This window comes from Janthinobacterium sp. P210006 (genome assembly GCF_036231885.1).
Classification (GTDB): Bacteria; Pseudomonadota; Gammaproteobacteria; order Burkholderiales; family Burkholderiaceae_D; genus Janthinobacterium; species Janthinobacterium violaceinigrum.
On the sequence record NZ_JAZARD010000001.1, the window covers coordinates 513,479 to 624,860 of the forward strand.

Sequence of the window (111,382 nt, forward strand, 5' to 3'; positions counted from 1 at the left end):
TCGCGGAACTGGAACACCGCTTCGGCAACGGCTGGAAGGCCAGGCTGGCGGCCACGCGCAAGACGCCCGAGATCGACACGACGTTTTCCGGCATCAGCCGCCGCGGCGACACCCTGCGCTTCAATTCGCAAAGCTACCGCGCGGAAGTGGCCAATACCAGCTATGAAGCGTATGCCGGCGGCAGCTACAGCCTGTTCGGCCGCCAGCATGAGCTGACGGTGGGCGCCAGCCACCGCCGCGCGTCGAAAAACAGCTATGGCGGCTGGGCGCCCTACAGCTGGAAAGAGAGCGCGCCCGTGATCGATCCCTACCACTGGGATGCGGGCAGCGTGGCGCGCCCCGCCATCGATTATGCGCAGTGGCGCACGGCCAGCATCACCGAGCAAAGCGGCGTGTATGCGGGCACGCGCCTGCGCCTGGCCGATCCACTGTCGCTGGTACTGGGCGGACGCCTGAGCTGGTACAAGGACGACGCGGGCTACTCGGTGGCGCGCGAATTCACGCCGTATGCCGGCGTCGTGTATGACCTCGACAAGCAGCATTCCGTGTACGCCAGCTGGACCGAAATCTTCCAGCCGCAGGCGGCCACGGACGCCAATGCGCAGCCCTTGAAGCCGATCAGCGGCACCAACTATGAAGCGGGCGTGAAAGGCGAATACTTTGGCGGCGCGCTCAATGCCAGCGCGGCCGTGTTCCAGATCCGCCAGCAAAACCGCGGCGTGGACGACCTGGCCGGCCCGAATCCCTGCCCCGGCAGCACCTGGGGCTATTGCCAGCGCGCGTCGGGCGAAGTGCGCAGCGAAGGCGTGGAGCTGGACGTGGCGGGCGCGCTGACGCCCGACTGGCAGCTGTCGGCCGGCTATACCTATGTGAAGGCGCAATTTACGCGCGACAGCGATCCGGCCAATATCGGCAAGGATTTCAACAGCCGCTATCCGCGCCAGCAGCTCAAGCTGGCCACCAGCTACCGCCTGTGGGGCGCCGCGCAGGGCTGGCGCGTCGGCGCCTCGGTGTACGGGCAGGGCGCGACCGAGTCGGGCGACGGCACCTACCATCTGCGCCAGGGCCGCTATGCGATCGTGGGCCTGAACGCGGCCTGGCAGGTCGACAGCCGCGCCGAGCTGCGCCTGAACGTCAACAACGCGCTCGACAAGCACTATTACCAGAGCATCTATTCCGATGTCTTCGGCAACCTGCCCGGTGCGCCGCGCAATCTGATGCTGACCTTGAATTACAAGCTGTAACTTATTAAATTTACATTATCTATCTTGATGAAGGATGCATGGCTTATGGAAGTGCAGTTGAATCTGGCCCGCGATGGCGTGAACCAGCGCAGGGCAGCGGGAGCGCCGCGATGATGAAATCGGCCAACATGATGTTGTTCTCGCGCGTGCTCGCCGCCGTCCTTGGCGGCTATGCGCTCACGTCCGGCGTGGCCGTGCTGCTGTCGGCCGTGCTGCCGCTGTCGCGCGCCGAAGCCGTGCTGACGGCCACCCTGAGCGCGTTTGTCGTCTACACCTGCGCCGTGATCTGGGTCTTTGCCGTGCAGGACCTGCGCCGCGCCTGGCTCGGCATGCTGCTGCCGGCCATCGTCTGCGGCGGCATCGGCATGCTGCTGTCGAGAGGTGCCGCATGAACGCCGTCAAAGTAGACAAGGTGGCCAAGACGCCGCAGCAGGGCGGACTGCGCCAGGCCATGGCCTGGCTGCATACGTGGAGCGGACTGTGGATTTCCTGGCTGCTGTTCGCCATCTTCCTGACCGGTTCCCTGGCCGTCTTCGACGACCCGATCGGCCACTGGATGACGCCCGAACACGCTTTGGCCGAGGCGGCGCATGCGAACGATCCGCCGCTGCCCAAGGTCACGGACCGCGCGCACCGGCTGGAGCTGGCGCTCGACTTCATGGCCAAGGAGCATCCGAAGGCGGACATGTGGGAAATCTGGCCCGTGCAGCGCCCCGGCCACGGCCTGTCCGCCTACTGGTTCCAGCCCAATGGCGGCTATGGCTCGGCGGAACTCGATCCGCTGACGGGCGCCGTCGTCGAGCATGCGCGCGAGGCGACGGAGCGCGAAACCATCGGCGGTCACCATTTCGTCGATTTCCACTACGAGCTGCATGCGGGACGCATCGGCGTATGGATCGTCGGCATCACCACCATGATCATGCTGGTGGCGCTGGTGAGCGGCGTCATCACGCACAAGCGCATCTTCAAGGACTTCTTTACCTTCCGCCCGGCCAAGGGCCAGCGTTCGTGGCTCGACGCGCATAACGCGGTGGCCGTGCTGACCTTGCCGTTCCAGTTCATGATCGCCTACACGGGCCTGGCGTTCTACAGCGACGACTATGTGCCGGCGCCCGTGGTGGCGCAATACGGCGCGGACCATGGCAAGCAAGCCTTCCTGAGCGACTGGAACGACTCGGGCAAACCCGTGCGCATGGGCCAGCCGCTGGCCATTCCATCGCTGGAACCGTTCGCCCTGCGCGCCGAACAGGCCATCGGCCAGGAAATCCGCGCCGTGGTGCTGGACAATCCGAACGACGCCTCCATGCGCGTATGCATGTATGGCTGGAATGAAGAGACGGAGACGCTGCAGCGCATCAGCGCCAACACGGGCATGGCCTGCTATGCGCTGGCCACAGGCGAGCAGATCGCCGTGCGCGCGCCGGGCGAGTCGAACACGGGCGGCGCGGGCCTGACGCGCGTCGTCATGTCGAACCTGCACATGGCCGGCTTCGGCGGCACGCCCATGCGCTGGCTGTACTTCCTCTGCGGCCTGGCCGGCACGGCCATGATGGGCACGGGTGCGATCCTGTTCATGGTCAAGCGCCGCCAGCGCGCGGGCGGCGAGTTCGGCGCCTGCACGCAGCGCGTGTACCGCGTCATCGAATGCCTGAACGTGGCGGCCATTGCGGGCCTGGCGGTTGCCTGCGCCGGCTTCCTGTGGGCGAACCGCCTGATCCCTGTCGGCATCGAGCACCGCGCCGGCTGGGAAGTGCGCGCCTTCTTCGGCGTGTGGTTCGTGATGCTCGTGCATGCCTGCCTGCGCGGGGAAAAGCGCGCCTGGATCGAACAATTGTGCGTGCTGGCCGCCCTGTGCCTGCTGCTGCCCGTGCTGAACCTGCTGAGCACGGGCGACAACCTGGCGGCGCAGATCGCGCGCGGCGACTGGGAAAGCGCGGGCGTGGAACTGGCCAGCATGGCCTTTGGCCTGCTGGCCGGCTGGGGCGCGTGGAAAGTCCACAAGCGCAAGGAAAAACCGGTGAAGAAGGCCGCCGGCAAGGAAAGCCCTGCGCCATCGGCCAGCCTGCAAATCAATACGGAAGGACAGTCATGATCAATACCATCCTGTGCGCGCTGGGCCTGGCGTATGCGGGCATGGCCAGCCTGTCGCTGGCGATGGACCGCCATCACGGCCAGGTATGGGGGCGCGACGCGGCGCCGAACGTGCGGCGCGCGCTGCAATTGGCGGGCACGATCCTGCTGGCGCTGGCCATCTGGCCCTGCGTGGCCGGCTGGAGCGCCACCGTCGGCGTGGTCGCGTGGCTGGGATTCCTGTCGGCCGGCGCGCTGCTGGTGGCCCTGCTGCTGCCGTATGCCCCCCGCTTGCTGTTTCGTAGTTCCCTGCTGGCAGCCGTCGCCGCGCTGGCAGGGCTTGTGATGTTCCTGCGGTGATGTTCACCGCCATTTTCAAGGATAGACCGATGCACTTTTCACGTTTGGCGACACCGTTTTACTTTACCTGCAACCGCAAGGCGGCTTCTTGATGGCGGCCCGCCTGCCTTCCCGCCGCGCCCGCATCCTGGGCGGCGCGGTCTTGCTGGCGCTGTTCGGCGCCGGTGCATTGTGGGCCACGCGGGGCCCGGCCACCGTGTTCGACACGGCGCCCGTCAAGCGCGGCAATATCGAGGCCAGCGTCACGGCCATCGGCACTCTGCAGCCGCAAACCTATGTCGACGTGGGCGCGCAGGTGTCGGGTCAGATCACGCGCCTGCACGTACAGCCTGGCAGTGCCGTGGAAAAAGGCCAGCTGCTGGCCGAGATCGATCCCAGCGTGCAGCAAGCCACGGTCGATGCGGGCCGCGCCGCCCTGGCGGGATTGCGCGCGCAGCTGGCCGACCAGCAGGCGCAGCACCGCCTGGCGGGCCAGCAGCACGGGCGCCAGAAGCAGATGGCGAAGTTCGACTCCACGCCGCTGGCCGACCTGGAAGCGGCCGAAGCCACCCTGGCGTCGGCCGGCGCCAAGATCGACCACCTGAAGGCGCAGATCGACCAGACCCAGGCCAGCCTGAAGGCGGACGAGGCGCGCCTGGGCTATACGCGCATCTACGCGCCCATGGCCGGCAAGGTGGTGGGCCTCGATGCGAAGGAAGGGCAGACCCTGAACGCCACCTACCAGACGCCGAACATCCTGCGCATCGCCGACCTGTCGGCCATGACGGTGTGGACGGAAGTGTCGGAGGCGGACGTGCGCCGCGTGCGCCCGGACATGCCCGTGTACTTCACCACCCTGGGCGGCGACCAGCGGCGCTGGAGCGGCAAGGTGCGGCAAGTGCTGCCCGCGCCGCCCGTGCCCGGCGGTTCTGCCGCCGGCACGGCACTGGCGCCGTCGACCAGCAAGGTGATTCTGTATACAGTGCTGTTCGACGTGGATAACGCCGATGGCGAACTGATGCCGCAGATGACGGCGCAAGTGGTGTTTGTCACGGCCGCGGCAAACAATGTGCTGGCTGTGCCCTTACCGGCCCTGAAGCCGTCCACCGCGGAAGGCGCGAAGCCGGGGCAGTTCACGGCCCGCGTGATGGATGCCGATGGCAAGGTCGATACGCGCGCCGTCACCGTGGGCGTGCGCAACCGCCTCAGCGCGGAAGTGCTGCAAGGCTTGCGCGAAGGTGAATTGCTGGTCACGGGCGAACAGCCGGCCGGCAGCGGCAGCAGCAGGTTCCAGTTATGAGTGCCATGAGCGAGGCCGTGTCGCTGGGACCGGCGGGGCAGCCGGAGCAGCCGCCCCTGATCCAGTTGCAGGGCATCCGCAAGCGCTACGGCGGCCATGACGGCGCGCCGGCCGTGGAAGTGCTGCGCGGCCTGACCCTGTCCATCGGCGCCGGCGAATTCGTCGCCATCGTGGGCGCGTCCGGTTCCGGCAAATCGACCCTGATGCACCTGCTGGGCTGCCTGGACCGGCCCAGCGACGGCACCTACCGCTTCGCGGGCCAGGACGTGGCCAGCCTGAATCCCGATGAACTGGCGTGGCTGCGGCGCGAAGCGTTCGGCTTCGTCTTCCAGGGCTACCATTTGATCTCCACCGAATCGGCGCGCGAAAACGTGGAAGTGCCGGCCCTGTATGCGGGCATGCCGGCTGCGGCCCGCCACGCGCGCTCGGAAGCGCTGCTCAAGCGCCTGGGGCTGGGCGACCGGCTCGACCACCGGCCGAACCAGTTGTCCGGCGGGCAGCAGCAGCGCGTGTCGATTGCGCGCGCCCTGATGAACGGCGGGCGCATCATCCTCGCCGATGAACCGACGGGGGCGCTCGACAGCAGCAGCGGCGCCGAAGTCATGGCCCTGCTGGGCGAGCTGGCCGATGCGGGCCACACCATCATCCTCATTACGCATGACCGCAAGGTGGCGGCCCAGGCGCGCCGCGTGATCGAGATCCGCGACGGCGAAATCATCGAAGACTCGGGCGCCGTCGCCATTGCCGCCACGTCGACGGCCCTGCCGCCGCTGGACATGTCGCGCGCCGCGCATGACACGGGCGCCTCGCTGGGCACGGAATTGCTGGACGCGGCGCGCGCCGCCTGGCGCGTGCTGTGGATCAACCGCTTCCGCACGGGCTTGACCCTGCTGGGCATCATCATCGGCGTCGCGTCCGTGATCGTCATGCTGGCCATCGGCCTGGGCACGCGCCAGCAGGTGATGGCCCAATTGGGGGCGTTCGGCTCGAATTTGCTGTACATGGCGTCGCGCGGCGAAAGCTCGCGCATCCCCGGGCGCAGCATCACCTTGGCCGACCTGGACGCGCTCAAGGATGTGCCGGGCATTTCCCACGTGCTGCCGAATGTCACCGGCAACAAGGTGATACGCCACGGTAACCTCGACGTGCAGACGTATGTGCGGGGCACGGGGCCGGCGCTGCCGCAGATCCAGACCTGGCCCGTGGCCAAGGGCGGCTTCTTTACCGAGGAGGACGAGCGCGAGATGGCCACCGTGGCCGTGCTGGGCGCGCACCTGGCGGAAAAGCTGATGCCCGACGTGCCCAACCCCGTGGGGCAGAGCATCCTGATCGGCAACGTGCCGTTCCAGGTGATCGGCGTGATGAGCGCGAAGGGCGCGCTGACGGGCGAGAAGGATGAAGACGACGTGCTGCTGCTGCCGTTTTCCACGGCCGGCATCCGCGTCTTCGGCCAGCGCGAGCCGACGTACACGGTGATGGCGGTGGCCGACGTCAAGCGCGTGACGGAGGTGGAGGCGGCGGTCGACGCCACCATGTTCGAGCGCCACCGCATCCGCGACTACGGCATCAGCAACGCGGCCGCGTCGATTGCCGCCGAAGCGAAGACGCAGGACAACATGACCATGATGCTCAGCCTGATCGCCGCCGTCTCCCTGGTGGTGGGCGGCATCGGCGTCATGAACGTGATGCTGATGACGGTGCGCGAGCGCACGCGCGAGATCGGCATCCGCATGGCGACGGGCGCGCGCCGGCGCGACATCCTGCGCCAGTTCCTCACCGAAGCCGTGCTGGTGTCGGTGGTGGGCGGCGTGGCCGGCATCGTGGTCGGCGTGACGGTGGCGGCCCTGCTGCTGGTCTGGGACGTGCCGGTGATCTTTTCGCTGAGCGCCGTGGGCGGTGCGTTTGCCTGCGCCGTGGTGACGGGGCTGGTGTTTGGCTTCATGCCGGCGCGCAAGGCGTCGGGACTCGACCCCGTGGTGGCGCTGGCGGGACAGTAGCTGCCGGCGCAACGCCGGCAGCGTGGCTGGCGCCGGCCCTTGCCGCCTCCGGGCAAGGGTCGGCCGCCGGCAAAAAAATGTTGCCCTGGCTCTAACACGCGGTACTATCTCCCCATAATAAAAAAGCCGTGTCTTATGCCCTGGCGGGCACATACCAACCACCACAGGAGAACCCGATGCAGAAACAATCCACCTTGAAGACCGGTATCGCCGCCGCCCTCGTGCTGGCGTTCGGCATGGGCGCTGCCCAGGCGCAGGAAGTCGTGCGCCTGGGGAATTTGAAGTTCGCCCATTACGGCGCCGTGTCGTACATCAAGGAAATCGCGCCCAAGTGCGGCATCAAGGTCGAAGAGCATGTCTTTGCCAAGGGCCTCGACGTGATGCAGGCGATTATTGCCGGCGAGCTGGACGTGGGAGCGACGGCGTCCGAGGCGGCCATTTCCGGCCGCGCCGGCGGTGCGCCCATCTACGTGGTGGCCGGTTTTGCCAAGGGCGGCGCGCGCCTGGTGGCGGGGGCGGGACAAAAGATTGGCAGCGTCAAGGAGCTCAAGGGCAAGCGCGTGGGCGTGACGCGGGGCGGCATCCAGGAAGTGCTGCTGCTGGCCGAGCTGGCGCAGGCGGGCCTGACGTATTCCGAAACCAAGGGCAAGGATGTGCAACTGGTGTTCCTCGCCTACGCCGACTTGAACCAGGCGCTGATGGGCAAGAATATCGACGCCATGATGCAGTCGGAGCCGCAATCGTCGCAGGCGATCAACAAGGGCTTCGGCACCGAAGTCATCAAGCCGTACGACACGCCGATCGGCGAGCCCGTGCGTACCATGGTGATGACGGAAAAATTCTACAAGGAACGCCGTCCCGTGGCGGAAAAATTCATGCGCTGCTTTGTCGAAGCGACGAAAACCTTTATTGACAGCAAGGCGACGGCAGAAAAGTATGTGCGCGAAGTGGTATTCCGCGGCCAGATCACGAAGGACGATTTCGACGACGCGATCAGCAATTCGCCGTATTCGTACGACATCTCGCCCGAGCATATCCAGGTGACCACCGATGTGATGGTGAAAACGGGCGTGGGCCGCATGAGCAAGCCGCCCGTGGCCAGGGACTGGGTCAAGACGGACTTGCTGGAGCAGGCGAAAAAGAGCCTGAATGTGAAGTAAATCAGCCCAAGCATGAAAAAAACCTCCGCCTGGTAATGGCGCGGAGGTTTTTTTATGGCAGGCGGCCTTAGCGGGCGTTAAAGCCCATCCAGCCTTTTTCCGTCTGCCGGAAGCTCAGCGTGTAGATGCGCGTCAATTCATCGCCTTTCTTGAGCTGGCGGTTGATGATGGCGCCGTAATTGTCCAGCACGATCTGGTCCGCCCACTGCAGCAGGTTTTCAAAGCGCTCGGCCGTCATTGCCGCCTGGCGGGCCAGCAGCGGCGCGGGAATCGCCTTCTTTTCCTGCTCCTGCGCCCAGAATGTGCGGAAAGCCTTGTTTTCGCCGCCCATGCCGCGCGCCATCAGGCCCAGGCCCATGGTCATGCCGGCGGAACTGTCCGTCTTTGCCTGCGCTTCGAGCTTGTCGGCCACGTCGGCCAGCAATTCCAGGTAGCCCACCTTGGCGCGCAGGATGGCGGAGCCCTTGATATCGTATTGCTGTTCGTTCTCTTTCCAGCCGTTCAGCTTTTCCAGCTTGGCGATGTCGAAGTAATCCTTGTACAGGTCGTAGTTCTGGATAGACGTACGGAAATATTCCTCGTAGGTGGACTGGGAAGGCGCATCTTTCATGCAGCCGCTCAGCAAGGTGCAGATGGCAAGCAGGAGGCAGGTCCAGGACAGTTTTGGAAAAGACATGGTGGCGGTGGCGTAAGGGTGGATAAATGTTGCTATGTGGACATAATTATAGGACTGGCTAATCAGGATGGCAACGTGGCTGCGGCGCGGTAAAGCGGTGCCGGCGGAAAGATTGCCGAAATCTTGAGGGTGCGCCACCCCGTCGCGCCTCAGGCGCGATATCATGGCAGGCTTGCAGCATGGGCTGGCGGCGGAATGCCTGTCACCCGGGCTGTCGCTTGAATCGCGCTTGTCGGCTATGGTGTAAACTTAAACTATGCAGATCTATTTCTTTTTCCTCGCCGCCCTGTTGTACGCGGCGTGCGCGGTGCTTCCCTCGTCCCGTGCCCGGTTGATTGCCGGCCTGACCGGCGTTGCCTGGCTGGCGCATGCCGCCACCCTGTGGTTCGACCTGATGGCGCCGGGCACCCTGCGTTTCGGTTTTTCCGCCATGCTGTCGGCCGCGCTGTGGGTCTCGGTGGGCGCCTACTGGATAGAGAACCGCAATTTCAGCCTGGACGGACTGCGCCGCATGGTCATGCCCAGCGCCGTCATCGCCATCGGCCTGGCCTGGGCTTTTCCTGGCAGCCAGGTCAACATGGAAGGCAAGTCGGCCGTCTTCGGCTGGCATATCGCCGTGGCCGTGCTCGCTTACAGCACCTTGACGATTGCCGCCTTCCACGCCGTGCTGATGGCGCTGCAGGAATCGCGTCTGCATACGCGCAGCGAAAGCCGCGGCTTCATCGGCAGCGCGCTCGATCAGCTGCCGGCCCTGCTGACGATGGAAAAACTGCTGTTCCGCATGATCGGCCTGGGTTTCATCCTGCTCAGCCTGACCGTATTGTCGGGCATCGTCTTTTCCGAGCAATTATTTGGCAAGGCGCTCAACTGGGACCACAAGTCCGTGTTTACCATGCTGTCGTGGCTGTTGTTTGCCGCCCTGCTGGCAGGTCGCCGTTTTCGCGGCTGGCGCGGCAAGACGGCCCTGAGCTTTACCCTGGCCGGTTTCGCCACCTTGTTGCTGGCCTATGTCGGCAGCCGTTTTGTACTGGAAGTGGTTTTACACCGAGGATTCGCATGACACGTGTTTTATTCTGGCTGGCGCTGGTGTTTCTGGTGCTGTTTGCTATCCGCAGCAAGATCCGCGGCATGCAGCAGCGCGCCCGCGCGCAGCAGCAACAGCAGCGGCCGAACCCGTTTACGCCGCCGGGCCGGCCGCAGGAATTGCCCGATGCCGAGCTGATGCTGTGCTGCGCCCATTGCGGCGTGTACTACCCGGCTTCCGAAAACGTGCAGGCCAAGGGCCACGATTACTGCAGCCACGCGCACGCCACGCTGTAAGGGCCGGCCCGCGCCCCGTTGCTCATCCGTATCGTAAGGTCCCTCGGCAGCAGTCCGGCGTAGCATCTGCAGCAGGCGGTTCGCCACCGCCATTGCAGAAAGGCGCGTTTCCCCATGTCCAGTCCCCGCCCGCATACCGTGACCGCCGCCGGCATGGCGCCGGCGCCGCAACTGAGCGGCAACTCGCTGCCCATGCAGGCGCTGCGCGCGCAGATCGGCCGCATCGCCCGCTGCGGCGCGCCCGTGGCCATCCGCGGCGAATCGGGCACGGGCAAGGAACTGGCGGCGCGCGCCATCCATGCGCAGGGCGCGCGTGCCAGCTTCCCGTTTATTGCCGTCAACTGCGGCGCCATTCCCGAAGCGTTGATGGAAGCCGAATTCTTCGGCTGCCGGCCCGGCGCCTACACCGGGGCACGGCACGAGCGCCAGGGATTGTTCCAGGCGGCCCACGGCGGCAGCCTGCTGCTCGACGAAGTCGACGATCTGCCGCTGGCCATGCAGGTGAAGCTGTTGCGCGTGCTGCAGGAGCGCCGCGTGCGCAAGCTGGGCGGGAGTGCGGACGAAGCCGTCGACGTGCGCATCCTGTGCGCCAGCCAGCATGGCCTGGCGCGCGGCGTGGCCGCCGGCACGTTTCGCCAGGATCTGTTTTACCGCCTCAATGTGATCGAGCTGGCGCTGCCGCCGCTGCGCGAGCGGCGCGGCGATCTGCAGGTATTATGTGAGGTAATCCTCGCGCGCCTGGCCCCGGGCCAGGCCGTGAGCCTGGCGCCGCCTGTGCTGGCGGCGCTGGCCGCGTATGCGTTTCCCGGCAATGTGCGCGAGCTGGAAAACGTGCTGGAGCGGGCGCTGGCCTTTGCCGACGGTGGCGTGATCGCGCTCGACGGGCTGGCCTTGCCGTCCGCGGCGGGCACTATGCCGCTGCGGGTGCTGCCGCCGCCGGCCGTGCCGGAACGGCAAGCGTGCCTGCCCGGCATGGCGCTGCGCGGCGTGGTCCCGGTCTTGCCGCTGGAGATGTATTTGCGCCAGGCCGAGCGCGACATGATCGTGCGGGCGCTGGTGCGGGCGCGCTACCACCGCGCACGGGCGGCGCGCCAGCTGGGGCTCAGCGTGCGCCAGTTGCGTTACCGCATGCAGAAACTGACGATACAGGAACCGCTACTTGATGAGCGCATGGACGATAGATGAAGACGGCTGGTGCGACGGTGCGCTGCGCTATGACTCGCCGCACCACGATGCGCGCCCGGACGGCATGCAAGTCGATTTGCTGGTGATCCATAACATCAGCTTGCCGGGCGGCCACTTCGGCGGACCGCATGTGTCGGACTTGTTTACGGGCCGGGTAGACTATAATGCCGATCCTTCTTTCGCCGACCTGCGTGGCTTGCAGGTGTCGGCGCACTTTTTTGTGCGGCGCGATGGTGCGCTGTTGCAATATGTTTCTACTGATCAACGTGCCTGGCATGCCGGCGCGTCCGTGTTCGAAGGACGCCCGCAGTGCAATGGCTATTCCATCGGTATCGAAATGGAAGGCTCGGACGACGTGCCTTTCCAGCCGCGGCAATACCATGTCCTGGCGGCGCTGACGGCGGCGCTGGTGGCGCGCTACGGGCTGACGCAGGTGCGGGGCCACGAGCATATTGCGCCGGGGCGGAAGACGGATCCGGGGCCGTTTTTTGACTGGCATTTTTATCAAAAATGCTGGCTGGAAACGCTTCACGGGCAAGCTGCGTTAGCGCTTACTTCGCGGGGATTGGGCTTTCCATCCATGCCCTGAAAAGTCAACCGAAATCGTATATGAAAACACAAAAAATTACGCCGACGGATGCCGGAAAACTATTGCATCGCCTTTCGATGGGCACTACAATTAGTGCAGAACTTGAACTTAGTGACTATATGTAGTGCCATCACAGACGTTTTCAGAATTATTACCAAAGCTACCCTGTTTGTTGATATGACAACGGGAACTGGCGGTTCATCACCCTTGATCGCATTTCGCGCCAGCCGGACAAGACAGGTTGGTCGCATGATTTCTGACTGTGCATTATTTACTATTTGGCAATAAAATTACCTGAAGAAACCCAGACCATCGGGCGTTCTATTCAACAACACACGCGGCAGCAAAACTGCAGGCTGACTTTAGCTGACAACGGGAGCTTCAATGCAATCACCACAAGATATTTCCATCCATCCAACGCCAGTATCGCCAGCGCCAGGCGCGGCCAACAGCGTGGCGAGTACGGGCGCGGCATTGGGCGACTATCGCATCATCCGCCGCAACGGCGCGGTGGTGGCATTTGAGCCTTCGAAGATTGCCATCGCCATGACCAAGGCGTTTTTGGCCGTTAACGGCGGCCAGGGCGCCGCTTCGGCACGCATCCGCGAACTGGTGGAACAATTGACCGACGGCGTCGTCGCAGCGCTGGTGCGCCGCCACCCGGGCGGCGGCACCTTCCATATCGAAGACGTGCAAGACCAGGTGGAACTGTCGCTGATGCGTTCGGGCGAGCACGACGTGGCGCGTGCCTACGTGCTGTACCGCGCCAAGCACATGGAAGAGCGCCGTTTGCAGAAGGAAGCGCAAGGCGCTTCCGCACAAGTTTCCGCACCGCAATTGAACGTGACGGACAACGGCGTGCGCCGCCTGCTGGACATGCAGGAAGTGCGCGACCTGATCAACGCCGCCTGCGCCGGCCTGGAAAAGCACGTCGATGCCGACGCCATCCTGGCTGAAACGGTGAAAAACCTGTACGACGGCGTGCCCGTCGAAGAGCTGCACAAGTCGGCCATCCTGGCAGCGCGCGCGCTGATGGAAAAAGACCCGGCCTACAGCCAGGTCACGGCCCGCATCCTGCTGCACACGGTGCGCAAGGAAGTGTTCGGCAAGGAAGTGCCGCAAGCGGCCGCTGCCGCCGAATACCTGACGTATTTCCCGCAATACATCGCCAAGGGCATCGCCGCCGAGCTGCTGAACCCGGTACTGGCCAGCTTCGACCTGGAACGCCTGGCCAAAGCCATCGTGGCCGACCGCGACTTGCAATTCGGCTACATCGGCCTGCAAACCCTGTATGACCGCTACTTCCTGCACATCCAGGACGTGCGCATCGAAATGCCGCAGGCGTTCTACATGCGCGTGGCCATGGGCCTGGCGCTGAACGAAGCGGACCGCGAAGCGCGCGCCATCGAGTTCTACAGCCTGCTGTCCTCGTTCGACTTCATGAGCTCGACCCCGACCCTGTTCAACTCGGGCACCCTGCGCTCGCAGCTGTCGTCGTGCTACCTGAGCACCGTGTCGGACGACCTGGAAGGCATCTACGACGCCATCAAGGACAACGCGCTGCTGGCCAAGTTCGCCGGCGGCCTGGGCAACGACTGGACGCCAGTGCGCGCCCTGGGCGCCCACATCAAGGGCACCAACGGCAAGTCGCAAGGCGTGGTGCCGTTCCTGAAAGTGGTCAACGACACGGCCGTGGCAGTCAACCAGGGCGGCAAGCGCAAGGGCGCCGTCTGCGCCTACCTGGAAACCTGGCACATGGACATCGAGGAATTCCTCGACCTGCGCAAGAACACGGGCGACGACCGCCGCCGCACCCACGACATGAACACGGCGAACTGGATTCCCGACATGTTCATGAAGCGCGTCATGGAAAAAGGCGAGTGGACCCTGTTCTCGCCGTCGGACACGCCAGACCTGCACGACAAGGTCGGCAAGGCCTTTGAACAGGCTTACCTGGGCTACGAAGCCAAGGCCGCCGCCGGCGAAATCCGCGTCTTCAAGAAGGTCCAGGCGCTGGACCTGTGGCGCAAGATGCTGTCGATGCTGTTTGAAACGGGCCACCCATGGATCACGTTCAAGGACCCTTGCAACATCCGCAGCCCGCAGTCGCACGTCGGCGTCGTCCACAGCTCGAACCTGTGCACGGAAATCACGCTGAACACCAGCAGCGATGAAATCGCCGTCTGCAACCTCGGTTCCGTGAACATGCCGGCGCACATGAAGGAAGGCAAGCTCGATCACATCAAGCTGGCCAAGACCATCCGCACCGCCATGCGCATGCTCGACAACGTCATCGACATCAATTACTACGCCGTCGACAAGGCGCGCAATTCGAACATGCGCCACCGTCCCGTCGGCATGGGCGTGATGGGCTTCCAGGACTGCCTGCACATGATGCGCATCCCGTTCGCCTCGGACGCCGCCGTGTCGTTTGCCGACACCTCGATGGAAGCCGTCTGCTACTACGCCTACCTGGCGTCGACGGAACTGGCCGAAGAGCGCGGCCGCTATGAATCGTACGCCGGTTCGCTGTGGGACCGCGGCATCCTGCCGCAGGACTCGGTCAAACTGCTGGCTGAAGAGCGCGGCGGCTACCTGGAAGTCGATTCCTCGTCGGCCATGGACTGGACCCCGGTGCGCGAACGCATCGCCAAGTTCGGCATGCGCAACTCGAACTGCGTGGCGATTGCCCCGACGGCGACGATTTCGAACATCATCGGCGTCTCGGCCTGTATCGAACCGACGTTCCAGAACCTGTACGTGAAATCGAACCTGTCGGGCGAATTCACCGAGATCAACGGCTACCTGGTGCGCGACCTGAAGGCGCGCGACCTGTGGGATGAAGTCATGATCTCGGACCTGAAGTACTTCGACGGCTCGCTGGTGAAGATCGACCGCATCCCGCAAGACCTGCGCGATATCTACGCCACGGCCTTCGAAGTGTCGCCAAGCTGGCTGGTGGAAGCGGCTTCGCGTCGCCAGAAGTGGATCGACCAGGCCCAGTCGCTGAACATCTACATGGCCGGCGCTTCGGGCAAGAAACTGGACGAAACCTACAAGCTGGCATGGCTGCGTGGCCTGAAAACCACCTACTACCTGCGTACCATCGCCGCCACCCACATGGAGAAATCGACCTCCAAGACGGGCGCCCTGAACGCCGTGGCAGTCGATGGCGGCATGTCGGCCAGCGCGCACAGCGCAGCGGCAGCTGCCGCAGTGGCAGCCGCTCCGGCGGTGGCACCGGTCGTGGCAGCGGCAGCGGACGACGCCGATGGCGAAGCCTGCTACCTGCGTCCAGGCGACGACGGTTTCGAGGAATGCGAAGCCTGCCAGTAAGATTTTAGTTGTCAGCCCGGCACGGCCGGGCTGATTCAATGTTGTTAATGTCTGCATTGTCCGATTGAACGGGCCTGTTGCGGATCGCCGGCTCGCCGGCATGGAAAGGAAGAAGAATATGTCGTTGTCTTGGGATGATGAAACCACGTCGGCAGCTGTGCCGCGTCCGGCGCAGCAAGCGCCACTGGGAAATACCGATTTGAACCTGCCGGCCGGTGCCGAGCCGTCCGAAGCGAACGCCGAGCAAGTGGCGCGCCGCGTGAATGCCGACGACAAGCGCATCATCAACGGCAAGACGGACGTCAACCAGCTGGTGCCGTTCAAGTACAAATGGGCGTGGGACAAATACCTGGCCGGCTGCGCCAACCACTGGATGCCGCAGGAAGTGAACATGCAGCGCGATATCGAGCTGTGGAAGAACCCGAACGGCCTGACGGACGACGAGCGCCGCCTGGTCAAGCGCAACCTGGGCTTCTTCGTGACGGCCGACTCGCTGGCCGCCAACAACATCGTGCTGGGCACCTACCGCCACATCACGGCGCCCGAGTGCCGCCAGTACCTGCTGCGCCAGGCGTTCGAGGAAGCGATCCATACGCACGCCTACCAGTACATCGTCGAATCGCTGGGCCTGGACGAAGGCGAGATCTTCAACGCCTACAACGAAGTCAAGTCGATCCGCGACAAGGATGAATTCCTGATCCCGTTCATCAACACGCTGACGGATCCCGCGTTCGTCACCGGCACGGTGGAAAACGACCAGAAGCTGCTCAAGTCCCTGATCGTGTTTGCCTGCCTGATGGAAGGCCTGTTCTTCTACGTGGGCTTCACGCAGATCCTGGCCCTGGGCCGCCAGAACAAGATGATGGGCGCTGCCGAGCAGTACCAGTACATCCTGCGCGACGAATCGATGCACTGCAACTTCGGCATCGACTTGATCAACACGATCAAGATGGAAAACCCGCAGCTGTGGACGGCCGCCTTCCGCGAAGAGATCAAGGATCTGTTCATGAAAGCCGTGGAGCTGGAATACGCCTACGCGGAAGACACCATGCCGCGCGGCGTGCTGGGTCTGAATGCGCCGATGTTCAAGGGCTACCTGCGCTTCATCGCCAACCGCCGCGCGCAGCAGATCGGCATCGAGCCGCTGTTCGCCCAGGAAGAAAATCCATTCCCGTGGATGAGCGAGATGATCGACATGAAGAAGGAACGCAACTTCTTCGAGACGCGCGTGACCGAATACCAGACCGGCGGTGCGCTGAACTGGGAATAAGCGTTCGCTCTCGAAAGCCAGAAGCGCCGTCACTGTGACGGCGCTTTTTTTTCGTCCCTGGCGCCGAAAAATACGGCCGCCGCGAGGCCGCGGAACACGCCATCGGCGCAGCGGAAAACGGCGCGCGCATCGGGCGCCGCGAAGCGGCTTGCGGCGGATTTTTCGGCGGCCATGCGGGCCCGCATCGCAGGCCGAAAATATCGTTTCCGGAGACGCTGGCGGCGGCATTTGGCGCGCGATTGTGCGATAGCACGCGTAACGTGCAAAAAAGCGGGTGAAAACGTGTCGTGCCGGTTGCGCATTGACAAGGTTTTCGTGTACTTTATGAGATTGCAAATGCGAGCGTTAGAATGCGGGGTTTTTTAACCAGCGCGGTAACGAAAAAACCTCGCAAAACAGGGATACAGATTTACACGGATATGCACAAAACCACACCGTTTTCGTCTGCCGCCGTGCCCGAATTTTTTCAGGCATGGCGGTTTTTTATTTGACGCTTGGGTGTTGTGGCGAGCGCGATGCGAGGAGCGAAAAAACGCACGGCATCGAAAACGAAAGACCGAATTCAGACTTTGCCACCAGCTGCGAGATAAAGCAGGGTGGCACCGACGATGGCTGAAGTGCTGCAAACGTGAGGAGTTGCAGCAGTTCAGCTGGTGCCGAATTCATTAGCGCAAACGACCGTTTGTGCCGATGAATAATTCGCCTGGCCTATCCCTGTGGTGGGTCGGACGGGTTTAAATCTTGTAGCTTAAATTTCTCATCTCAGATGAAGGAGAGACAAATGGCAACAGCCGCTAAGAAATCAGAAGTAAAGAAACCAGCCGCCAAGGCTGCTCCTGCCGCGAAGAAGCCGGCAGCCGCAGCGAAGACGGTTGCCGCTAAACCAGCTGCCAAAGCCGCAGCCAAACCAGCCGCAAAACCAGCCGCCAAAGCCGCAGCGAAACCTGCAGCCAAGCCAGCCGCAAAACCGGCAGCAAAAGTGGCTGCCAAGCCAGTAGCGAAAGCCGCAGCGAAACCAGCGGCCAAGGCAGCAGCAAAACCGGCAGCCAAGCCAGCAGCAAAAGTGGCAGCGAAACCTGCTGCCAAGGCAGCGGCCAAACCAGTGGCGAAAAAAGCCGCTGCCAAGCCAGCAGCCAAAGCGGCAGCCAAACCTGCCGCCAAGGCAGCAGCCAAGCCAGCCGTGAAAAAAGCCGCAGCGAAACCTGCAGCCAAGGCAGCAGCGAAACCTGTCGCCAAGGCAGCAGCCAAGCCAGCAGCGAAAAAAGTCGTCGCCAAGGCAGCAGCCAAGCCGGCCGCCAAAGCAGCAGCGAAGCCAGCAGCAAAAGCTGCAGCCAAGCCGGCAGCCAAGGTAGCAGCGAAGCCGGCCGCCAAAGCGGCAGCCAAGCCAGCGGCCAAGGCAGCAGCGAAGCCAGCAGCGAAAAAAGCCGTTGCCAAACCGGCAGCCAAGCCAGCCGCGAAAGCCGCAGCAAAACCTGCCGCCAAAGCGGTAGCGAAGCCAGCAGCCAAGCCGGCAGCGAAAAAAGCGGTAGCGAAGCCAGCCGCCAAACCGGCAGCCAAGGCAGCAGCGAAGCCAGCAGCAAAAGCGGCAGCCAAGCCAGCGGCCAAGGTAGCAGCGAAGCCGGCAGCCAAGGCAGCAGCGAAGCCAGCGGCCAAAGTTGCTGCGAAGCCAGCAGCCAAAGCAGCAGCGAAACCTGCCGCCAAGGTTGCAGCGAAACCGGCAGCCAAGCCAGCGGCCAAGGTAGCAGCGAAGCCAGCAGCAAAACCGGCAGCCAAGGTTGCCGCCAAGCCAGCGGCCAAGCCGGCAGCGAAAGCCGCAGCGAAACCTGCCGCCAAGCCTGCAGCAGCGCCAGTCGTGGCAGCCGCACCAGCCGCAGCGCCGGCAGCAGCTCCAGCGGCACCAGCCGCCGTGGCCGCCAAACCGGCAGCCAAGAAGGCCGCGCCTAAAAAGGCCGCACCGAAGAAGGCAGCGCCTGTCGCCAAGCCATCGGCGCCTATCGCACCTGTAGCAAAAACCGTGTTGGCACCGGCTGCAGCCTGGCCATTCCCAACCAGCACCCGCCCATCGTAATTCCAACGATACGGGTGCCTGGATGAGGCAACACGCCGCTGTGTGACTCAATCACACAGCGGTTTTTTTTTGGAGAATTAGTCGTGCTGATCGTTATCCTTACATTGATCGTTGATACCATTGCCACTTTGCTGGGCGGCGTGTTGCTGCTGCGCTTCTGGATGCAGGCGGTGCGCGTGCGGCCCCCGTCGTCGGTGGCGCAATTCACGTTTCAATTGTCCGACTGGCTGGTGCGCCCCCTGCGCCGCGTGGTGCCGGGCGTGGGCGGGTATGACTGGGCCAGCCTGATCGGCGCCTTCCTGATCGTGCTGCTGGCCAGCTCGGTCCTGTTTATTTCCGGCTATCCCGTCGAAGTGGTGCTGCTCAAGTCGCTGCAACGCTTCCTGCAATGGATACTCTACGGTTTCATGGCCTTGCTGATCATCGAAGCCATCTTCAGCTGGGTCAATCCGCATGCGCCGCTGGCGCCGTTCGTACGGGCCCTGAACGAGCCCCTGCTGCGTCCGATCCGCAAGGTCGTGCCGCTGGTCGGCAGCCTGGACCTGTCGCTGCTGGTGGCGCTGATCCTGTTGCAGATCGCGCAAGTACTGGTGGGGATGATTATTGTCGTGAGGTAAGGCGGGGAGGCCGGCCTGGCGTTTGCGCGCAAGCCGACCTTGCTTGCACAAGCTGTCGTGTTGCCGGGTGAGGCTTCACCCGGCCTGCATATCAATAGCGGTAGCCGAACGCCGCTTCAAACTGGTCGGCAATGCTTTCCGGCGTAAACACATGGTTTTGCGCGCCCTGGGTCGCGATCTTGATGGCACCCAGCAGGCTGGCCAGGCGACCGCTGGTTTCCCAGCCCAGGTCGTTGGTAATGCCGAACAGCAAGCCTGCACGGTAGGCGTCGCCGCAGCCGGTAGGATCGAGCACTTCCTTGGCGGCCACGACAGGAATGTCGATGCGCTTGCCGTCCGTATAGATTTCCGACCCTTTTTCACCGCGCGTGACGATCAGCGCGTCCAAGCGGCTGGCGATTTCCGGCAGGGTCAAGCCCGTGCGCTCCATCAACATTTCCATTTCATAGTCGTTGGCCGACACATACGTGGCCTTGTTGATGAAGTCGATCAACTGGGCGCCATCGAAGCGTGGCAATTGCTGGCCCGGGTCGAACATGAAGGGGATGCCCAGCTCGGCCAGGTCGGCGGCGTGCTTGAGCATGCCCTGGTCGCCGTCCGGGGAAATGATGGCCACCTTGGCCGGTCCCGCATTGGCGATCGGGTTTTCATGCGCAAACGACATGGCGCCCGGGTGGAAGGCGTTGATCTGGTTATTGTCCGCATCGGCCGTGACGAAGCACTGCGCGTTGTAGCTGTCGGCCTTGATCAGGATGTTGGCGGTGGAAATGCCCAGCTTTTGCAGGCGTTCCAGGTAGGCGGCGCTATCCTGTCCCATGACGCCGACGATGCGCGGGTCGCCGCCCAGCATTTTCAGGCTGTAGGCGATGTTGCCCGAGCAGCCGCCGAATTCCGTGCGCATGGTCGGCACGAGGAAGGACACGTTTACCTTGTGCAACTGGTCGGCCAGCAGCGATTCGCCGAAGCGGCCGGGAAATTGCATGATGGTGTCGGTGGCAAGCGAGCCGCAGATCAGCGATGTTTTGGTCATGATAGTGTCTGTTAAGGATAAAAGATGGCGATATGGTAGCCAGACGCCGTGAGCTGGTCTAATGCAAAGTACAGTTTGATGGTTTGTTCCGAGCGGGGCGCAAACCCCGTGCTCACGTCGATCGTGGCCGGCAGGTAGTCGCGCGGCGCGATCACCCGGCGCAGGACGGGCTTGTCATTGGCATCGTTGAGGATCAGTTCGATGCTGGGCCAGGCTTGTACGCTGCGGCTCTGGTTGCGCAGCAGCGAGACGTAGGAAAAGGTCTGTTCCTTAAGGGTTTGCAATTCGCCCTGTTCGATGGACAGCGCCTCGATCTGCGCCGGCAAGTCGACCTGGCAGCCGCTGAGCTTGCACAGCGCCACCAGGGTTGGCTTCCACTGCGGAAATTGTGCCGCCAGCGGATTGCGGAAGGTGGTCATCACTTGCAGGAATAGCAAGAGCAGCAGCGCCACGGAGCCGAGGGCCATGGCCACGCGCAAAGCCTTGCCGCTCTGTTCGCGGCGCCGGCCCTGGGTGACGAAAGCCGGTTCATCGTCGGCGGGCGGCACTTGCGCTGGCTCGGCGGCCACGGCGGCTTCAGGCGGCACGGCGGCCGGTAGCTCCACGTGGTCGGCCAGCGTCGGTTCCAGGCGTGCCGGGGGCGCCGCGACGGGCGTCTGCGGGACGGGCTTGTCCAGGCTGACCTTGTCGGCGGCAGGCAGTGCCGGCGCGGCCTCGGCTTCCAGGTTCGGTTCGCGGCGGCTATCGCGCAAATACGTGGCGAAGGCGGGCGCGTCATCGACCTGGCGGCGCTTGAACGGCGCCATCGGCTGGGGCAGCGGCGGCTCCGGTTGGGCGGCCGGCGTTGCCACCGGTATCGCTGCGGGAGGGGCGACAGGGGCGGCGACAGGCACCTCGTCCGGCGTCTCGGCAGGCAGGCTGACGTCGAGGTCCAGTTCGATGGCTTCGCCATCGTCTTCGTCCTCCTTGAGCTGCGCCGTTTCCGGCAAGATGCCGAACGGGTCGAACGAGGTGTCGAAGTCGAGAGAATAGATGGGTTCGTCGTCCGTGGCGGACGGCAGGCTGGCGTCAAGCGGGTAAGCGCTCGGCAGCGGGGCGCTGCCGCCGGGGGGCGATGTTAAAAACGGCGATGCCGCGGCTGGATCGACCAGCGCGGCATTGCCGTCAAAGACTTCCCTGCACGTGCCACAGCGCACGATGCCCCCACGTAACTTCAACTGGTCAGCAGCGACCCGAAATATCGTGTTGCAATGGGGGCATTTGGTGGCGAGGGCCATTGCTGTGCTTATGCACCTTCCGCGCGGGGCGCAGGCGCTTGCGTGCTGCCCAGGTGGCCATGCAGGGCCACCCAGCCATCTTGCTCGGCCCATACACCCAGCTGGATGAACGGCGCGTAGGCTGCGGCCACTTCTTCCGCCTGACGTGCCAGCACGCCGGAGAGGATCAGTGCGCCGCCGTCGGCAACGCGGCCCGACAGCATTGGTGCCATCAGCTTCAATGGGCTCGACAGGATGTTGGCAACGACGATGTCAAACTTGGCCGTGGCGTGTGCCGAGGTGGCAAACGTGTCTGGCAAGAAATATTCGATCTCGCACTGGTTGCGTTCGGCATTGTCGCGTGCCGATTCGATCGCTTGCGGATCGATATCGACGCCGGCCACCGTTTGCGCGCCCAGCTTCTTGGCCACCATGGCCAGGATGCCGGAACCGCAACCGTAGTCGAGCACGGTCTTGCCGGGGGCAGGGTTTGCTTCCAGCCATTCCATGCACAGGCGCGTGGTGGGGTGGCTGCCCGTGCCGAAGGCCAGGCCCGGGTCCAGTTCCAGGATCAGGCCGTCAGGGTCCGGTGCCTCGTGCCAGCTGGGCACGACCCAGATATTCTTGCCGATGTGAATCGGGGCGAATTGCGACTGCGTCAGGCGCACCCAGTCCTGCTCTTCCACGGGGCGCATGGTAAAGGCCGGAACTTCCGTCATGCCGACAGCCTGGGCTGCGGCGGCCACGATGGCGGCCTGGTCGGCGTCGACGTCCGTCAGCGCCACCACGCGGCTGCGTTCCCACGCCGCTTCCTTTGGTTCCATGCCGGGTTCGCCAAACAGGGGCTGCTCGGCGTCCGTGCCTTCATCGGCGTCTTCCACCGACACCGACAGGGCGCCCGCTTCCATCAACGCGTCGGACATGGCCTCGGCGTTGTCGCGGGCGATTTCAATGACGATTTCCGTCCAGCTCATGCGCCCGCCTTGATTTCGGATTTCTTGGCGATGCTGGGGCTGCCGCTATTGAGGTTCTTGCCCAGGTCCGGCATGTCGGCCAGCTTCTGTTCCAGATAGTGAATGTTGGTGCCGCCTTCGATGAAGCGCGCGTCGATCATCAGTTCGCGGTGCAGGGCGATGTTCGTGTTGATGCCTTCGACCACCATTTCGGACAGGGCGATCTGCATGCGGCGGATCGCCTGCTCGCGCGTGGCGCCGTAAGCGATCACTTTGCCGATCATCGAGTCGTAGTGCGGCGGCACGTAGTAGCCGGCGTAGGCGTGCGAGTCGACGCGGATGCCAGGGCCGCCCGGCGCATGCCAGGAGACGATCTTGCCGGGCGATGGCGTGAACTTGAACGGATCTTCCGCATTGATGCGGCACTCGACGGCGTGGCCCGACAGCAGGACGTCGCGCTGGCGGAAACGCAGTTTTTCGCCGGCGGCGATGCGGATCTGCTCTTGCACGATGTCGATGCCGGTGATCATTTCGGTGACCGGATGTTCAACTTGCACACGGGTATTCATTTCAATGAAATAGAACTCGCCGTTTTCGTACAGGAATTCAAACGTGCCGGCGCCGCGGTAGCCGATCTTGCGGCAAGCTTCCGCGCAGCGGTCGCCAATTTTCTCGATCAGCTTGCGCGGGATGCCCGGCGCCGGTGCTTCTTCGATCACTTTCTGGTGGCGGCGCTGCATGGAGCAGTCGCGCTCGCCCAGCCAGACGGCGTTCTTGTGTTCGTCGGCGAGGATCTGGATTTCCACGTGGCGCGGATTTTCCAGGTACTTCTCCATATACACTTCAGGGTTGCCGAAGGCCGTGCCGGCTTCCGTCTTGGTCATCGCCACGGCGTTGATCAGGGCCGCTTCCGTGTGCACCACGCGCATGCCGCGTCCGCCGCCGCCGCCGGCCGCCTTGATGATGACGGGGTAGCCGATCTTGCGGGCAATTTGCACGATCGCTTTCGGATCGTCCGGCAACGCGCCTTCCGAGCCCGGTACGCACGGTACGCCAGCCTTGATCATGGTTTGCTTGGCCGACACTTTGTCGCCCATCAAACGGATCGATTCGGAGCGGGGGCCGATGAAGACGAAGCCCGATTTCTCGACGCGTTCGGCAAAGTCGGCATTTTCCGACAGGAAGCCATAGCCTGGGTGAATCGCTTGCGCGTCCGTCACTTCAGCGGCGCTGATGATGGCGGGCATGTTCAGGTAGCTCAGGGCGGACTGTGCCGGCCCGATACAAACGGATTCGTCGGCCAGCTTGACGTATTTCGCGTCCTTGTCGGCTTCGGAGTGGACTACAACCGTTTTAATGCCCATTTCGCGGCAGGCGCGCTGAATACGGAGGGCAATTTCACCACGGTTGGCAATCAGGATTTTTTCAAACATGGTAGGTTCGCGTATGTCTGTGAGAGCCGGCGAGCCGGCGAAACAACAAGTGTGAGGGGCTAAAACTGCAAACGGCCGTTGCCGGCCGTGTGGACTGGGTTTTAGCCGATCACAAACAAGGGTTGACCGAATTCGACCGGTTGGCCGTTTTCGACCAGGATCTGGGTCACGACACCGGCTTTGTCGGAGTCGATTTCATTCAGGAGCTTCATCGCTTCGATGATGCACAGGGTATCACCTTCCTTGACGGTCGAGCCCACTTCAACATAGGCGGCGCTGCCAGGAGCGGAGGAGCGGTAGAAGGTGCCGACCATCGGCGACTTGACCACATAGCCCGTTGGCTCGGCGGCGACCACGACGGCGGCTGCCGCAGCGGGAGCGGCGGCTGGCGCGGCTGGCTGGTATTGGGCTGGCATGCCTTGCGGCTGCATCATGACCATCTGGTTTTGCGGCATGGCCGACGATTTGACGATGCGAACCTTGCTTTCGCCTTCGGTAACTTCCAGCTCTGCGATATCCGATTCGGCGACCAGGTCGATCAAGGTCTTGAGTTTTCGTAGATCCATGTAAAACCCCTAGGAATGTAGTTTGTTTTATGAGTGATGCGGTGATGTCCAGAACCTATCGCCGCGCTAAATGCGTGCAGATCGCGTAGATTAACGTTTTTTAAGCGCAAAGTCGATGGCAAACCGATATCCATCGATACCCAGGCCGCAGATCGTCCCCTGCGCGATCGCGCTGAGAAATGAGTGATGTCGAAACGTTTCGCGTTGATAAATATTCGAGATATGGACTTCCACGAACGGAATGGCGACCCCGGCCAGCGCATCGCGCAAGGCAACGCTGGTATGGGTCAGGCCGCCCGGATTGATGACGATGGCATCGATCCCTTCCGCTCGCGCGGCATGGATGCGGTCGATCAGCGCGCCTTCATGGTTGCTTTGAAAGCAAACCAGGTCGGCACCGGCCGCCATGGCTTGCGCCATTGCTGCCTGCTCGATATCGGCCAAGGTGCTGGCGCCGTAGACCTCAGGCTCGCGCGTTCCCAGCAAATTGAGGTTGGGACCGTTGAGCAGAAGGAGGTTTTTTGCCATGTATGGAAGACCGTTTTAGCGAAAGTTCCGCATTTTGCCGCCAAAGATACGCATTGGCAAGAGAAAAAAGCACGCTCCGAATTTACAATTTATCCAGATCGGCGCGCAACTGATCAAATTTCAAGCGGCCCAGATAGGTCTTTTTGACTTCGCCATCGGCGCCGATCAGCACCGTAAAGGGCAAACCGCCCGTGGCATTGCCAAAATGGCGCGACAGGTCGGTGCCGCTCATGCCGGACACATACACGGGATAGGCAATCTTGACCTTGCTGGCAAAAGTGGCAATATTGCTGGCGGAATCGATGCCGATGCCGATCACCTGCAGATTTTTCGCGCCATAATGGCCTTGTACTTCGGACAGTTCCGGCATTTCTTCCACGCATGGCGGGCACCATGGCGCCCAGAAATTGACCAGCAGGTTTTTACCCTTCCATTGCGACAAGGCTTGCGTGACGCCAGCCGCGTCCGGCAGGGACAGCGCATACAGTTCGTTGACTGGGCCCGTCGCGCCTGGCGCGATGGCGGTCGTCTGCGGTCCCGCTTCTTTTGCTGCTTCCTTTGCTTTTTCCTTGCTCAAGCCGACGTACGCGCCCATGCCGCCAAACATCAGCGCAACGATGGCGCCGGCGATCCAATTCTTTTTTGTCATAACTTTATCTATATCAATGTTAGTGGGCAGCCGGCGCGCCATCGGCGAGGCTGGCGGCCAGCAGGCTGCGCAGCCCGGCGATATCGGTGCGCAGCACTTTTCCATCCGCCTTGGCTTTCAGTGCGCCGCGCATATCGTCGAGCTCATACAGGGCCGCGTGCACGCCTTCGTTTTTCCACAAGAAACTGGCTGTCTCGACCGCATCATAACGCGCTCCCTTGAAATGCGGGCTTTCCGACATGTCGAGCACGACATTTTTATTCAGCAGGAAGATGTGGATTTCCTTGGCGCTCTCGGCAAACAGCTGCAGATAGATCTCGTCGTGGGGACCGGCCGTGCCGTTCAGCACGGGGCCGCTGAGCAGGGGATGAAATTGTTGCAACGCTTCCATGACCTGCAGCGCGATCGTGCGCAGCTGGAACAATCGCGCCGGCTGGCTGTCGGCCAGGAACAGGGCATTGTATTGCCGCACCTGTTCCTCGACCATCTCGTTGTCCGGCAGTATATTGGGCCGGCTGGGGGCGTCGCCCAGCACCTGCCGCGCCGCCTTGCGCTTGGCGCTGCCATAGTCGGCGCCATCCTGCGCCACCAGGCGCGCGGCAGCGGCGGCGATTTCCAGGCGCAACTGCGCGCTATCGTCAAATGCATCGTTCGTCATGAGCGAGATGATACTCTGAAGCGGAAAAAGTCATGGCGTCGGTTAAAATCCCATACTTGACCTTTTTAATCTCACCATCTTACCTACGCGCTCACTTGTCGCACTGATCACATGCATATTCATATTCTCGGCATTTGCGGTACCTTCATGGGTGGCCTGGCCGTCCTGGCCAAGGAAGCCGGCCATAAAGTCACCGGTTGCGATGCCAACGTCTATCCCCCGATGAGCACGCAGCTGGAATCGCAGGGAATCGAACTGATCCAGGGCTTTGACCCGGAACAAACCAAGCTGAACCCGGATTTGTATGTGATAGGCAATGTGGTCTCGCGCGGCAACCCGCTGGTGGAAGAAATCCTCAACCGCAGCCTGCCGTATGTGTCCGGCCCCCAGTGGATCGGCGAACACATCTTGCGCAACCGGTGGGTGCTGGCCGTGGCCGGTACGCATGGCAAGACGACAACGTCGGCCATGCTGGCCTGGATACTCGAAGACGCGGGCTACGCGCCGGGCTTCCTGATCGGCGGCGTGCCGATGAATTTTGGCATCTCTGCCCGCCTCAGCGGCAAGATCGACGGCAAGAGCGTCGATTCGGACTTCTTCGTCATCGAAGCCGATGAATACGACACGGCCTTCTTCGACAAGCGCAGCAAGTTCGTGCATTACCACGCGAAGACGGCCATCATGAATAACCTGGAATATGATCACGCCGACATCTTCCCCGATTTGCACGCGATCGAGACGCAATTCCACCATCTGGTGCGCACCGTGCCCGGCATCGGCCGCCTCGTGTTCAACGGCGACGAAGCGTCGCTGCAGCGCGTGCTGGCGCGCGGTTGCTGGAGTGAAAAGGAAAGTTTCGGCCAAGATGCCAATTGGCAACTGCAAGAGCAGGCCGATGGCAGCTTCGACGTGTACTTCAATGGCCAGCAGGAAGGCCATGTGGCGTGGGCGCTCACGGGCAAGCACAACCGCAGCAATGCGCTGGCGGCCATCGCTGCCGCGCGCCACGTGGGCGTGCCCATCGCCCAGGCCTGCGCCGCGCTGGCCAGCTTCGAGAGCGTCAAGCGCCGCATGGAAGTGCGCGGCGTGGTCAATAACATTACCGTGTACGACGATTTCGCCCACCATCCGACGGCCATCGCCACCACCGTGGGCGGCTTGCGCCAGAAGATCGGCAGCAGCGGCCGCATCCTGGCCGTGCTGGAACCGCGGTCGAACACCATGAAGCTGGGCGCCATGAAAGATGCGTTGCCGGGCAGCCTCAAGGATGCCGACCTGGTCTTCGGTTTCGGTAGCCATGCCGCGCTGGGCTGGAGCCTGGGCGACGCGCTGGCGCCGCTGGGCCAGATTGCCAGCGCCTATGAAGACATCGATGCGCTGGTGGCGGCCGTGGCGGCCAGCGCCCGTCCCGGCGACCAGATCGTCGTCATGAGCAATGGCGGCTTTGGCGGCGTGCACCAGAAATTGCTGGAGGCGCTGGGCCGATGATTCTGTATCTGCATGGATTCCGCTCGTCGCCATTGTCGATGAAGTCGCGCCTGCTGGCCGCGCAGATGCAGGCGCTGGGCCGCGAGGCAGAATGGCTGTGCCCGCAATTGCCCGCGTCGCCGAAACTGGCCATCGAACTGGCCTTGTCGCTGGTCAAGGACGTGGCGCCGGCCGACCTGACGATTATCGGCTCCTCGCTGGGCGGCTACTACGCCACCTGGCTGGCAGAACAGCTCGGTTGCCGCGCCGTGCTGCTCAACCCTGCCATCGTGCCCCTGATCGACCTGGAACAGCATGTGGGCGTGACGACGGAGTTTCATTCGGATAAGCCATTCGAGTTCAAGCGCGCATACATCGATGAGCTGCGCGCGTTTGCCGTGCCGGCCATTACGCAGCCGCAACGTTATTTCCTGATTGCCGCCACGGGCGATGAAGTACTCGACTACCGCGACATGGTGGCGCATTATCAGGGGGCTCGGCAACTCGTCATCGAGGGCAGCGACCATGGCATCAGCGAATTTGCCGATTACCTGGCGCCCGTGCTGGCCTTTTGCGGCATCGCTGCGGACGCGGCCCTGTGAGGCCCGGTTCGCTGCGGCAGGCGCAGTGGCATGCGCACGTCAACGCCGTCAATGCACCGCCGGCGTTGCGCCACTGGCTCACGGGCGGCGGGTCGCTGACGGCCAAGCTGAAAGCGCATAGCGGCGCGTTTCGCGTGCAATGTTTGCATCAGGAAACATCGCGCTGTTTGACCGACGAGGCCGCCAGCATCGGCTTGCACCGCGCGGGCCGGGTCTGGGAACGCGAAGTGCTGTTGCGCTGTGATAACAAACCAGCCGTATTTGGCCATACCGTCGTGCCCATGCAGGCGACGGCCACGGACTGGCCCTTGTTTTCCGCGCTGGGCGAACGCTCGCTGGGCACGACCCTGTTTGGCGACCGCATGGTGCGCCGCGGTGAACTGGAATTTGCCCGCCTGCGTGCCGGGCACCCGCTGGTGCAGCGGGTACACGCCGCGTTGGCGCTGGAAGGGCAGCGCGTCGACGCGCAGGCGCTGTTTTTTGCCCGGCGCTGCCTGTATCAGCGTCACCAGGGCTTGCTGCTGGTAACCGAAGTATTTTTGCCGGCGGTGCTCGAGCTGACATCCCTCACTCGCACCGTTGCAACCGACACATTAATAAACAAAGCATAACAATGAATCTATTTTTTGAAGAATCCGGCGATTTCAAGGTCGGCACGGTCCTGTCGCAAGCGGGTGAGGCGTACCAGGTCGAAATGGCCAGCGGCAAGCGCACCAAGGTCAAGATCAAGGATGTGCTGCTGCAGTATGAAAAGCCGGCGCCGGCCGAGCTGCTCGAGCAAGCGAAGGCGGTGGCCGCCGATATCGATCTCGATTTCCTGTGGGAAGTGGCGGGCGAAGACGAGTTCGGCTTTGCCGAGCTGGGCGCCGAGTATTTCGGCCACGCCCCGTTGCCGCCGGAAGCGGCCGGCCTGATCCTGGCCCTGCATTCGGCGCCCGTGTACTTCTACAAGAAGGGCCGTGGCCGCTACAAGGCGGCGCCGGAAGCCTCGCTGAAGGCCGCGCTGGCCGGCATCGAAAAGAAAAAGCAGCAGGCGCTGGTGCAAGCCGCGTATGTGGAAGAACTGAAACAGAACCGCTTGCCTGTCCCGATGCAGCCCATGGTGCTGCAACTGCTGTTCAAGCCGGACAAGAACACGATCGAATACAAGGCGCTGGAAGCGGCGTGCACGGAATTGCACACGACACCAGCCCGCCTCATGCTGGCGGTGGGGGGCATTGCTTCGCCGAAAGATTTGCACCTGTCGAAATTCCTCTTCGAGAATTTCCCGAAAGGTGCAGGCTTCCCGAGCGTGCCCGTGCCCTCCGTGACGGCCAAGCTGCCGCTGGCCGACGTGGCCGCCTTCTCCATCGACGACGTGACCACCACCGAGATCGACGATGCGTTCTCCGTGCAGCCGTTGCCCGACGGCACCGTGAAAGTGGGTATCCACATCGCCGCGCCGGGCCTGGGCATCCGCCCGGAAGACGTGATCGACAAGATGGCGCGCCAGCGCATGTCCACCGTTTACATGCCGGGCGACAAGATCACCATGTTGCCGGACGAAATCGTCAATGCGTTCACCCTGGCCGAAGGCACGACCTGCCCGGCCCTGTCGCTGTACGCGACCCTGGACCCGAAAGCGGACTGGGCCGTGGTCAGCACGCAGACGCGCGCCGAGCTGGTGCCGATTGCCAGCAATTTGCGCCATAACCAGCTGGACGACCTGGTCAATGAGGAAACCCTGGCCAGCGGCGAAGGCGAGTATCCGCACAAGGCCGATTTTGCCGTGCTGTGGCAATGGGCGCAGCAGCTGGAACAGGGCCGCATGAAAAAGCGCGAAGCGTTCGGCCTGAAGCCGGAACAGAATAACCGCGTCGATTTCAATTTCTATGTGGAAAACGACATCGTCACCGTGGCGCGCCGCAAGCGGGGCGCGCCGCTGGACAAGATCGTCGCTGAGCTGATGATTTTTGCCAACAGTACCTGGGGCAAGATGCTGCACGACCATGGCGTGCCCGGCATCTACCGCAGCCAGGGTGGCGGCAGCGGCAATAGTTGGGCGGCAAAGATGCAGGTGCGCATGGTTACCCATGCGGCGCCGCACCAGGGGCTGGGCGTGGATCAATACGCGTGGAGCACCTCGCCCTTGCGCCGGTATACCGATCTGGTGAACCAGTGGCAAATCATCGCCTGCGCCGAACATGGCGTGACGGCGCCGCTGGTGGCCCCGTTCAAGCCGCGCGATGCGAACCTGTTCGCCATCGTTTCGGCCTTCGACGCCGCGTATGCCGCATATGGCGATTTCCAGTCGAACATGGAACGCTATTGGTGCTTGCGCTGGCTGCACCAGGAAAACGCGCGCCAGGTCGATGCCGTGGTCCTGAAAGATGAAATCCTGCGCCTGGTCGACATTCCGCTGGTCATCAAGCTGCCGGGCATGCCATCGGTGGCGCGCGGCGCCCAGGTCAAACTGGACTTGCTGCGCTGGGATGAGGTCGACCTGAGCATCGAAGCGCGCCTGCTGGAAATCGCCGCCGTGCCCGATGCGGCGGCCGATGCCGAACTCGACTACGAGGAAGAAGCGGGCGACGACGGCGCCGACGAGGGCGACGTGGCGCAGGAAGCGTCGCCGGAAGCGGCCAACCAGGTCAGCGACGCCGATGCGGAAGTGGCGGAACTGGCCAGCGAAGACGTGGTCAGCGAGCCCGAGGTCAAGTAAGGCGCCGCGCCAGTCACAGGGCGGTGCCGAAAACTGTTGTCGGCACCGCCCTTTGACGTAGAATTCAGCCATCTTGTATGGTGTGCTTGTTGCGAACTGGGTTGCGCGTGAAGTCTTTCCGAGAGAATCGTTTCCTGATGATAGCCGTGGCGGTCTCGCTGCTGGCGCACGGCGCCTTGCTGGCGATGCATTTTGTCGCCCCGGCCCCGCAACGGGCCGTGGCCACGGATCCCGGCCTGGAAGTGATCCTGGTCAATGCCAAGCATGCCAATAAACCGCTGCAGGCCGACGCCCTGGCGCAAGCCAACCTGGACGGCGGTGGCCAGGCCGACAAGGGCCGCGCCAAGTCGCCCTTGCCCGACATGCGCAAGGTGGAAGAGGGCGACAGCGTCAAGGCCAGCGCCCGGCGCATTGCCGAACTGGAACAAAAACAGCAGGAATTGCTGACGCAGGCGGCCAAGGCCACGCCGTACAGCGCCGCCCCCGTCACGGAAAAGGACAAGCCCAATCCCCTGGCCAGCGGCTCTGACTTGATGGAAAGCAGCAAGGCCATCGCCCGCATGGCGGCCGAGATCAGCCAGACCGTGGAAGACCAGAACAAGCGTCCCCGCAAGACCTTCATTACGCCCAGCACGCAGGAGGTCGGCTATGCCATGTATTACAAGACCCTGCAAAAGCGCATCGAGGAAATCGGCACCCTGAATTTCCCGCAAAAGAATGGCCGCAAGATGTACGGCGAACTGGTCGTCTACATCCCCATCTTCCAGGACGGCACGATTTACCAGAAAGAGGGCGGCGCCCGCGTGGAGAAAAGCTCGGGCAACCCGGCGCTGGATGCTGCCGCCCTGGCCATCGTGCGCCGCGCGGCGCCGTACGGCCGTTTTCCACCGAATATGTTGTCGAGTGACAAGGATGACCTGTGGGTCGTCATCACCCGTTTCAAATTTACCCGCGAAGAAAAAATGGAAGCTAACCTGACTGGCGGCAGCAATTGAGCAAGAAAAATATTCATCCCGATCAATATTGTGTCTTCGGCAATCCGATTGCCCACAGCAAGTCGCCCCTGATCCATGCCGCGTTTGCCCTGCAGACAGGACAAGCCATGGCCTATGAACGGCGGCTGGCGCCGCTCGATGGCTTTGCCCTTGCCGCCCGCAGCTTTGCCGCCGAGGGCGGCAAGGGCGCCAATGTGACGGTGCCCTTCAAGCTCGACGCCTGCGCTCTGGCTACGGAACTGACGCCGCGCGCCCAGGCGGCCGGCGCCGTCAATACCCTGCGTTTCGATGGCGACACCATTCTTGGCGACAATACCGATGGCGCGGGCCTGGTGGCGGACATCATGCGCAACGCGGGCGTGGTCATCGCCGGCAAGCGCGTGCTGCTGCTGGGCGCGGGCGGCGCGGCGCGCGGCGTCGTGCTGCCCTTGCTGGAACAGGCGCCGCAGGAAATCTTCATTGCCAACCGCACCGTGGCCACGGCCGAGGCGCTGGTGGCGCAGTTTGCTGGTGCGCTCGGCCATCCCGGCCAGTTGCGCGCCGGCGGCTTTGCGCAGCCCGACGGCGTGTTCGATATCGTCATCAATGCCACCTCGGCCAGCCTGGCGGGCGACTTGCCGCCCGTGCCGGCAAGTATCTTTGGCAGCCACACCCTGGCGCTGGACATGATGTATGGCGCCCAGCCCACCGTCTTCATGGATTTTGCCGCCCAGCATGGCGCGCAGGTGCGCGACGGCCTGGGCATGCTGGTGGAGCAGGCGGCCGAAGCGTTTTACGTGTGGCGCGGCGTGCGCCCGCAGACGCAGGATTTGCTGGCGCAATTGCGGGGCAGCCTGTGAGCGCCAGCAAGAAGGGCGCGCGCAAGGGCGGCAGCGGCAGCCGCTATGGCTGGATCAAGTGGCTGTTCATCGTGCCCGTGCTGGCCTTCATCGTCGTACAGCTGTATTTCTTCCTGCAAATCTGGTGGTGGGTCGACCACAACCCGTCCAGCACGGCGTTCATGCGCGAACAGCTGTCTGTCTTGCAGGACAAGAATCCCAAGGCCACGATCCAGCAGACGTGGGTGCCGTACAACCGCATCTCGAACAACCTGAAACGGGCCATCATCGCCTCGGAAGACGCGAATTTCTCCGAGCACGAAGGGGTGGACTGGGATGCCTTGCAAAAGGCATATGAAAAAAACAGCAAAAAGCAGAAGGTCGTGGCGGGCGGCTCCACCATCACGCAGCAACTGGCGAAAAATCTGTTCCTGTCCGGCTCGCGCAGCTATGTGCGCAAGGGCCAGGAACTGATCATCACGTATATGCTGGAAAGCCTGATGGAAAAGCAGCGCATCTTTGAAATCTACCTGAACGTGGTGGAATTCGGCACGGGCATCTTCGGCGCCGAAGCGGCCGGGCGTCACTATTACCATGTGAGCGCGGCGGGCCTGAGCGCGGCGCAGGCGGCGAAACTGGCCGTGATGCTGCCGAATCCCCGCTTTTATGACCGCCACCGCGATACGGGCTACCTGAACCGGCGCACCAGTGTCATCCTGCGCCGCATGGGGGCGGCGGAATTGCCTTGAGGATGGCCGGCTTTGTTTGCATTACATTAAAGCTGCCTGATTGGCACTATTGCAGCGCAGCATCTTAATAGGCCAGCTTGGTGCATCACCGCACTTTTTCCGTGAAAAAGCGGTGCCGGGGGGTGGTCGTGAAAAGGCCTTTGCGGGTACACTTGCGCTGTTTTCATTTTTGGCGCAAGCGCCAGCACATCACGATAACCCAACATCCGGCTGAGAGCGCGCATGATCAATGTCTTTGTATTACAGAATGGCCGGCTCAACCAGGTGCCGATCGACAGCCGCGCAGACCTCGAAAATGCCGAACCGGTGTGGGTCGACCTGACCGACCCTACCGATGATGAACGGGCCTGGGTCAAGGCCATCTACAACGTCACCCTGCCGGGCGAAGACGAAGTCAAGGATATTGAAGCATCGGCCCGCTATTACGAAGCGGAAAACGGCGACCTGCACCTGCGCACGGATTTCCTGCGCGAAGAGGACGACGGCCCTTCGCGCGTCATCACCGTGGCATTCATCCTGGCCCGTAAGATCCTGTTTTCCATGCATACGGACGACCTGCCCGTGTTCCGCCTGGTGCGCATGCGCGCCCGCTCGCGGCCAGGCTCGATCGCCGACTACATGGACGTGCTGCTCGACCTGTACGCCACGGACGCCGAATATTCGGCCGACGTGCTCGAAGGCATCTACCAAAACCTGGAAGAAGTGAGCACGCGCGTGCTGCAAAAGGAATTTACGGATGCGCACGCGGCCGAAGCGCTGAACGCGATTGCCCACGAGGAAGATCTGAATGGCCGTATCCGCCGCAACATGATGGATACGCGCCGCGCCGTGAGCTTTCTGATGCGCGGCAGGCTGCTCAATTCCGAGCAGTTCGAGGAAGCGCGGCAGATTTTGCGCGACATCGAATCGCTCGATGGCCACACCTCGTTCCTGTTTGATAAGATCAACTTCCTGATGGACGCCACCGTCGGTTTCATCAACATCAACCAGAACAAGATCATCAAGATCTTCTCGGTGGCCAGCGTGGCCTTCTTGCCGCCCACCCTGATCGCCAGCGTGTACGGCATGAACTTCAAGCTGATGCCGGAACTGGAATGGTCGTTCGGCTATCCGTGGGCCTGGGGCCTGATGATCACCAGCGCCATCGCGCCCTTCCTGTACTTCCGGCACCGGGGCTGGCTGAAATAAGAAAACGGGCCCGCAGGCCCGTTTTTTTTCAAGGCGCCGCTTTTCTCGGCGCGATGCCGGTATATTGCGCCGACAGCAGTTTCCACGCCGCCCCTTCCTTTTTCGCCACATAGCTGGCGCGCAGGGCCATGTTGCGCTGCTGTCCGCCCGCCTGTACCGTTACCGCCAGCCGGGCGATCAGCACGGCCGTATCGCCCGCGACGCGCACGAACGGCTCTTCCACCGCGATGACGGGAGCGGCGGATTTTTTCTCGGGCGCATAGAAGGCCAGCATCTTTTCGCGCGTGTCGACGTCGCCCAGCGGCGACACTTCCGCGTAATTGTCGGCCGTCAGGGCTGCCAGGGCCGGTGCGTCAAAACTGGCTTGCGCCGCCACGTGCTGGCGCACGAGGTTGAGGACGGCCGCATCGTCGTCCGCCGCCCGTGCGGGCTGCGCGGCCGCCACGAAGGCAAGCGCGGCAATTGTGGAAATCAGGGATAATCGGCCTTGCAGAAAATTTTTGCGTGTCATGGTATCGATCCTGTTGGGCCTGATTCAAGCGATCAGGGCAGGCAAAGTATGCCATTGAAGTTATCTAAAAGAAATTACTTCATGCGGCCGATGGCCAGCACGCAACGCAAAGTATCGGGATGTGGCCGGCCAGGCGTAGCGCGCCACGCCCCCCCTGTTCTATGCTGGCGGCGCGCACGGTGCGCTTCGCCCCTATTGGAGAATACATGCCTGACACCGTTCCTTCCCTTCCCCGTTTCACCCACCTGATCAGCGACTGCGATGGCGTGCTGATCGACAGCGAAGCCGTGGCCCTGCAGGCGCTGCTGGAATTGCTGGGACCGCGCCTGCCGAACCTGCCCCAGGGCGTCACCTTGCAAGGCTTGATCGAGCCGCGCCTGGGCCAGCGCCTGGTGCCGCTGATGCAGGATATTTACCGGGAACTGGAGCTGCCGCCGCTGCCGGCCGATGACATCATGGCCATCGGTAACGCCGTCGATGCGGCCTGCGACGCCCAGTTGCGCGCCGTGCCCGGCGTGGCGCAGGCGCTGGCCGCCATTCCCCTGCCCAAGGCCGTGGCCTCGAACAGCGTCAGCGCACGCGTGCTGTCGGCGCTGGAGCGCACGGGCATGGCGCCCCTGTTCGACAAGCGCGTCTTCACGCCGGACCTGGTGGGGCATGCCAAGCCGCATCCGGGTGTCTATCTGGCGGCGGCTGCCGCCTTCGGCGTGCCGCCAGGCCAGTGCCTGGTGCTGGAAGACAGCGTCACGGGCGTGACGGCGGCCGTGGCGGCAGGTACGACGGTATTGGGATTCATCGGCGGCGGGCATATCGCCGCCGGCCAGGAAGCGCGTCTGAGGGCCGCTGGCGCGCACGTCGTGTTCAACGACATGGGCAAGCTGCCGGCGCTGGTGGCGGAACTGCTGCAGGGCGCCACAGTATAGCGGCAGCTGGCAGTGCCGCTGCGCGCCGGCAGCAAGGCGCGGCGCGCAGCAGGTCTTGTCAGGGCGGTGTCTTACGCCAGCTTGGCGAACACCTTGCGCGCAGCGGCGATGGTGGCGTCGATGACGGCATCGTCGTGCTGTGCCGAGACGAAGCCCGCCTCGAAGGCGGCTGGCGCGAAGTACACGCCTTCGTCGAGCATGGCGTGGAAGAAGGCGTTGAACTTGCTGCGGTCACCCGCCATCATTTCCGCGTAGCTGGTCGGTGGCGTGGCGCTGAAATAAATGCCGAACATGCCGCCGATGTAGTCGGCGCAGAAGACCACGCCCGCCTCTTGCGCGGCGCTCGTCAGGCCTTCGGCCAGGCGCTTGGCCGTGGCGCCCAGCTGCTCGTAGAAGCCTGGCTGCTGGATCAGTTTCAGGGTCGCCATGCCGGCGGCCACGGCGACCGGGTTGCCCGACAGGGTGCCTGCCTGGTAGACGGCGCCCAGCGGCGCCATATGGTGCATCAGCGCGGCGCTGCCGCCGAAGGCCGCCACCGGCATGCCGCCGCCGATCACCTTGCCCAGCGCGGTGAGGTCCGGCTTGATGCCGTATAGCGCCTGCGCGCCGCCCAGGGCCACGCGCAAGCCGCACATGACTTCATCGAAAATGAGCAGGGCGCCGTGCTGCGTGCACAGCTCGCGCATCGCCTGGAGGAATTCCGGCGTGGCTTTCACGAGGTTCATGTTGCCGGCCACGGGTTCGACGATCACGCAGGCGATGTCCGCGCCGAAGCTGTCGAAGGCGTCCTTCAGCTGTTCCACGTTGTTATAGTCGAGCACCAGCGTGTGCTTCACGAAGTCTTCCGGCACGCCGGCCGACGTCGGGTTGCCGAAGGTGAGCAGGCCGCTGCCCGCCTTTACCAGCAGCGAATCGGCATGGCCGTGGTAGCAGCCTTCGAACTTGACGATCTTGTCGCGGCCCGTGGCGCCGCGCGCCAGGCGCAGGGCGCTCATGGTCGCTTCCGTGCCCGACGACACCAGGCGCACCTGCTCGATCGACGGCACCAGGCGCGTGATTTCCTCGGCCATCAGCACTTCGCCTTCGGTCGGCGCGCCGAACGACAGGCCCAGTGCTGCCGCATCCTGCACCGCCTTGACTACCTCGGGGTGGGCGTGGCCGACGATGGCCGGGCCCCACGAGCCGATGTAGTCGATATAGCGCTTGCCGTCCGCGTCCCAGAAGTACGGGCCTTCGGCGCGCGTGATGAAGCGCGGCGTGCCGCCCACGGAGCGGAAGGCCCGCACGGGCGAGTTGACGCCGCCTGGCGTGGTTTTTTGTGCGCGGGCAAACAGGATGTCGTTCTGTGAAGTCGTCGTCATGATAATCGTGCCTTGAAAGTGGATCGTTGTCTGTGTCGTCTGGTCGGTGTCTATTGGCCGCCGCGCTGGCGCTGCTGCCGGAACAGCCGGTTCGGCACCAGCTTGCCCATGCCGTGGCGCTGCGCGTGGGCCAGCGCGCCGGCGGTAAATTCCTGCGCCGCCACGACCACCTGCGGCACATCGTCTTCATTGTCGGCCAGGGCCAGCAGGGCGGTGGCCGCCGCCGACAGGGTGCTGCCGGCGCCGTTGAAGATGCCAGGCAGGTGCTGCCATTGGTCGTGGCGCACTACGCCGTCCTCGCCGAACAGGGTATTGGCGCGCAATTTGCCTTCGGCCGTGCCGGACTTGCTGGCGTCGGCCGGCATGCCGGTGACGAGCACGTATTCGCAGCCCAGCGCCACCAGGTAGTCGACATCGTTCTGCAGGGTGTCGTCCGGGTCGGCGTCGCGCCAGGTTTCGGCCAGGCGCTCCAGTTCCACCGGCGAGAGCACCAGCAAGGTCGTTTGCGGGATCAGGAGCTGGCGCACGGCGGTGAGGATGTCTTCGTCGTCCATGCCCTGTTCCGGCAGCGCCGAAATGAAGGGATCGAGGATCAGCGGCACGTTCGGATAGTCGGAGACGATTTCGGCGATGGCCGTGACGTTTTCCACGCTGCCCAGGGCGCCGATCTTGATGGCCGAGACGGACATGTCTTCCAGCAGCACGCGCGCCTGGTCGGAAACCCAGTCCGGGTCGACCGCCTGCACGTCTTCCACGCGCGCCGTATCGCTGATCAACAGGCCCGTGGTGACCGACAGGCCATGGCAGCCGAAGGCTGAAAACGTGGCCAGGTCGGCCTGGATGCCGATCGCACCGACCGGATCGGACACGCCGAAGCTTAATATGAGGGGAGAAGTTTGGTTTTGCACGGCGGGTAGATTAAGATACCTAATTCAGCATTTTACTTGATTGAAGGGTGGCAGAACGTGAGTAGCAACGAAACAACGCAGCAATTCCAAACGTGGATGTGTCTTATTTGCGGCTGGGTTTATGATGAAGCGGCTGGTCTGCCTGACGAAGACATCGCTCCGGGCACGCGTTGGGCCGATGTTCCGATGAACTGGACCTGCCCTGAATGCGGTGCGCGCAAGGATGATTTCGAGATGGTAGCGATTTAATTGATGCCAACCCATGGGAGGTTGCTGCCGCACGCAGGTGTCGCGGCCGCCTGTGCTATGGTATGAAAGATTGCCGAATAATCAAATGACGCATTCCTCGCCGCCCCGGGCACCGTCCGACAGCGCCTGCATACTGGTCATCGATGACAGTGCCACCAGCCGCAGCGCGGCCGAACGGATCCTGCGCGAGGCCGGTTATCGCGTGGTGGTGGCGGAAAACGGCTTTGAGGCATTGGCCAAGATCGCCGACTGCCAGCCGGCGCTGATCGTGTGCGACATCGTGATGCCGCGCCTGGATGGCTACCGCACGTGCGCGCTGATCAAGGCCAGCGCGGCCTTTCATGCCACGCCGGTGCTGATGCTGTCGGCCAGGGAAGGCCTGTTCGACCGCGCGCGCGGCGCCATGGCAGGCGCCAGCGCCTGCCTGGCCAAGCCGCTGGCGCGCGAGGCGCTGCTGGAGGCCGTGCGGCTGCACCTGGCCGGGCATTTTGAGTAAGTGGTTTATTGATTGACAACGCAGCAAGGAAGCAGATGGCCATACACACAATTCTGATCGTCGATGACTCGCCGACAGAACGCTATTACCTGAGCGAGATGCTGGTGCGTGCCGGTTATGCCGTCGTCACGGCGCAGGACGGCGCCGACGCGTTGGCGCAGCTGAAGCAGACCCGGCCCGACCTGATCCTGATGGATGTGGTGATGCCCGGTGCGAATGGCTTCCAGATCACGCGTGCCATCGCGCGCGATCCCGAACTGCAGGACGTGCCGGTGATTATCTGCTCCAGCAAGAGCCAGGAAACGGACCGCATCTGGGGCTTGCGCCAGGGCGCGCGCGATTATCTGGTCAAGCCGGTGGTGGAAGCCGAGCTGCTGGCCAAGATCGCCGCGCTGTCCTGAGAATGCCGACGATGCCAGGTCAGGGCGTGACCACCGGGGCTTTCCCGCCTGCCGCCATGTCGTCTTTCGAGACGGGCGCGCGGCAGGGGCGCTTGCGCCAGTATCAGCTGCAATTGATCGAGCGGATACAGGCCGCGCGCAGCGGCGCGCTGGCGGCCCGCAAGGAGCTGGGCGTGATGCTCGGTGGCCGGCCGTGCCTGCTCGACCTGACGCAGCTCGGCGAAATCGTCATTGCCTCCGGCGTGCAGATCCAGGGCGTGCCGCTGGCGCAGGATTGGTACCTGGGCCTGGCGGCCATGCGCGGACGCCTGACGGCCATCGTCGACCTGGCCCGCTACATGGGCGAACCGGCTTGCGCGGCAGGCCATCACTGCCGCATCATCACGTTTTCTCCCCGTCTGGGCCTCAATTGCGCGCTGCTGGTCGAGCGCGTGCTGGGCTTGCGCCAGCTGCGCGCGCTGCAGGCCATGCCCTTGCCGGGCGCGGTGCCGCCCTGGGCGGCGCAGGCGCTGCGCGACAGCGACGGGCAGCAGTGGCTGCGCCTGGACCTGGCGCAGCTGGCGCAATCGGAACGCTTCCTCGATGCCGGTTTTGGCGGCCTCGCCGCACACAAGGACATTTGCTGATGGGTGCTCATTCCCCTATCCTGGCGGCCGGCATGCCCGAAGCGGAGCACGCCGCCAGCGAGCCGGCATCGGCGGCCGACCTGCCGCTGCGCCTGCGCGACGCGCTGGGACGGCGCAAGTCGCTGGCCAATGCGCCGGTGCGCGACCTGAAGCTACCGCTGATCGGCCATTTTCCGCTGCAAAAACAACTGAGCATCCTGTCGACGGTGATGGCCCTGAGCCTGGCCGCCAGCCTGCTGTTCGTCGGCCTCAATACGCGCAGCGGCAATATCGCCTCGGCGCAGACGCAGCTGGCCAGCGATGCGCTGATGCATTCGCAACGCATCGGCAAGGCCGCGCCGAACGCCGTGCAGGGCAATCCGGAAGCCTTCCGCCAGCTCGAGGAAAGCCGCAATGAACTGAACCAGGATTTCCGCCTGATGCTGCGCGGCGGGACGTATCACGGCCGCGATATCGGCGAGTCGCGTTCCGCCCTGCTGGCGGCGGTGGCCGACGCGCGCAAGAAATGGGCCAGCAGCGACCGCGCGGCCAGCACCATCTTGCGCCTGAAAACGGAGCTGGGCGAATTCGACAAGACCTTGCAGCAATTGAACGCGCTGTCGCCGGCGCTGCTGGCGCAGACGGAGGAAATCGCGGCGCTCAAGGTGCAGCGCGGCGGCAATGCGCGCGACCTGGCCGTCATCGGCCGCCTGATGATGCTGAGCCAGCGCATGAGCCGCAGCGCCAGCGAGTTCCTGTCGTCGGGCAGCATCAGCTCGGAAACGGCGTTTTCGCTGGGGCGCGACACGACCTATTTCCGCGCCGCCGTCGAAGGCCTGCTCAATGGCAGCGTATCGCTGCAATTGGCGGCCACGCGCGATGCCGAACTGCGCGACCGGCTGGTAGCGCTGAAAGCCAGTTTCGACAATTACCAGAAGCTCGTCTCGTCGATCCTCGACCGCCTGGATAAATTCAGTTCGGCGAAAAGCGCCGAGCAGTTGATCTTCAACGAGAACGAAGACCTGCGCCAGCGCCTGACCCTGCTGCAGCAGATGTACCACGTGAACCAGGAAACGCTGGGGCTAGCCTTCTGGATGATGGTCGGCGGCGTGTTGCTGACCCTGATCGCGGCGGCCGGCATCGGCCGCGTGCTGCTGCAGGATTCCGTCAACCGCACGCGCGACGCCGAGCGGCGCCGCCATGAGGCGGAAATCCAGCGCCTGCTGTCGCAGGAAAAGGAAGAGCAGGCCAAGGCCAAGAACGACCAGAACCAGGCGGCCATCCTGCGCCTGATGAACGAATTGCAGAAGGTCGCCGACGGCGACCTGACGGTGCAGGCCACCGTGTCGGAAGACATCACGGGCGCCATCGCCGATTCCGTCAATTACACGGTCGAGGAATTGCGCGGCCTGGTGGGACGCGTGACGGCGACGGCCGAGCAGGTCAACCGCGCATCGACGCAGGCGCAGAGCATTTCCAGCAAACTCTTGATCGCTTCGCAGCAGCAGTCGCGCGAAATCCAGGGCGTCAGCGCCACCGTGGTCAAGATGGCCAATGCGATTACCGACGTGTCGAAGTCGGCCAGCGTCTCGGCCGACGTGGCGCGCCAGTCGGTGGCGGCGGCGCAGCAGGGTTCGACGGCGGTGGAAAACGCCATCAAGGGCATGCATGAAATCCGCGAGCAGATCCAGGATACGTCCAAGCGCATCAAGCGCCTGGGCGAATCGTCGCAGGAAATCGGCGAAATCACGGAGCTCATTTCCGACATCACCGAGCAGACCAACGTGCTGGCGCTGAACGCCGCCATCCAGGCCGCATCGGCCGGCGAGGCGGGGCGCGGTTTCTCGGTCGTCGCCGAGGAAGTGCAGCGCCTGGCCGAACGCTCGGCCGCCGCCGCCAAGCAGATCGGCGCGCTGGTGCGCACCATCCAGGCCGATACCCAGGACGCCACCCGCGCGATGGAAAAATCCACGCAGGGCGTGGTCGAAGGCGCGCATCTGTCCGACGCGGCCGGCGCGGCGCTGAACGACATTAGCCAGGTGTCGAAACACCTGGCCGAACTGATCCAGGGCATCTCGTTCGCCACGGGTACGCAGGCCGGTTCGGCCAGCGGCGTGGCCTTGAATATCCAGCATATCCTGAGCGTGACGGAACAGACGCAGGACGGCACGCAGCAGACGGCGCAGTCGATTCACAAGCTGTCGATGCTGGCGCAGGAACTGAAAAACTCGGTGTCGCGCTTCCGCGTCGCCGCCTGAACGCTGCGCCATTCCAGGGCGCGGCGCGTTGTGCGTACCGAATGTTGCGTTACGATTTCCTTACCGAGGCATGCATGAGCACACCTGATAGTCCACAGCAGTCCAAGCCGTTCGACAGCGAACCTTTGTCGTGGGTGATGGTGGAAATCCGCGAAGCGCTGGGCCGTTCGAAAACGGCCCTGTTCGAAGCGGGTGGCCGCGAGCGCGAGGAACGCGCCACGGCCCTGCAGCATGCGCGCTCGCACTTGCATCAGGCGCATGGCGCGCTGGTGATGGTGGACGTGGCCGGCGCCGGCCTGCTGACGGACGGCGCGGAACAGGCGCTGGCGCGCTTTCGCGACGGCAGCCTGGAATATACGCTGGACCATGCGCAGATTGTCGCCGGGCTGTATCAGGCCCTCATCGAATACCTGGAAGACCTGGTGGCCGGCACGCCGCCGCAGCCGACGCGTTTGTTCCCCTACTACCGCGACCTGCAAACCATGCTGGGCGCCGAGCGCATCCACCCGGCCGACCTGTTTTTCCCGCCCTCGGCCATGCTGGAAGGACATGCGGTCGCGCTGGCGGACGCGCCTCCGGCGGCCGATTATCCGGCCTGGCGCGGACGCTTTGAAAAATCGCTGCTGCCGTTCCTGAAGGCGCAGGACGATGCGGCGCGGCGCCAGCACGCCGGCGACCTGCACGCCACCCTGGCCCTGGTAGCCGATGCGCAGCAGGAAGCGCCGGCGCGCACCTTCTGGTTCGCCATGCAGGCGTTTGCGGGACTGGCGGCCAGCGGCGAGGGCATGGGCACGCTCAACGTCAAGCAGCTGTTCGGATTGATCAACCTGCAATTGCGCCGCCTGGCGCAGGGCACGGCCAGCCTGCCCGAAGCGATGCTGCGCGACGCCCTGTTCTTCATCGCGGCGGCCGCCGAACCGACGCCGGAGGCACGCCAGCTGCGTGCCGCTTTCGCGCTCGAGGGACAGGTGCCTGCCGACCTGGAAACGCGGCGCTACGGCCAGGTCGACCAGGATGCCCTGCAAGGCGCCCGCGCGGCCCTGGCGCAGGCGCGCGCCAGCTGGAGCCGTCTGGCACAAGCGGACCTCGATCCCGCCCTGGGCGCAGCATTCGAACAGTCGCTGCAGCAGGTGGCGGCGCAGGCCGAGATCCTGAAGCAGCCAGCCCTGGCCGGCCTGCTGCGCCAATGCGCGGCCGTGGCGCAGCAGGCCGTGGCCAGCGGGCGCAGTGCGGCGCTGGAAAATGAAATCGGCATGGCGCTGCTGTTTGCGGACACGGGGCTGGAGCAGGTGCGCCGCCTGCCCGACGATTTTGCCGGCAATGCGGAAACCATCGCCGCGCGCCTGCAGGCGCTGCTGGCTGGCGAAGCGCCGCCGCCCGTCACCGCGGGCGAGCTGTCGCGCCAGATCGAACAGGGCCAGACCGTCGCCGCGCTGGCCGAGGAAATGAAGACGGGCCTGCGCCAGGTGGAAAAAGTGCTCAACGCCTATTACGCGGATGCGTCGCGCGGGCGGGTGGGTGCCCTCGACGGCGTCGCGCCCGTGCTGGGGCAGCTGCAGCAGCAGCTGGCCGGACTGGGACAGGAAGACGCCCGCGCTGCCGTGCTGCAGGTCGACGCTGCCGTGCAGAAGCTGGCCGGTGGCGAGGCCAAGGCGGATGCCAATGCGGAGGCGCACGCCGAGGCGCTCGACGAGATCGCGCAAAATGTCAGCGCGCTGGGATTTTTTGTCGATATGCTGGGCCGCAACGCGCAGGCGGCCAGCGGGCGTTTCCATTTCGATGCCGCTGCCGGCACCTTCCGCGCCCTGCCATTTGAAAAAGTCGCCGCCGCCGGTGCCGTGCCGGTGCCCTTGCTCGACCAGGCCCTGGCGCCCGCCGCGCCTGCCGGCGTGGATGCGACGCCCGCCGTGACCGATGTCGACGCGGAGATGCTCGACATCTTCATCGCCGAAGCGCGCGAAGTGCTGGCCTTTATCGATACCACGCTGGCCCTGCCGCGCGAGCAGGCGGCCAGCGGCGACCACCTAGCCATGCTGCGCCGCTCGTTCCATACCCTGAAAGGCAGCAGTCGCATGATCGGCCTGGCGCAGTTTGCCGAGGCGGCCGGCGCCATCGAGCGCGTCATGAATACCTGGCTGGCCGAGGCGCGCCCCGCCAGCGACGACTTGTTTACCTTGCTCAATTACGGCTGGTACCAGCTCAGCGAATGGGTGGCCGAACTGGAAGGCGGCGCAGGACGCGAGCGCGAGGCCGGCATGCTGCTGGCGGCGGCCGAGCGCGTGCGCGAAGGCGGGCCGTTCGAACTGCGCAAGCCGCGACCGCCGGCGCCCGTGCCCGTGGCCAGCAACGGCAACGTGATCGGCTTTCCATCCGCCACGGCGCCCGCCGCGCACGAAGCGCCCGACGATCACCTCAAGCACGTGGGCGAGCTGCGCATCAGCCTGCCCTTGTACAACATCTACCTGGCCGAGACGGATGAATTGCTGCGCGTGCTGACGCGCGACTTCGGCGAATGGCGCCATGAGCAGCGCGCCGTCAGCGCCGATGCGCTGCAAGCCGTGCACACGCTGGCGGGAACGTCGGGCACGGTCGGCTTCCAGTCTTTGCGCGACCTGGCGCACGCGCTCGAGACGGTGATCGAGACGGTGGTGCCGCCGCTGGCCGGCCTGCGCGCCGAACAGCACGATGTGCTGGAACAGGCCACGCAGCGCATCGGGCAGATGCTGCAGGCGTTCGCGCTGGGCGACCTGGCGCCGGCGCAGCCGGACATGATCGAAGGGCTCAACACCCTGTGGCGCGCATTGACGGCGCCGCCCGGCGAGAGCGGGGAAGAGCGGCTCGACGCCCTGTTTGCCGCCGCTTACGCCAGCATCGTCGGCACGCCGGCGCAGCCTGTGGCAGCGCCGGCCGCAGAGCAGCACGCGGAACAGCACGCAGAGCAGGACGCAGTGCAGGGTGAAGAACTGGCCGCGGTGCCCGCGGCGCAGCTCGAGACCCTGTTCGAGGCGGCGTATGCGAGCATCATCGCCGACGCGCTGCAGCCGGCTGCCGCCGCCGTGCTCCCCGCCGACATCGGCGCCAGCGACGATCTGTTCGATGCAGGCTTCGAGCACGCGCCGCCGCTGGAACACGCCGCGCCGGAAGCACCGGATGCACCAGCGCCGGCCATCATGCCGGCCGATGCGGCTGCGCTGCTGGCGGCCAGCGCCGGCATCAGCGATGAACTCGACCTGGACCTGCTGTCCGTCTTCCTGGAGGAGGGGGCCGACCTGCTGCCGCAGATCGGCGAAGCGCTGCGCAGCTGGCAGCAGCAGCCGCACGACAGCGGCCAGGCGCAGATGCTGTTGCGCACCCTGCATACGGTGAAGGGCAGCGCGCGCATGGCCGGCGCCATGCGCCTGGGCCAGCACGCGCATGAAATCGAGACGCATATCGAAAACATGCTGCATGCGGGCACCGCCACGCCGCAGGCCTTCGAGGAATTGCTGGCCCATTACGACCATGCGCTGCATTTGTTCGAGCAGTTGCAGCAGCCCTTGCTGCCCTTGCCCGGCATGGAAGACACGCCGGCGGCCGAACCGAAGGCGGCGCTGGTGCGCGTGCGCGCCGACATCCTCGACCGCCTGGTGAACCAGGCCGGCGAAGTGTCGATCACGCGCTCGAAGATGGAAAATGAAGTGGGCGTGCTGGGCGCCTCGCTGTCCGAGTTTTCCGACAACCTGGCGCGCCTGCGGCGCCAGCTGCGCGAAGTGGAAATGCAGGCCGAATCGCAGATCGCCTCGCGCATGGCCGTCGGCAGCGAGCGCGATTTCGATCCGCTCGAATTCGACCGCTTCACGCGCCTGCAGGAACTCACGCGCATGATGGCCGAAAGCGTCAACGACGTGGCGTCCTTCCATGAAAACCTCAGCCACAGCGTCGATGCGGTGACGGACGACCTGGTGTTGCAGGCACGGCTGACGCGCGAGCTGCAGCGCGACCTGATGCAGATCCGCATGGTGCCGTTTTCCAGCATCGCCGAACGCCTGTTCCGCGTGGCGCGGCAAAGCGCCAAGGAAGTCGACAAGCGCGTCAACCTCGACATCCGCGGCGGCGGCGTGGAAATCGACCGCAGCGTGCTGGAACGCATGGCGGCACCCTTCGAACACCTGCTGCGCAACGCCATCGTGCACGGCATCGAGCCGCGCGACGCGCGCCTGGCAGCAGGCAAGAGCGAGACGGGCGAGCTGCTGGTGCAGGTCAGCCAGCAGGGCAATGAAGTGGCGATCGCCTTTTCCGACGATGGCGCGGGACTGGACCTGGAACGCATCCGCGCCAAGGCGCACGGCGCCGGCCTGGTGGCAACCGGTGCGCCATTGACGGACGCGCAGGCGGCCGAACTGATTTTTACGCCGGGTTTTTCCACCGCAGACAGCCTGACGGAACTGGCCGGGCGCGGTTTCGGCATGGACATCGTGCGCTCCGAAGCACTGGCCCTGGGCGGGCGCGTGGAGACGCTGACGCAGGCCGGCCTGGGCATGCGCTTTACCATCCACCTGCCGCTGACCCTGGCCGTTACGCAAGTGGTGCTGCTGGCGGCGAACGGCAAGACCTATGCCTTGCCATCGGTACTGGTGGAGCAGGTGCTGCACCTGAAAGGCGAGCAGCTGGAGCAGGTGCGGGCGGCCGGATGCATCGAGTCGCACGGCCAGTCGCTGGCGCTGCACCACCTGTCGGCCATGCTGGGCGAGACGCCGGCGGCACAGGCCATGCAGCGCTATGCGCCCGTGCTCCTGCTGAGGAACGGCAACGACAGGCTGGCGCTGCAGGTCGATGACGTGGTGGGCAATCGCGAGGTCGTGGTCAAGCATGTGGGGCCGCAGCTGGCGCGCATGCCGGGCATCGCCGGCGCCACGGTGCTGGGCACGGGCGATATCGTGCTGATCCTCAATCCGGTGGCGCTGGCGCAGCACCTGGAGCATCATCCGGAACTGCTGTCGCAATATGCGCTGGCCAGCAGCGAACAGCATGCCGCTTCCAGCGCACTGGCCGCGCCGTCCGTCCGCGTGCTGGTGGTCGACGATTCGCTGACGGTGCGCCGCGTGATGCAGCGCCTGTTCGAGCGCGAAGGCTACCAGGTATTGCTGGCCAAGGATGGCATCGATGCGCTGGAGCAGCTGCATGCGCTGGAACCGGCCGCCATGCCGGCCCTGCTGCTGGTGGACGTGGAGATGCCGCGCATGGACGGCTTCGACCTGACGCGCAATGTGCGCAGCGACGACAAGACGCGCGCCATCCCCGTCATCATGATCACCTCGCGCAGCGCCGACAAGCACCGCGCGCACGCGTTCGAACTGGGCGTGGATGCGTATTTCGGCAAGCCGTTCCAGGAAGAGGAATTGCTGGCGGAAGTGGCGCGCCTGCTGGCCGGCGGCGTGGCATAGGTCGGTGCAGGCCGGTGCAAGCCGACGCACCATCGGCCAAGATCGCAATATCGTCGGATGACGCGGGGCCTCGCCCCGCTAATCCGGCCTACGCCACCACTTTTACCACCGCATAGCGTTCCAGCGTCTCCTTGCGCGCCTCGTCGTGCTGCACCAGGGGCTCCGGATAGTCGCGCCCCAGCACGATGTTTTTCTGTTCGAGCAGCATGCGCGGCACCAGCCAGGGCGCATGGATTTCCTTGTCGCCCAGCGCCTTCAGCTGCGGCAGGTAGCGGCGGATGAAGCGTCCGTTCGCATCGAATTTTTCCGATTGCGTGATGGGGTTGAAGATGCGGAAGTAGGGCTGCGCATCGCAGCCGGACGACGAGGCCCATTGCCAGCCGCCGTTGTTCGAAGCCAGGTCGAAGTCATTCAGGTGCAGCGCGAAATACGCTTCGCCGCGGCGCCAGTCGATGCCCAGATCCTTGATCAGGAAGCAGGCCGTGACCATGCGCAGGCGGTTGTGCATATAGCCCGTCTGGTTCAGCTGGGCCATGGCCGCGTCCACCAGCGGATAGCCGGTGCGTCCCTCGCACCAGGCGGCAAACGCGGCATCGGCCTCGGGACCCGTTTCCCAGGCGATCGCGTCGTAGGCGGGCTTGAAGGCGCCGCCTTCCACATGCGGGTTCTGGTACAGGATCATGGCGTAGAAGTCGCGCCAGATCAGCTCTGCCAGCCACACGGGAGCGCCATCGCCGCCGCCGCCCCGGTCCATCAGGTCGACCACGGTGCGCACCAGGTAGCGCAGCGACACGGTGCCGAAGCGCAGGTGCATGGACAGGTAGGACGGTCCCTTCAAGGCGGGAAAATCGCGCGCCACGTCGTAGCGGCCCACGCGCGGCAGAAAATCCTCGAACAGTGCGCTGGCGCCCGACATGCCGGTCGGAATCGCCAGATCGGCCAGGTTGCTCGGTTCGAAACCCAGCTCGCCCAAAGTGGGCAGGGCGGCGGGCGTGCCGGCGCGCGGCGGGGCCAGGCTGGCCGCATGCGGCTCGATGTCGTACGGCGCCAGGCAAGCGGGTTCGGCGCGCATTTTCTTCAGCCACGCATTCTTGTACGGCGTGTAGACGGTGTACGGCTTGGCCGACAGGGTCAGCACCTCGTCCTTTTCAAAGATGACCTGGTCCTTGAAGCTGAACCACAGACGGGCATCGTGCGTGAGCGCGGCGGCCACCGCGGCGTCGCGGGCGATCGCCTGCGGCTCGTAGTCGTGGTTGGCAAAGACGGCGTCGGCGTTCAACTCGGCGGCCAGGCGGGGGATGGCCGTGGCGGCGTCCCCATGCAGCACGATCAGGTCGCCGCCCAGCTGGCGCAGTTCGTCGGCCAGCTCGGCCACGCTGGCATGGATAAAGTCGACGCGCCGGTCGCGGCGCGGCAGCGCTGCCAGGATGGCGGTGTCGTAGACGAAAACGCAATGCACGGCCTGGCTCTGGCGCAGGGCGTGGTGCAGCGCAGCATGGTCAAATGCGCGCAAATCGCGCCGGAACCATACCAGGGAAGTCTTGATTGTCATTATTTCGCGTGTTCAGGGTCAAAGATAGGCTATTTTTTGCCGCCAACAGGGCTTTATGGCCGCTCGCGTCGTGCCTTTGGCGTCGCTGCGGCGGCAATTCAGTGTAAACTAGCGGCTATGTTCGTGGTGTTTTATGTGCGACAGCGATTGTGCAATCAATTTTACAATTGGCATGGCAATGCGCGCGGAAGCGCGGCGATGCTGGACAGGTCGCAAGTTGCAAAGCGTACATGACGTGGCCGCATGGCCAAGCGAATGTATAACAAATTTACAATATAACAAGAATAGCGCCTGGCATCACGCTTCTCGCCGCCCAACATCCGCGGCAGCGTGCGCCAGGCGTACGATAGCGGGGTAAGCGAGACTTGCCAGCAAGGCCACAGAGAGAGCATCGCGTATGAAAAAGAGCAAAATCGACCAGACTCTACCAGGGCATCGTTTGATGCAGAGTGTTGGAGAGCCGGCCGCGACCGGTTCCTCCACCCTGAATCTGGCCAACCATTTCCTGATCGCGATGCCGGCCATGCAAGATCCGATCTTCGGCGGCACGGTCGTCTACGTTTGCGAACATAATGAAAACGGCGTGCTGGGCGTCGTCATCAACAAACCCACCGACATGACCATGGAAGTGCTGTTCGACCGCATCGACCTGAAACTGGCTGCCGGCAGCGACACGCCCATCATCAACGAACCGATCATGTTCGGCGGCCCCGTGCAGGATGACCGCGGCTTCGTGCTGCATACGCCGGGCGCGCGCTATTCCTCGTCGCTGACGGTGACGGATGAAATCGCGTTTACCACCTCGATCGACGTGCTCGAAGCCGTCGCCAAGGGCGATGGTCCCGAGCGCATGCTCGTCTCCATCGGCTATTCGGGCTGGAGCCCGGGCCAGCTGGAAGACGAGATCGGCCGCAACGGCTGGCTGACGGTGGGCGCCTCGGCCGACATCCTGTTCGACTTCCCCATCGAGCAGCGCTACGTGGCGGCCATCAAATTGCTGGGCATCGATCCCCTGATGCTGGCGAGCGAGGCTGGCCACGCATGAGCGGTGACGCCATCGACACCATCCTCGCCTTCGATTTCGGTTTGAAACGCATCGGCGTGGCCATCGGCAATACCATGATTTGCCAGGCCAAGCCGCTCAGCGTGATCACGGCCACGGCGAATGAACCGAAGTTTGCCGCCATCGATAGCCTGATCAAGGAGTGGGGCGCGAGCCGCATCGTGGTGGGCTTGCCCAGCCATCCCGATGGCACGGAACACGAGATGAGCGCGCGCTGCCGCCGTTTCGCCAACCAGGTGCATGGCCGCTTCAACCTGCCCGTGGAACTGGTCGACGAGCGCTATTCCTCGGCCGTCATTGCCGCCAAACGCGGCGAAGTGATCGACGACCGCGCCGCCGCCATCATCCTGCAACAGTATTTCGACGCGAACTATTAATCTGACCCTAGTCCCCAATCCTGAATGATTAAGAACTCTATGCCGCATCCTACGAATCCTTCCCAACTCGACGCCGAGGCCCTGTACGCGGTCTTGCTGCAGCAAGTGCAGAACGGCCTGGCGGGCATCCCCAACGTGGCCATCGTCGGCATCCATTCGGGCGGCGCCTGGCTGGCGGAACGCCTGGCGCGCGACCTGAACCTGGTCGACCGCCTGGGCGTGCTCGACGTCTCGTTCTACCGCGACGACTTCGCCCAGAAAGGGCTGCATGCGGACGTCAAGCCGACGCAGATCAGCTTCGACGTGGCCGGTGCCACCATCCTGCTGGTCGACGACGTGCTGTACACGGGCCGCACCACGCGCGCGGCCATCAATGAATTGTTCGACTACGGCCGTCCGGCCAAGATCATGCTGGCCGCCCTGGTCGACCGCGGCGAGCGCCAGCTGCCGGTGGCCGCCGACTTTGTGGCCGCCTTCACTGCCGTGCCGGCGGGCCAGGCCCTGGTCCTGAAGCAAGCCGACGATGGAAAATTCACGCTCACCATAGATACCCACCATGCTTAATCCGCAACTGAATAAACACGGCGAACTGCAACATCTGCTGACGATTGAAGGCTTGCCGAAGTCTATCGTCAACCACATCCTCGATACGGCTTCCTCGTTCGTGGGCATTTCCGACCGCGACGTGAAGAAGGTGCCGTTGATGCGCGGCAAGAGCGTTTTCAACCTGTTCTTTGAAAACTCCACGCGCACCCGCACCACCTTCGAGATCGCCTCGAAGCGTTTGTCGGCCGACGTCATCAACCTGAACATCCAGGCCTCGTCGGCCAGCAAGGGCGAGTCCCTGCTCGACACCATCGACAACCTGTCGGCCATGCACGCCGACATGTTCGTCGTGCGCCACGCGCAGTCGGGCGCGCCCTACCTGATCGCCAAGCATTTGATCGACACGAAGCAGCCGCACGTCCACGTGGTCAACGCGGGCGACGGACGCCACGCGCACCCGACCCAGGGCTTGCTCGACATGTACACGATCCGCCACTACAAGAAGGATTTCACGAACCTGACGGTGGCCATCGTGGGCGACATCCTGCACAGCCGCGTGGCCCGTTCCGATATCCACGCGCTGACCACGCTGGGCGTGCCGGAAGTGCGCGCCATCGGCCCGCACACCCTGCTGCCGGGCGGCCTGGAACAGATGGGCGTGCGCACCTTCACCAACATGGATGAAGGCCTCAAGGGCGTCGACGTGATCATCATGCTGCGCCTGCAGAATGAACGCATGAGCGGCGCGCTGCTGCCGTCGGCGCAGGAATATTTCAAGAGCTACGGCCTGACGCCCGAACGCCTGGCGCTGGCCAAGCCGGACGCCATCGTCATGCATCCGGGCCCGATGAACCGCGGCGTGGAAATCGATTCGGCCGTGGCCGACGGTCCGCAGGCGGTGATCCTGCCGCAGGTGACGTTCGGTATCGCCGTGCGCATGGCGGTGATGAGTATTTTGGCTGGTAATCAGGGCTGATAGCCCAAGGACGAGTAAGCGAGCATGACGACACTACATATCAAGAACGGCCACCTGATCGACCCTGCCAACGGCATCGATGGCTTGCAAGACCTGTTCATCGCCGACGGCAAAGTGCTGGCCGTGGGCAGCGCCCCGGCCGGCTTCAAGGCCGACACCACATTTGACGCGGCCGGCCTGGTGGTTTCCCCCGGCCTGGTCGACCTGTCCGCGCGCCTGCGTGAGCCGGGCTACGAATACAAGGCCACGCTGGAATCGGAACTGCAGGCGGCGCTGCAAGGCGGCGTGACGAGCCTGGTCTGCCCGCCCGACACCGATCCCGTGCTCGACGAGCCGGGCCTCGTGGAAATGCTGAAATACCGCGCCAAGACGCAGAACAAGGCCCACGTGCACCCGCTGGGCGCGCTGACCATGGGCTTGAAGGGCCAGTCGCTGACGGAAATGGCGGAGCTGACGGAAGCGGGCTGCATCGGCTTTGCGCAGGCGGAAGAGCCGATCGAAGACACCACCGTGCTGCTGCGCGCGATGCAGTATGCGAACACCTTTGGCTACACCGTCTGGCTGCGTCCGCAGGATCCGCACATCGGCCGCGGCGGCATCGCCCACAGCGGTCCGCTGGCTTCGCGCCTGGGCCTGTCCGGCGTGCCCGTGATGTCGGAAACCATCGCGCTGCACACGATTTTCGAGCTGATGCGCGCCAGCCGTGCGCGCGTGCACCTGTGCCGCATCTCGTCGGCGGCCGGCCTGGACCTGATCCGCGCGGCCAAGGCGGAAGGCTTGCCCGTCACCTGCGACGTGGGCGTGCACCATGTGCACCTGACGGACGCCGACATCGGCTTTTTCGACCCGAACGCGAGGGTCACGCCGCCGTTCCGCAGCCAGCGCGACCGCGATGCGATCCGCGCGGGCCTGCTCGATGGCACCGTGGACGCCATGTGCTCGGACCACACACCCGTCGACGACGATGAAAAACTGCTGCCGTTCGGCGAAGCGTCGCCGGGCGCCACGGGCCTGGAACTGCTGCTGTCGCTGGCCCTGAAATGGGCCGACGACTACGCGCTGGCGCAGCCGCCAGCGGGCGCCCGTCCGCTGGCGCGCGCCGTGGCCAAGGTCACGGCCGACGCGGCCCGTGTCGCGGGCATCCCGGCCGGCAGCCTGGCCGTGGGCGAAGCGGCCGACATCTGCGTCTTCGACCCGGCCGCGCGCTGGACCGTGTCGTCGGCCTCGCTGGCCAGCCAGGGCAAGCACACGCCTTTCCTCGGCTATGAGCTGAGCGGCATCGTCAAGGCGACCATCGTGGCTGGACAGGTGGCGTTCCAGCGTTAAAAAATCAGATCCATGGACCGGGGCATGCAGCCCCGGCATCCCTTGTCTGCTCCCGGATTTCGGTTCTGGTTTATTTGTTGGTGTCATTTGAAACTTCTGCTTACCTACCGCCTCGCGCGCATCGCCATTCACCTGAGCTGCGGCATGGCCAAGAGCGCCGTGCTCTTTCCCTGGCTGGACCTGGAGGGCCGCAACCGGCGCATCCGCCGCTGGTCGACGCAGCTGCTCGACATCTGCGGCGTGCACGTGGCGCAGCCGGCAGACAGCGTGCCGGCGCTCGACCATGCGATGGTGGTGGCGAACCACGTGTCGTGGCTCGACATCTTCGTCATCAATGCCGTCCACCCATGCCGTTTCGTCGCCAAGGCGGAAATCCGCGCCTGGCCGATCCTGGGCTGGCTGGCGGGACGCGCCGGCACCATCTTCATTTCGCGCGGCAGCAAGCGCGATTTGCGCCTGATCTTCCAGGGCCTGGTGGACAAGTTGACGGCGGGCGAGCGCATCGCGTTCTTCCCCGAGGGTACGACCGCCGCGCAGGGACAGATTTTGCCGTTCCACGCCAACCTGTTCGAGGCGGCCATCGACGCGCAAGTGCCGGTGCAACCGTTCGCGCTCGTGTATGTGGATGAGAAGGGCGCGCTGCACCACGCCGTCGATTTCATCGGCGAGATGAGTTTTGCGCAAAGCATGGTGGCGATCTTGAGCGGCCCGCCCATCACGGCGCGCTTGACTTGCCTGGCGCCGGTGGCGACCCTGGACGCGCACCGGCGCGACCTGGCGGCGGCAACGCAGGCGGCGGTGGCCGCCGCGCTGCCGCTGGAGCAGGCGGCCTAGCCCTTCACGTGCAGCCAGCGCGCATGCGCGGCGCGGGCCAGGTAGTCGAGGATAAATCCTAAAATCCCGATCAGCACGATGGCGGCCATCAGCTCCGAATAGGCGAGGCGGTCGCGCGTGTCGAGGATGAAGTAGCCGAGGCCGGCCGAGACGCCCAGCATTTCCGCCGGCACCAGCACGATCCAGATGATGCCGATGGCCAGGCGCACGCCCGTCAGGATATCGGCCGTGATGCCCGGCAAAATCACCTTGAAGACGATCTCGCTGCGCGTGGCCGACAGGCTGCGCGCCAGCAGCAGCCAGTTCGGATCGAGCCGCGCCACGCCGGCCGCCGTATTGAGCAGGATAGGCCAGACGGCCGCAAACGCCAGCAGGAAGTACACGGGAGCGTCGCCCACGCCCAGCACCATCACGGCGATCGGCATCCACGACAGCGGCGAAATCATGCGCAGCAGCTGGAACAGGGGCATGGCCGCGCCGGAAAAGCTTTTCGACATGGCCACCAGCACGCCCAGCGGCACGCCGATGACGATCGCCAGTCCCAGGCCCACGGCCACCCTTTGCAGGCTCAATACCACGTGCAGCCAGATATCCGAACCGCCCAGCATCTCCTTGAACGCCAGCGCCGTGGGCAGCGGCGCAAAGGCGGCGGCGATCGGCGTGGATTTCTCCAGCGCCGTCACGCCCACGGACCACAACAGCAAGGCACAGGCCAGCCCCACCAGGGGCAGGCCGAACTTCGTGAACAACTTGCTTGCCATCGTCAGACCGCCACGGTTTCGCTGCGCAGCAGGTTGGCCGGCAGGCCGAAGGCGGCCGGGCCACCCACGGCCGTGATGGCCTTGCGCACGAAGCGGTCATCGACCAGGTCGCGCGCGGCGAACTTCGGATCAAGGCTGGACAGGAAGCGCGTATCGCCTTCGACCTTGGTGCGGCCGATGGCGCGCACCAGTTCTTCCGTGTACGAGGCAAACGGATACGGCTGGAAGTCGATGCGGCGCTGCTGCCAGTTCTTGTGCACGATCAGTCCCTGCTTTTCATAGCCGGCGTAATCGGTGGTGGCCAGCACCTTGGTCAGCACCTGCAGCGGATGCGGCGTGTAGCGGTTCTCTCCCACGTTCGACAGCAGCTTGGCCGTGTCGACCTGGTTCGAGCGCGTCCACAGCTGCGCCTTGACGATGGCGTTGGTGACCTTCTGCGCCCATTCGGGACGCGTATTGATGTCGCGCTCGGACAGGAAAGTGACGCAGCACGCATGGTTTTTCCACACGTCGCCCGAGAAGCGCAGGATCTTGCCGATGCCGGCGTTTTCCGCCGCCGCGTTGAACGGTTCTGCCACGATGTAGCCGGCGATGGACTTGCTGGCCAGGGCGGAGACCATTTCGGCCGGCGCCAGCACGATCAGGTTGACTTCATTCGATTTGATGGCCGCGTTGCGCGCGCGCGTGACCGGGGTCAGGCCGTTGGCGGACAGGATCTGCTGCAGCAGGATGTTGTGGATCGAGTACCAGAACGGGATGGCGACCGTGCGTCCGCCCAGATCGGAGACCTTGTTGATCTCGTTGGCCACCGTCAGCGCGGAGCCGTTGACGTGGTTCCAGGCCACGACTTTCGCGGGGAACTTGGCGCCGTAGCGCACCCACAGGGTGGCTGGCGACAGCAGGTGGATGACGTTGACCTGGCCGGCGACAAACGCTTCGATGATCTGCGCCCAGCTGCGGAACAAACGCGGCGTTTCCGCCTGCAAGCCTTCCGCTTCAAACAGCTTGCGCGCGTGGGCGACCAGCAGCGGGGTGGCGTCGGTGATCGGCAGGTAGCCGATCTTCACGGGCTGGTCGTCGCCTTTCGGACCCTGCTGGGCCATGGCGTCGCCGGCGAACAGCAGCGGCGAGGCGACGCTGGCCGTGGCCAGCGCCGACATGCGCAGGAAGTCGCGCCGCGTCAGGCCGCAGTCGCAATCGGACGAGGCGCAGATGTGCAGGGGTTTGTTGTGATCTTGGAATGTCATGGGAGTGTTCCGGTCGATTAAAGTTGGGCGAAGGCAGGCGCATGATCCTGCTTTTGCAGCGCTTGCAGGGCGTCGAGAATGTCCATCTTGAGCGCGATGACGTCGGCGCTGTGGCCGATGCGCGGCTGGGCGATGGCGACGGGCCACTCGCGCACGATGTTGCCAGGCTTGCCGCCCATCAGCAAGATGCGGTCGGCCACGAGGATCGCTTCATCGATATCGTGCGTGACCAGCAGCACGGCCGTATGCCAGCGGTGCACCACGTCGACCAGCAGCGATTGCATCTCGGCGCGCGTGATGGCGTCGAGCGCGGAAAACGGCTCGTCGGCGAACAGCAGTTCCGGTTCGCGCGCCAGCGCGCGCGCCAGCGCCACCCTCTGCGCCATGCCGCCCGACAGGGCGGACGGATACAGTTTCTCGCGGCCCTTCAGACCCACCGCCTCGATGGCTTGCGCCACGCGCGCCTGGTGCGCGTCGCGCGTGAGCTGCGGCTGATGCTTGAAGTCCAGGCCGAAACCGGCATTGCCCGTAACGTTGAGCCAGGGCAGCAGGCTCGCCTGCTGGAACACGAGGGCGCTGCGCGGGTCCGGTTCGCGCATGGGCGCGTCGAGAAATTGAATCTCGCCCGTGGATGGCGGCTGCAGGCCGGCCAGCACGCGCAGCAAACTCGATTTGCCGCAGCCGCTGCCGCCCAGCAGGCAGACGATTTCGCGCTTGCGCACACCCAGCGAGACGTGCTGGAACACGGGCGCCGTGCCGGGATAGGCATAGCCGAGATCTTGCGCCTGCAGCGCCCATTGTTGCGGTTCCGCTGCTGCCGTCATGCCTGCGCTCCCGCGGCCTTGGCCGCCTGCTGGCTGTCGAACAGCTGCAAGGCCGCCTGCAATTGCGTCAGGCTGGGCGTGACGATGGGGATGAACGACGATTCGCGCCAGCGGCGGGCAAAACCCTGCTGCTCCCCGTTCAGGTAGGCGCGCCCGCCCATGGCTTGCAGTTCCAGCATCAGCGCCTGCTGCAGCAGTTCTGCCAGCTGTATGCGCAGGCGGAACATGGCTGGCGCCTGCGTCTTGAAGCGGCCATCGTGTACGCCGGCCAGCAAGGTATCGACGGCCGTGGCCAATGCCGCTTGCAGCGCTTCGATGCGGGGCGTGAGCTGGTTGCGCGAGCCGGCCGAGATCTGCGCCGCCTGCGCCAGGCTGGCGCGTGCCAGGCCGATCGACAGGCCGCACTGCATGCCAAGGAACGATGGGCGCACCTGCGGCAGCCAGGCTGGCGCATTGTCGCTGATGATATCGGCGGCGGGGATGTGCACCTGCGCCAGCTTGACGGAGGCCGTATTGCTGCCGCGCAGGGCGATCAGGTCCAGGTCATCGCTGCGCTGCACGCCTGCCGTGCTGCTGTCGAAGGCGACGATGACGGGGGGCGCGCCATCGCTGGGCGCCACGGCGGCGGCCGCGACAAAGCCCGCCTTGCGCAAGTTCGTCACCCAGGCCAGGCCGCCGTCGACCAGCAAGCCATCGGCGTGACGCGCGCCCGTGATTTGCAGCTGCTCGATGCCGGACAAGAATTTCATGGCGTTCGACAGGCCGCTGGCGCCCGCTTGCGCGCCGGACAGCAGGCCGGGCAAGCGGCGTTCGGCCAGCGCGCGGTTCTCGCTTTGCAGCAGGAATTCGATGAAGCAGCGCTGGCCCCAGAAGACAAAGGCCGCCGTTACCGATTGCTCGGCCACTGTGGCGATGGCGTCGATGGCGTCGCGCACGTCGCCGCCCGCGCCGCCGTGTTCCTGCGGCACGCCGATGCGCAGCAGCTGGTCGCCGGCCAGCGCCGGCAAAACGGTTTCAGCCAGGTCCGACGATTGGTCGAGCTGGTCGGCATGCATGTGCAGCCAGTGAGGGAGCTTGACCATGTCAGACGGCGCCAGGCAGGTAGGGCGTCAATTGCAGATTGACGGGCGTGCCGGCCAGGCTGTTGGAGAAATTGCACAGGGTGGCCAGGCTGATGCCCAGCACGACTTCCAGCGCCTGCTGTTCGTTGTAGCCGGCGGCAAGGAAGGCTTGATAGTCGCCGTCGGCGACGGCGCCGCGCGTGGCGATGACGGCCGTGGCGAAGGCGGCGACGGCGTCGAGTTGCGCGTCGCCCGTCGGCTGGCCGTGCTGCAGGGCGCGCACGGTGTCCGGTGTCTGGCCTGCTTTTTTCAGCGAGATGGCGCTGTGGCCAGCGATGCAGAAATCGCAGCCGTGGATGCGCGCGGCCGTGATTTGCACCACTTCGCGTTCCATCAGGCTCAGGCTGGCGCGCGCATTGATGCCGGAGACGGTCAGATACGTTTCCAGCGCCAGCGGCGCATTGGCCAGCACGCCGATCAGGTTGGGCAGGTAGCCGTTGTTGGCGATGGCTTTTTCCACGAAGGGGCGGCTATCGGCCGGGGCGGTGTCGAGGGTGTGCAGCGTCAGACGGGACATGGGGTACCTTGCTAGTTTAGTAAGTCACCCGGCCATTATATCGGCCATGCCGTGCACGTAACAGACGTCAGCGTCGTCCTTTTGTGCTCGTTCGTCTTTGATTGCGCAAACCTTGATGTCCGCTGGACTTCAGCTGGCCAGTTGGCGCTGGCGCTGGTCGCGCCGGTAGGCGCCCGGCTGCTCGCCCGTGACCCGCTTGAACGCGCGCGTAAACGCGGCGTGCGAGCGGTAGCCCACCAGTTCGGCCGCGCGTTCGACGGAGACGCCGTCGTGCAGGCGCCGGGCGGCGATCTTCATGCGCAGCAGGAGCAGGAACTGGGCCGGCGAGTGGCCGCTGGCGCTGGCGAAATGCTTGCAGAAGCTGGCGCGCGACATGCACGCGGCCTTGGCCATGTTCTCGATCGACCAGTCGGCGGCGGGAGCGTCGAGCATGCGTTCGAGCAGCGGCGAAAATGCGGGCTGGTGCAGCAGCGACAGCAGGCCGGCCGCCACTTGCTCGCCCTGCGCCACATGGCGGATCAGGTAGAAGAACAGCAGTTCGACCAGGCGCGCGATCAGGGGCGACGGCTGTTCCGGATCGCCGCCGGCTTCAAGCAGGATCAGGTCGAACAGCGCGGTGGCGGCGCTGAAGGCGGGTGCGTCGCCGCGTATCAGCAGATATGGGGGGAACGAGTCGACGATCAGCGCGGAGAGGGCGCCGCGAAACTGAAAGAAGCCGCAGGCCAGCGCCGTTGCCGGACCGTCCGTGGACGCCTGCAGCGGCAGCATCGTTTGCGCGCTCACCGCCTGCGCCGGGTCGCCATGGGGGCTGAGGAAGTGCGGCAAGTCGCGCAGCAGGAAGACGCCATCGCGCGGGCCCAGCGCAATCGGCGCCGCGCCATCGAGATGCAGGTAGCAGTGGCCATCGAGCACCAGGCGAAAGCTGCCCAGTTCCCGGCCCGCCGTGGAAGCGCGCCAGCGGCCGCAGTACTGGCCCACATGCAGCACGGCGGTGTCGAGTTCCAGGCTGCCGAGCAGCCAGCGCGCCAGTCTGTCGGTATCAGGATGCATGGGATGGCAAAGGCAAAAGCTGCATCATACGGCGCAGGCGCGGCAAGGCAAACGACCGTTTTCGACTAAGCATATGCGCGCCATGCAGTTAGCGCTTGCCGCTGTGCTGCTGGAAGGCGGGACAGTCGACTTGCAGCAGCGAGCGGTCTTCCAGGCACACGGCGGAGAGTTTGCCGCCCCAGACGCAGCCGCTATCGAGGCCGATCAGGTGGGGCCGCAGCTGCAGTCCCAGCGCCGACCAGTGGCCGAAGACGACGGTGTCGCCCGCGCTGCGCCGTCCCGGCACGTCGAACCAGGGCAGCAGGCCGGAGCCCGGCGGCGCGCTGCCGCTCTCCTTCATCTTGAAATCCATGACGCCGTCCGGCGTGCAAAAGCGCAGCCGCGTCATGGCGTTGACGATGCAGCGCAGCCGGTCGGCGCCGCGCAGGTCGTCGCGCCAGGCGGCCGGTTCGTTGCCGTACATGGTGCGCAGGAACGCCACCCAGCCGTCGCTGCGCAGCATGGCGGACACTTCCCCGCTCAGCGACAGGGCCTGCGAGGCGCTCCATTGCGGCAGCAAGCCCGCATGCACGAGCAGGTGGCCCTGGTGCTGCAAGGCGAGCGGGCGCTGGCGCAGCCAGGCGAGCAATTCCTCGCGGTCGGGCGCGTCGAGGATGTCGGCCAGCGTATCGGACGCATGCTCCGGGCGGATGCCGTTGGCCACGGCCAGCAAGTGCAAGTCATGGTTGCCCAGGACGCTGTCGGCCAGGCCCTGCTGCGCCAGCGCATGCACGTGGCGCAGGGTGGCCAGCGAGGCGGGACCACGGTTGATCAGGTCGCCGGCGAACAGGAGCCGGTATGGGCCATCTGCCGCCGCCTGGATGCGCTCGATCAGTTCGACGGTTTGTGCATGGCAGCCTTGCAGATCGCCGATAAAGTAAGTTTTCATATGTGCCGGAGTGAAGTGAACGACGCGCATGCATTATAAGCACGGCTGCCCTTTGGCGCTGGAGACATTGCCGGCAAGCGCCTGATTGGGCATGGGCGCGGCAGGCCGGAAACAACCGGATACGGATTAAGCCGGAGCGGCATTTACTTCCGCTTAATGCGCCGCTGCCGTAAATCGATAATAATTTCCCGGCCCGATTGCCGGAATGTCTGGCTGCACCGGCCAGTCCCGCTAACAGTTACCCGCAGGCCAATTGGAATGTTATTTTATTCATATTAATGCATTCTTCACGCCTTATTTCCGCATATTCTTCATTTAATCTTAATGTTGGGCGGGTAAATAAACCGCTGGCCGCGATTCAAATGGCGATAGATTATGTTGCGATGCGCAAATATTTATACAATGTAGTATATTTCACGTAATTTTATTAATTCAATTAATGTAAAGGATATACGAAATGGATCTGTCGACGATGACGATGCAGGAATTGCGCAAACTGGAAGATAATGTCAAGCAGGAATTGAACAGCCGCGAACGTGACGACTTGAACAAGGCGCGCGAACAGATCATGGCCATCGCGCAGCAAGCGGGCATTCCGCTGAAACAGCTGATACTCGACGGCCTGCACCCGCGGGCGGGCAAGGTCGCCGTGCGTTACCGCCATCCGGACAATGCGACTGAGCAATGGACAGGCCGTGGCCGCCAGCCGCTGTGGGTCAAGCAATGGGTGGAATCGGGCAAGTCTATCGATCTGCTGCGCGTATAATTCGGTATACTCTTGGCGCAGTAGCAAGCTGGCAGTTTCGCGCTGCACCTTGCCACGCACCCTATCGATACCCTTACTTATACCGCACACACCATGCTTCCATTGTCCAGAACGATCTTCAAGGCCTACGATATTCGCGGCATCATCGCTAAAACCCTCGATGCCAGCGTGGCCTACAAGATCGGTCAGGCCTTTGGCCAGGCCGCGCTGGCCAAGGGCGAGCAGCGGGTCGTGATCGGCCGCGATGGCCGCCTGTCGGGACCTGAATTGACGGCGGCGCTGGCGCAGGGCTTGCAAGCCGCAGGCGTCGACGTGATCGACCTGGGCGTGGTGGCCACGCCGATGGTGTATTTCGGCACGAACGTGCTCGACACGCGCTCCGGCATCATGGTCACGGGCAGCCACAATCCACCCGATTACAACGGCTTCAAGATGGTGCTGGCCGGCGAGGCGATCCACGGCGAAGCGATCCAGGCGCTGTACCACAGCATCGTCGCGCACGACGGCAGCGCCAGCGCCACGCCGGGAGCCTACGCCACGCACGATATCCGCGCCGCCTACCTGGAGCGCATCCTGGGCGACGTCAAGCTGGCGCGCCCGATCAAGATCGCCGTCGATTGCGGCAATGGCGTGGCAGGCGCGTTCGCGGGCGATCTGTTCCGCGGCATGGGTTGCGACGTCATCGAATTGTTTTGCGACGTCGATGGCAATTTCCCGAACCACCATCCGGACCCCGCGCATCCGGAAAACCTGCAAGACCTGATCCGCTGCCTGGCCGAGACGGATGCGGAAATCGGCATCGCCTTCGACGGCGACGGCGACCGCCTGGGCGTGGTCACCAAGGATGGCCAGATCATCTACCCTGACCGCCAGATGATGCTGTTCGCCGCCGACGTGCTGACCCGCCATCCGGGCGCGCAGATCCTGTATGACGTGAAATGCACGCGCCACCTGGCGCCGTGGATCAGCAAGCATGGCGGTGTGCCGCTGATGTACAAGACGGGCCACTCGCTGGTGAAAGCCAAGCTGCGTGAAACGGGCGCGCCGCTGGGCGGCGAAATGAGCGGCCATATCTTCTTCAAGGACCGCTGGTACGGTTTCGACGACGGCCTGTATTCGGCTGCGCGCCTGCTGGAAATCCTCACGCGCGAAACCGATCCATCGGCCTTGCTGAACTCCCTGCCGCAGTCCGACAGCACGCCCGAACTGCACCTGGAGCTGAAGGAAGGCGAGAATGTCGCGCTGATGGACATGCTGCGCCGCGACGCCGTTTTCCCTGGCAATGAGCAGATCATCACCATCGACGGCTTGCGCGTGGAGTATGCGGATGGTTTCGGCCTGGCCCGCTCGTCGAACACCACGCCGGTGATCGTCATGCGCTTCGAGGCGGAAACGCCGGAAGCCCTGGCACGCATCCAGGGGCAGTTCAAGAGCGTGATCCTGGCCGCCAAGCCTGACGCCGTTCTGCCGTTCTGACAGCATGGCCGGTCAATCAGGCGCACGGGCGCCCCTGAAAATCCTGCTGGTGCGGGTGTCTTCGCTGGGCGACGTGCTGCATAACCTGCCGATGGTGGCAGACATCGCCCGCCATTATCCGGATGCGACCATCGACTGGGTGGTCGAGGAAGGCTATACCAGCCTGGTGCGCCTGAATCCGCGCGTGAATACCATTTTCCCGTTTGCGTTGCGGCGCTGGCGCAAGAGCCTGGGCAAGAAAGAGACGCGCGCGGAAATTGCCGCCTTCTTCCGCAGCCTGCGCCAGACGCGCTACGATTACGTGTTCGATACCCAGGGCTTGCTCAAGACGGGCATCATCATGGGCGCCGCGCGCCTGGCGCCGGGCGGACAGAAAGTCGGCCTGGCCAATGGCAGCGAAGGTTCCGGCTACGAAGGCATCTCGCGCATTTTTCATACGAAAAGCATTCCGCTCGACCCGCGCACGCACGCGGTAGCGCGCGGCCGCCTGGTGGCCGCCGCGGCGCTGGGCTACGCGGCCGACACGCCGGCCGATTTCGGCTTGCCGGAAGTGTCAGGCAGCGAGCCGCGCCCGGACTGGATGGGCGATGCGCCATATTGCGTGTATTTCCACGGCACGGCGCGCGACGCCAAGAAATGGGCGCCGCAGCACTGGATCGCGCTGGGCCAGGCGCTCGCGCCGATGCCGATTTTGCTGCCCTGGGGTTCGCCCAAGGAAAAGGCGGAAGCCGAACAGCTGGCGGCCGGCCTGCCGAACGCGCGCGTGCTGCCGAAGCTGTCGATGGCCGACGCCACCCTGCTGGCACGTCACGCGGCGCTGGTGGTCGGCGTCGATACGGGCCTGACGCATATCGCCGCCGCCTTCCTGCGTCCGACAGTGGAAATCTATGCCGATTCGCCGCTGTGGAAAACGGAAGGCAACTGGTCGCCGAAAATCATCAACCTGGGCGACAAAGGCGCGCCGCCCGGCGTGCCGGAAGTGCTGGCCGCGGCGCAGCACCTGCTGGCCGAATATCCTCCCGCCTGACCTCAACGTTACCTATCATGCGACTTCTTTATACCCTTGCCTGGTGGCTGGCCTTGCCCCTGGTGCTGGCGCGGCTGTGGCTGCGCGGCCGCCAGGAACCCGGCTACCGCCAGCACTGGGGCGAGCGCCTGGGCTTTTACGGACGGCAGGCCGGCACTGCGCCCGCCACGATCTGGCTGCATGCGGTTTCCGTCGGCGAGACGCGCGCGGCCGAGCCGCTGATCGATGCGCTGCTGGCCGCATGGCCCGCGTGCCGCATCGTCCTCACGCACATGACGCCGACGGGACGCGCCACGGGCAAGTCGCTGTTTGCCAGGCACGGCGCGTGCCTGGTGCAAAGCTATCTGCCGTACGACACGGGCGCCATGCCGGCCCGTTTCATCCGCCATTTCGCGCCGCGCATCTGCATCCTGATGGAGACGGAGGTATGGCCTAATCTGATCCACCAATGCAACCGCCACGGCGTGCCCGTGGTGCTGGCCAATGCGCGCCTGTCGCAGCGTTCGCTGGGCAAGGCGCAGCGCCTCGGCAAGCTCATTGCCGATGCGGCGCGCGGCATCACCCTGGTGGCGGCGCAGACGCAGGACGACGCGCAGCGCGTGCGCCAGCTGGGCGTGCAGGACGTGGTCGTCACGGGCAGCATCAAGTTCGACGTGGTCGTGCCCGAGGCGGCGCTGGCGACGGGCGCCTGGCTGCGCGGCGCCATCGGCGCACGGCCCGTGCTGCTGTGTGCCAGCACGCGTGAAGGGGAGGAACAATTGATCCTCGATGCCCTGACCCGCGCCAGCCTGCCTGCCAATGCGCTGCTGCTGATCGTGCCGCGCCATCCGCAGCGTTTCGACGAGGTGGAAAAATTGATCGCGGCGCACGGCCTGGCCGTGCAGCGCAGGTCCGGCCTGGCGCAGGACGATGCCGTGGCGGCGGGCACGCAGGTGCTGCTGGGCGACTCGATGGGCGAGATGTTTGCGTATTACGCGGCCTGCGATTGCGCTTTCGTCGGCGGCAGCCTGCTGCCGCTGGGCGGACAAAACCTGATCGAGCCGGCGGCCCTGGGCAAGCCCGTGCTGATCGGCCCCCACACCTTCAACTTTGCGCTGGTGACCGAGCAGGCAATCGCCGCCGGCGGCGCCGCGCTGGTGGCGGACGCCGACGCGCTGATGGCGCAAGCGGCGGCCTTGCTGCAGGACCCGGCGCGCCTGGCGGCCATGGGAGAACAGGCGCTGGCGTTTGCCAACCAGCACCGGGGCGCCACGCCGCGCACGCTAGCGGCCATACGACCCCTGCTGCCGTTTTAGTGCTGCGGGGTCCCGGCGGGCGTCAACTGATGGCGTGCCAGTTCGTGCGTGAGCAAGGTGCTGTAATGCTCTTCCTGCACCGTCAACAGCGCACGCAGCGCCGCTTGTGCGCACTCCTGTGAGAGAAGGTTGCGCTGTTGCGCATCCGGCTCAGCGGTACTGCGTTGCGCATCCCGGATCCAGCACAGCAGTTCACGCTGCAAGCAGGTCTGGGACGGCCGGTGTGGCGCGTGCGCCATGGCCAGGTGCGCGATGGTCGAGAGCCAATGCCACTTGTTGGCGGAGGCGTAGCGCAGTAGCAGATCATGCTCGCCCCGTGCTTCCAGCAAGGGGCGCAGTGTGGCGAAGGGGATGAACGCACCCTGGCGCGATACCATTAGCCAGGCAAATCTCTGCATGCCGGGCGCCGCGTCGTCTGCAGCTTGCAGGGCGATCACGTCTTTATCGGATGGCGCCATCTTGAGCCAGGCGTTGCAGGCCGTCAGGCGAACGGATGGCAGCTTTGCCTGCGTAAAAGCTCGAATCAGCTCCAGATCTTCCGGTGCGCGCAGGCTGCCCAGCGCCAGAAGGCTCACACGGATGGCCTGCGTGTTCGATGCCGGATTGGCCAGAACGGCGCGGTAGCTGATGCGTGCATCTTCTCCCTTGGCCTGAAGGCAGGCTATGGCCAGGTAGCGTACCGACGCTTGGGCATCAAGCAGGCTTGCCTGCGCCAGCGCATGCATATCCTGGCCGCCAGGCGCTTGCGTCAGAGACAAGAACGCACTGGTACGTATCCGGCCGAAAGGCGACGACATCGCCTTGAGGTACAGCGCCGTTTGGACGTCAGGTGCGGCGCTGGCGCATAACCGTAGCGCTTGCGTTGCCAGCACCGTATCTCCGCGCGTGGCAAGCGCCATGCCGATGTATTGCACTGGCTCGCTCAGGCCGTGCTGGTGCAGCATGTAGAAACAGCTCCTGGCGACATGGACGTTCTTGCCACCGACGCCATTGAGCAAGTCTTGCACGTTCAGCAGTTCAAGCATGGCGCGTTCAAAGTGCTGCAGCCAGTCCGCGTGGTCGCTCCTGCCCATTTCGCGCAGGCGCAGAATGTTCGGCAGTAGCTGCAATAACTGGGGGATTGGTGTCAGTGGCAAGAGGCGCTGCATGGTGGCACGTGCCGCATGGCGCACGGCAGGCACCCAGTCATTGAGGCGCACGACGACCAAGGGCAGCAGGTCTGTCCTCTCCAGGGCTGCACAGCGTTCCAGTGCGGCCTGTCGCTGATAGCCGGAATAATGGCTTAGCTCATCCGCCAGCGAGGACTGGTCACTGGGCGTTGCAGGCAATGACTGGCTTGCTGGCGCGGCAGCTGCCTTGGCGCCAAACAGCATCTTGAAAATATTCATGGACGAAATGGGCTGGATGGGACATCTAGTATCCCATGCCGTCAGTGCAGGCGGTAGTGCCGTCTTATTGGAACAGAACAGGCAGCTCCTGCGAGCGCTTCCTCAGCGCCTGCTTGGCGCCGTCGTAGTCGGGATAGATCGATTCGACGGTGGCCCAGAAGCGGGGGCTGTGGTTCATTTCCAGCAGGTGCGACAGTTCGTGCGCCACCACGTAGTCGATCAGCGGCAGGGCGAAGTGGATCAGGCGCCAGTTCAGGCGGATCTTGCGCTCGATAGTGCAGCTGCCCCAGCGCGTGCCGGCCGACGAGAGCGACAGCGAGTCGTAGCGCACGCCCAGCTTGTCCGCGTACAGGTCCAGGCGCGCTTCGAACAGCTGGCGCGCCTCGTGCTGGAACCAGCCCTTCACTTTTTCCTTCAATTGCTGCTCGCTGCCCGCGGGCGTGACCCATACGTGCAACTCGTTCGTCTCGCGCTGGAAGCTGGCGCGGTGGCGCGGTGCCTGGTGCAATCGCAAGGTGATTTCGCCGCCGAGATAGGGCAGCACGGCGCCATCGACCCATGCGACGGGCGGGCGCTGCAGGCGCTGCACCTTGCGCTCGCCCCGTTCCAGCAGCTTCGAGACGATCCAGCCCTGCTTGGCGCGGATGGCGCTGTCGATTTCGGCCAGGGTGACGCGTTTGGGCGCGGTCACGCGCAGGCCGTTATCGTCGATCATGAAGCCGATGGAACGGCGCGTGGAGCGGCGCAGGGCGAATTCGACCAGGTGGCTGCCCAGCTGCAGCTGGCGCAGCGGCGGGCCATCGGCGGTGCGTGGCGGGGAAGGCAGGGGAGATGGGGCGGGGTGAACGACAGGGGGCACCAGGGCCACGACCGGTGGCGCCACGGGCGGCGCTGGCGGTGCCGTGGGGCGCACCGCCGGGGGCGTGCTGGTCGAGACGTCATGCGCGAACAGATCCAGTTGCTGGTCGCCGACCTTGATGGTCTTCATCTGCTGGCGCAGGGTCGGCTCCTGGATGACCGCGCTGATGCCGTCTAGCCAGCGTTGTAGGCGTGAGGCGAAATGACGCGCATTTCTGATTCTATCCAATTTTCCACCTGTTGCATCATGCTGTCCGGGGTTTGCCCTTCCGGCGAAATCGGTTTGCCTATCGAGACGGTGATCAGCCCCGGGCGTTTGAGGAACGACTGCTTGGGCCAGCACTCGCCTGAATTGTGCGCAATCGGCACCACCACGGCGCCCGTGGCAATGGCCAGGCGCGTGCCGCCGCTCTTGTACTTGCCCGCCTGGCCCACGGGAATGCGGGTGCCTTCAGGGAACATGATAATCCATTGGCCGTCGGCCAGGCGGCGCTTGCCATGCGCGACCACGCTCTTGAACGCATGCTTGCCCTGCTTGCGGTCGATGGGGATCATGCGCAGCAGCGCCATGGCCCAGCCGAAGAAGGGGATGTACAGGATCTCCTTCTTGAACACGTAGACCAGCGGACGGGGAAGGCTGGGCAGCAAGAAGATGGTTTCCCATGCCGACTGGTGCTTCGACAGCACGATGGCCGGCGCGTCGGGGAAATTCTCGGCGCCCTTGACTTCATAGCGGATGCCGCAAATGACCTTGGCACACCACAGGATAAACACGTTCCAGCGCGAGGTGACCCAATAGCGCTTGTTGTAGCTCAATGGCGCGGCAAAAAAGCACACGCAGGCCCAGACGATGGTGGCTACGATCATGATGACCATGAACAGCAGGGATCGCAGGAACAGGGAAATATTACGCAATGCGGTTCTCCGAAAATTAGATACTGAATGCCACGGTGGGCGCCGGTACCGCGGGCGCCTTGAGCAGGTGGCTGACCACGGCGGCCAGGTCGGGGAAGACCTGGGTGCCGGGCGGCAGGCCGCCCGTTTCATCGGTTTTTTCACCCTTGCCCGTCAGGACCAGGTAGGGCACGCAACCGCTGATGAAACCTGCCTGCAGGTCGCGCAGCGAATCGCCAACGGTGGGCACGCCTTTCAGGCTGGTGTTGTAGCGCTGCGAAATTTCATGGAACATGCCCGGTTTCGGCTTGCGGCAGTCGCAATTGTCCGCGCCCGCATGCGGGCAAAAGAAGATGGCGTCGATGTCGGCGCCCACCTGCTGCGCCAGGGTGTGCATCTTCTGGTGGATCGCGTTCAGCACCGTCATGTCGAAGTATTCGCGCGCGATGCCCGACTGGTTCGAGGCGACGACGACGCGATAGCCGGCCTGGTTCAGGCGGGCGATCGCTTCGAGCGAGCCGGGGATCGGCAGCCATTCGGCCGGCGACTTGATGAAGTCCGGCGAGTCATGATTAATGACGCCGTCGCGGTCGAGAATAATCAGTTTCAGCGCCGGAATGCCCATTATGCCGCCAGCTTGGAAATGTCGGCCACGCGGTTCATCATGCCGTGCAGCGAAGACAGCAAGGCCAGGCGGTTGTTGCGCAGGGCGACATCCTCGGCCATCACCATCACGTCGTTGAAGAAGCCGTCGACGTCGTCGCGCAGCTGCGCCAGGGTTTGCAGCGTGCCCGCGAAATCGCCCTTGGCAAAGGCAGCGTCGATTTCCGGCTGCACGCGCGAGACGGCGGCGGCCAGTTTTTTCTCCGCTTCGTCCTGCAGCAGCGCCACGTTGACGCCAGCATCGGCGACCAACTTGAGCGCTTCCTCGTTCTTTTTCAGGATGTTCGTGATGCGCTTGTTGGCGGCGGCCAGCGAAGCGCTTTCCGGCAGGGCGGCAAATGCCTGCACGGCTTCCAGCCGCTGCACGATGTCGTCCAGGCGGTCCGGATTTTGCGCCACGACGGCTTCGATTTCATTCGGCGAGAAGCCGCGCTCGCGCAGGATGCCGCGCAGGCGGTCGAGCATGAAGGTGGTGACGTCGAGCACAGGGTCCTTGAAGCCGGGAACGGCTGCGAACTGCGCGGCGGCGTCGGCCAGCAAGCCCTGGATCGACAATGGCAGGCGTTTTTCCAGCAGCATGCGCAGCACGCCCAGCGCGTGGCGGCGCAGCGCGAACGGGTCCTTGTCGCCCGTTGGCGCCAGGCCGATGGCCCAGATGCCGACCAGGGTTTCGAGCTTGTCGGCCAGGGCCACGGCGGTGCCGGTGGCGGTGGTCGGCAGGCTGTCGCCGGCAAAGCGCGGCTGGTAGTGCTCGGACGCGGCCAGCGCCACTTCTTCCGGCTCGCCGTCGTGGCGCGCGTAATACGTGCCCATGATGCCTTGCAGCTCGGGGAATTCGCCCACCATGTCAGTCAGCAGGTCGGCCTTGGCCAGCAGGGCACCCCGTTCGGCCAGGGCCACGTCATATTGCAGCTTGGCGGCGATGGCGCCGGCCAGCGACTTGACGCGCTCTGTGCGGGCCGCTTGCGTGCCCAGCTTGTTGTGGTAGACCACGTTGGCCAGCAGCGGCAGGCGCGATGCCAGCGTTTTCTTCTTGTCCTGCTCGAAGAAGAACTTGGCGTCCGACAGGCGCGGGCGCACGACGCGCTCGTTGCCGCCGATGATGTGCTCGGGCGTGTCCGTCTCGATGTTCGAGACGATCAGGAAGCGCGAGCGCAGCTTGCCTTCGCTGTCCGTCAGCGCGAAATATTTCTGGTTCGTTTGCATGGTGAGGATCAGGCATTCCTGCGGCACGGCCAGGAATTCTTCCTCGAAGTGGCATTCATACACGACCGGCCATTCGACCAGCGCGGTGACTTCGTCGAGCAGCGCTTCAGGCATCAGCACCTGATCAAAGCCGGCCTTGTCCAGCAGCTGGGCGCGGATGCGCTCCTTGCGCTCCTCGTTGCTGGCGATGACGCTGGCGTTGAGGATCAGCGAGGGCGCGTAGTTTTCCGCGTGCGCGATGCTGATCGGCGCGCCGTCGGTCAGGAAGCGGTGGCCCAGGGTGGTGCGGCCGGCCGTCAGTCCCAGCAGGGTCAATGGCACGATATTGATGCCGTGCAGGGCGATCAGGCTGTGCGCCGGGCGCACGAATTGCACGGTGGTGCCGTCCGGGCGCTGATAGCTCATCAGTTTTGGAATCGGCAGCTTGGCGGCCGATTCGCTCAGGGCCGCCTGCGCGCCCGCGGCGAGCTGGCTGCCCGGCGCCGTGTAGGTGTAGAAGAAGCTGTCGGCCTTGCCGTCGGCGGCGCGTTCCAGGTCCGCCACCGTCAGGTCGGGAAAGCCCAGCGCGGCCAGTTTCTTGGCCAGCGGCGGCGTGCCGTTGCCGTTCGCGTCCAGCGCCACGGAGACGGGCAGGACTTTTTCACGGATCGATTTGTCGGGCGAGACTTCGCGCACGTTGGTGATGGAGACGGCCAGGCGGCGCGGCGAGGCGTAGCTGGTGGCGACGCTGTCGGCTTCCAGGAAGTCGCGCGATTTCAAACCGTTGACGATGCCGGCAGTAAAGGCGGCGCCCAGTTTGGCCAGCGCTTTCGGCGGCAGTTCTTCGGTCAGCAGTTCGATGAGCAGTGTTTGGTTCATGGTGTTCTTGTCAGGTGCGGCGGTATGGAGGCTCGAATTAGGCGGCGGCTTGGTCTGCGGCGGGCAGCATCGGGAAACCGAGGCGCTCGCGCGAGTCGTAGTACGCTTGCGCCACCAGGCGCGACAGGGTGCGCACGCGGCCGATATAGGCGGCGCGTTCCGTCACCGAGATGGCGCCGCGCGCATCGAGCATATTGAAGCTGTGCGATGCCTTCATGATCTTCTCGTAGGCGGGCAAGGTCAGTTGCAGCTCGATCAGGCGCTTGGCTTCCGCTTCGTAGTTGCCGAACTGTTCGAACAGCAGGTCCGTATTCGCGTGCTCGAAGTTGTAGGTCGATTGCTCCACTTCGTTCTGGTGGAAGACGTCGCCGTACGTCAGCTTCTTGGTGACGCCGTTTTCTTCCCACTCCGTCCACACCAGGTCATACACGTTTTCCACGCCTTGCAGGTACATGGCCAGGCGTTCGATGCCGTAGGTGATTTCGCCCAGCACGGGCTTGCAATCGAGGCCGCCCACCTGCTGGAAGTAGGTAAACTGGGTCACTTCCATGCCGTTCAGCCAGACTTCCCAGCCCAGGCCCCAGGCGCCCAGGGTCGGGCTTTCCCAGTCGTCTTCGACGAAGCGCACGTCATTCTGCTTCAAGTCCAGGCCCAGCGCGGCCAGCGAACCCAGATACAGGTCGAGGATGTTTTCCGGTGCCGGCTTCAACACCACCTGGTACTGGTAGTAGTGCTGCATGCGGTTCGGGTTTTCGCCATAGCGGCCATCTTTCGGGCGGCGCGACGGCTGCACATACGCGGCGCGCCAGGGTTCCGGGCCGATCGCGCGCAGGAAGGTGCCGGTGTGGAAGGTGCCGGCGCCGACTTCCATGTCGTAAGGCTGGAGCAGGGCGCAACCTTGCTTGTCCCAATAGGTTTGCAAGGTCAGGATAATTTGTTGAAATGTGAGCATCGTATGAGTTCGCCGCGCGGACAGGCTGCGCTTTGTTAAGGTTTGCTTGAAGCCCGCACGCTGCTAACAAGCGCGTCCGGGCCGGGGTTTTGCTAATTTTAGCGGTTTTTACGGGCCCACTGTGACTCTTCGGGCAATATCGGCCGCTTATTGCTGTGCGGCGCCGCCACGGCGGGCGGCGCGCGACAGCAGGAAGGCCGTCAGCAGGGCCAGCGCTGCCAGGGCCAGCACCAGTTTGTTGCCGTACAGAATGTATGGCGTCATGCCGCCCATGCCTTGCACCTTGGCCGCCAGGGTGGCTTGCTGTTCCGGCGGCAGCAGGCTTTGCACCACGCCCTTGCCGTCGATGACGGCCGTGGCACCCGTGTTCGTCGAGCGCAGCATGGGGCGGCCCATTTCCAGGCTGCGCATCTGCGAGATCTGCAGATGCTGCGGGATGGCGATCGAGTCGCCAAACCAGGCCAGGTTCGAGATATTGAGCAGTACCGATGCCGACTGCTTGCCATTGCGGTGGGCACTGGCCAACTGGCCGGCGATTTCCTCGCCAAACAAGTCTTCGTAGCAGATATTCGGCAGCACCAGCTGGTCGCGCACCTGCAGCGGCGCCTGCACTTCGGCGCCACGGCCCATGTCGCCCAGCGGGATGGCCATCATGGCGACAAACCAGTGCAGGCCAGGCGGCACGAATTCGCCGAACGGCACCAGGTGGTGCTTGCGGTACTGGTAGTAGGGGCCTGCCGCGTTGTTGGGGGTGATGCCCAGCGCCGCATTGTAGAAGCGTTGCTGCTCGTCGAGCACGGGCATGCCGAGCAGAATCGTGCTGCCCGTCTGCTGCGCATACGTCGCTAGGCTATCCAGATAGCCGGGCGGCAGCTGGTGCGGCAGCACGGTGACGGCCGTTTCCGGCGTGGCGATCAGGTCGGCCGGCGCGCCCGTGATGGCGCTCTGGTACATCTGCAGGGCGCCCAGCACGAAACCGGGATCGAATTTCTGCTGCTGCGGCACATTGCCCTGCAACAGGCGCACCGTGATCGGGCGTCCGACGGGGTGTGTCCAGTTCACGTAGTGCAGGCCGATGCCGGCCCCGTACAGCGCGACCAGGCCGGCCAGCGCCTTCCAGCGCGTGCGGTGCGTCAGCAGGAGCAGGGCGCCGGCCGACAGCGCCGCCAGCCAGCCCAGGCCATACGCGCCGACGATGGGGGCAAAGCCGCCCAGCGGGCTGGCATTGTGGGCGTAGCCCGTGGCCAGCCACGGGAAACCTGTAAATAGCCAGCCGCGCGTCCACTCGAACAGGGTCCACGTCGCGGGCAGCACCAGCAAGGTCATGGCCGGCAGCGACAGTACCCAGCGCTGGCGCAGCCAGGCGGCCGCGCCCATGGCCAGCGCCACGTAGATGGCCATCAACAGGGCCAGCAAGGCCACGGCGATGGCGGCGATGGGTGCAGCCATGTCGCCATAGCGGTGCATGGAGATGTACAGCCAGTGCGTGCCGGCCGCGCACCAGCCGAAGCCGTAGGCCCAGCCGATCAGCGCGCCGCTTTTCACGCTGGACGCGCGCAGCACCTGGTAGAACAGCACGCCCAGGCTGAGGATCTGCAGGGGCCAGTAGCCGAAAGGGGCGAACGCCAGCACGGCGACGGCGCCGGCAATGGCGGCAGTCAGCATGCGCGCCCACGTGCTGCGGGGCGGTTTGGCGGGGGCGTTGGGGTCAGCGCGTCTGAAACGCATTTACAGCACGCGCATGTCAGAGTTCCAGTTCCGGCACATTGGGCAGGCGCTCGACGAGCAGCACGTGCACCTGGCGCGCATCGGCGCGCAGCACTTCGAAGCGCAGATTGCCCAGGTCGAAGATGTCGCCCTTGTGCGCCATGCGGCCCAGGTACTTGGAGACGAGGCCGCCGATGGTATCGACGTCGTCGTCCACCAGGTGGCTGCCCACTTCTTCGTTGAACTGTTCGATCTCGGTCAGCGCCTTGACGCGCCAGCGGGGGCCGAACTGGCCTTCCTTGAGCGACAGGATATTGTCCTCGGCTTCGTCGAAGTCGTATTCGTCCTCGATATCGCCGACGATCTGTTCCAGCACGTCTTCGATGGTGATCAGGCCGGCGACGCCGCTGTATTCATCGACGACGATGGCCATGTGATTGTGGTTGGCGCGGAAATCGCGCAGCAGCACATTCAGGCGTTTCGATTCGGGGATGAAGATGGCGGGGCGCAGCATGTCGCGGACGTCGAAAGTTTCTTCTGCGTAATAACGCAGCAAGTCTTTCGCCAGCAGGATGCCGATGACCTTGTCGCGCTCGCCTTCGATCGCGGGGAAGCGCGAGTGGGCAGTGGACAGGACTTCCGGCATCCATTCCTCGATCGGCTTGCTGATGTCGATGACATCCATTTGCGAACGGGGAATCATGATGTCGCGCGCACAGAGATCCGATACCTGGAACACGCCTTCGATCATCGACAGGGCGTCGGCGTCGATCAGCTTGCGTTCATGCGCATCGTGTAGAACATCGAGCAATTCTGCACGGTTCTCTGGCTCGGGGGAAATGAGTGCGGTCAGGCGTTCAAACAGTGACCGGTGGGGCTTGACGTCAGTTCTGACGCCACTAGGGTGCTCGGGCATAGGAGGCGTGAGCCGTTGTTGCGAAGGGATATAGGATACACCAAAAGTGGGGTCACACCGGATTTCCCCGCTTTTGATGCAAATTTAATACGCTGAAGTGCCCCGTTGCCCGACGTTTCAGGCTTGCGGACCCAGCACGCGGGCGCGCAGATCGGCCACGTCCGCCTGCCAGTCGGCGAAATGCTCGCTGTCCTGCCACAGCTGGCGCAGTTCCGACGACTCCGCCACGATCCTGTCCAGCGCCAGGCGCGCTTTTTCCAGCAGCGGCGGGGTGACCTTCTTCTTGCAGGCGGCCACCCATTCGTCCACTTCCGCCGTGGCCGGATCGTCTTCGCCCGGCTTGCCCAGCAGGCGGGCGATCACTTCCAGCGCGGCCAGCGCTTCGGCGGCAAACGGCGCTTCCAGCTCCGCTTCCTGGCTGTCGATGACGTTGTCGAGCGTCGTCTCGACCAGTTCCAGGGTTTTGTATTCGTGCAAGTCCTGCGCCCAATCCATGGCGTAGTCGTTGCCGAAGGCGTCGGTGGCCCAGGTTCCCATCTGCTTACTCCTTGTACGGATCGGTGATGCCGAGCTTGGCCAGGATTTCCGTTTCCAGGCTTTCCATCTCGGTGGCTTCTTCGTCATCCATGTGGTCGTAGCCCTGCGCATGCAGCACGCCGTGCACGATCAGGTGGGCCGTATGCTCTTCCACGCTTTTCTTCTGTTCCGCCGCTTCCTTTTCCAGCACGTCCGTGCACAGGATGATGTCGGCGCGCGTCGGTTCGTCGTCGTCCAGTTCTTCGCCTTCGTTGTAGGCAAAGGTCAGCACGTTGGTGGCGTAGTCCTTTTCGCGGTAGTCGCGGTTCAGGTTGCGGCCTTCCTCGGCATCGACGAAGCGGATGGTGAATTCGGCGGGCGCGAACAGGGCCGCCTTGACCCAGCGCCGCACTTTCGGGCGCGTGATCAGGGTTTCCAGGCGGGCGTCCGGATATTGCACGGACAGGGACAGTTTATTTTTTTCGGACATTTTTGGCGGCAGCTGGTTTGATCAGGGGGAGTAACTGGGCGGCGTCGGCATGGGCCGCCTGCGCCGTTTCATACGCATCGACGATGCGCGCGACGAGCGGATGGCGCACCACGTCGGTGCTGTTAAATTGCGTGAAGCCGATGCCGCGCACGTCTTTCAGGACTTGCACGGCGTCGATCAGGCCGCTTGTCTGGCTCTTGTGCAGGTCGACCTGCGTCACGTCGCCCGTCACCACGGCCTTGCTGCCGAAGCCGATGCGCGTCAAGAACATCTTCATCTGTTCGACGGTGGTGTTTTGCGCTTCATCGAGGATGACGAACGCGTGATTGAGGGTGCGCCCGCGCATGTAGGCCAGCGGGGCGATCTCGATCACCTGTTTTTCAAACAGTTTTTGCGTGCGGTCAAAGCCCAGCAAATCGTACAGCGCATCGTACAGGGGACGCAGATACGGATCGACCTTTTGCGCCAGGTCGCCCGGCAGGAAGCCCAGGCGTTCGCCCGCTTCGACGGCGGGGCGCGTCAAGATGATGCGCTTGACGGCGTCGCGTTCGAGCGCGTCGACGGCGCAGGCGACGGCGAGATACGTCTTGCCCGTGCCGGCCGGGCCCACGCCGAAGCTGATGTCGTGTTCGAGGATGTCGCGCAGGTACGCGATCTGGTGCGGCGTGCGTCCGCGCAGGTCGGAGCGCCGCGTTTTCAGCACGGGGCTGGCGATGTCGGGCTCGACGAAGGTGCTGACGGGCGCGTTGGCGTGGTGTTCCGAGGCGGCGGACAGTCCCGCGCGCTGCTCCACCAGGGCCAGCTGCACTTCTTCCAGCGGCACGACCTTGTTGGCGATGGCGTAGAACTGTTCGAGGATTTCCACGGCCCGCTCGGCATTGCTGCCGCCGACGATGAATTTCTCGCCGCGGCGGAAGATCGTCACGTCGAGGGCGGCGGAAATCTGGCGCAGGTTTTCATCGAGCGGCCCGCACAGATGCGCCAGGCGCGTGTTGTCCAGCGGCTCGGGGATGAAGTAATGCGGCTGTATCGGGGCTTTGGTTTTCAACTGGCTCTTTTCAATGCGGGTGCGCTGGCGACGAGTTCGCCGCGCAGGGTGTAGGAATGGCTTTCGGTGATGCGCACGTCGACCAGCTGGCCGACTAGCTGCAGCGCGTCCGGGCCGGCGTCGAAATTGACCACGCGGTTGTTTTCCGTGCGGCCTTGCAGTTCGCTGTCGTTGGTGTCCTTTTTCGAGCGGCCTTCGACGAGGATGGTTTGCACGCTGCCCACCATGGCCAGGCTGTACTTGCGCGTGTTGGCGTCGATGGCCGCCTGCAGCTGCTGCAGCCGGGCCAGCTTGACTTCATGCGGCGTATCGTCTTCCAGATTGGCGGCCGGCGTGCCGGGGCGCTTGCTGAAGATGAAGCTGTAGCTGTTGTCGAAACCCACGTCCGCGATCAGTTTCATCATGGCGTCGAAGTCGGCCTGGGTTTCGCCAGGAAAGCCCACGATGAAGTCCGAGGAAATGGCCATGTTCGGGCGCACGGCGCGGATGCGGCGGATGATGGACTTGTATTCGAGGCCCGTGTAGCCGCGTTTCATGGCGCCCAGCACCTTGTCGGAACCGTGCTGCGCCGGCAAATACAAATGGTCGACCAGCTGCGGGATCTTCGCGTAGGCGTCGATCAGGCGCTGCGTGAATTCCTTCGGGTGGCTGGTGACGAAACGCATGCGTTCGATGCCGGGAATGTCGGCCACGTATTCGAGCAGCAGGGCGAAGTCGGCGATCTCGCCGCCTTCCATCGCGCCCCGGTAGGCGTTCACGTTCTGGCCCAGCAGGGTGATTTCCTTGACGCCCTGGGCGGCCAGGCCCGCCACTTCCGTCAGCACGTCCTCGAAGCGGCGCGACACTTCCTCGCCGCGTGTGTAGGGCACGACGCAGTAGCTGCAGTATTTGCTGCAGCCTTCCATGATGGAGACGAAGGCCGAGGCGCCCTCCACCTTGGCCGGCGGCATGTGGTCGAACTTTTCGATTTCCGGGAAGCTGATGTCCACTTGCGAATCGCCGCTGGCGCGCCGCAGTTCGATCATCTGCGGCAGGCGGTGCAGGGTTTGCGGACCGAACACCATGTCGACATAGGGCGCGCGCTTGACGATGGCATCGCCTTCCTGCGACGCCACGCAGCCGCCCACGCCGATCAGCAGGTGGGGCTTGGCCAGTTTCAGCTCGCGCAGGCGGCCCAGGTCGGAAAACACTTTTTCCTGCGCCTTTTCGCGCACGGAGCAGGTGTTGAGCAGGATTACATCGGCATCTTCCGGCGTGTCGGTGCGCACCAGGCCATCGGACGCGCCCAGCACGTCGGCCATCTTGTCCGAGTCGTACTCGTTCATCTGGCAGCCGAAGGTTTTAATGAATACTTTTTTCTGCATGGAGTCGGTGCTTATCGGTAAATGTGGCGGCAAATAAGTGGGACAAATATAGGTGGCGGCAAAAAGCAGGGCAAGGGGCGTGCGCCGTGCGCGCTGGGGGCGGAAGGCGGTGGATGACCGGCCGGGCGCCTCTGGCTGCCCGGTGGCAGGCCCGCTGCAAGTTCAGGCCGTAGTTTAGCGTAAATCGCGGGCACGGGCCATGGCGTACTGACCTTGCGGACAAGGTTGCAGTCTGAACATGACGCCAGGCACGGCGATGCCGAAAAGCATTTATTGCCGTATGACACCATTGATTTGTAACAAGTTGCTGCAAAGCCTTGTGTGCGCCTGCTGGCATCCTAATGTGTTGAAATAGCATCGTTGCCAAGCCTACCAGCAGCTTGATTGATATTTAACAATCAGGAAGTTTGCGCGAGGCGCAGATGCTGCCTGTTTGGACTAGTATATTGCCTTATATGCAATTCATTTCAGTGGATTGCACGTGCTTTTACTCACGCGGCAAGCTGCGCACGTTGGCTGGACGTGGCTGTGCGAGTCCTGTGCAGGCAGTGCGATAAGGAGGGAAGGCGGGGGAGGGCTGAATCCGATGGAAAGACGTTTATTTAAACACTCTAAGCCAGCCTTAAGTTCGTATCGGCATTATTTTCTACATTCACTAGACGAGGAAAAATCATGGCACATCATGCATTAGCATCGCAAGAGAGTTACAACCCGAATCACCTGCTGGATATTCTGCTGAGCAAGATGCAGCTGAAAAACGATGCAGCCCTGTCGCGCCTGCTCGAAGTGGCGCCACCCGTCATCAGCAAGATCCGCCACCACCGTTTGCCGGTGGGCGCTTCGCTGCTGATCCGCATGCACGAAGTGACGGGCATGAGCATCCGCGACCTGCGCGACCTGATGGGCGACCGCCGCACCAAGTATCGTCTGTCCGACGCCCAGGGCCGTCCAAAAGCGGAAGACCGCGGCGATGCGCAAGAATCGAATTACGCGCACTGATGCGGCCGTCGCGCGCTGACTGTGCCGCTTGCGTAACTGCTGGCGGCAACAGGCTGGCGTGGACGGGGCGGCATAGACCTATCGCAGTACCCATAACGGCTTTCGTCTCGCGGCGAGAGCCGTTTGCGTTGATGGCTTTGAATGACGAGTCCGCTTAACGGCATCAGCCCAGCAAGGCTGTGGTGATTTCGTCGTAGCGCAGCTCCGTTTCGCGGAACAGCTGCAGATACGTTTCTTCGCCCAGGCCCAGGGCATCCCAGGCCACGGGCGAGACGCGCGGCACCATGTCGTCGCCCGCCTGCGCCAGGTCGAGCGCGCAGACGACGGCATTGGCCACGTGGATCAGCGCGGCCAGGAAGCCGGCCCCCGGCGTGTCCGGCTGCAGGTAGTTGGCCAGCGCCAGGCGCATGGTGTCGGAAAAATTCCAATGGTCGGCCAGTGCCGTGCCTGCCTGCACGTGGTCCACGCCCAGCACGGCCTGCTCCGCTTCGAGCAGGCTGCAATCGTGCGCCGCCTGGTGCGCGATGACTTGCGCGTATTGGGCGGGAAAGCTGCTGACCAGTACCAGGCGGCCGATGTTATGCAGCAAGCCGGCCGTGAATGCGTAATCCTGGTTGAAGCGGATCTGCCGCGCCAGCACCTTGGCGCAGGCGGCCGTCGCCACCGAATGGCGCCAGAACGCCTTGTCGTCGAAGCCGGGACAGCGTCCTTCCGGGAAACAGCCCGTGATGGCGGCCGACGTGATCAGGCTGCGCGTGGTCTGGAAGCCCAGGTAGGTGATGGCCTGCTGGATGGTGGTGGCCTTCACTTGCAAGCCATATTGCGACGAGTTGGCCAGGCGCAGGGTTTTCGCCGTCAGGGCCTGGTCGTACGACACTTTCTTGGCCAGCACGGAAATATCGACGTCGTCCTGGTCGATGCTGTTCAATAGTTCCATGACGACGGCGGGCAGCGAAGGCAGGTCGTCGAGGTGGGCGACGATGTCGTCGAGCGTCAGCTGGGTACTCATGCCGCGCCTCCCGCGCCCAGGCGGTATTGCGTGACATAGCTGCGCAGCAAGGTGGTGGCCGCGTCCTCGGGATCGTCCGGATCGTGCTTGCGGAACAGGTGGGCCAGCCGCGCGCTGTGCGCCGCTTGCTGCGCGGCAATTTCTTCCGGCGAGGGGGGCGGCGCCTGGATCGGCAGCATGTCGATGCCGTGGCGCGGCATCAGGGCCAGCATGTTTTCCGTCAAAACCGCGCCTTGCGGCAACAGCACTTGTCCATGTGCATCGAGCAAGACATCCGACAAGACCATGCCAGGACGAACTTGTTCCAGGGGTAGATGTTGATGCATGACCGCCATGACGACTCCTTAGATGATTGCGGGATATTACCATTGCCATGACGCAATGTCTCAACCTGTATCAAGGCCCGAATGGAAACGTGGCTGCTGTAAATCTTGCCAATAAGCATGTCATACCGTACATTTGCTTCAGGCTGTTGTATTGCTGACGTATCTGCGCCCGCGCCGCGGGCCGGCGGCTGGCCCGGCCCGGGGAGTGTTGATCGATGGTGAGTATCCAAGTCCGGCTGACCTTGCTTTTTGTCGTGATCGTCACCTTGGTGCTGGGCATTTCTGGCAGCTATACCCAATATACCTTGAGCAAGGAACTCGAATCGGGCAGCGCGCGCCTGCGCAGCGGCGTGCTCACGCGTTTGCAGACCAGCTTGCCTTCCGCCCTGTGGGACCTCGACAAATCCAAGGTCGACAGCATCGTCGCGGCTGAAATGCTGCCGCCGGAACTGGTCGGCATCCGCGTCTACGACGCTTCCGTGGGCCTGTTCGCGGGCGAAGTGCGCGACGCGGCCGGCACCCTGGTGCCGCTGACCGCCGACGTGGCCATGGGCGGCACACCGGTCGAGGCGCCATTGGTGTTCCGCGACGCCGTGGCGGCAGCCACGGGCGGCAAACCGGTGATCGTCGGCAAGGTCATCGTCAATTTCAGCCGCGCGCAGATCGATGCGGCCCTGCGCAGCGAAGTGCGGCGCAAGGTACTGGAAGTGTTGCTGTTGGACATCATCCTGGTGGGCGCCCTGGCGCTGAGCCTGCGCATCGTCTTCGAGCCCTTGAAACAGTTGCGCGACGGCTTGTTCGACCTGGCCACGCGCGGCAGCGATGAAGTCGAAGAGCTGCCGGAAAACCGGCGCGACGAACTGGGCGACGTGATCCGCGGCTTTAATGCCGTGCAGCGCAAGCTCAAGTCCATCATCGAGGGCAGCCGCGAGGCGGAAGACATGGCGCGCCGCTCGCAGCAGGAGACGGCGCAGGCCATGGACGAGCTGCGCCGCGCGCAGGAATCGCTGCTGCAGTCGGAACGCCTGGCTTCGCTGGGCAGCCTGGTGGCCGGCGTGGCGCATGAAATCAACACCCCGGTCGGCATCGCGCTGACCAGCGCTTCGGTGCTGAAGGAAGCTACCGATCACATCAGCGCGGCCGTGGCCGGCGGCAGCGTGAAGAAGACCGACATCGTGCGCTACCTGGAAACGGCCGGCGAGAGCGCGCGGCTGATCATGAACAATGCCTACCGCGCCGCGCATCTGATCCACAGCTTCAAGCAGATCGCCGTCGACCAGGTCAGCGAGGCGCGCCGCCTGTTCGAATTGCGCGACTATATCGGCGAAGTCATCTCGAGCTTGCAGCCGACCCTGAAAAAGACGCGCATCAGCATCGATATCGATTGCCCGCCCGACATCATGTTCGACAGCTATCCGGGCGCGCTGGCGCAGGTGCTGACCAACCTGGTCTTGAACTGTGTCGAGCATGCCTTCGATGCGGACACGGCCGGCAACATCCATATCGGCGTGCAGCGCGACGGCGAATGGATCGCCATGCAGGTACGCGACAATGGCCGCGGCATCGCTCCCGACATGCTCGACCGCGTGTTCGATCCCTTTGTCACCACGCGGCGCGGACAGGGCGGTACCGGCCTGGGCTTGAATATCGTGTTTAACTTGATTGCCAAGCAGTTTGGCGGCACCATCACGGTCAGCAGTACGCTGGGGCAGGGCGCGACGTTCCTGTTGCGCTTGCCCAAGGTGACGCCGTTGCCCGAAAGCACCAGCAGCCAGGCATAGGCAAGGAGACAACTGATGGCACAGCTAGAGAACAGTCAGCAAGTGGCGCTTTTGCGCGGGATCAATGTCGGTCGCGCCAAGCGCGTGGCCATGGCCGACCTGCGCAAGCTGCTGGGCGACCTGGGTTTTGCGGATGTCCGCACGGTACTCAACAGCGGCAACGTCGTGTATGACGGGGGTAAGGTGGCGCCGGCCGACGCCGCTGCCCGCATCGAGGAAGCGCTGGTGCTGAAACTGGGCGTGGCGGCCAGAGTGACGGTGCTGTCGGCCGGCCAGTTTGCCGAACTGATCGAGCAAAACAGCCTGGCGCCCGTGGCCGATGCGGCCCGCTTGCTGGCGCTGGTGCTGAATAACCCGGCCGATGTCCAGCGCCTGGCGCCGCTCTTGCGGCAGCCGTGGCAGCCGGAAGCGCTGGCCCTGGGCCAATGGGCCGCGTATGCCTGGTGTCCCGATGGCGTGCTGGCCAGCAAGGTAGTGGCGGCGCTGGGCGTGCTGCTGGGCGATGGCGTCACGTCGCGCAACTGGGCCACCATGCAAAAATTGCACGCGCTGCTGAACGGGCCGGATGCGGCCGCCACCCCATCACTCACGCGGGAGCACTGATGCCCACCATTCGCGGTACATTCGACGTCAAGATCAGCCCGGAAACCTTGTCGGACACGGCCGCGCAGTCGGGGCTGGGACGCTTGTCGCTCGACAAGCGCTACCATGGCGCCCTCGACGCCCGCGCGCAGGGCGAAATGCTCAGCGTGCGCGCCGCCGTGGCCGGTTCGGCCGGCTATGTGGCGCTGGAACGGGTGGAAGGCACGCTGGACGGGCGCCACGGCAGTTTTTATTTGCAGCACAGCGGCAGCATGACGCGTGGCGCGCCCGCCTTGTCGGTGACGGTGGTGCCCGATACGGGGACGGAGCAGTTGCAGGGGCTGTCCGGCAGCCTGGCCATCCGCATCGAAGAGGGCAAGCATTATTATGATTTCACGTATGAGCTGACTGAGGCGCAATGAACTGGGATATCGTCAAGGGCGTGCTGATCCTGCTGGTCGCCGTCAGCGTGCTGGGCACGGCCTTCGTGCTCATTTCCGCCTCGGGGACGGACAAGGCGGCCTGCATTGCGCGCGCCTTGAAATCAGGCATTCCTGTGGGGAATATCGAAAGAGTCTGCCGCTTGCTGGACAAGTGAGCCAGGTGACGAGGCCAAAAAAATTCCGCGCAAGGCGGAATTTTTTTTTAAGGCAGCGGCAGCGGCTGCCGGAATAGGGTCAGCTATCGAATTTTTCCTGTTTTTCGCCGTGCATGCCAAAGGCCAGCAGGCCCAGTCCTACCAGTAACATCGAGACCATGCTCGCTTCGGGCACGGGCGGCGGCACGTTCGTTTGCTGCACGGCCGGGGCCGTGGCGGCCGCGGACGGTGGCAGTACGCCCTGGCGTGCGTTGGCGCTGCGCCAGCGCGGGGGCGCATTGAAAGTCGTACCCTGCGTCAGCAGGCGCGCATACGGCAAGTCCGGTGCATCCCAGGCGGGATTGTCCGTCGTGTTATGCACACCGAGACTGTCGTCGCTCATGACAGGCACGCGTGCCGCGTGCGGGGGACTATCGCCGGCCGCCACATTGCCGGCACAAATGGACAACACAAGCATGGCCACGCCTGGCGACTGAAGTAGTTTCATCGTTGACTCCCTGGTTCACCGTGCTGCGCGGCCGAAACCGGCCTGTGCATGGACGGACAATGCGCCTGTACGGGGGCGTATCATGGTTTTTCTGATGAGGCTTTATTAGAGCACAAGTGATGGCAATTTTGCTACGTATATTTGCTTTAAATTACGAATATTTATCATTTTGATAGCATGGAGACTATCGCTGCCGCGCACTTTGCATGAGCACGCTATCGCTGCAAAACACTGTTGTTTTTTTGTGCGAATCGCCAGCAGGAAAACAGTATATTGATTAGTATATTGTTTATCGCACGATGATCAACATGACCGCCTGTGGGAGGGCAAGATGGAGACAGTTGCAACACAACACGCCGAATACAACCTCGACGCCATGCGTGGCTCGGCCTACAAGGCCAGCTCGCTGCTCAAGGCCATGGGCAATGCCGACCGTTTGATGCTGCTGTGCCAGCTATCGCAGGGCGAGCATTGCGTCAGCGACCTCGAACAAAAAGTGGGCATCGGCCAGCCGACCCTGTCGCAGCAGCTGGGCGTGCTGCGCGAAGAGATGCTGGTGGCCACGCGCCGCGATGGCAAGCAGATCTATTACCGGGTCGCCAGCGCGCCCGTGCTGGCCGTGCTGCAAGTGCTGTACGCGCAGTTTTGCGCGCCGCGCCCCCCGTTCAACGACGAAGCGGACTGAGTCCTGTCATGAGCATCGCCTGGCAACACTTCACGCCGTGGGCTTCGCTGGCCGGCGGCATGCTGATCGGCCTGGCAGCCGCCTTGCTGATCCTGTTCAATGGCCGCATCGCCGGCATCAGCGGCATCCTCGGCGGCTTGCTGCGCCCGCGCCAGGGCGACCTGGGCTGGCGCATCGCGTTTCTTGCGGGCCTGATAGTCACGCCGCTGCTGTACCCCTTGTGGCAAGCCTTGCCGTCCGTGCAGATCGACGCGGGCACGCCCGCCCTGATCGCGGCGGGCCTGCTGGTGGGGGTGGGCGTGCGCTACGGCGCCGGCTGCACCAGCGGCCACGGCGTGTGCGGCCTGTCGCGCCTGTCCCCCCGTTCGCTGGCGGCCACCATCGCCTTCATGGCGGCCGGTTTCCTCACCGTCTATCTGTTGCGCCATCTGTGAGCAAGCTTATGAGCAAGCTCATCCTATCTCTGTTGAGCGGCCTCGTCTTTGGCCTGGGCCTGATCGTCTCCGGCATGGGCAACCCGGCCAAGGTGCTCGGTTTCCTCGACTTGGCCGGCGCCTGGGACCCGTCCTTGGCGCTGGTGATGGGCGGCGCCATCGGCGTGGCCATGCCCGCTTTCTGGCTGGCGCGCCGGCGCAGCACGGCCTTGCTGGGCGAGCCCATGCAACTGCCTGCGTCGCGGCGCATCGACGGGCGCCTGCTGCTGGGCAGCCTGGCCTTTGGCGCGGGCTGGGGCATCGCCGGTTTCTGTCCCGGCCCCGCCCTCGTTTCCCTGCTGGCGGGCCAGCCGAAGGCCTGGATTTTCGTGGCCGCCATGCTGGCTGGCATGGCGCTCTTTGAAGTCCTGGAGCGCCGCAAGATAGCAGCGCCGGCTTGAGGCGGTACAATCTCGCGCATCGCCACTCTGGATACCCGTTGACATGAAGACCGTGATTTTCCGGGCCGGCGCGCGCGCCGCCCTGCTGTGCAGCGTGCTGGCGCTGGCCGCCTGCGGCAGTTTGCTGAAGAAGGAAGCGCCGCCCGCTCCCGCGCCCGTGGCCGACACATTGCCCAATCCGCAAGTGCTGCTGCTCGGTGAAGTACATGACAATGCGCAAGGCCAGCGCCTGCGCGTGGCGGAGTTGCAGCGCCGCCTGGCCGCCGGCTGGCGTCCCGTGATCGTGATGGAGCAGTTCGACCGCGACAACCAGGCCTTGCTGACGCGCGCCGCGCGCGATTGCGCCGACCCCGACTGCATCATCCGCGTGATGGAACAGCCGCGCTGGGACTGGAGCTTGTACCGGCCCGTGCTGGACCTGGTGATCAGCTACCAGCTGACCCTGGTCGCCGGCAATCTGTCGTCTGCCGATGCGTCGCGCATCGCGCGCGACGGTATCCAGTGGTCGATGCCGCCCGCCATGGTGGCCACGTATCTGGCTGCGCCCGTGCCGGCCGATATTGTGGAAGCACAACAGAAGGAAGTGCAGGCGGCCCGCTGCAATATGCTGCCCGACATGATGCTGAGCGGCGTCGTCAATGCCCAGGTGGCGCGCGACATCTGGATGGCCAAGCTGATCCGCGACCAGGCGCCGCGCGATGTGGTGCTGATCGCCGGCAACGACCACGTGCGCAAGGATATCGGCGTGCCCCGCTGGCTGAAGCTGGCCGATCCGCAGCTGAACGTGCGCAGCATCGGCTACCTGGAGCAGGGCGGCACTGGCTACAAAGGCACGTTTGACCTGACGCAAACGATGCCCGCGCAGCCGCGCCCGGACCCGTGCGCCAAATTCAAGAAATAAGGTTCAGGAAATAATTCCTACTGCTGCACGCGCACCAGCGCGCTGACCTGGCTGGCCGTCGCCAGCAGCTTCGGCAAGCTGTGTTCCAGCAAGTGCGCCACGGATGGCCCCGCCGTCTGGCCGCTGACGTTGATCGCCGCCACCACCTTGCCGGCCCGGTCGAACACGGGCGCGGCCAGGGCGATCAAGCCCTGTTCCAGCTCTTCCTGCACCAGGCACCAGCCCTGGCGCCGCACTTGCGCAATCTCTTCCAGCAAGACGTCGATATCGACCTTGGTTGCCGGCGTGATCTTCAGCAGCGCCATCTTCGACAGCCGTTCGCGCAGCACGTCCGGCGCCAGGCCCGACAGCAACACCCGTCCCATCGAGGTGCAGTAGGCCGGCAGCCGGCTGCCGATGCCCAGGTTGATCGACATGGTGCGGTGCGCGGACAGGCGCACGACATACACGATGTCGTCGCCGTCGAGCACGGTAGCCGAGCACGACTGGCGCAAGGTGTGCATCAGCTCTTCCAGCAGCGGCTGCGCCTGCGTCCACACGGGCAACGATGACAGGTAGGCGTAACCGAGGTCGAGCACCTTGGGCGTCAGGCGGAACAGCCGTCCGTCCGCTTCCACATAACCGAGATGCAGCAAGGTGTGCAGGATGCGCCGTGCGCCCGCGCGCGTCAGCTGCGCCCGTTCCGCCACTTCGCTCAGGGTCTGTTGCGGCGCTTCCGCGCCAAAGCTGCGCAAGACGGCCAGCCCCCGCGCGAACGATTGCACATAGCTGTCGCCGGGACGGGGTGCGCCGTCGGCATCGAGGGTTTCTGCGGCGGAAAGTGGCGTGCTGCTGCGTGCGGTCATGGCGATTCCAATTGATCAAGGTGGCAATTATAGCCATGGCGCCAGCGAAAACGGCAAATTGACAAGCGCCCCGATCAGGCATATTCTCACGAATAAGTTCTAAATACGAATATTTGTTCGCTGTACGAACAAATAGACTGTGAGTTTGATAGGGAGGAGACAGGCAATGATCGACAAACTGCGTACCAGCGTCCTTGAGGCGCTGGCCGATATCCACGATGGCGCCACCGTCATGATTGGCGGCTTCGGCGGCGCGGGCCAGCCGGCCGAGCTGATCGACGGCTTGATCGCCCAGGGCGCGCGCGACCTCGTCATCGTCAACAACAATGCGGGCAATGGCGATACGGGCCTGGCCGCCCTGCTGAAAAACGGGCAGGTGCGCAAGATCATCTGCTCGTTCCCCCGCCAGGCCGATTCCCACGTGTTCGACGCCCTGTATCGTGCGGGCAAGCTGGAGCTTGAATTGGTGCCGCAGGGAAATCTGGCCGAGCGCATCCGCGCCGCCGGCGCCGGCATCGGCGGCTTTTTCACGCCCACGGGCTATGGCACGGACCTGGCCAAGGGCAAGGAAACGCGCGAGATCGACGGCCGCATGTATGTGTTCGAGTCGCCCATCCACGCCGATTTCGCGCTGATCAAGGCGGAGCAGGGCGACCGCTGGGGCAACCTGACTTACCGCAAGACGGCGCGCAACTTCGGCCCCATCATGGCCATGGCCGCCAAGGTCAGCATTGCTTCCGTGCATGAAGTTGCCGAGCTGGGCAGCATCGATCCCGAGCACGTCGTCACGCCGGGCCTGTTCGTGCAGCGCATCGTGCAAGTGCCGCGCACGGCCACCGGCCCCGCCGGCTTCAAAGCTGCCTGAGGAGATTGAAATGAATAAATGGAATCGAGACCAGATGGCGGCCCGTGTGGCGGCCGACATCCATGAAGGCGCCGTCGTCAACCTCGGCATCGGTTTACCGACCCTGGTGGCCAACCACTTGCCGGCCGGCGCCGACATCATCCTGCACAGCGAAAACGGCGTGATCGGCATGGGCCCCGCGCCCGCGCCGGGCGAGGAAGACTATGACCTGATCAACGCGGGCAAGCAGCCCGTCACCCTGCTGGCGGGCGGCAGCTATTTCCACCATGCGGACAGCTTTGCCATGATGCGCGGCGGCCACCTGGACATCTGCGTGCTGGGCGCCTTCCAGGTGTCCGCCACGGGCGACCTGGCCAACTGGCATACGGGCGCGCCCGACGCCATCCCTGCCGTGGGCGGCGCCATGGACCTGGCCATCGGCGCAAAGAAAACCTGGGTCATGATGGAATTGCTGACCAAGACCGGTGAAAGCAAGCTGGTGCAGGCCTGCACGTATCCGCTGACGGGCATCGCCTGCGTCAGCCGCATCTACAGCGACCTGGCCGTGCTCGACCTGTCGCCGGCCGGCGCCGCCGTCGTCGAGCTGGTCGATGGCTTGAGTTTCGAGCAGCTGCAAGCGCTGACGGCCGTGCCGCTGATGGACGGCCGCGCCCCTTGAGCCTATCTCTTTAACTTTCTTGGAGGAAAGAACATGACCCACGCTTACATTTGCGACGCGCAGCGCACGCCATTCGGCCGCTACGGCGGCAGCCTGTCCGGCGTGCGCGCCGACGACCTGGGCGCCGTGCCCATCCGTGCCTTGATGGCGCGCAATCCCAACGTGGACTGGGCTGCCGTCACGGACGTGCTGTACGGCTGCGCCAACCAGGCGGGCGAGGACAACCGCAACGTGGCGCGCATGGCGGCCTTGCTGGCCGGCTTGCCCGACAGCGTGCCGGGCGCCACCCTGAACCGCCTGTGCGGCTCGGGCCTGGACGCCATCGGCAGCGCGGCGCGCTTCATCAAGAGCGGCGAAGCGGGCTTGCTGGTCGCCGGCGGCGTGGAAAGCATGAGCCGCGCCCCGTTCGTGATGGGCAAGGCGGACAGCGCTTTTTCGCGCGGCATGAAAATGGAAGACACGACCATCGGCTGGCGCTTCATCAACCCGCTGATGAAGGCCCAGTACGGCGTCGATTCGATGCCGGAAACGGCGGAAAACGTGGCTGTCGAGTTTGGCATCAGCCGTCTTGATCAGGATGCGTTCGCCCTGGCCAGCCAGGTCAAGGCGCTGGCGGCGCAGCAGGCGGGCGTGTTCGACAGTGAAATCTGCCCCGTCAGCATCGCGCAAAGGAAGGGCGACCCCGTCATCGTTGCCCGCGACGAGCATCCGCGCGCCACCACGCTGGACACCCTGGCCAAATTGAAACCCGTCGTGCGCGCGGATGGCACGATCACGGCCGGCAACGCGTCCGGCGTCAACGATGGCGCGGCGGCGCTGCTGCTGGCCGACGAAGCCAATGCGGCCCGCTTCGGCCTGACGCCGCGCGCCCGGGTCGTGGCCATGGCGACGGCCGGCGTGGCGCCCCGCATCATGGGCATCGGCCCCGCGCCCGCCACCCTGAAAGTGCTGGCCATGACGGGCTTGAGCCTGGCCGATTTCGACGTCATCGAACTGAACGAAGCCTTCGCCGCCCAGGGCCTGGCCGTGCTGCGCCAGCTGGGCTTGCGCGACGACGATGTCCGCGTGAACCCGAACGGCGGCGCCATTGCCCTGGGCCATCCGCTGGGCGCCTCGGGCGCGCGCCTGGCCATGACGGCCGTCAACCAGCTGCACCGCACGGGCGGGCGCTATGCCTTATGCACCATGTGCATCGGCGTGGGCCAGGGCATCGCGCTGGTGCTCGAGCGCGTCTGATCCTGCGTGCCCGCAGGCGAAAAAAATTGCCGGCGATACGTATTAACCCGTATGCCGGCCGGCTTTTTGACCTTGATCAAGGGCGTATGATGCAAAACTGGCCCGGGCAACCAGGCTGGCGTTGGCTTTTTCACACGAACAAGAAGATTGATATGACATCCCACGATACTCCGCATGACGTTGCGCAGCTGACATCCCAGCAGCGCATCAAGGCCATTATTGGCGCTTCCTCCGGTAACCTGGTCGAATGGTTCGACTTCTACATTTACTCTTTCTGTGCGCTGTATTTCTCGCACGCCTTCTTCCCTTCCGGTAATCCGACCACGCAGCTGCTGCAGACGGCCGGCATCTTTGCCGCCGGCTTCCTCATGCGTCCCGTGGGCGGCTGGCTGTTCGGCCGCATCGCGGACAAATACGGCCGGCGCCAGTCGATGATGATTTCCGTGCTGATGATGTGCGGCGGCTCGCTGATGATTGCCGTCATGCCCACCTATGACACCATCGGCGCCTTCGCGCCGTTCCTGCTGCTGGTGGCGCGCCTGTTCCAGGGCCTGTCCGTGGGCGGCGAATACGGTACCAGCGCCACCTACATGAGCGAAGTGTCGGAATCGGGCAAGCGCGGTTTCTTTGCCTCGTTCCAGTACGTGACCCTGATCGGCGGCCAGCTGCTGGCCTTGCTGGTGCTGGTGGTCTTGCAGCAATTGCTGACCCTGGAAGAATTGCGTGCCTGGGGCTGGCGCATCCCGTTCGTCTTTGGCGCACTGGCGGCCCTCGTGTCGCTGAACCTGCGTAAATCGCTGACGGAAACGACCACGGCCAGCGAGCGCAAGGACAAGGATGCGGGCAGCTTGCGCGGCTTGCTCAAGCACAAGCGCGCCTTCATCACGGTGCTGGGCTTTACGGCCGGCGGCTCGCTCGTGTTCTACACGTTTACCACCTACATGCAGAAATACCTGGTCAACACGGCCGGCATGGATACCAAGACGGCCAGCGCCGTCATGACGTGCGCCCTGCTCGTCTACATGATCTTGCAACCCGTGTTCGGCGCCCTGTCCGACCGCATCGGCCGCCGCACCTCGATGCTGTTCTTCGGCGGCCTGGCCACGCTGTGCGTGCTGCCGATCATGCATGCCTTGAAGGATATTTCCAGCCCGTACGCGGCGTTTGGCCTGATCATCATCGCGCTGGCCATCATCAGCTTCTATACGTCGATCAGCGGCTTGATCAAGGCGGAAATGTTCCCCGTCGAAGTGCGCGCGCTGGGCGTGGGCCTGTCGTATGCGGTGGCCAATGCCATGTTCGGCGGTTCGGCCGAATACGTGGCGCTGCAGTTCAAGGCCTGGCACGTGGAAGAGTATTTCTATTGGTACGTGACCATCATGTGCCTGATTTCCTTCATCGTCGCCATCCGCATGCCGGACCCGAGCCGCTCGGGACTGCTGAAGTAAGCTTGCCGTAAAATAGGGGGACACTGCGGTGTCCCTTTTTCATCGCCGCCTTTTTATTGTGCCGATCAGGAGTTTTCATGCCGTATGTTATTCCCGCAGCCATCCAGCCCAGCGTGCCCGTCAGCGGCAGTGGCGACAGCTTTCCCGTCCACCGCATCTATTGCGTGGGCCGCAATTATGTCGACCATGCCCAGGAAATGGGCCACACGGGCCGCGAGGCGCCGTTTTTCTTCATGAAGCCAGCCGACGCCGTGCTGCCCGTGGCAGCGGGCACGACGGGCGAGTTGCCGTACCCGGCGCAGACGCAGGATTTCCAGCACGAAATGGAACTGGTGGTGGCCATCGGCAAGGGCGGCAGCGATATCGGCGTGGCCGATGCGCTGGACCACGTGTGGGGGTATGCGATCGGCCTGGACATGACGCGCCGCGACGTGCAGGGCGCCGCGAAAAAGCTGGGCCGTCCGTGGGAGACGGGCAAGGCGTTCGAGCACTCGGCGCCCATCGGCCCCATCACCGCGGCCGCGCAGGCGGGCGACGTCGGGCAGGCCGCCATCACGCTGCACGTGAATGGCGCGCTGCGCCAAAGCAGCACCATCGATATGCTGATCTGGAACGTGGCCGAAACCATCGCCGACCTGTCGACCTACTTTACCCTGCAGCCGGGCGACCTGATCTACACGGGCACGCCGGCCGGCGTGGCGGCCGTGCAGCGCGGCGACGAACTGGTGGGTGCCATCGACGGCCTGGGCGAACTGCGCGTCAAGATCGTGTAAACGCGCGCTGGCGCACGGCACGGCAGGCCCGCCTGGCGCACAATCGCCGTGTGGGCTTGTATGTTGCATCAAGGAGATATCCATGCTGAGCGAGACCTATTCTGTAGCGCAACCGGCGCGTGCCGAGATCGACGCCCTGGCGGGGCCGGCCCTGCTGGAATTCGGCACGGGCTGGTGCGGCCACTGCCGTGCCACCCAGGCGCCGCTGGCCGCCGCGCTGGCGCAGCACCCCGGCGTGCCGCATCTGCGCGTGGAAGACGGCCCCGGCCGTGCCCTGGGCCGCTCGTTCCGCGTGAAGCTGTGGCCGACCCTGATTTTTTTGAAAGACGGCCAGGAAGTGGCGCGCCTCGTGCGTCCGCTCGACAGCGCCGAGATTGCGCAGACTTTTGCATTGATTGATGCGTAGGTCGGCGTAGGTCGGCTTGGCGCAGCGTAAGCCGACACCACCGCCTGGCATGCGCTATCACAACTTCTTGCCGCACCGCACCACTGCGCGTATCATAAGCCGCTTACAGCAAGATCAACCGCATCCTTGACCGGATGCAGGCGCGATCATCGCCGGCCCGCTCCACCCGGAGGGGCCGCAGGCAAGGATTCACCACAAATGACCGACGCCGCGATGCCGACGCGCGGGTCTGGTACGGAATGCCTGGCGATACGCCGGGCCTGATACACGTCGCCCATCCCCTGACGCCTTTCCTGCCGTGCCCCGGGTAACCGGATGGCGCACGACCGTTGTTTCTCTAAATCAGCACTGATCACGGCGCGTTAGCGCGCGTTGCCGGCAGTTCGCTACGGCAACTAAAACCGTTGTTTTTTGTTTGCAAATTTAATAGCAAATGCGCAGCAAATGCATGCGCGCAAGGCTATGATATGCGAACGACACGGAGACAACGTGCTGTGCTGCTGCCTGAAAAAACATCCAGAGAATGGCCTTTAGACACCCTCCCCAAGGAGCGCAGTAAATGAGCACCCCCCCCAAGAAAAATTCCCCCGGCACGGTGCTGTTCGCCAGCCTGATCGGTACCACCATCGAGTTCTTTGACTTTTATATCTACGCCACGGCCGCCGTGCTGGTGTTCCCGAAACTGTTCTTCCCTGCCGGCGACCCGTCGGCCGCCGTGCTGCAGTCGCTGGCCACGTTTGCCATCGCCTTCTTCGCCCGCCCCATCGGCTCGGCCGTGTTCGGCCACTTCGGCGACCGCATCGGCCGCAAGGCCACGCTCGTGGCGGCCCTGCTGACCATGGGGATCTCCACCGTCATCATCGGCTTGCTGCCCACGTATGCAGCCATCGGCACCCTGGCGCCATTGCTGCTGGCGCTGTGCCGTTTCGGCCAGGGCCTGGGCCTGGGCGGCGAGTGGGGCGGCGCGGTGCTGCTGGCCACGGAAAATGCGCCACCGGGCAAGCGCGCCTGGTACGGCATGTTCCCGCAGCTGGGCGCACCGATCGGCTTCTTCCTGTCGGGCGGCATCTTCCTGCTGCTCAGCGAAACCATGACCGATGAACAGTTCTTCAGCTATGGCTGGCGCATCCCGTTCCTGGCCAGCGCGCTGCTGGTCATCGTCGGCCTGTACGTACGGTTGAAGATCACGGAAACGCCGGACTTCCAGAAGGTCATCGACAAGAACGAAGTCGTGAAACTGCCGGTGGCCACCGTGTTCCGCCAGCATGGCCGCATGCTGTTCCTGGGCACCATCATCGCCCTGGCCACCTTCGTGCTGTTCTACCTGATGACGGTGTTCGCGCTGAGCTGGGGTACGACCAAGCTGGGCTTCACGCGCAAGGAATTCCTCATCGTCCAGCTGTTTGCCGTGCTGTTCTTTGCCCTGACGATTCCATTCTCGGCCGTGCTGGCCGACCGCCGCGGCCGCCGCGCCACCATGATCTGGGTTTCCGTTGCCATCGCCATCTTCGGCCTGGTGCTGGCGCCCATGTTCGGCTCGGGCGTGACGTGGGAAGTGACGATCTTCATGGCCGTCGGCCTGGGCCTGATGGGCATGACCTACGGCCCGCTGGGCACCATGCTGTCCGAGCTGTTCCCGCCCGAAGTGCGCTACACGGGCGCGTCGCTGACGTTCAACCTGGCGGGCATCCTGGGCGCCTCGCTGGCGCCGTACATCGCCACCTGGCTGGCCACCAATTACGGCTTGCAGTACGTGGGCTATTACCTGTCGCTGGCGGCCGTGCTGACCCTGGGCGCCCTGCTGATGGTGGGCAAGCCGAAGGCTGGCAAGGAGGCCTGGCAGTAATACCTCTCCGGGCCGAGTGCTCCCGCAAGCCGCCAGCCCAGCTGGCGGCTTTTTTTTGCCTAGCGTAGCGCCACGTGGCCGTAGCAGGCTTGCAGTCCCGCATAGTCGTAGAACATGCTGCCGGGCGCGATGCGGGCGCCTTCGCACGCTGCCTGGAACGGCGTTTCCTTTTCGTTGTACAGCAGGCGCACGATGAGCCGGCCTTCGCCATTGCGGTACACATCCCACTGCAGATTGGCCGCCAGCGGCGACACTTGCGCACCGCGCCACGGATTGCCGGCATGGCTGTAGGGCGTCGTGGCCGGCAGCGGCGTTTGCGCTCCGGGCAAGCCCATGGCCGAGGCGAGCGGAATGAGCATTTCCGCATGCGTGAAGCGCAGCTTGGCCGCATGGCGCAGATCGCCGCTGGCCAGCGCGTCGACTTCCTTGAAAAAATCCTCGCGCAAGGCCAGCGCGAAGCGCCAGGTCACGCCCTTGCTTTCCACGGTGGCCGGGCCTTTCGCGTAAAAATCCTCGTGGTCGGCGACGGCGGCGTAATAGCGTGCATCGTCTGCGGGCATGTAGCGGCTGAAATCGGCCGGCACTTCATGGCGCATGCCGGCGGCGATCGCATACAGCTCATACAGTTTCGTCGCGGCCGCATTCACGCTGCGGATGACGGTCTTGCCGCTGCCTGTCATGGTGCGCGTGAGTTTGCCGTCCGTGCTGGTGAAGGTGTAGCTGCCCGTGTCCGCGTAGCTGGCGCCGCGCTCGAACCGGGCGAGGAAGGCGGGTGCGAACAGCCGTTCGAGCACGTGGCGCGCATGCGCGGCCGCTTCCGGCTCTTTGGCCGGGGCGTCCATCAGCGCATGCAGCTGCTTGGTGCGCAGGTAGCGCTGGTAAGCCTGGCTGGCGGCATAGGTGGCGTCATGCGGGTCGGCGCGGTCGGCCACCAGATCCGTCTGCGGCGCCAATTTGTGCGCGTACAGCAGGAAGCGGTTGACGCCGTCGGGCTGGCGTACCGGCGACACCCCGGGCGGGCGTCCCTGTGGATACGGCGCCGGCGCGGGCGGCAGGGTCAGCAGCGGCGCCAGGGCCGGCGCCTGTTCCAGCAGCGATTGCGTGAAGAAGCGCGAACTGTCGCGCGCGCGGTCCACGCCGGAATGGAGGATGATCAGCTGGCGCGGCGCCGTCGCGGCGTCTTGCCCCACTTGCGCGAACAGGGCGGGCAGGCGCGCCAGCAGGCGCGCGGCCAGTTGTCGGTGTTCCGCTATGCCCGTCTGCGACAGATTGCCATAGCCGGGCGTCTCGATCCCGGCCACGCCATGGCCGAGCAAGGCATTCGCCCGCATCAGGGCCAGGATGTCGGGCCCCAGTTCGCGCCCCAGCGGCGTCAGCGCATCCTGCGCAGCGGCTTGCTGCCACATCGCATGCAGGGCGGCGTCGCCCTTCATGCCGGTCAGTCCGCGCGAACCGTGGCGCGCCACCAGTTGCGTGTAGATGGGCTGGAAACCGTCCGGCGGCGCCGCATACGTGGCCGGGTCCTGCTGCGGCGCGTACGGCGTCTTGGTCTGGTAATGGCCGTCGACGGCCAGGGCGGGGCTGGCGCAGGCAGCCAGGGCCAGCAGCATGCTGGACAGGGGAAGCGGTGGGGGCATGGTTCTTTTGGGTGGATAATTTCTCGAATGCAAGCCTAGCACTGAACGCAAAAAAGGCGGGCACGACTGGATGCCGTGCCCGCCTGTGCTGTCACCGCAGCGTGTCAGCCTACCACTTCGGCGTGTACTTCAGGGTGAACTGCACGTTGCGCGGGTCGCCATAGTAGTTGTTCGAACCCGTGGTGTTGTAGGACGGGATGATGTAGCGCTTGTCGAACAGGTTGTTGACGTTCAGCGACAGGGCCACTTGCGGCGTGGCTTGCCAGCCCAGGCGTGCATTCCAGATCGAGAAGCCGGCGACCTTGAAGGTACGTTCGGTATCGACCGTGTGGCTTTGCAGGCTGGTGCCGGCACCCACGCTGAACTTGTCCCAATTGCCGGGCAGGGTATAGCTGGACCAAAGGCGCAGCATGTGCTTCGGCGTCCACGTGGAAAAGACCTGGCCCTTGTTGTCCGGATCGTCGAGGTAGGTCGTCGTCGTATAGGCGTAGCCGGCAGACAGCTGCAGGCCGCGCGCCACTTCGCCCGACACTTCCGCTTCCAGGCCCTGGCTGCGCACCTTGCCCGAGGCGCGCGAGCAGTACCAGCCGTCGCAGGCGAAACCGGCCGCGTAATCGGTGACGGCGCGGTCCTTGTGGTCATAGCGGAACACGGCCAGCGAGGTATTGACCTTGCCGTCCAGCAGTTCACCCTTGATGCCGCCTTCGTAGCTGCTGCCCGTGATCGGCTTGAGCGTCCGGCCCGCCACGTCGTGGTTCGTCTGCGGCTGGAACACGTCCGCATAGCTGGCGTAGACCGACCATTGCGGCGTCAATGCATGGATCAGGCCTACCGACGGCGTGAACTTGGCCGTAGTGCGGGTGGCGTCGCGGTAGCCGTCCGGCGTGGCATACAGGAAGTCGTACCAGCTGAAGCGCCCGCCCAGCAGGACTTTCAGATTGCTCGTCAGCTGGCCGTTCCAGGTGGCGTACAGGCCTTTCTGGCGCATGTCGTAGGTGCTGTAGCTGGTCACGCCCATCGGGCGCGCGGCGATGGTGTCGAAGTCCTGCCACGGACGATTGTGCTTGATATTGAAGATGTCGGCGCCCATTTCCCACGCGCGTGCATAGCGGTCGTTCGACGTGAAGCTGACATAGCTGGCGCCGACGACGATTTCCTGCGCGATGCCCAGGCCATCGAATTTGCCGCGCACGAAGGCGTCGATGCCGCGCTTGCGGTTGTCGAAATCGGTGGAAAAGTCGCCGTAGCGCGCACCGCTGCCATCGGGCTTGATTTCAAAGGCCGTGCGCTGGTGCGTGGAGCTGGTGCTTTCATTCGTGCCCAGCGCCGACGCCTTCAGGCTCCATTGCGTATTGAAGTGGTGTTCCAGGTCCAGGTAGACGGTGCTCTGTTCCACCAGGCTGCGGTTCCAGTCGGCACCCGTGAAGGTGGAGCGCGGCAGTGGCAGTTCGCCGCCGTCCGCATAGCGGGGCAGGCCGATGAAGGTGGGGCGGCCGTGGGCCTTCACATGGCTGGCGGCCAGGCCGACCGTGGTGGCGGGTCCCAGATCGTAGTCGAGCGCCGCGTACAGGGTGCGGTTCTTGCTCCATACCTGGTCGATGAAGGAGTGGCTGTCGTCTTCATCGACGATGGCGCGTCCGCGCAGGGTGCCTTCCGCATTCAGCGGGCTGCTGATGTCGACCTGGGCGCCGTAGTGGTCCCACGAACCGGCGCGGCCCGTCAGCGTGACCGCGCGCGTGGCCAGCGGGCGTTTGCGCACCAGGCTGACGGAGCCGCCGGGGCTGCCCGTGCCGACCAGCATGCCGGAGGCGCCGCGCAGCACTTCCAGGCGGTCGTAGATGACCATGTTTTCCTGGCCCCAGTTACCCAGCGCATAGGTGTTGCGGTCGATGGGCACGCCGTCGTACTGCCATTGGTCGATCTGGAAGCCGCGCGCCGTGATGACCACGCCCGGCCCCACGCCATGCACGCCCACCACGCCGGTGACGTTGTTGACGGCTTCGCGCAAGTCCGTGATGCCCTGGTCGTCCAGGCGCTGGCGCGTCAGCACGCTCACGGATTGGGGGATGTCCTTCATCGATTGCTCGCCCTTGCCGATGGTGAGCTTGCGCGCCGTGTAGGAGCCGCTGCCTTCCGTGGTGGCGCCTTGCTCGGCCTGGCCGACGATGGTAATCGAGGGCATGGTGCGCTCGGCCGCCGAGGCGGCAGTGGCGGCTGCCGTGGGTACGGACGCCGGCGCGGCCACCAGCACGTAGCCGGTTGCCGTCTTGCCGATGGCGTAGCCGCTGCCGCGCAGCAGCACGGCAAAGCCGTCGTCGATGGCGTAGCTGCCTTGCAGGCCTGCCGTCGTCAAGCCCTGGACCTTGGCCGCATCGATGACGATGGACACGCCCGCCTGCTGCGCATAGCGGTTCAGGGCGCCAGCCAGCGGACCGGTGGGGATGTTGTAGCTGGCGGTGGCAGGCGCCGTTTGCGCAACTGCCTGGGCGTGCATGCCGGCGCTTGCCAGCAGCAGGGCGGCCAGGGCCAGCGGGCGCAGACGCGTGCGCAGGGTGTTCGGGGACGTAACGGCAACAACTTGAGCGTACATGGTGACAGCCTTTTTTGAATGATCTCAGCTGCCTTGACGCACGAGATGCGCAAAGTGGAACTGCGAATGCCAATTATTTCTATTTATTTTTTGCGAGGGCGCTGGCGGGCGCATCGACCATCACCAGGTAGCGCGTCAGCATGCGGATGCGCAGCTGCGGGAAATTGTCGATCAACAGCTGCAGCGCCTTGTCCGTGTCGTCCAGCGGCAGCACGGCGGCCACGCGGATGCCGGCGATCTGCTCGCGGTCGTAATGCAGCTGGCCGGGGCGGTGGCGGGCCAGCTCGTCGAGCACGTCGGCCAGCGGCTGGTCGTCGATCACCAGCTGGTGCGCGCGCCATGCCTCCTGCACGCTGGCCGCATCGATGGCCGTGATTGGCCCCACGCCATCTTCCGTGATGCGCGTGCGCTGGCCCGCCTGCACGATGTTGGCCGGATGCTGCGGCACCTGCGCCGACACTTTCGATTCCAGCATGCTCAGGATGGTGGCGTCATCGTCCCTGCGCACGGTGAAGCGCGTGCCCAGCGCGCGGATCGCCGCCTGCCCGCTGTCGACGATGAAGGGACGCTGCGCATCCTTGGCCACGTCGACGAGGATGTCGCCCTGCACCAGCTCCACATGCCGCTCGCCCGCATTGAAGTGCACGTTGACGGCGCTGCCGCTGCCCAGGGTAATGTGGCTGCCGTCGGCCAGGGTGTGTGTGCGCCATTGTCCCGTGGGGCTGCGCAGGTCGGCCAGCAGGTAGGCGGGGCGCTCGCTGACGGCCAGCGCGCTTGTCAGCGCGAGCACGGCCACGGCGCTGGCGGCGGCCAGCTGGCGCAGGCGCTGGCGCCGTGGCGCGATGGCGGCCAGCGCGGCGCGCGCAGGGCGGTGATCGCCGCCGGCGGGTTCGCGCACGGCGTTCAATTGACGCAATACGTTTTCCATGCCGGCGGCCGCCGTCGCGTGCAGCGGGTCGGCCGCCTTCCACGCCGCGTAGCCGGCCTGCGCGGTGTCGCGCTCGGCCGGATCGTCCGCGCTCAGGCGCACGATCCAGTGCGCGGCCTGTTCGGCGATGGCGTCGGCGCGCTGGCCGTGCATGGCGCCGCGGCTCATGCCGCCATGCCCGGACAGGCGTGGCGGCAGGCCAGCAAGGCTTGCACCAGGTATTTCTGCACCATGCGCGTGGAGACGTCCAGTTGCGCGGCGACGGCGGCCTGCGGCTGTTCCTCCAGGTAGTGCAGCAAAAAGGCTGCGCGCGCCTTGGCGGATAATCCCGCCAGCGCCGCGGCGATCTGTTCGAGCGCCTGCACGGCCATCAGGATCTCGTCCGGCGACGGCGCGCCGGGCAGGCTGTCGGCCAGCAGGGCCAGTTCGGCCAGGTAGCTGCGCTCGAGCACTTGCCGGCGCGCGCGGTCGAGCAGCAGCCGCTTCGCCGTGGTGGACAGATAGGCGCGCGGTTCGCGCATGCCGAACAGCGCATCGCGCGAGGCGATGATGCGCACGAATGTGTCTTGCGCCACGTCGGCCGCGCCGTGCGGGCAGCTGAGTTTTTTGCGCAGCCAGCCGACCAGCCAGCCGTGATGTTCGCTGTAGAGCGACTGCACTTGCTGTTGCAGGCTGGGCTGAATGGCGGACATGGGCGATGAATAATATAAATGAGAATTATTCTCATTGTAATCGCCAGTGGCGGCTTGCCACAATCCCCAATGCATGGGGAGGGGCCAGGTGTTGCGTACAGGCCGCATGCGGGGCGGTGTCAGAAATGAAAAAACCCGCCGCTGCACGGGGCAGGGCGGGTTCATCATTGCTGCTAATTCTTGGTGGTGATAGGTGGACTTGAACCACCGACCCCAGCATTATGAATGCTGTGCTCTAACCAACTGAGCTATATCACCAGACAGACCGGTCAGACCGGATGCTCGTTTTGACCAGGAAAAAACCTGATCGGTATTCTTTGGTGGTGATAGGTGGACTTGAACCACCGACCCCAGCATTATGAATGCTGTGCTCTAACCAACTGAGCTATATCACCCAACAGCCGAGCATTATCCAGTCTTCCCATTTCCTTGTCAATGCCGGCGCAAAAAAATGTGCGGATTTTTCACGCGTCAGCGCAGGCATGATTATTTTTGTAACGGCGCCAGCAGGGGCTGGATCTGCGCCAGCATGGCGCTGGCCGGATCGGCACCCAGGCAATCGATGACAATGCGCTCGGGCATGGAGCGCAGCCAGGTCAGCTGGCGTTTTGCCAGCTGGCGCGTGGCGATGATGCCCGTCTCGCGCAGGGCGGCGCGGTCGATGCGCCCGTCCAGGTAATCCCAGGCCTGGCGGTAGCCCACGCAGCGCATCGACGGCAAGCCCGGATGCAGGTCGCCGCGGCGGCGCAGCTGCTCCACCTCGTCGAGCAGGGCGTCATTCTTCAGCATGAGGTCGAAGCGCGTGGCGATGCGCGCGTGCAGCACGGCGCGGTCCGACGGCTCCAGCGCGAACGATTGCAGCTGGAACGGCAGCACGGTCTTTTCGCGCCGGGCCAGCAGGGCCGACATGGGCTGGCCGGACAGGGCGATGATTTCCAGGGCGCGGCCGATGCGCTGCGCGTCCTGCGGCGCCAGGCGCGCCGCCGTGACGGGGTCTTGCTGGGCCAGGCGCGCATGCATGGCGGGCCAGCCGATGGCGGCCGCGTCTTCTTCCAGCTGGGCGCGCAGCGCGGGATCGGCGCCGGGCAGATCGTCGAGGCCATCGGCCAGGCCCTTGAAGTACAGCATGGTGCCGCCCGCGAGCAGCGGCAGCTTGCCGCGCGCCGTGATCTCTGCCACCAGGCGCAGGGTATCGTTGCGGAACTGCGCCACCGAATACGCATCGAGCGGGTCGATGATGTCGATCAGGTGATGGGGCACGGCCGCCAGTTCTTCCGCCGTCGGCTTGGCCGTGCCGATATCCATGCCCCGGTAGACGAGGGCGGAATCGACGGAGATGATCTCGGACGGAATGGCTTGCGCAATGGCCAGCGCGCTGGCCGTCTTGCCGCTGGCCGTGGGGCCCATGATGGCGACGGCCAGGGGGAGGTGTGGGGTGTTTTTCATGATACTTTTTGATGTACTTGCGATGGGAGCCCCAAGGCAAAGGCTGGGGTCAGACCCGTCGGGTCTGACCCCGGAATTTTATTGGCCGCGCAGGAACAGCTTGTCCAGCGCGTTGATTTCCACCTGCACCCAGGTCGGCCGGCCATGGTTGCACTGGTCGGCGCGTTCCGTGCTCTCCATCTGGCGCAGCAGGGCGTTCATTTCCTGTACCGACAGGATGCGGTTGGCGCGCACGGCCGTGTGGCAGGCCAGGGTGCCCAGCAATTCGTTCTGGCGCTCGATCAGCACGCGCGAGCCGCCGTATTCGCGCACGTCGCGCAGCACGTCGCGCGCCAGGGTCTGCGCGTCCGCGTTTTTCAGCAGGGTCGGCACGGAACGCACGGCCAGGGTGGTGGGCGACAGGGCGGCGATATCGAAGCCCAGCGCCTTTAATGTGTCCTGGTTTTCATTTGCCGTCGACACTTCGATGGCGTCCGCATAAAACGTCACGGGAATCAGCAGCGACTGCACCTGCATGTCCTGGCCCGAGACCTGCGCCTGCAGCGCGTTTTTCAGCTGTTCGTACAGGATGCGCTCGTGCGCGGCGTGCATGTCGACCAGCACCAGGCCCTTGGTATTTTGCGCCAGGATGTAGATGCCGTGCAGCTGGGCCAGGGCAAAACCCAGCGGATATTCTTCGCGCGCCATCGCTTCGGGCGAGGCGATATACGGTTCCACCTGCGTGATCGGCGAGGATGCGGCGCCGCCGAACAGGGCGCCATACGCCGCCGTGCCCTGCGCTACGCCGGGTGCGTCGGCAAAGAAGGGGCGGGCCGCGCCGGGCGAGGCCGGCGCAAAGGTATTCGTAAACTGCGCGCCGAACGAGGTTTGCGTCTGTTCGCGGCGCCAGATGCCAGGGCCGCCCGCGCCCGGGCCGCTGTCGCCACTCAAGGTGGAGGCGGCCGGCAGGGGCGCCGGCACGCTGCCGAAGGCCGTGGCCGACGTTTGCGCCAGTGCGCGCTGCACGGCGTGGAAGACGAACTGGTGCACGGAGCGGCTGTCGCGGAAGCGCACTTCGATCTTCGACGGGTGCACGTTGACGTCGACCAGGGCCGGGTCGAGGTCGAGCGCCAGCACGTACGAGGGGAAGCGGTCGCCATGCAGCACGTCCTGGTACGCCATGCGCACGGCGTGCACGAGCAGCTTGTCGCGCACGAAGCGTCCGTTGACATAAAAGAACTGGCCGTCGGCGCGCGCCTTGGACGCCGTCGGCAAGCCGGCAAAGCCGTGAATGCGCAGGGTGCCGGCCGATTCGTCCAGCGCCAGGCGCGCTTCGGCAAAGTCATTGCCCAGGATGTGGGCGCTGCGCTTGGCCAGTTCGCTGATATTCCACTGGTCGATGGTGCGGCCATTGTGCGACAGCGAGAACGACACGTCGGGCCGGGCCAGGGCGATGCGGCGCACGACCTCGGCGCAATGGCCGTACTCCGTCTGCTCGGACTTGAGGAACTTGCGCCGCGCAGGCGTGTTGAAATACAGGTCCTGCACGTCCACCGTGGTGCCGTGCGCGCCCGACGATGGTGAAACGCTGCCATTGTGCGAGCCGACGATTTCCCACGCGTGGGCCGCGTCCGCCGTGCGCGAGGTCAGGGTGACGGCGGCGACCGACGCGATCGAGGCCAGCGCCTCGCCGCGAAAACCCAGGGTGCCCACGTTTTCCAGGTCGCTCAGCGAGGCGATCTTCGACGTGGCGTGGCGCGCCAGGGCCAGCGGCAACTGGTCTTTATCGATGCCGCGGCCGTTGTCGGTGATGGCGATGCGTTTCACGCCCCCCTCTTCCAGGCGCACGGTGATCTGCGTGGCGCCCGAATCGAGCGCGTTTTCCAGCAATTCCTTGACCACGGCCGATGGCCGTTCGACCACCTCGCCGGCGGCGATTTGCGAAATTAACTGGTCAGGCAAGGCCTGGATCGGGCGGTGGGGCGTCATGGGAGCGTTCATGCGGTAATTATACCGGGGTCAGACCCTCAACGCCGCCAGCGCAAAGCGTAGCGACTACGCACTTGGGGTCAGACCCTCAACACCGCTAACGCAAGATTTAGCGCCAACGTATCCGGGGGGGCTGACCCCAGCCTTGGTCTTTATTTACTCCCCACTTCGCGCACCGGTATCGGCGCATTGCACAGGTCGATGTGGCCGGCCGTGACCTTGCTCCACGGGCCGCCGCGGTGGCGCTGGGCTTCCAGTACGGCCTGGTAGGCGGCGCTGTCCGTGCGCATCACTTCCAGGTTCGCGCGCTGTGCGGGCGGCACGCTGGCGGCCAGGCGGATGGCCTTGATCGGCACGTTTTTCTCGGGGCTGTCATAAAAGCCCATGGGGCCCGTGCCGCGCGGCAGGGTGGACAGCAGCGGCATGCCGGAGACGACTCTGCCGACAACCGTGATGTCGCGGTCCAGGTGGCGCGGCGACTGGCCGATCACGGCGTACAGCTCCGTGCCGCCGCCGCTGTCGCTGGCGCTGTCGCGGCCCACGCCCACGGTGGCATAGCAATGCGTGAGCCAGGCCGTGCCGGTTTTCGGGTCGCGCGCGGACGGGAAGCCGTTCGAGTGGCCCACCTGCGGCGCATAGCCGTCGGCGTCGGGCAGGCGCGTGAAGCTCTTGATGGTTTTCAGGGGCACGGTAAATTCGCTGGGCAGGGTGCGCTGCGCATGCTGGATCGGCTTGGGATTTTTTTCGTCCGGATCGCCCCATTGCGCCACCCAGTTGTCCTGCGCGCGCGTGATGGCCAGGCCGTCGTAATACTGTTCGGCCACCAGGGCCTTGATATTGGCCACGTGTTTCGGCGCGAAGTCGGGCGCCAGTTCGATCACCACGCGGCCGGCGGGAATGTCCAGGTACAGGGTGTTGTCCGGGTCCAGCGGACGCCAGTCGGACGGTTGCGACGCCTTGATCGCGTCGGCCAAGGTCGCCTTGGCGGGCAGCTCGGCGGGCGCCTTGATCTGCACGGGCGCCGCATGGGCGGACAGCTGGGCAAGGCCCAGCACGGTGGCCATGGTCAGGCCATTGAGTGGATGCAGACGCATGTTCTTTCCTGTTCTCTCCTGGTCGGCGCGGGTTGCGCCGGTCAGAAAGTGTATACCGGAATGGCAATATTTCGGTGGAAAAACATTGCGTGGGCCGAAGCGCGTAGGCCGGCCGGGAAACGGGCCTGAGCAAGTTGGCGGGCGGATTTCCTTAACCTTTCCTTAAAATGCCACACGCGCACGGGCGCGGCATAATTAATCCTGAAATATCGGGCCGGGGACTGCCGTTGCGCCGGTCCGGTGGTGTATGATTCCGCCGCTACCTTTAGGGAAAAATATATGGATTTTGTGCAATTCCTCGACATGATCGTGCATGTCGACAAGACGCTGGGTCTCTTGATCGAGCAGTACGGTACCCTCGTGTATGCGGTGCTGTTTGCCATTATTTTTTGCGAGACAGGCCTCGTGGTCCTGTTTTTCTTCCCTGGGGATACCCTGCTGTTCATCGCCGGCGCGTTTTGCGCGACGGGACAAATGCACCTGGGCTTGCTGATTGCCTTGCTGGTGACGGCCGCCGTCACGGGCAATACGCTCAATTACTGGATAGGCGAGGCCATCGGGCAAAGGGTGTTTACCCACGATTACCGCTGGATCAACAAGGATGCCATGCGGCGTACGCATGAGTTCTTTGAAAAGCATGGCGGCAAGACCATCATCCTGGCCCGCTTCGTGCCGGTGGTGCGCACCTTTGCCCCGTTCGTGGCCGGCATTTCCGACATGACGCATGCGCGCTTCCAGATGTACAACGTGACGGGCGCCCTGCTGTGGGTGGTGGGCCTGGTGACGGCGGGCTACTTCTTCGGCAATATCCCGTGGATCCGCGACCACCTGACCTTGATCGTGCTGATCGGTGTCGGCGCCGCCGTCGTGCCCGTGGTACTGGGCGGCTTGTGGAAACTCTACAAGCGCATGGTCGGCAAGTCGGCCTGATGCCCTATCGATCCGGGGCAAGCGCGCTGCGGCACAGTCCGCAGCGGGCCCCGGATCCGCTTGTTCTCCCCGCTGTTTCCGTTTTCCTCCCGCGCTGATTCAAGTTTTGTTGCTTTCCAGCCGTAAACCAGAGGGTATTCTCACTTTCTGGATTTCCATGCGACATTTGAGCGCCCTGTTAGCTTGCAGCCTTGCCGCGATGGCGGCCATGGCAAGCGCCAAAGATGCCCCTGCTGCGGCGAGCGCCACCGCATCCGCACCGGCGAGTGCGCCCATGTCGGCGTCGGCGCGCGCGGCCGCCATGAAAACCCTGACCGAATCGGTCAAGGGCAAGGAGGCCAAGGCGCCTGTCGTCGTCGCGCCCACGGCGCGCGAGAAGGAAGAAGCGGCCGAAGTCGACCTGTCCGAACGCATCGCGGCGCGCCTGGCGGAAATGCGCGCCACCCAGGCGGCCCGCGCCGCCGCCCGCGCCAAGCGCGCCGCCGTCGTGAAGGCCGCGCCACCGCCGCCACCACCCGTGCCGCGCGGTACGCACTGGTCGTACGAAGGCGACAGCGGTCCCGCCAACTGGAGCAAGATCAATGTGGACTGGGCCAAGTGCGGCAATGGCAGCCGCCAGTCGCCCATCGATATCCGCGACGGCATGAAGGTGGAGCTCGAGCAGATCAGCTTTGACTACCACCCGTCCTCGTTCAACGTGGTCGACAATGGCCACACGGTGCAGGTGGGGGTCAGCGGCGGCAATTACATCACGGTGCAGAACCGCATGTTCGAGCTGCAGCAATTCCATTTCCACCGCCCGTCCGAAGAGCGCATCAATGGCAAGGCGTTCGAGATGGTGGTGCACCTGGTGCACCGCGACGCGGAAGGCCGGCAAGCCGTGCTGGCGCTGCTGCTGGAGCGGGGCACGCCGCAAGCGACCATCCAGACCGTGTGGAACAACCTGCCGCTGGAAAAATTCGAGACCATGCATCCCACCATCCTGCTCGACCCGGCCGAAATGCTGCCGGCGCGGCGCGATTACTACACCTACATGGGATCGATGACGGAGCCGCCTTGCAGCGAAGGCGTGCTGTGGATGGTGATGAAGCAGCCGGTGCAGGCGTCGCCCGCGCAGATGGCGCTGTTCAGCCGCCTGTATCCCTTGAATGCGCGTCCGATCCAGCCTGCGAATGGCCGCATCATCAAGGAATCAAATTAAGCGCGCCCGAGAAGAGCCCATGGCGTTGTTACCCCGCCGCGTCGTACAGGCGTACTGCCTTCGGCGAGGCGCCTAGCCCTGGACTTGTTCAGTCACTCCTAGGTAAATTCAAGGTGCTGGCGACCGGTCCACTCGGCGCCGGCAGCCAGCGTATCGGGCTGGATCAGCGCCGGCTCGATGCAGATGAAGCGCGGCTGTTCGTCATCGGCCAGGTCGGGCAGGGCGGCCGCATCCTGCGCGCCCGGGTTCCACACGACGGCATCCGTAAAGCCCTGCTGCTCCAGGCGCAAGGTGTGGCCGCCGGACTGCAGGCTCAGGGCGCCCGGCAACTGGTAGTAGATGCGGTCCAGCTTGTCGTCAAATTGCAGGAATTCTTCCGCTTGCAGGGCATCCTGCGGCGTCTCGTCCGAATAGCGCACGCGCTGCAAGCCTCCCACGCGCGCCTCGCTCAACTGATCGATCGCAAAATAGCTGTGCAGGGCGGCCGAGAATGGAAACGCCTGCCCGCCCGTGTTGTGCACGGACAGACGCAGTTCCAGCGCCTGTGCCTTGACGGCCACGCGCAGGCGCAGGGTGAAGGCCCAGGGCCAGGTGGCGGCGATCGCTTCCGGCAAGTCGGCCTGGGTCAGCGCAAATTGCGCCCATGCGGCGCCATCGGCCTCGCCCGTCGATTCCAGCTGCCAGGTGGCCACGCGCGCAAAGCCGTGGCGCATGCCCGTGCCGCGCGCGCCGAACTGGGGAAAGATTACGGGCACGCCGCCGCGGATGGCGCGGCTGCCGTCGAGGCTTGATTCCCGGCTGCAGAACAGGCGTTCCCGGCCATCGCTGGTCTGCCACGAGACCAGGTGGCCGCCGTACAGGGTGACGGTGGCCTGCGCGCCATCGGCGGCACGGATGGTCACGGCCGGCAGTTGGCCAAAAGTGCTCTTGCTCATGCGGGTGTCCCTGTCAGGTCAAACGGCTTTTCGCCAGCGGCGGATTCTTGGCAAAGTAATTCTTGATGCCCGTGACGATGGCGTCGGCCATCTGGTCCTGGTAGCCGTTGTCGGTCAGCTTGGCTTCTTCTTCCGGATTCGAGATGAAGGCCGTCTCGATCAGGATGGAGGGGATGTCGGGCGCTTTCAGCACGGCGAAGCCGGCCTGCTCGACGGAGCCCTTGTGCAGGCGGTTGATGCCGCCGATCTCGCGCAGCACGGCCTTGCCCAGCTTCATGCTGTCATTGATCTGCGCCGTCGTCGACAGGTCGAGCAGCACGCTGGCTAGCTGCTTGTCGTGGTTCTTCACGTTGACGCCGCCGATCAGGTCGGCCTGGTTTTCCTTGTTGGCCAGCCAGCGCGCGGCCGTCGAGGTGGCGCCCTTTTCGGACAGCACGAAGACGGACGAGCCGCGCGCCGTCGGCTGGATGAACGCGTCGGCGTGGATCGAGACGAACAGGTCGGCCTGCACCTTGCGCGCCTTTTCCACGCGCATGCCCAGCGGGACGAAGAAATCGGCGTCGCGCGTGAGCATGACGCGCATGTTCGGCTGCAGTTCCAGCTTGGTCTTGAGGCGCTTGGCGATGGCCAGCACCACGTCTTTTTCGCGGCTGCCACGGCTGCCCATGGCGCCCGGGTCTTCGCCGCCGTGGCCGGGGTCGAGCGCGATGGTAATCATGCGCACCACTTTCTGGCCCGGCAGCGGGCGCGCCTCGGGGCGCTGTTCCGGACGGATATCGGGCACGGGCGGCACGATGGGCGCTACCGGCGGCGCCACGGCGGCCACGGGCGGCTTGCCGCTGTCGGGCAGGGGCAGCGCGGGCGGCGGCGTATGCGTGCCGGCCATGGGCGGCTTGGCCGGATCGCTCGACCAGTCGCCCTTTTCGATCATCTGCGCGATCAGGTCCGGCTCGTGCACGGGATACAGGTCGAAGATCAGGCGGTGGTTGTAGGAGCCGGCCGGCGGCAGGGTAAACAGCTGCGGCGTGACTTCCTCTTTCAGGTCGAACACCAGGCGCACCACGTTGGGCCGGTTCTGGCCCACGCGCACCTGCTTGATGTACGGGTCGTTCGACTGGATCTTCGCCACCAGGCCTTTCAGGGTGGGATTGAGTTCCAGCCCTTCGATGTCGACCACCAGGCGTTCCGGGTCCTTGACGATGAAGTGGGTCGCCTTGAGGATGCTGTCGTTTTCCAGGGTGACGCGGGTGTAGTCCTCGGCCGGCCAGACGCGCACGGCGAGAATTTGCGCCGCCATCGCCGACATGGGCGCGAACACGGACAACAGCAGGGTGCCGCCGGCCTTGAGTACCGTGCGCCGGGTGATGGGCGAGGAGATCAAAGGTTCGGGGCGAATTTGAGACGGTGAAGGCATGACAGACCCAATTCAGAAGACGCTTGCAATTCTACATCACGTCCTGTACCCGCAACGTTCAAATAAACATTCAGGTCGGCCGGCGGCAGCACCGGTTCGGCTTTCTCCGGCCATTCGACGATGCAGATATTGTGGCCGTTGAAGTCTTCGCGAAAACCCGCGTCGAGAAATTCCTCGGCACTGCCCATGCGGTACAGGTCGAAGTGGATGACGTTGACGCTCTGGCCATCGAGTTGCACCGTGTACGGTTCGGACAGGGTATACGTGGGGCTTTTCACGTGGCCCGCATGGCCGGCCGCGTGCAGCAGGGCGCGCGTGAGGGCCGTCTTGCCGGCGCCCAGGTCGCCGTGCAGGTAGATCGCCAGGCCGGGCGCCAGTGCGCGCGCCAGCGCGGCGCCCAGCGCGGCCGTGCCGGCTTCGTCGTGGAGGTGGGCGGTGAAGTGTTCGGTCATTGTCGCTTGGTGTGAGTGATATCGCATAAAATAGAGGCTCATGCCATTGTAACCGCCCGCGCCCCCGCCGTTCTCCGTAAAGCCCCCTATGTCCGCCACCGCCACCGATCTTGCCTCCCTGGCGCGCTCCATCAAGCAATGGGGACGCGAGCTGGGTTTTGCCGAGGTGCGCATCGCCGATGTCGACCTGTCGCACATGGAGGCGCCCTTGCAGGCCTGGCTCGATGCAGGGTACCACGGCGAAATGGACTACATGGCCAGCCACGGCATGAAGCGTGCGCGCCCCGCCGAACTGGTGCCGGGCACGGTGCGCGCCATCAGCGCGCGTATGAACTACCTGCCGCCGGCGCTGGGTCCCGACTGGCGCGCGCACGAGGCGGCGCGCGACGCCGACCCCGCGGCGGCCGTGATCTCCGTGTATGCGCGGGGCCGCGACTATCACAAGGTGATGCGTTCGCGCCTGCAGCAGCTGGCCGAGCTTATCCGCGGCGAGATCGGCGACTTCGGCTACCGCGTCTTCAGCGATTCGGCGCCCGTGATGGAAGTGGAACTGGCGCAAAAGGGAGGGCTGGGCTGGCGCGGCAAGCACACCTTGCTGATCAACCGCCAGGGCGGCTCCTTCTTCTTCCTCGGCGAGATCCTGGTCGACGTGCCGCTGCCCGTCGATGCGCCGGAAACGCCGCGCTGCGGCCAGTGCTCGGCATGCATCACGGTGTGCCCCACGCAGGCGATCCTGGGGCCGTACCAGCTCGACGCGCGCCGCTGCATCTCCTACCTGACCATCGAATTGAAGGGCGCCATTCCCGTCGAAATGCGCCCCTTGATCGGCAACAAGGTGTACGGCTGCGACGATTGCCAGACCGTCTGCCCGTGGAACAAGTTCGCCCAGCGCGCCGTGGTGCCCGACTTCGACGAGCGCCATCGCCTGGGCAGCGCCGGCATGGTGGAACTGTTCGCCTGGACGGAAGAGGAATTCAACCGCCGCATGGAAGGCAGCGCGATCCGCCGCATCGGCCACGAACGCTGGCTGCGCAACCTGGCCGTCGGCATGGGCAATGCGGCCGCCAAGGCCAGGGGGCAGGCCGACATCGTCGCGGCCCTGCTGTCGCGCCGCGCGCACCCGTCGGCCATCGTGCGCGAACACGTCGAATGGGCGCTGGCCCTGCACGGCATCGCTTAAAACCCTCTCAAGCCTGTTTCAGGCGCAGCGCCGACCAGTCGGCGTCGATGGCGATCATGGCCACGCTGTCGAGCCTCAATGTTTGCGCAAAGCCGCGGATATCGTCGCGGTGGATGTCGCTGCCCGCCTTCACGCCGCCCTTGCGGTACGC

The 111,382-nt window shown here is 64.5% G+C and carries 108 protein-coding genes and 2 tRNA genes (2 of these 110 cut by a window edge); 58 read left to right on the plus strand and 52 right to left on the minus strand.

Annotated features, from left to right (window positions below; translation table 11 throughout):
- From VPH41_RS02270 to VPH41_RS02300, 7 genes are all read left to right on the plus strand, one after another.
- Positions 1–1,244: the 3' portion of a TonB-dependent siderophore receptor gene (locus VPH41_RS02270; RefSeq protein ID WP_328568829.1), read on the plus strand. The gene continues 958 nt to the left of window position 1, outside the view; only the last 1,244 of its 2,202 coding nucleotides appear in the window; its start codon lies beyond the left edge, outside the window; the stop codon is at positions 1,242–1,244.
- 110 nt (positions 1,245–1,354) lie between these two features.
- On the plus strand, positions 1,355–1,636 hold the full coding sequence (locus tag VPH41_RS02275; protein ID WP_152259590.1) for a hypothetical protein: 282 nt from the start codon (positions 1,355–1,357) through the stop codon (positions 1,634–1,636).
- Positions 1,633–3,336, plus strand: coding sequence for a PepSY-associated TM helix domain-containing protein (locus tag VPH41_RS02280; protein ID WP_328568830.1), 1,704 nt, complete (start codon positions 1,633–1,635; stop codon positions 3,334–3,336). Before VPH41_RS02275 ends, VPH41_RS02280 begins: the two co-directional genes overlap by 4 nt.
- On the plus strand, positions 3,333–3,674 hold the full coding sequence (locus VPH41_RS02285) for a DUF3325 domain-containing protein (protein ID WP_152259591.1): 342 nt from the start codon (positions 3,333–3,335) through the stop codon (positions 3,672–3,674). The genes VPH41_RS02280 and VPH41_RS02285 overlap by 4 nt, the downstream gene beginning before the upstream one ends.
- Positions 3,675–3,765: 91 nt before the next feature.
- On the plus strand, positions 3,766–4,953 hold the full coding sequence (locus VPH41_RS02290; protein WP_328568831.1) for an efflux RND transporter periplasmic adaptor subunit: 1,188 nt from the start codon (positions 3,766–3,768) through the stop codon (positions 4,951–4,953).
- A gap of 5 nt (positions 4,954–4,958) precedes the next feature.
- Positions 4,959–6,950: a MacB family efflux pump subunit gene (locus VPH41_RS02295; RefSeq protein ID WP_328569605.1), complete on the plus strand. Its 1,992-nt coding sequence runs from the start codon at positions 4,959–4,961 to the stop codon at positions 6,948–6,950.
- A gap of 176 nt (positions 6,951–7,126) precedes the next feature.
- Positions 7,127–8,110: an ABC transporter substrate-binding protein gene (locus VPH41_RS02300; RefSeq protein WP_328568832.1), complete on the plus strand. Its 984-nt coding sequence runs from the start codon at positions 7,127–7,129 to the stop codon at positions 8,108–8,110.
- Positions 8,111–8,177: 67 nt separating this feature from the next.
- On the opposite strand, the gene VPH41_RS02305 is transcribed toward VPH41_RS02300, so the two are convergent.
- Positions 8,178–8,786: a hypothetical protein gene (locus VPH41_RS02305; protein WP_328568833.1), complete on the minus strand. Its 609-nt coding sequence runs from the start codon at positions 8,784–8,786 to the stop codon at positions 8,178–8,180.
- Between the two features lie 256 nt (positions 8,787–9,042).
- Here VPH41_RS02305 and VPH41_RS02310 point away from each other — a divergent pair, with 256 nt between their 5' ends.
- From VPH41_RS02310 to VPH41_RS02335, 6 genes are all read left to right on the plus strand, one after another.
- Positions 9,043–9,846 (plus strand): cytochrome C assembly family protein, encoded by an 804-nt coding sequence (locus tag VPH41_RS02310; RefSeq protein ID WP_152283621.1) that lies wholly within the window; start codon positions 9,043–9,045, stop codon positions 9,844–9,846.
- Positions 9,843–10,106, plus strand: coding sequence for a PP0621 family protein (locus tag VPH41_RS02315; RefSeq protein ID WP_152259597.1), 264 nt, complete (start codon positions 9,843–9,845; stop codon positions 10,104–10,106). Before VPH41_RS02310 ends, VPH41_RS02315 begins: the two co-directional genes overlap by 4 nt.
- A gap of 114 nt (positions 10,107–10,220) precedes the next feature.
- Positions 10,221–11,291, plus strand: a complete 1,071-nt coding sequence (locus tag VPH41_RS02320; RefSeq protein WP_328568834.1) for a sigma 54-interacting transcriptional regulator — start codon at positions 10,221–10,223, stop codon at positions 11,289–11,291.
- On the plus strand, positions 11,269–11,880 hold the full coding sequence (ampD, locus tag VPH41_RS02325; protein WP_328569606.1) for a 1,6-anhydro-N-acetylmuramyl-L-alanine amidase AmpD: 612 nt from the start codon (positions 11,269–11,271) through the stop codon (positions 11,878–11,880). The genes VPH41_RS02320 and ampD overlap by 23 nt, the downstream gene beginning before the upstream one ends.
- A 384-nt stretch (positions 11,881–12,264) precedes the next feature.
- Positions 12,265–15,216 (plus strand): ribonucleoside-diphosphate reductase subunit alpha, encoded by a 2,952-nt coding sequence (locus tag VPH41_RS02330; protein ID WP_152283624.1) that lies wholly within the window; start codon positions 12,265–12,267, stop codon positions 15,214–15,216.
- Between the two features lie 118 nt (positions 15,217–15,334).
- Positions 15,335–16,486, plus strand: a complete 1,152-nt coding sequence (locus tag VPH41_RS02335) for a ribonucleotide-diphosphate reductase subunit beta (protein ID WP_070218582.1) — start codon at positions 15,335–15,337, stop codon at positions 16,484–16,486.
- 29 nt (positions 16,487–16,515) lie between these two features.
- Here VPH41_RS02335 and VPH41_RS02340 read toward each other — a convergent pair whose 3' ends face one another.
- Both VPH41_RS02340 and VPH41_RS02345 read right to left on the minus strand, forming a co-directional pair.
- Positions 16,516–16,659 carry a hypothetical protein gene (locus VPH41_RS02340; RefSeq protein WP_328568835.1) on the minus strand — a complete coding sequence of 48 codons (144 nt, stop codon included), beginning with the start codon at positions 16,657–16,659 and terminating at the stop codon, positions 16,516–16,518.
- 705 nt (positions 16,660–17,364) lie between these two features.
- Positions 17,365–18,384 (minus strand): hypothetical protein, encoded by a 1,020-nt coding sequence (locus VPH41_RS02345; RefSeq protein WP_328568836.1) that lies wholly within the window; start codon positions 18,382–18,384, stop codon positions 17,365–17,367.
- 253 nt (positions 18,385–18,637) lie between these two features.
- Between VPH41_RS02345 and VPH41_RS02350 the strand changes: the two genes are divergently transcribed.
- Entirely contained in the window at positions 18,638–19,171 is a 534-nt protein-coding gene (locus tag VPH41_RS02350) for a YggT family protein (protein WP_034780256.1), read from the plus strand.
- A gap of 91 nt (positions 19,172–19,262) precedes the next feature.
- Here the strand turns inward: VPH41_RS02350 and VPH41_RS02355 are convergent, their stop codons facing one another.
- From VPH41_RS02355 to VPH41_RS02390, 8 genes are all read right to left on the minus strand, one after another.
- Positions 19,263–20,201 (minus strand): carbohydrate kinase family protein, encoded by a 939-nt coding sequence (locus tag VPH41_RS02355; protein ID WP_152283626.1) that lies wholly within the window; start codon positions 20,199–20,201, stop codon positions 19,263–19,265.
- A gap of 11 nt (positions 20,202–20,212) precedes the next feature.
- The gene (locus VPH41_RS02360; protein ID WP_328568837.1) at positions 20,213–21,478 is read right to left on the minus strand and encodes a DUF3426 domain-containing protein; all 1,266 of its coding nucleotides are present in this window, start codon (positions 21,476–21,478) and stop codon (positions 20,213–20,215) included.
- An 8-nt stretch (positions 21,479–21,486) separates the two neighbouring features.
- On the minus strand, positions 21,487–22,431 hold the full coding sequence (gene prmA / locus VPH41_RS02365; protein WP_328568838.1) for a 50S ribosomal protein L11 methyltransferase: 945 nt from the start codon (positions 22,429–22,431) through the stop codon (positions 21,487–21,489).
- Positions 22,428–23,843 (minus strand): acetyl-CoA carboxylase biotin carboxylase subunit, encoded by a 1,416-nt coding sequence (gene accC / locus VPH41_RS02370; protein WP_152257935.1) that lies wholly within the window; start codon positions 23,841–23,843, stop codon positions 22,428–22,430. Before accC ends, prmA begins: the two co-directional genes overlap by 4 nt.
- 101 nt (positions 23,844–23,944) lie before the next feature.
- Complete coding sequence (gene accB / locus VPH41_RS02375; RefSeq protein ID WP_077408497.1) at positions 23,945–24,409, minus strand: acetyl-CoA carboxylase biotin carboxyl carrier protein; 465 nt, start codon at positions 24,407–24,409, stop codon at positions 23,945–23,947.
- Positions 24,410–24,499: 90 nt separating this feature from the next.
- The gene (gene aroQ, locus VPH41_RS02380; protein ID WP_034746628.1) at positions 24,500–24,937 is read right to left on the minus strand and encodes a type II 3-dehydroquinate dehydratase; all 438 of its coding nucleotides are present in this window, start codon (positions 24,935–24,937) and stop codon (positions 24,500–24,502) included.
- An 82-nt stretch (positions 24,938–25,019) separates the two neighbouring features.
- Complete coding sequence (locus tag VPH41_RS02385; protein WP_328568839.1) at positions 25,020–25,586, minus strand: TlpA family protein disulfide reductase; 567 nt, start codon at positions 25,584–25,586, stop codon at positions 25,020–25,022.
- Between the two features lie 19 nt (positions 25,587–25,605).
- Positions 25,606–26,244, minus strand: a complete 639-nt coding sequence (locus VPH41_RS02390) for a hypothetical protein (protein ID WP_328568840.1) — start codon at positions 26,242–26,244, stop codon at positions 25,606–25,608.
- 111 nt (positions 26,245–26,355) lie between these two features.
- Between VPH41_RS02390 and mpl the strand changes: the two genes are divergently transcribed.
- The 8 genes from mpl (at position 26,356) to corA (ending at position 34,764) form a co-directional block, all read left to right on the plus strand.
- Positions 26,356–27,732 (plus strand): UDP-N-acetylmuramate:L-alanyl-gamma-D-glutamyl-meso-diaminopimelate ligase, encoded by a 1,377-nt coding sequence (gene mpl, locus VPH41_RS02395; RefSeq protein WP_328568841.1) that lies wholly within the window; start codon positions 26,356–26,358, stop codon positions 27,730–27,732.
- A complete protein-coding gene (locus VPH41_RS02400) occupies positions 27,729–28,313 on the plus strand; it encodes a YqiA/YcfP family alpha/beta fold hydrolase (RefSeq protein ID WP_328568842.1) in 585 nt (194 codons plus the stop codon). The genes mpl and VPH41_RS02400 overlap by 4 nt, the downstream gene beginning before the upstream one ends.
- Positions 28,310–28,924, plus strand: a complete 615-nt coding sequence (locus VPH41_RS02405; RefSeq protein ID WP_328568843.1) for a chorismate--pyruvate lyase family protein — start codon at positions 28,310–28,312, stop codon at positions 28,922–28,924. Before VPH41_RS02400 ends, VPH41_RS02405 begins: the two co-directional genes overlap by 4 nt.
- A 2-nt stretch (positions 28,925–28,926) precedes the next feature.
- Positions 28,927–31,014: a ribonuclease catalytic domain-containing protein gene (locus VPH41_RS02410; RefSeq protein WP_287779563.1), complete on the plus strand. Its 2,088-nt coding sequence runs from the start codon at positions 28,927–28,929 to the stop codon at positions 31,012–31,014.
- Positions 31,015–31,151: 137 nt separating this feature from the next.
- Positions 31,152–32,009 carry an energy transducer TonB family protein gene (locus tag VPH41_RS02415; protein ID WP_328568844.1) on the plus strand — a complete coding sequence of 286 codons (858 nt, stop codon included), beginning with the start codon at positions 31,152–31,154 and terminating at the stop codon, positions 32,007–32,009.
- Positions 32,006–32,848 (plus strand): shikimate dehydrogenase, encoded by an 843-nt coding sequence (gene aroE, locus VPH41_RS02420; protein WP_328568845.1) that lies wholly within the window; start codon positions 32,006–32,008, stop codon positions 32,846–32,848. Before VPH41_RS02415 ends, aroE begins: the two co-directional genes overlap by 4 nt.
- Complete coding sequence (gene mtgA / locus VPH41_RS02425) at positions 32,830–33,576, plus strand: monofunctional biosynthetic peptidoglycan transglycosylase (RefSeq protein WP_442906234.1); 747 nt, start codon at positions 32,830–32,832, stop codon at positions 33,574–33,576. Before aroE ends, mtgA begins: the two co-directional genes overlap by 19 nt.
- A 222-nt stretch (positions 33,577–33,798) precedes the next feature.
- Positions 33,799–34,764 (plus strand): magnesium/cobalt transporter CorA, encoded by a 966-nt coding sequence (corA, locus tag VPH41_RS02430; RefSeq protein ID WP_034746658.1) that lies wholly within the window; start codon positions 33,799–33,801, stop codon positions 34,762–34,764.
- Between the two features lie 28 nt (positions 34,765–34,792).
- Here the strand turns inward: corA and VPH41_RS02435 are convergent, their stop codons facing one another.
- A complete protein-coding gene (locus VPH41_RS02435) occupies positions 34,793–35,275 on the minus strand; it encodes a nuclear transport factor 2 family protein (protein ID WP_328568847.1) in 483 nt (160 codons plus the stop codon).
- Between the two features lie 206 nt (positions 35,276–35,481).
- On the opposite strand from VPH41_RS02435, the gene VPH41_RS02440 reads away from it, so the two are divergent.
- Positions 35,482–36,198 (plus strand): HAD family hydrolase, encoded by a 717-nt coding sequence (locus VPH41_RS02440; RefSeq protein ID WP_328568848.1) that lies wholly within the window; start codon positions 35,482–35,484, stop codon positions 36,196–36,198.
- Positions 36,199–36,269: 71 nt separating this feature from the next.
- On the opposite strand, the gene hemL is transcribed toward VPH41_RS02440, so the two are convergent.
- Positions 36,270–37,559, minus strand: coding sequence for a glutamate-1-semialdehyde 2,1-aminomutase (hemL, locus tag VPH41_RS02445; protein ID WP_152283640.1), 1,290 nt, complete (start codon positions 37,557–37,559; stop codon positions 36,270–36,272).
- A 50-nt stretch (positions 37,560–37,609) separates the two neighbouring features.
- Positions 37,610–38,467, minus strand: a complete 858-nt coding sequence (gene thiD, locus VPH41_RS02450; RefSeq protein WP_287779580.1) for a bifunctional hydroxymethylpyrimidine kinase/phosphomethylpyrimidine kinase — start codon at positions 38,465–38,467, stop codon at positions 37,610–37,612.
- A 96-nt stretch (positions 38,468–38,563) separates the two neighbouring features.
- Here thiD and VPH41_RS02455 point away from each other — a divergent pair, with 96 nt between their 5' ends.
- The 6 genes from VPH41_RS02455 to VPH41_RS02480 all read left to right on the plus strand — a co-directional run bounded on the left by VPH41_RS02455 (position 38,564) and on the right by VPH41_RS02480 (position 47,899).
- A complete protein-coding gene (locus VPH41_RS02455) occupies positions 38,564–38,716 on the plus strand; it encodes a rubredoxin (RefSeq protein WP_038488910.1) in 153 nt (50 codons plus the stop codon).
- An 85-nt stretch (positions 38,717–38,801) separates the two neighbouring features.
- Positions 38,802–39,212, plus strand: coding sequence for a response regulator (locus VPH41_RS02460; protein WP_152283642.1), 411 nt, complete (start codon positions 38,802–38,804; stop codon positions 39,210–39,212).
- A gap of 35 nt (positions 39,213–39,247) precedes the next feature.
- A complete protein-coding gene (locus VPH41_RS02465) occupies positions 39,248–39,613 on the plus strand; it encodes a response regulator (protein ID WP_152257950.1) in 366 nt (121 codons plus the stop codon).
- Positions 39,614–39,639: 26 nt separating this feature from the next.
- A complete protein-coding gene (locus VPH41_RS02470; protein WP_328568849.1) occupies positions 39,640–40,239 on the plus strand; it encodes a chemotaxis protein CheW in 600 nt (199 codons plus the stop codon).
- Positions 40,239–42,476, plus strand: a complete 2,238-nt coding sequence (locus VPH41_RS02475) for a methyl-accepting chemotaxis protein (protein ID WP_328568850.1) — start codon at positions 40,239–40,241, stop codon at positions 42,474–42,476. Before VPH41_RS02470 ends, VPH41_RS02475 begins: the two co-directional genes overlap by 1 nt.
- 74 nt (positions 42,477–42,550) lie before the next feature.
- Positions 42,551–47,899 carry a hybrid sensor histidine kinase/response regulator gene (locus tag VPH41_RS02480; RefSeq protein WP_328568851.1) on the plus strand — a complete coding sequence of 1,783 codons (5,349 nt, stop codon included), beginning with the start codon at positions 42,551–42,553 and terminating at the stop codon, positions 47,897–47,899.
- 88 nt (positions 47,900–47,987) lie between these two features.
- Here the strand turns inward: VPH41_RS02480 and VPH41_RS02485 are convergent, their stop codons facing one another.
- Positions 47,988–49,451 carry a cryptochrome/photolyase family protein gene (locus tag VPH41_RS02485; RefSeq protein WP_328568852.1) on the minus strand — a complete coding sequence of 488 codons (1,464 nt, stop codon included), beginning with the start codon at positions 49,449–49,451 and terminating at the stop codon, positions 47,988–47,990.
- A gap of 442 nt (positions 49,452–49,893) precedes the next feature.
- Here VPH41_RS02485 and VPH41_RS02490 point away from each other — a divergent pair, with 442 nt between their 5' ends.
- The 6 genes from VPH41_RS02490 to VPH41_RS02515 all read left to right on the plus strand — a co-directional run bounded on the left by VPH41_RS02490 (position 49,894) and on the right by VPH41_RS02515 (position 54,573).
- Positions 49,894–50,496, plus strand: a complete 603-nt coding sequence (locus VPH41_RS02490) for a YqgE/AlgH family protein (protein WP_328568853.1) — start codon at positions 49,894–49,896, stop codon at positions 50,494–50,496.
- Complete coding sequence (ruvX, locus tag VPH41_RS02495; protein ID WP_223278885.1) at positions 50,493–50,891, plus strand: Holliday junction resolvase RuvX; 399 nt, start codon at positions 50,493–50,495, stop codon at positions 50,889–50,891. Before VPH41_RS02490 ends, ruvX begins: the two co-directional genes overlap by 4 nt.
- Before the next feature lie 39 nt (positions 50,892–50,930).
- The gene (gene pyrR / locus VPH41_RS02500) at positions 50,931–51,455 is read left to right on the plus strand and encodes a bifunctional pyr operon transcriptional regulator/uracil phosphoribosyltransferase PyrR (protein ID WP_152257954.1); all 525 of its coding nucleotides are present in this window, start codon (positions 50,931–50,933) and stop codon (positions 51,453–51,455) included.
- A complete protein-coding gene (locus tag VPH41_RS02505) occupies positions 51,448–52,413 on the plus strand; it encodes an aspartate carbamoyltransferase catalytic subunit (RefSeq protein ID WP_034746695.1) in 966 nt (321 codons plus the stop codon). Before pyrR ends, VPH41_RS02505 begins: the two co-directional genes overlap by 8 nt.
- Before the next feature lie 24 nt (positions 52,414–52,437).
- A complete protein-coding gene (locus VPH41_RS02510; RefSeq protein ID WP_328568854.1) occupies positions 52,438–53,739 on the plus strand; it encodes a dihydroorotase in 1,302 nt (433 codons plus the stop codon).
- Positions 53,740–53,826: 87 nt separating this feature from the next.
- The gene (locus tag VPH41_RS02515) at positions 53,827–54,573 is read left to right on the plus strand and encodes a lysophospholipid acyltransferase family protein (protein ID WP_328568855.1); all 747 of its coding nucleotides are present in this window, start codon (positions 53,827–53,829) and stop codon (positions 54,571–54,573) included.
- On the opposite strand, the gene VPH41_RS02520 is transcribed toward VPH41_RS02515, so the two are convergent.
- The 7 genes from VPH41_RS02520 to VPH41_RS02550 form a co-directional block, all read right to left on the minus strand.
- Positions 54,570–55,334 (minus strand): ABC transporter permease, encoded by a 765-nt coding sequence (locus VPH41_RS02520; RefSeq protein WP_328568856.1) that lies wholly within the window; start codon positions 55,332–55,334, stop codon positions 54,570–54,572. The genes VPH41_RS02515 and VPH41_RS02520 overlap by 4 nt on opposite strands.
- A 2-nt stretch (positions 55,335–55,336) precedes the next feature.
- On the minus strand, positions 55,337–56,581 hold the full coding sequence (locus VPH41_RS02525) for an ABC transporter substrate-binding protein (RefSeq protein WP_328568857.1): 1,245 nt from the start codon (positions 56,579–56,581) through the stop codon (positions 55,337–55,339).
- Between the two features lie 17 nt (positions 56,582–56,598).
- Positions 56,599–57,405, minus strand: coding sequence for an ABC transporter ATP-binding protein (locus VPH41_RS02530; protein ID WP_152283650.1), 807 nt, complete (start codon positions 57,403–57,405; stop codon positions 56,599–56,601).
- The gene (locus VPH41_RS02535; protein WP_328568858.1) at positions 57,402–58,487 is read right to left on the minus strand and encodes an acyl-CoA dehydrogenase family protein; all 1,086 of its coding nucleotides are present in this window, start codon (positions 58,485–58,487) and stop codon (positions 57,402–57,404) included. Before VPH41_RS02535 ends, VPH41_RS02530 begins: the two co-directional genes overlap by 4 nt.
- Position 58,488: 1 nt before the next feature.
- Positions 58,489–59,043 (minus strand): carboxymuconolactone decarboxylase family protein, encoded by a 555-nt coding sequence (locus VPH41_RS02540; RefSeq protein ID WP_152283652.1) that lies wholly within the window; start codon positions 59,041–59,043, stop codon positions 58,489–58,491.
- Between the two features lie 129 nt (positions 59,044–59,172).
- Positions 59,173–60,093: an AraC family transcriptional regulator gene (locus VPH41_RS02545; protein ID WP_328568859.1), complete on the minus strand. Its 921-nt coding sequence runs from the start codon at positions 60,091–60,093 to the stop codon at positions 59,173–59,175.
- A gap of 88 nt (positions 60,094–60,181) precedes the next feature.
- Entirely contained in the window at positions 60,182–61,021 is an 840-nt protein-coding gene (locus tag VPH41_RS02550) for a symmetrical bis(5'-nucleosyl)-tetraphosphatase (protein WP_328568860.1), read from the minus strand.
- Positions 61,022–61,478: 457 nt separating this feature from the next.
- On the opposite strand from VPH41_RS02550, the gene VPH41_RS02555 reads away from it, so the two are divergent.
- The 4 genes from VPH41_RS02555 to waaA all read left to right on the plus strand — a co-directional run bounded on the left by VPH41_RS02555 (position 61,479) and on the right by waaA (position 65,585).
- Complete coding sequence (locus VPH41_RS02555; protein WP_152283655.1) at positions 61,479–61,787, plus strand: H-NS histone family protein; 309 nt, start codon at positions 61,479–61,481, stop codon at positions 61,785–61,787.
- A gap of 93 nt (positions 61,788–61,880) precedes the next feature.
- On the plus strand, positions 61,881–63,263 hold the full coding sequence (locus VPH41_RS02560) for a phosphomannomutase/phosphoglucomutase (RefSeq protein ID WP_328568861.1): 1,383 nt from the start codon (positions 61,881–61,883) through the stop codon (positions 63,261–63,263).
- 4 nt (positions 63,264–63,267) lie between these two features.
- On the plus strand, positions 63,268–64,290 hold the full coding sequence (gene waaC, locus VPH41_RS02565; RefSeq protein WP_328568862.1) for a lipopolysaccharide heptosyltransferase I: 1,023 nt from the start codon (positions 63,268–63,270) through the stop codon (positions 64,288–64,290).
- Between the two features lie 17 nt (positions 64,291–64,307).
- Entirely contained in the window at positions 64,308–65,585 is a 1,278-nt protein-coding gene (gene waaA / locus VPH41_RS02570; protein ID WP_328568863.1) for a lipid IV(A) 3-deoxy-D-manno-octulosonic acid transferase, read from the plus strand.
- Here the strand turns inward: waaA and VPH41_RS02575 are convergent.
- The 12 genes from VPH41_RS02575 to miaB form a co-directional block, all read right to left on the minus strand.
- Entirely contained in the window at positions 65,582–66,973 is a 1,392-nt protein-coding gene (locus tag VPH41_RS02575; protein ID WP_328568864.1) for a hypothetical protein, read from the minus strand. The genes waaA and VPH41_RS02575 overlap by 4 nt on opposite strands.
- Positions 66,974–67,037: 64 nt before the next feature.
- Positions 67,038–67,961, minus strand: a complete 924-nt coding sequence (locus VPH41_RS02580; protein WP_328569607.1) for a M48 family metallopeptidase — start codon at positions 67,959–67,961, stop codon at positions 67,038–67,040.
- Between the two features lie 44 nt (positions 67,962–68,005).
- Complete coding sequence (locus VPH41_RS02585) at positions 68,006–68,746, minus strand: lysophospholipid acyltransferase family protein (protein ID WP_328568865.1); 741 nt, start codon at positions 68,744–68,746, stop codon at positions 68,006–68,008.
- Positions 68,747–68,762: 16 nt separating this feature from the next.
- Positions 68,763–69,350 (minus strand): D-glycero-beta-D-manno-heptose 1,7-bisphosphate 7-phosphatase, encoded by a 588-nt coding sequence (gene gmhB / locus VPH41_RS02590; RefSeq protein ID WP_152257969.1) that lies wholly within the window; start codon positions 69,348–69,350, stop codon positions 68,763–68,765.
- Positions 69,350–71,452, minus strand: coding sequence for a glycine--tRNA ligase subunit beta (glyS, locus tag VPH41_RS02595; RefSeq protein ID WP_328568866.1), 2,103 nt, complete (start codon positions 71,450–71,452; stop codon positions 69,350–69,352). Before glyS ends, gmhB begins: the two co-directional genes overlap by 1 nt.
- Positions 71,453–71,489: 37 nt before the next feature.
- Positions 71,490–72,404, minus strand: a complete 915-nt coding sequence (gene glyQ, locus VPH41_RS02600; RefSeq protein ID WP_152257971.1) for a glycine--tRNA ligase subunit alpha — start codon at positions 72,402–72,404, stop codon at positions 71,490–71,492.
- A 147-nt stretch (positions 72,405–72,551) separates the two neighbouring features.
- Positions 72,552–74,069, minus strand: coding sequence for an apolipoprotein N-acyltransferase (lnt, locus tag VPH41_RS02605; RefSeq protein WP_328568867.1), 1,518 nt, complete (start codon positions 74,067–74,069; stop codon positions 72,552–72,554).
- Positions 74,070–74,148: 79 nt separating this feature from the next.
- Positions 74,149–75,027 (minus strand): HlyC/CorC family transporter, encoded by an 879-nt coding sequence (locus VPH41_RS02610; protein WP_071075558.1) that lies wholly within the window; start codon positions 75,025–75,027, stop codon positions 74,149–74,151.
- A gap of 117 nt (positions 75,028–75,144) precedes the next feature.
- Positions 75,145–75,564, minus strand: coding sequence for a DUF4259 domain-containing protein (locus VPH41_RS02615; protein ID WP_328568868.1), 420 nt, complete (start codon positions 75,562–75,564; stop codon positions 75,145–75,147).
- Positions 75,565–75,568: 4 nt separating this feature from the next.
- Complete coding sequence (gene ybeY / locus VPH41_RS02620) at positions 75,569–76,033, minus strand: rRNA maturation RNase YbeY (RefSeq protein WP_328568869.1); 465 nt, start codon at positions 76,031–76,033, stop codon at positions 75,569–75,571.
- The gene (locus VPH41_RS02625) at positions 76,017–77,081 is read right to left on the minus strand and encodes a PhoH family protein (protein WP_152283664.1); all 1,065 of its coding nucleotides are present in this window, start codon (positions 77,079–77,081) and stop codon (positions 76,017–76,019) included. The genes ybeY and VPH41_RS02625 overlap by 17 nt, the downstream gene beginning before the upstream one ends.
- Complete coding sequence (miaB, locus tag VPH41_RS02630) at positions 77,078–78,445, minus strand: tRNA (N6-isopentenyl adenosine(37)-C2)-methylthiotransferase MiaB (RefSeq protein ID WP_328568870.1); 1,368 nt, start codon at positions 78,443–78,445, stop codon at positions 77,078–77,080. The genes VPH41_RS02625 and miaB overlap by 4 nt, the downstream gene beginning before the upstream one ends.
- Positions 78,446–79,117: 672 nt before the next feature.
- Here miaB and VPH41_RS02635 point away from each other — a divergent pair.
- Positions 79,118–79,444, plus strand: coding sequence for a hypothetical protein (locus VPH41_RS02635; RefSeq protein WP_034746769.1), 327 nt, complete (start codon positions 79,118–79,120; stop codon positions 79,442–79,444).
- A gap of 163 nt (positions 79,445–79,607) precedes the next feature.
- Here the strand turns inward: VPH41_RS02635 and VPH41_RS02640 are convergent, their stop codons facing one another.
- Positions 79,608–80,453, minus strand: a complete 846-nt coding sequence (locus tag VPH41_RS02640; protein ID WP_287779645.1) for an HDOD domain-containing protein — start codon at positions 80,451–80,453, stop codon at positions 79,608–79,610.
- Positions 80,450–80,779 carry a hypothetical protein gene (locus VPH41_RS02645; protein WP_319633296.1) on the minus strand — a complete coding sequence of 110 codons (330 nt, stop codon included), beginning with the start codon at positions 80,777–80,779 and terminating at the stop codon, positions 80,450–80,452. The genes VPH41_RS02640 and VPH41_RS02645 overlap by 4 nt, the downstream gene beginning before the upstream one ends.
- A 215-nt stretch (positions 80,780–80,994) precedes the next feature.
- Here VPH41_RS02645 and VPH41_RS02650 point away from each other — a divergent pair, with 215 nt between their 5' ends.
- Genes VPH41_RS02650 through VPH41_RS02665 form a run of 4 tightly spaced genes read left to right on the plus strand, consistent with a single transcriptional unit; the run spans position 80,995 to position 83,740 of the window.
- Positions 80,995–82,560 carry a sensor histidine kinase gene (locus VPH41_RS02650; protein ID WP_328568871.1) on the plus strand — a complete coding sequence of 522 codons (1,566 nt, stop codon included), beginning with the start codon at positions 80,995–80,997 and terminating at the stop codon, positions 82,558–82,560.
- Between the two features lie 15 nt (positions 82,561–82,575).
- Complete coding sequence (locus VPH41_RS02655; protein WP_328568872.1) at positions 82,576–83,163, plus strand: DUF1697 domain-containing protein; 588 nt, start codon at positions 82,576–82,578, stop codon at positions 83,161–83,163.
- Complete coding sequence (locus VPH41_RS02660) at positions 83,163–83,564, plus strand: DUF3224 domain-containing protein (RefSeq protein ID WP_328568873.1); 402 nt, start codon at positions 83,163–83,165, stop codon at positions 83,562–83,564. Before VPH41_RS02655 ends, VPH41_RS02660 begins: the two co-directional genes overlap by 1 nt.
- Complete coding sequence (locus VPH41_RS02665) at positions 83,561–83,740, plus strand: hypothetical protein (RefSeq protein WP_152257982.1); 180 nt, start codon at positions 83,561–83,563, stop codon at positions 83,738–83,740. The genes VPH41_RS02660 and VPH41_RS02665 overlap by 4 nt, the downstream gene beginning before the upstream one ends.
- A 79-nt stretch (positions 83,741–83,819) precedes the next feature.
- Here the strand turns inward: VPH41_RS02665 and VPH41_RS02670 are convergent, their stop codons facing one another.
- Positions 83,820–84,227 carry a hypothetical protein gene (locus VPH41_RS02670; RefSeq protein WP_328568874.1) on the minus strand — a complete coding sequence of 136 codons (408 nt, stop codon included), beginning with the start codon at positions 84,225–84,227 and terminating at the stop codon, positions 83,820–83,822.
- A 331-nt stretch (positions 84,228–84,558) separates the two neighbouring features.
- On the opposite strand from VPH41_RS02670, the gene VPH41_RS02675 reads away from it, so the two are divergent.
- The 4 genes from VPH41_RS02675 to VPH41_RS02690 are packed head-to-tail and all read left to right on the plus strand — an operon-like array spanning position 84,559 to position 86,687.
- Positions 84,559–84,912 (plus strand): ArsR/SmtB family transcription factor, encoded by a 354-nt coding sequence (locus VPH41_RS02675; RefSeq protein WP_070310209.1) that lies wholly within the window; start codon positions 84,559–84,561, stop codon positions 84,910–84,912.
- 8 nt (positions 84,913–84,920) lie between these two features.
- Complete coding sequence (locus VPH41_RS02680) at positions 84,921–85,346, plus strand: YeeE/YedE family protein (RefSeq protein WP_328568875.1); 426 nt, start codon at positions 84,921–84,923, stop codon at positions 85,344–85,346.
- Positions 85,347–85,354: 8 nt separating this feature from the next.
- Positions 85,355–85,786: a YeeE/YedE family protein gene (locus VPH41_RS02685; protein WP_328568876.1), complete on the plus strand. Its 432-nt coding sequence runs from the start codon at positions 85,355–85,357 to the stop codon at positions 85,784–85,786.
- A 43-nt stretch (positions 85,787–85,829) separates the two neighbouring features.
- Positions 85,830–86,687 (plus strand): ChaN family lipoprotein, encoded by an 858-nt coding sequence (locus tag VPH41_RS02690; protein ID WP_328568877.1) that lies wholly within the window; start codon positions 85,830–85,832, stop codon positions 86,685–86,687.
- Positions 86,688–86,704: 17 nt separating this feature from the next.
- Here the strand turns inward: VPH41_RS02690 and VPH41_RS02695 are convergent, their stop codons facing one another.
- On the minus strand, positions 86,705–87,532 hold the full coding sequence (locus VPH41_RS02695; protein WP_152257987.1) for an IclR family transcriptional regulator domain-containing protein: 828 nt from the start codon (positions 87,530–87,532) through the stop codon (positions 86,705–86,707).
- Positions 87,533–87,698: 166 nt separating this feature from the next.
- On the opposite strand from VPH41_RS02695, the gene VPH41_RS02700 reads away from it, so the two are divergent.
- The 7 genes from VPH41_RS02700 (at position 87,699) to VPH41_RS02730 (ending at position 94,764) form a co-directional block, all read left to right on the plus strand.
- Positions 87,699–88,397 carry a 3-oxoacid CoA-transferase subunit A gene (locus tag VPH41_RS02700; RefSeq protein WP_152257988.1) on the plus strand — a complete coding sequence of 233 codons (699 nt, stop codon included), beginning with the start codon at positions 87,699–87,701 and terminating at the stop codon, positions 88,395–88,397.
- Between the two features lie 10 nt (positions 88,398–88,407).
- Positions 88,408–89,055, plus strand: coding sequence for a 3-oxoacid CoA-transferase subunit B (locus tag VPH41_RS02705; protein WP_328568878.1), 648 nt, complete (start codon positions 88,408–88,410; stop codon positions 89,053–89,055).
- A gap of 33 nt (positions 89,056–89,088) precedes the next feature.
- Entirely contained in the window at positions 89,089–90,291 is a 1,203-nt protein-coding gene (pcaF, locus tag VPH41_RS02710; protein WP_328568879.1) for a 3-oxoadipyl-CoA thiolase, read from the plus strand.
- 152 nt (positions 90,292–90,443) lie between these two features.
- Complete coding sequence (locus VPH41_RS02715; protein WP_101484721.1) at positions 90,444–91,739, plus strand: MFS family transporter; 1,296 nt, start codon at positions 90,444–90,446, stop codon at positions 91,737–91,739.
- Positions 91,740–91,816: 77 nt separating this feature from the next.
- Entirely contained in the window at positions 91,817–92,512 is a 696-nt protein-coding gene (locus VPH41_RS02720) for a fumarylacetoacetate hydrolase family protein (RefSeq protein ID WP_152283677.1), read from the plus strand.
- A gap of 82 nt (positions 92,513–92,594) precedes the next feature.
- Positions 92,595–92,918 carry a thioredoxin family protein gene (locus tag VPH41_RS02725; RefSeq protein WP_328568880.1) on the plus strand — a complete coding sequence of 108 codons (324 nt, stop codon included), beginning with the start codon at positions 92,595–92,597 and terminating at the stop codon, positions 92,916–92,918.
- A gap of 559 nt (positions 92,919–93,477) precedes the next feature.
- Positions 93,478–94,764 (plus strand): MFS transporter, encoded by a 1,287-nt coding sequence (locus VPH41_RS02730; RefSeq protein WP_287774928.1) that lies wholly within the window; start codon positions 93,478–93,480, stop codon positions 94,762–94,764.
- A 59-nt stretch (positions 94,765–94,823) separates the two neighbouring features.
- Here VPH41_RS02730 and VPH41_RS02735 read toward each other — a convergent pair whose 3' ends face one another.
- From VPH41_RS02735 to VPH41_RS02775, 9 genes are all read right to left on the minus strand, one after another.
- Entirely contained in the window at positions 94,824–96,401 is a 1,578-nt protein-coding gene (locus VPH41_RS02735) for a histidine-type phosphatase (protein ID WP_328568881.1), read from the minus strand.
- A gap of 109 nt (positions 96,402–96,510) precedes the next feature.
- Positions 96,511–98,991, minus strand: a complete 2,481-nt coding sequence (locus tag VPH41_RS02740; RefSeq protein WP_328568882.1) for a TonB-dependent siderophore receptor — start codon at positions 98,989–98,991, stop codon at positions 96,511–96,513.
- Positions 98,992–99,070: 79 nt separating this feature from the next.
- Positions 99,071–100,087 carry a FecR family protein gene (locus VPH41_RS02745; RefSeq protein ID WP_328568883.1) on the minus strand — a complete coding sequence of 339 codons (1,017 nt, stop codon included), beginning with the start codon at positions 100,085–100,087 and terminating at the stop codon, positions 99,071–99,073.
- The gene (locus VPH41_RS02750) at positions 100,084–100,611 is read right to left on the minus strand and encodes a sigma-70 family RNA polymerase sigma factor (protein ID WP_152285014.1); all 528 of its coding nucleotides are present in this window, start codon (positions 100,609–100,611) and stop codon (positions 100,084–100,086) included. The genes VPH41_RS02745 and VPH41_RS02750 overlap by 4 nt, the downstream gene beginning before the upstream one ends.
- Positions 100,612–100,792: 181 nt before the next feature.
- Positions 100,793–100,869 (minus strand) — tRNA-Met (locus tag VPH41_RS02755).
- Positions 100,870–100,929: 60 nt separating this feature from the next.
- Positions 100,930–101,006 (minus strand) — tRNA-Met (locus tag VPH41_RS02760).
- 91 nt (positions 101,007–101,097) lie between these two features.
- Positions 101,098–102,057, minus strand: coding sequence for a tRNA (adenosine(37)-N6)-dimethylallyltransferase MiaA (miaA, locus tag VPH41_RS02765; RefSeq protein ID WP_328568884.1), 960 nt, complete (start codon positions 102,055–102,057; stop codon positions 101,098–101,100).
- 78 nt (positions 102,058–102,135) lie between these two features.
- On the minus strand, positions 102,136–104,037 hold the full coding sequence (gene mutL, locus VPH41_RS02770; RefSeq protein ID WP_328568885.1) for a DNA mismatch repair endonuclease MutL: 1,902 nt from the start codon (positions 104,035–104,037) through the stop codon (positions 102,136–102,138).
- Between the two features lie 140 nt (positions 104,038–104,177).
- The gene (locus tag VPH41_RS02775; protein WP_328568886.1) at positions 104,178–105,119 is read right to left on the minus strand and encodes a peptidylprolyl isomerase; all 942 of its coding nucleotides are present in this window, start codon (positions 105,117–105,119) and stop codon (positions 104,178–104,180) included.
- A gap of 279 nt (positions 105,120–105,398) precedes the next feature.
- On the opposite strand from VPH41_RS02775, the gene VPH41_RS02780 reads away from it, so the two are divergent.
- Positions 105,399–106,049, plus strand: a complete 651-nt coding sequence (locus VPH41_RS02780) for a VTT domain-containing protein (RefSeq protein ID WP_070223029.1) — start codon at positions 105,399–105,401, stop codon at positions 106,047–106,049.
- 99 nt (positions 106,050–106,148) lie between these two features.
- Here the strand turns inward: VPH41_RS02780 and VPH41_RS02785 are convergent, their stop codons facing one another.
- Positions 106,149–106,352: a hypothetical protein gene (locus VPH41_RS02785; RefSeq protein WP_328568887.1), complete on the minus strand. Its 204-nt coding sequence runs from the start codon at positions 106,350–106,352 to the stop codon at positions 106,149–106,151.
- On the opposite strand from VPH41_RS02785, the gene VPH41_RS02790 reads away from it, so the two are divergent.
- Positions 106,351–107,250, plus strand: coding sequence for a carbonic anhydrase (locus VPH41_RS02790; protein ID WP_226941583.1), 900 nt, complete (start codon positions 106,351–106,353; stop codon positions 107,248–107,250). The genes VPH41_RS02785 and VPH41_RS02790 overlap by 2 nt on opposite strands.
- A 98-nt stretch (positions 107,251–107,348) precedes the next feature.
- Here VPH41_RS02790 and VPH41_RS02795 read toward each other — a convergent pair whose 3' ends face one another.
- The 3 genes from VPH41_RS02795 to tsaE are packed head-to-tail and all read right to left on the minus strand — an operon-like array spanning position 107,349 to position 110,051.
- On the minus strand, positions 107,349–108,185 hold the full coding sequence (locus tag VPH41_RS02795) for a D-hexose-6-phosphate mutarotase (RefSeq protein WP_328568888.1): 837 nt from the start codon (positions 108,183–108,185) through the stop codon (positions 107,349–107,351).
- 13 nt (positions 108,186–108,198) lie between these two features.
- Positions 108,199–109,599 (minus strand): N-acetylmuramoyl-L-alanine amidase, encoded by a 1,401-nt coding sequence (locus VPH41_RS02800; protein WP_152285009.1) that lies wholly within the window; start codon positions 109,597–109,599, stop codon positions 108,199–108,201.
- Positions 109,563–110,051, minus strand: a complete 489-nt coding sequence (tsaE, locus tag VPH41_RS02805; RefSeq protein ID WP_152285008.1) for a tRNA (adenosine(37)-N6)-threonylcarbamoyltransferase complex ATPase subunit type 1 TsaE — start codon at positions 110,049–110,051, stop codon at positions 109,563–109,565. The genes VPH41_RS02800 and tsaE overlap by 37 nt, the downstream gene beginning before the upstream one ends.
- 88 nt (positions 110,052–110,139) lie before the next feature.
- On the opposite strand from tsaE, the gene queG reads away from it, so the two are divergent.
- Complete coding sequence (gene queG / locus VPH41_RS02810) at positions 110,140–111,231, plus strand: tRNA epoxyqueuosine(34) reductase QueG (RefSeq protein ID WP_152256635.1); 1,092 nt, start codon at positions 110,140–110,142, stop codon at positions 111,229–111,231.
- 7 nt (positions 111,232–111,238) lie between these two features.
- Here queG and VPH41_RS02815 read toward each other — a convergent pair whose 3' ends face one another.
- Positions 111,239–111,382, minus strand: partial view of a DUF3052 family protein gene (locus VPH41_RS02815; RefSeq protein WP_328568889.1) — the end only. Its footprint extends 234 nt past the window's final position; only the last 144 of its 378 coding nucleotides appear in the window; the start codon falls outside the window, past its right edge; it ends in the stop codon at positions 111,239–111,241.

Bases quoted from the DNA above. Each gene is read 5' to 3' on its own strand.
- VPH41_RS02275 (WP_152259590.1), top strand. From the start codon at position 1,355: ATGATGAAATCGGCCAACATGATGTTGTTCTCGCGCGTGCTCGCCGCC.
- VPH41_RS02280 (WP_328568830.1), top strand. From the start codon at position 1,633: ATGAACGCCGTCAAAGTAGACAAGGTGGCCAAGACGCCGCAGCAGGGC.
- VPH41_RS02285 (WP_152259591.1), top strand. From the start codon at position 3,333: ATGATCAATACCATCCTGTGCGCGCTGGGCCTGGCGTATGCGGGCATG.
- VPH41_RS02290 (WP_328568831.1), top strand. From the start codon at position 3,766: ATGGCGGCCCGCCTGCCTTCCCGCCGCGCCCGCATCCTGGGCGGCGCG.
- VPH41_RS02295 (WP_328569605.1), top strand. From the start codon at position 4,959: ATGAGCGAGGCCGTGTCGCTGGGACCGGCGGGGCAGCCGGAGCAGCCG.
- VPH41_RS02300 (WP_328568832.1), top strand. From the start codon at position 7,127: ATGCAGAAACAATCCACCTTGAAGACCGGTATCGCCGCCGCCCTCGTG.
- VPH41_RS02305 (WP_328568833.1), bottom strand. From the start codon at position 8,786: ATGTCTTTTCCAAAACTGTCCTGGACCTGCCTCCTGCTTGCCATCTGC.
- VPH41_RS02310 (WP_152283621.1), top strand. From the start codon at position 9,043: ATGCAGATCTATTTCTTTTTCCTCGCCGCCCTGTTGTACGCGGCGTGC.
- VPH41_RS02315 (WP_152259597.1), top strand. From the start codon at position 9,843: ATGACACGTGTTTTATTCTGGCTGGCGCTGGTGTTTCTGGTGCTGTTT.
- VPH41_RS02320 (WP_328568834.1), top strand. From the start codon at position 10,221: ATGTCCAGTCCCCGCCCGCATACCGTGACCGCCGCCGGCATGGCGCCG.
- ampD (WP_328569606.1), top strand. From the start codon at position 11,269: ATGAGCGCATGGACGATAGATGAAGACGGCTGGTGCGACGGTGCGCTG.
- VPH41_RS02330 (WP_152283624.1), top strand. From the start codon at position 12,265: ATGCAATCACCACAAGATATTTCCATCCATCCAACGCCAGTATCGCCA.
- VPH41_RS02335 (WP_070218582.1), top strand. From the start codon at position 15,335: ATGTCGTTGTCTTGGGATGATGAAACCACGTCGGCAGCTGTGCCGCGT.
- VPH41_RS02340 (WP_328568835.1), bottom strand. From the start codon at position 16,659: ATGGCCGCCGAAAAATCCGCCGCAAGCCGCTTCGCGGCGCCCGATGCG.
- VPH41_RS02355 (WP_152283626.1), bottom strand. From the start codon at position 20,201: ATGACCAAAACATCGCTGATCTGCGGCTCGCTTGCCACCGACACCATC.
- VPH41_RS02360 (WP_328568837.1), bottom strand. From the start codon at position 21,478: ATGGCCCTCGCCACCAAATGCCCCCATTGCAACACGATATTTCGGGTC.
- prmA (WP_328568838.1), bottom strand. From the start codon at position 22,431: ATGAGCTGGACGGAAATCGTCATTGAAATCGCCCGCGACAACGCCGAG.
- accC (WP_152257935.1), bottom strand. From the start codon at position 23,843: ATGTTTGAAAAAATCCTGATTGCCAACCGTGGTGAAATTGCCCTCCGT.
- accB (WP_077408497.1), bottom strand. From the start codon at position 24,409: ATGGATCTACGAAAACTCAAGACCTTGATCGACCTGGTCGCCGAATCG.
- aroQ (WP_034746628.1), bottom strand. From the start codon at position 24,937: ATGGCAAAAAACCTCCTTCTGCTCAACGGTCCCAACCTCAATTTGCTG.
- VPH41_RS02385 (WP_328568839.1), bottom strand. From the start codon at position 25,586: ATGACAAAAAAGAATTGGATCGCCGGCGCCATCGTTGCGCTGATGTTT.
- VPH41_RS02390 (WP_328568840.1), bottom strand. From the start codon at position 26,244: ATGACGAACGATGCATTTGACGATAGCGCGCAGTTGCGCCTGGAAATC.
- mpl (WP_328568841.1), top strand. From the start codon at position 26,356: ATGCATATTCATATTCTCGGCATTTGCGGTACCTTCATGGGTGGCCTG.
- VPH41_RS02400 (WP_328568842.1), top strand. From the start codon at position 27,729: ATGATTCTGTATCTGCATGGATTCCGCTCGTCGCCATTGTCGATGAAG.
- VPH41_RS02410 (WP_287779563.1), top strand. From the start codon at position 28,927: ATGAATCTATTTTTTGAAGAATCCGGCGATTTCAAGGTCGGCACGGTC.
- VPH41_RS02415 (WP_328568844.1), top strand. From the start codon at position 31,152: ATGATAGCCGTGGCGGTCTCGCTGCTGGCGCACGGCGCCTTGCTGGCG.
- corA (WP_034746658.1), top strand. From the start codon at position 33,799: ATGATCAATGTCTTTGTATTACAGAATGGCCGGCTCAACCAGGTGCCG.
- VPH41_RS02435 (WP_328568847.1), bottom strand. From the start codon at position 35,275: ATGACACGCAAAAATTTTCTGCAAGGCCGATTATCCCTGATTTCCACA.
- VPH41_RS02440 (WP_328568848.1), top strand. From the start codon at position 35,482: ATGCCTGACACCGTTCCTTCCCTTCCCCGTTTCACCCACCTGATCAGC.
- hemL (WP_152283640.1), bottom strand. From the start codon at position 37,559: ATGACGACGACTTCACAGAACGACATCCTGTTTGCCCGCGCACAAAAA.
- VPH41_RS02455 (WP_038488910.1), top strand. From the start codon at position 38,564: ATGTGTCTTATTTGCGGCTGGGTTTATGATGAAGCGGCTGGTCTGCCT.
- VPH41_RS02460 (WP_152283642.1), top strand. From the start codon at position 38,802: ATGACGCATTCCTCGCCGCCCCGGGCACCGTCCGACAGCGCCTGCATA.
- VPH41_RS02465 (WP_152257950.1), top strand. From the start codon at position 39,248: ATGGCCATACACACAATTCTGATCGTCGATGACTCGCCGACAGAACGC.
- VPH41_RS02475 (WP_328568850.1), top strand. From the start codon at position 40,239: ATGGGTGCTCATTCCCCTATCCTGGCGGCCGGCATGCCCGAAGCGGAG.
- VPH41_RS02480 (WP_328568851.1), top strand. From the start codon at position 42,551: ATGAGCACACCTGATAGTCCACAGCAGTCCAAGCCGTTCGACAGCGAA.
- VPH41_RS02485 (WP_328568852.1), bottom strand. From the start codon at position 49,451: ATGACAATCAAGACTTCCCTGGTATGGTTCCGGCGCGATTTGCGCGCA.
- VPH41_RS02490 (WP_328568853.1), top strand. From the start codon at position 49,894: ATGCAGAGTGTTGGAGAGCCGGCCGCGACCGGTTCCTCCACCCTGAAT.
- ruvX (WP_223278885.1), top strand. From the start codon at position 50,493: ATGAGCGGTGACGCCATCGACACCATCCTCGCCTTCGATTTCGGTTTG.
- pyrR (WP_152257954.1), top strand. From the start codon at position 50,931: ATGCCGCATCCTACGAATCCTTCCCAACTCGACGCCGAGGCCCTGTAC.
- VPH41_RS02505 (WP_034746695.1), top strand. From the start codon at position 51,448: ATGCTTAATCCGCAACTGAATAAACACGGCGAACTGCAACATCTGCTG.
- VPH41_RS02510 (WP_328568854.1), top strand. From the start codon at position 52,438: ATGACGACACTACATATCAAGAACGGCCACCTGATCGACCCTGCCAAC.
- VPH41_RS02520 (WP_328568856.1), bottom strand. From the start codon at position 55,334: ATGGCAAGCAAGTTGTTCACGAAGTTCGGCCTGCCCCTGGTGGGGCTG.
- VPH41_RS02525 (WP_328568857.1), bottom strand. From the start codon at position 56,581: ATGACATTCCAAGATCACAACAAACCCCTGCACATCTGCGCCTCGTCC.
- VPH41_RS02530 (WP_152283650.1), bottom strand. From the start codon at position 57,405: ATGACGGCAGCAGCGGAACCGCAACAATGGGCGCTGCAGGCGCAAGAT.
- VPH41_RS02535 (WP_328568858.1), bottom strand. From the start codon at position 58,487: ATGGTCAAGCTCCCTCACTGGCTGCACATGCATGCCGACCAGCTCGAC.
- VPH41_RS02540 (WP_152283652.1), bottom strand. From the start codon at position 59,043: ATGTCCCGTCTGACGCTGCACACCCTCGACACCGCCCCGGCCGATAGC.
- VPH41_RS02545 (WP_328568859.1), bottom strand. From the start codon at position 60,093: ATGCATCCTGATACCGACAGACTGGCGCGCTGGCTGCTCGGCAGCCTG.
- VPH41_RS02550 (WP_328568860.1), bottom strand. From the start codon at position 61,021: ATGAAAACTTACTTTATCGGCGATCTGCAAGGCTGCCATGCACAAACC.
- VPH41_RS02555 (WP_152283655.1), top strand. From the start codon at position 61,479: ATGGATCTGTCGACGATGACGATGCAGGAATTGCGCAAACTGGAAGAT.
- VPH41_RS02560 (WP_328568861.1), top strand. From the start codon at position 61,881: ATGCTTCCATTGTCCAGAACGATCTTCAAGGCCTACGATATTCGCGGC.
- waaC (WP_328568862.1), top strand. From the start codon at position 63,268: ATGGCCGGTCAATCAGGCGCACGGGCGCCCCTGAAAATCCTGCTGGTG.
- waaA (WP_328568863.1), top strand. From the start codon at position 64,308: ATGCGACTTCTTTATACCCTTGCCTGGTGGCTGGCCTTGCCCCTGGTG.
- VPH41_RS02575 (WP_328568864.1), bottom strand. From the start codon at position 66,973: ATGAATATTTTCAAGATGCTGTTTGGCGCCAAGGCAGCTGCCGCGCCA.
- VPH41_RS02580 (WP_328569607.1), bottom strand. From the start codon at position 67,961: ATGAAGACCATCAAGGTCGGCGACCAGCAACTGGATCTGTTCGCGCAT.
- gmhB (WP_152257969.1), bottom strand. From the start codon at position 69,350: ATGGGCATTCCGGCGCTGAAACTGATTATTCTCGACCGCGACGGCGTC.
- glyS (WP_328568866.1), bottom strand. From the start codon at position 71,452: ATGAACCAAACACTGCTCATCGAACTGCTGACCGAAGAACTGCCGCCG.
- glyQ (WP_152257971.1), bottom strand. From the start codon at position 72,404: ATGCTCACATTTCAACAAATTATCCTGACCTTGCAAACCTATTGGGAC.
- lnt (WP_328568867.1), bottom strand. From the start codon at position 74,069: ATGCTGACTGCCGCCATTGCCGGCGCCGTCGCCGTGCTGGCGTTCGCC.
- VPH41_RS02610 (WP_071075558.1), bottom strand. From the start codon at position 75,027: ATGCCCGAGCACCCTAGTGGCGTCAGAACTGACGTCAAGCCCCACCGG.
- VPH41_RS02615 (WP_328568868.1), bottom strand. From the start codon at position 75,564: ATGGGAACCTGGGCCACCGACGCCTTCGGCAACGACTACGCCATGGAT.
- ybeY (WP_328568869.1), bottom strand. From the start codon at position 76,033: ATGTCCGAAAAAAATAAACTGTCCCTGTCCGTGCAATATCCGGACGCC.
- miaB (WP_328568870.1), bottom strand. From the start codon at position 78,445: ATGCAGAAAAAAGTATTCATTAAAACCTTCGGCTGCCAGATGAACGAG.
- VPH41_RS02635 (WP_034746769.1), top strand. From the start codon at position 79,118: ATGGCACATCATGCATTAGCATCGCAAGAGAGTTACAACCCGAATCAC.
- VPH41_RS02640 (WP_287779645.1), bottom strand. From the start codon at position 80,453: ATGAGTACCCAGCTGACGCTCGACGACATCGTCGCCCACCTCGACGAC.
- VPH41_RS02645 (WP_319633296.1), bottom strand. From the start codon at position 80,779: ATGCATCAACATCTACCCCTGGAACAAGTTCGTCCTGGCATGGTCTTG.
- VPH41_RS02650 (WP_328568871.1), top strand. From the start codon at position 80,995: ATGGTGAGTATCCAAGTCCGGCTGACCTTGCTTTTTGTCGTGATCGTC.
- VPH41_RS02655 (WP_328568872.1), top strand. From the start codon at position 82,576: ATGGCACAGCTAGAGAACAGTCAGCAAGTGGCGCTTTTGCGCGGGATC.
- VPH41_RS02660 (WP_328568873.1), top strand. From the start codon at position 83,163: ATGCCCACCATTCGCGGTACATTCGACGTCAAGATCAGCCCGGAAACC.
- VPH41_RS02665 (WP_152257982.1), top strand. From the start codon at position 83,561: ATGAACTGGGATATCGTCAAGGGCGTGCTGATCCTGCTGGTCGCCGTC.
- VPH41_RS02670 (WP_328568874.1), bottom strand. From the start codon at position 84,227: ATGAAACTACTTCAGTCGCCAGGCGTGGCCATGCTTGTGTTGTCCATT.
- VPH41_RS02675 (WP_070310209.1), top strand. From the start codon at position 84,559: ATGGAGACAGTTGCAACACAACACGCCGAATACAACCTCGACGCCATG.
- VPH41_RS02680 (WP_328568875.1), top strand. From the start codon at position 84,921: ATGAGCATCGCCTGGCAACACTTCACGCCGTGGGCTTCGCTGGCCGGC.
- VPH41_RS02685 (WP_328568876.1), top strand. From the start codon at position 85,355: ATGAGCAAGCTCATCCTATCTCTGTTGAGCGGCCTCGTCTTTGGCCTG.
- VPH41_RS02690 (WP_328568877.1), top strand. From the start codon at position 85,830: ATGAAGACCGTGATTTTCCGGGCCGGCGCGCGCGCCGCCCTGCTGTGC.
- VPH41_RS02695 (WP_152257987.1), bottom strand. From the start codon at position 87,532: ATGACCGCACGCAGCAGCACGCCACTTTCCGCCGCAGAAACCCTCGAT.
- VPH41_RS02700 (WP_152257988.1), top strand. From the start codon at position 87,699: ATGATCGACAAACTGCGTACCAGCGTCCTTGAGGCGCTGGCCGATATC.
- VPH41_RS02705 (WP_328568878.1), top strand. From the start codon at position 88,408: ATGAATAAATGGAATCGAGACCAGATGGCGGCCCGTGTGGCGGCCGAC.
- pcaF (WP_328568879.1), top strand. From the start codon at position 89,089: ATGACCCACGCTTACATTTGCGACGCGCAGCGCACGCCATTCGGCCGC.
- VPH41_RS02715 (WP_101484721.1), top strand. From the start codon at position 90,444: ATGACATCCCACGATACTCCGCATGACGTTGCGCAGCTGACATCCCAG.
- VPH41_RS02720 (WP_152283677.1), top strand. From the start codon at position 91,817: ATGCCGTATGTTATTCCCGCAGCCATCCAGCCCAGCGTGCCCGTCAGC.
- VPH41_RS02725 (WP_328568880.1), top strand. From the start codon at position 92,595: ATGCTGAGCGAGACCTATTCTGTAGCGCAACCGGCGCGTGCCGAGATC.
- VPH41_RS02730 (WP_287774928.1), top strand. From the start codon at position 93,478: ATGAGCACCCCCCCCAAGAAAAATTCCCCCGGCACGGTGCTGTTCGCC.
- VPH41_RS02735 (WP_328568881.1), bottom strand. From the start codon at position 96,401: ATGCCCCCACCGCTTCCCCTGTCCAGCATGCTGCTGGCCCTGGCTGCC.
- VPH41_RS02740 (WP_328568882.1), bottom strand. From the start codon at position 98,991: ATGTACGCTCAAGTTGTTGCCGTTACGTCCCCGAACACCCTGCGCACG.
- VPH41_RS02745 (WP_328568883.1), bottom strand. From the start codon at position 100,087: ATGAGCCGCGGCGCCATGCACGGCCAGCGCGCCGACGCCATCGCCGAA.
- VPH41_RS02750 (WP_152285014.1), bottom strand. From the start codon at position 100,611: ATGTCCGCCATTCAGCCCAGCCTGCAACAGCAAGTGCAGTCGCTCTAC.
- miaA (WP_328568884.1), bottom strand. From the start codon at position 102,057: ATGAAAAACACCCCACACCTCCCCCTGGCCGTCGCCATCATGGGCCCC.
- mutL (WP_328568885.1), bottom strand. From the start codon at position 104,037: ATGAACGCTCCCATGACGCCCCACCGCCCGATCCAGGCCTTGCCTGAC.
- VPH41_RS02775 (WP_328568886.1), bottom strand. From the start codon at position 105,119: ATGCGTCTGCATCCACTCAATGGCCTGACCATGGCCACCGTGCTGGGC.
- VPH41_RS02780 (WP_070223029.1), top strand. From the start codon at position 105,399: ATGGATTTTGTGCAATTCCTCGACATGATCGTGCATGTCGACAAGACG.
- VPH41_RS02790 (WP_226941583.1), top strand. From the start codon at position 106,351: ATGAAAACCCTGACCGAATCGGTCAAGGGCAAGGAGGCCAAGGCGCCT.
- VPH41_RS02785 (WP_328568887.1), bottom strand. From the start codon at position 106,352: ATGGCGGCCGCGCGCGCCGACGCCGACATGGGCGCACTCGCCGGTGCG.
- VPH41_RS02795 (WP_328568888.1), bottom strand. From the start codon at position 108,185: ATGAGCAAGAGCACTTTTGGCCAACTGCCGGCCGTGACCATCCGTGCC.
- VPH41_RS02800 (WP_152285009.1), bottom strand. From the start codon at position 109,599: ATGCCTTCACCGTCTCAAATTCGCCCCGAACCTTTGATCTCCTCGCCC.
- tsaE (WP_152285008.1), bottom strand. From the start codon at position 110,051: ATGACCGAACACTTCACCGCCCACCTCCACGACGAAGCCGGCACGGCC.
- queG (WP_152256635.1), top strand. From the start codon at position 110,140: ATGTCCGCCACCGCCACCGATCTTGCCTCCCTGGCGCGCTCCATCAAG.